The sequence below is a fragment of the Coprococcus aceti genome (genome assembly GCF_025567285.1).
GTDB classification, from domain to species: Bacteria; Bacillota; Clostridia; order Lachnospirales; family Lachnospiraceae; genus Coprococcus; species Coprococcus aceti.
Genome location: NZ_JAOQJT010000005.1, coordinates 1 through 115,343 on the forward strand (window position 1 = coordinate 1; position 115,343 = coordinate 115,343).

General features: G+C 43.2%; 96 protein-coding genes and 4 pseudogenes (1 of these 100 running past the window's edge). 93 read left to right on the forward strand and 7 right to left on the reverse strand.

Translation table 11 applies throughout. The features are described from left to right. The 11 genes from OCV54_RS07995 to OCV54_RS08045 form a co-directional block, all read left to right on the forward strand. Positions 1–1,796: Ig-like domain-containing protein (locus tag OCV54_RS07995; RefSeq protein WP_172678734.1), on the forward strand; the 1,796-nt coding region annotated here is incomplete at its 5' end. 220 nt (positions 1,797–2,016) lie between these two features. Further along, positions 2,017–2,640 (forward strand): GDSL-type esterase/lipase family protein, encoded by a 624-nt coding sequence (locus OCV54_RS08000; protein WP_055223421.1) that lies wholly within the window; start codon positions 2,017–2,019, stop codon positions 2,638–2,640. 99 nt (positions 2,641–2,739) lie between these two features. Next, entirely contained in the window at positions 2,740–3,672 is a 933-nt protein-coding gene (gene cysK / locus OCV54_RS08005; protein ID WP_055223423.1) for a cysteine synthase A, read from the forward strand. A 241-nt stretch (positions 3,673–3,913) separates the two neighbouring features. Continuing rightward, positions 3,914–4,924 (forward strand): sulfate ABC transporter substrate-binding protein, encoded by a 1,011-nt coding sequence (locus OCV54_RS08010; RefSeq protein ID WP_055223425.1) that lies wholly within the window; start codon positions 3,914–3,916, stop codon positions 4,922–4,924. Between the two features lie 18 nt (positions 4,925–4,942). Further along, positions 4,943–5,812: a sulfate ABC transporter permease subunit CysT gene (gene cysT / locus OCV54_RS08015; RefSeq protein WP_055223427.1), complete on the forward strand. Its 870-nt coding sequence runs from the start codon at positions 4,943–4,945 to the stop codon at positions 5,810–5,812. Positions 5,813–5,873: 61 nt separating this feature from the next. Continuing rightward, a complete protein-coding gene (locus tag OCV54_RS08020; protein WP_004851742.1) occupies positions 5,874–6,746 on the forward strand; it encodes a sulfate ABC transporter permease in 873 nt (290 codons plus the stop codon). 172 nt (positions 6,747–6,918) lie between these two features. Next, a complete protein-coding gene (locus OCV54_RS08025; RefSeq protein WP_055223429.1) occupies positions 6,919–7,980 on the forward strand; it encodes an ABC transporter ATP-binding protein in 1,062 nt (353 codons plus the stop codon). Between the two features lie 25 nt (positions 7,981–8,005). Then, positions 8,006–9,784 (forward strand): adenylyl-sulfate reductase subunit alpha, encoded by a 1,779-nt coding sequence (locus tag OCV54_RS08030; RefSeq protein ID WP_055223431.1) that lies wholly within the window; start codon positions 8,006–8,008, stop codon positions 9,782–9,784. After that, positions 9,765–10,079, forward strand: coding sequence for a 4Fe-4S dicluster domain-containing protein (locus OCV54_RS08035; RefSeq protein ID WP_004851736.1), 315 nt, complete (start codon positions 9,765–9,767; stop codon positions 10,077–10,079). The genes OCV54_RS08030 and OCV54_RS08035 overlap by 20 nt, the downstream gene beginning before the upstream one ends. Before the next feature lie 23 nt (positions 10,080–10,102). Next, positions 10,103–11,002: a sulfate adenylyltransferase subunit CysD gene (gene cysD, locus OCV54_RS08040; RefSeq protein WP_015534724.1), complete on the forward strand. Its 900-nt coding sequence runs from the start codon at positions 10,103–10,105 to the stop codon at positions 11,000–11,002. A 1-nt stretch (position 11,003) separates the two neighbouring features. After that, positions 11,004–12,644 (forward strand): sulfate adenylyltransferase subunit 1, encoded by a 1,641-nt coding sequence (locus OCV54_RS08045; protein ID WP_070099109.1) that lies wholly within the window; start codon positions 11,004–11,006, stop codon positions 12,642–12,644. Between the two features lie 96 nt (positions 12,645–12,740). Here the strand turns inward: OCV54_RS08045 and OCV54_RS08050 are convergent, their stop codons facing one another. Beyond that, complete coding sequence (locus OCV54_RS08050; RefSeq protein ID WP_055145441.1) at positions 12,741–13,679, reverse strand: RpnC/YadD family protein; 939 nt, start codon at positions 13,677–13,679, stop codon at positions 12,741–12,743. 395 nt (positions 13,680–14,074) lie between these two features. Between OCV54_RS08050 and OCV54_RS08055 the strand changes: the two genes are divergently transcribed. The 17 genes from OCV54_RS08055 to OCV54_RS08135 all read left to right on the forward strand — a co-directional run bounded on the left by OCV54_RS08055 (position 14,075) and on the right by OCV54_RS08135 (position 30,608). Next, the gene (locus OCV54_RS08055; RefSeq protein ID WP_055145444.1) at positions 14,075–15,448 is read left to right on the forward strand and encodes an MATE family efflux transporter; all 1,374 of its coding nucleotides are present in this window, start codon (positions 14,075–14,077) and stop codon (positions 15,446–15,448) included. Between the two features lie 444 nt (positions 15,449–15,892). Further along, on the forward strand, positions 15,893–17,116 hold the full coding sequence (locus tag OCV54_RS08060; protein ID WP_055223437.1) for an O-acetylhomoserine aminocarboxypropyltransferase/cysteine synthase family protein: 1,224 nt from the start codon (positions 15,893–15,895) through the stop codon (positions 17,114–17,116). A gap of 27 nt (positions 17,117–17,143) precedes the next feature. Beyond that, positions 17,144–18,004: a 4Fe-4S binding protein gene (locus OCV54_RS08065; protein WP_055223438.1), complete on the forward strand. Its 861-nt coding sequence runs from the start codon at positions 17,144–17,146 to the stop codon at positions 18,002–18,004. Further along, positions 17,997–18,242, forward strand: coding sequence for a sulfurtransferase TusA family protein (locus OCV54_RS08070; RefSeq protein WP_004851723.1), 246 nt, complete (start codon positions 17,997–17,999; stop codon positions 18,240–18,242). The genes OCV54_RS08065 and OCV54_RS08070 overlap by 8 nt, the downstream gene beginning before the upstream one ends. Before the next feature lie 19 nt (positions 18,243–18,261). Continuing rightward, complete coding sequence (locus OCV54_RS08075; protein ID WP_022217143.1) at positions 18,262–18,579, forward strand: thioredoxin family protein; 318 nt, start codon at positions 18,262–18,264, stop codon at positions 18,577–18,579. Between the two features lie 164 nt (positions 18,580–18,743). Then, the gene (thiS, locus tag OCV54_RS08080; RefSeq protein WP_015534732.1) at positions 18,744–18,953 is read left to right on the forward strand and encodes a sulfur carrier protein ThiS; all 210 of its coding nucleotides are present in this window, start codon (positions 18,744–18,746) and stop codon (positions 18,951–18,953) included. Continuing rightward, on the forward strand, positions 18,953–19,762 hold the full coding sequence (thiF, locus tag OCV54_RS08085) for a thiazole biosynthesis adenylyltransferase ThiF (RefSeq protein ID WP_004851717.1): 810 nt from the start codon (positions 18,953–18,955) through the stop codon (positions 19,760–19,762). The genes thiS and thiF overlap by 1 nt, the downstream gene beginning before the upstream one ends. 115 nt (positions 19,763–19,877) lie before the next feature. Continuing rightward, complete coding sequence (locus tag OCV54_RS08090) at positions 19,878–20,294, forward strand: M67 family metallopeptidase (protein ID WP_055223440.1); 417 nt, start codon at positions 19,878–19,880, stop codon at positions 20,292–20,294. A gap of 98 nt (positions 20,295–20,392) precedes the next feature. After that, the gene (locus tag OCV54_RS08095) at positions 20,393–21,688 is read left to right on the forward strand and encodes a glutamyl-tRNA reductase (protein WP_055223441.1); all 1,296 of its coding nucleotides are present in this window, start codon (positions 20,393–20,395) and stop codon (positions 21,686–21,688) included. 137 nt (positions 21,689–21,825) lie between these two features. Then, positions 21,826–22,455, forward strand: coding sequence for a precorrin-2 dehydrogenase/sirohydrochlorin ferrochelatase family protein (locus OCV54_RS08100; protein ID WP_055223643.1), 630 nt, complete (start codon positions 21,826–21,828; stop codon positions 22,453–22,455). Beyond that, entirely contained in the window at positions 22,445–23,497 is a 1,053-nt protein-coding gene (gene hemC / locus OCV54_RS08105; RefSeq protein WP_082431300.1) for a hydroxymethylbilane synthase, read from the forward strand. Before OCV54_RS08100 ends, hemC begins: the two co-directional genes overlap by 11 nt. A gap of 296 nt (positions 23,498–23,793) precedes the next feature. Then, positions 23,794–25,386, forward strand: a complete 1,593-nt coding sequence (gene cobA / locus OCV54_RS08110; protein ID WP_055223443.1) for a uroporphyrinogen-III C-methyltransferase — start codon at positions 23,794–23,796, stop codon at positions 25,384–25,386. Between the two features lies 1 nt (position 25,387). Further along, the gene (gene hemB, locus OCV54_RS08115; protein WP_055223445.1) at positions 25,388–26,359 is read left to right on the forward strand and encodes a porphobilinogen synthase; all 972 of its coding nucleotides are present in this window, start codon (positions 25,388–25,390) and stop codon (positions 26,357–26,359) included. Positions 26,360–26,478: 119 nt separating this feature from the next. Continuing rightward, positions 26,479–27,756 (forward strand): glutamate-1-semialdehyde 2,1-aminomutase, encoded by a 1,278-nt coding sequence (gene hemL, locus OCV54_RS08120; RefSeq protein ID WP_055223448.1) that lies wholly within the window; start codon positions 26,479–26,481, stop codon positions 27,754–27,756. A 416-nt stretch (positions 27,757–28,172) separates the two neighbouring features. Further along, the gene (locus OCV54_RS08125) at positions 28,173–29,120 is read left to right on the forward strand and encodes an NAD(P)/FAD-dependent oxidoreductase (RefSeq protein ID WP_055223450.1); all 948 of its coding nucleotides are present in this window, start codon (positions 28,173–28,175) and stop codon (positions 29,118–29,120) included. A gap of 196 nt (positions 29,121–29,316) precedes the next feature. After that, on the forward strand, positions 29,317–29,751 hold the full coding sequence (locus OCV54_RS08130; RefSeq protein ID WP_055223452.1) for an RrF2 family transcriptional regulator: 435 nt from the start codon (positions 29,317–29,319) through the stop codon (positions 29,749–29,751). Positions 29,752–29,852: 101 nt separating this feature from the next. Continuing rightward, positions 29,853–30,608: a tRNA threonylcarbamoyladenosine dehydratase gene (locus tag OCV54_RS08135; protein ID WP_004851697.1), complete on the forward strand. Its 756-nt coding sequence runs from the start codon at positions 29,853–29,855 to the stop codon at positions 30,606–30,608. 20 nt (positions 30,609–30,628) lie between these two features. Here the strand turns inward: OCV54_RS08135 and OCV54_RS08140 are convergent, their stop codons facing one another. Continuing rightward, positions 30,629–31,057, reverse strand: coding sequence for a DUF3592 domain-containing protein (locus tag OCV54_RS08140; RefSeq protein WP_055223455.1), 429 nt, complete (start codon positions 31,055–31,057; stop codon positions 30,629–30,631). A gap of 289 nt (positions 31,058–31,346) precedes the next feature. On the opposite strand from OCV54_RS08140, the gene OCV54_RS08145 reads away from it, so the two are divergent. The 36 genes and pseudogenes from OCV54_RS08145 to OCV54_RS08320 all read left to right on the forward strand — a co-directional run. Beyond that, positions 31,347–32,204 carry a DUF3737 family protein gene (locus tag OCV54_RS08145; RefSeq protein ID WP_055223457.1) on the forward strand — a complete coding sequence of 286 codons (858 nt, stop codon included), beginning with the start codon at positions 31,347–31,349 and terminating at the stop codon, positions 32,202–32,204. A 281-nt stretch (positions 32,205–32,485) separates the two neighbouring features. Further along, positions 32,486–33,724 (forward strand): MalY/PatB family protein, encoded by a 1,239-nt coding sequence (locus tag OCV54_RS08150; protein ID WP_055223459.1) that lies wholly within the window; start codon positions 32,486–32,488, stop codon positions 33,722–33,724. Then, the gene (locus tag OCV54_RS08155) at positions 33,717–35,132 is read left to right on the forward strand and encodes an MATE family efflux transporter (RefSeq protein ID WP_055223461.1); all 1,416 of its coding nucleotides are present in this window, start codon (positions 33,717–33,719) and stop codon (positions 35,130–35,132) included. The genes OCV54_RS08150 and OCV54_RS08155 overlap by 8 nt, the downstream gene beginning before the upstream one ends. Positions 35,133–35,203: 71 nt before the next feature. Next, entirely contained in the window at positions 35,204–36,694 is a 1,491-nt protein-coding gene (locus OCV54_RS08160) for an AAA family ATPase (RefSeq protein ID WP_055223463.1), read from the forward strand. A gap of 111 nt (positions 36,695–36,805) precedes the next feature. Continuing rightward, positions 36,806–37,867: a LacI family DNA-binding transcriptional regulator gene (locus tag OCV54_RS08165; protein ID WP_055223465.1), complete on the forward strand. Its 1,062-nt coding sequence runs from the start codon at positions 36,806–36,808 to the stop codon at positions 37,865–37,867. 280 nt (positions 37,868–38,147) lie between these two features. Next, entirely contained in the window at positions 38,148–39,626 is a 1,479-nt protein-coding gene (locus tag OCV54_RS08170) for an ABC transporter substrate-binding protein (protein WP_055223467.1), read from the forward strand. A 113-nt stretch (positions 39,627–39,739) separates the two neighbouring features. Then, positions 39,740–40,636: a carbohydrate ABC transporter permease gene (locus OCV54_RS08175; RefSeq protein ID WP_044998090.1), complete on the forward strand. Its 897-nt coding sequence runs from the start codon at positions 39,740–39,742 to the stop codon at positions 40,634–40,636. Next, positions 40,636–41,472 carry a carbohydrate ABC transporter permease gene (locus OCV54_RS08180; RefSeq protein WP_015534748.1) on the forward strand — a complete coding sequence of 279 codons (837 nt, stop codon included), beginning with the start codon at positions 40,636–40,638 and terminating at the stop codon, positions 41,470–41,472. Before OCV54_RS08175 ends, OCV54_RS08180 begins: the two co-directional genes overlap by 1 nt. 9 nt (positions 41,473–41,481) lie before the next feature. Then, complete coding sequence (locus OCV54_RS08185) at positions 41,482–43,179, forward strand: alpha-glucosidase (RefSeq protein WP_055145497.1); 1,698 nt, start codon at positions 41,482–41,484, stop codon at positions 43,177–43,179. A 386-nt stretch (positions 43,180–43,565) separates the two neighbouring features. After that, entirely contained in the window at positions 43,566–45,890 is a 2,325-nt protein-coding gene (locus OCV54_RS08190) for an alpha-galactosidase (protein ID WP_055223468.1), read from the forward strand. Between the two features lie 134 nt (positions 45,891–46,024). Continuing rightward, positions 46,025–46,192: a serine dehydratase beta chain gene (locus OCV54_RS08195; RefSeq protein WP_082431301.1), complete on the forward strand. Its 168-nt coding sequence runs from the start codon at positions 46,025–46,027 to the stop codon at positions 46,190–46,192. Positions 46,193–46,299: 107 nt separating this feature from the next. Then, complete coding sequence (locus OCV54_RS08200; RefSeq protein WP_055223470.1) at positions 46,300–50,109, forward strand: EAL domain-containing protein; 3,810 nt, start codon at positions 46,300–46,302, stop codon at positions 50,107–50,109. Between the two features lie 22 nt (positions 50,110–50,131). Then, positions 50,132–51,412, forward strand: a complete 1,281-nt coding sequence (locus OCV54_RS08205) for an O-acetylhomoserine aminocarboxypropyltransferase/cysteine synthase family protein (protein WP_015534752.1) — start codon at positions 50,132–50,134, stop codon at positions 51,410–51,412. Beyond that, positions 51,409–52,266, forward strand: a complete 858-nt coding sequence (locus OCV54_RS08210) for a TrmH family RNA methyltransferase (RefSeq protein WP_055223472.1) — start codon at positions 51,409–51,411, stop codon at positions 52,264–52,266. Before OCV54_RS08205 ends, OCV54_RS08210 begins: the two co-directional genes overlap by 4 nt. A gap of 131 nt (positions 52,267–52,397) precedes the next feature. Further along, entirely contained in the window at positions 52,398–53,153 is a 756-nt protein-coding gene (locus tag OCV54_RS08215; RefSeq protein WP_015534754.1) for a metallophosphoesterase family protein, read from the forward strand. Between the two features lie 263 nt (positions 53,154–53,416). Further along, entirely contained in the window at positions 53,417–54,130 is a 714-nt protein-coding gene (locus OCV54_RS08220) for a CpsB/CapC family capsule biosynthesis tyrosine phosphatase (RefSeq protein ID WP_055145506.1), read from the forward strand. Positions 54,131–54,185: 55 nt separating this feature from the next. Then, on the forward strand, positions 54,186–54,311 hold the full coding sequence (locus OCV54_RS08225; RefSeq protein ID WP_015534756.1) for a hypothetical protein: 126 nt from the start codon (positions 54,186–54,188) through the stop codon (positions 54,309–54,311). A gap of 28 nt (positions 54,312–54,339) precedes the next feature. Further along, on the forward strand, positions 54,340–55,350 hold the full coding sequence (locus OCV54_RS08230; protein ID WP_015534757.1) for an LCP family protein: 1,011 nt from the start codon (positions 54,340–54,342) through the stop codon (positions 55,348–55,350). Positions 55,351–55,404: 54 nt separating this feature from the next. Next, positions 55,405–56,223 carry a YveK family protein gene (locus tag OCV54_RS08235; protein ID WP_015534758.1) on the forward strand — a complete coding sequence of 273 codons (819 nt, stop codon included), beginning with the start codon at positions 55,405–55,407 and terminating at the stop codon, positions 56,221–56,223. Continuing rightward, the gene (locus OCV54_RS08240; protein ID WP_055223475.1) at positions 56,220–56,972 is read left to right on the forward strand and encodes a CpsD/CapB family tyrosine-protein kinase; all 753 of its coding nucleotides are present in this window, start codon (positions 56,220–56,222) and stop codon (positions 56,970–56,972) included. Before OCV54_RS08235 ends, OCV54_RS08240 begins: the two co-directional genes overlap by 4 nt. Before the next feature lie 93 nt (positions 56,973–57,065). Then, the gene (locus OCV54_RS08245) at positions 57,066–57,836 is read left to right on the forward strand and encodes a hypothetical protein (RefSeq protein WP_055223477.1); all 771 of its coding nucleotides are present in this window, start codon (positions 57,066–57,068) and stop codon (positions 57,834–57,836) included. 246 nt (positions 57,837–58,082) lie between these two features. Further along, entirely contained in the window at positions 58,083–59,534 is a 1,452-nt protein-coding gene (locus OCV54_RS08250) for a sugar transferase (protein ID WP_055223478.1), read from the forward strand. Between the two features lie 23 nt (positions 59,535–59,557). Then, positions 59,558–60,868, forward strand: coding sequence for a sugar phosphate nucleotidyltransferase (locus OCV54_RS08255; protein WP_055223479.1), 1,311 nt, complete (start codon positions 59,558–59,560; stop codon positions 60,866–60,868). 47 nt (positions 60,869–60,915) lie between these two features. Continuing rightward, positions 60,916–61,659, forward strand: coding sequence for a WecB/TagA/CpsF family glycosyltransferase (locus OCV54_RS08260; protein ID WP_055223481.1), 744 nt, complete (start codon positions 60,916–60,918; stop codon positions 61,657–61,659). Between the two features lie 8 nt (positions 61,660–61,667). Beyond that, complete coding sequence (locus tag OCV54_RS08265; RefSeq protein ID WP_055223483.1) at positions 61,668–62,762, forward strand: glycosyltransferase family 2 protein; 1,095 nt, start codon at positions 61,668–61,670, stop codon at positions 62,760–62,762. 12 nt (positions 62,763–62,774) lie between these two features. Further along, positions 62,775–63,899, forward strand: coding sequence for a glycosyltransferase family 4 protein (locus OCV54_RS08270; RefSeq protein ID WP_055223485.1), 1,125 nt, complete (start codon positions 62,775–62,777; stop codon positions 63,897–63,899). Positions 63,900–63,924: 25 nt separating this feature from the next. Further along, positions 63,925–65,139 carry a glycosyltransferase family 4 protein gene (locus OCV54_RS08275; RefSeq protein ID WP_055223487.1) on the forward strand — a complete coding sequence of 405 codons (1,215 nt, stop codon included), beginning with the start codon at positions 63,925–63,927 and terminating at the stop codon, positions 65,137–65,139. Further along, a complete protein-coding gene (locus OCV54_RS08280; RefSeq protein WP_055223489.1) occupies positions 65,132–66,205 on the forward strand; it encodes a glycosyltransferase family 4 protein in 1,074 nt (357 codons plus the stop codon). The genes OCV54_RS08275 and OCV54_RS08280 overlap by 8 nt, the downstream gene beginning before the upstream one ends. A gap of 50 nt (positions 66,206–66,255) precedes the next feature. Continuing rightward, a complete protein-coding gene (locus OCV54_RS08285; RefSeq protein WP_262563276.1) occupies positions 66,256–66,732 on the forward strand; it encodes an acyltransferase in 477 nt (158 codons plus the stop codon). A 31-nt stretch (positions 66,733–66,763) separates the two neighbouring features. Beyond that, on the forward strand, positions 66,764–67,957 hold the full coding sequence (locus OCV54_RS08290; protein WP_055223494.1) for an O-antigen ligase family protein: 1,194 nt from the start codon (positions 66,764–66,766) through the stop codon (positions 67,955–67,957). Beyond that, positions 67,950–69,467, forward strand: a complete 1,518-nt coding sequence (locus tag OCV54_RS08295) for a lipopolysaccharide biosynthesis protein (RefSeq protein ID WP_055223496.1) — start codon at positions 67,950–67,952, stop codon at positions 69,465–69,467. The genes OCV54_RS08290 and OCV54_RS08295 overlap by 8 nt, the downstream gene beginning before the upstream one ends. An 11-nt stretch (positions 69,468–69,478) precedes the next feature. Beyond that, complete coding sequence (locus tag OCV54_RS08300) at positions 69,479–70,552, forward strand: acyltransferase family protein (RefSeq protein WP_055223499.1); 1,074 nt, start codon at positions 69,479–69,481, stop codon at positions 70,550–70,552. A 57-nt stretch (positions 70,553–70,609) separates the two neighbouring features. Next, the gene (locus OCV54_RS08305) at positions 70,610–72,331 is read left to right on the forward strand and encodes a phospho-sugar mutase (RefSeq protein ID WP_055223501.1); all 1,722 of its coding nucleotides are present in this window, start codon (positions 70,610–70,612) and stop codon (positions 72,329–72,331) included. A gap of 64 nt (positions 72,332–72,395) precedes the next feature. Continuing rightward, positions 72,396–74,216: a phospho-sugar mutase gene (locus OCV54_RS08310; protein ID WP_055223503.1), complete on the forward strand. Its 1,821-nt coding sequence runs from the start codon at positions 72,396–72,398 to the stop codon at positions 74,214–74,216. A gap of 65 nt (positions 74,217–74,281) precedes the next feature. Beyond that, the gene (locus OCV54_RS08315; protein ID WP_242859641.1) at positions 74,282–75,211 is read left to right on the forward strand and encodes a type I phosphomannose isomerase catalytic subunit; all 930 of its coding nucleotides are present in this window, start codon (positions 74,282–74,284) and stop codon (positions 75,209–75,211) included. Positions 75,212–75,403: 192 nt separating this feature from the next. After that, positions 75,404–76,069: pseudogene (locus OCV54_RS08320) on the forward strand (glycosyltransferase family protein); the annotation flags it as partial. A 465-nt stretch (positions 76,070–76,534) separates the two neighbouring features. Here OCV54_RS08320 and OCV54_RS08325 read toward each other — a convergent pair. Then, positions 76,535–76,987, reverse strand: a pseudogene (locus OCV54_RS08325) (ATP-binding protein); the annotation flags it as partial. Positions 76,988–77,026: 39 nt separating this feature from the next. After that, positions 77,027–78,763: a hypothetical protein gene (locus tag OCV54_RS08330; protein ID WP_055223508.1), complete on the reverse strand. Its 1,737-nt coding sequence runs from the start codon at positions 78,761–78,763 to the stop codon at positions 77,027–77,029. A gap of 221 nt (positions 78,764–78,984) precedes the next feature. Here OCV54_RS08330 and tnpA point away from each other — a divergent pair, with 221 nt between their 5' ends. The 16 genes and pseudogenes from tnpA (at position 78,985) to OCV54_RS08415 (ending at position 92,634) form a co-directional block, all read left to right on the forward strand. Continuing rightward, positions 78,985–79,362 (forward strand): IS66 family insertion sequence element accessory protein TnpA, encoded by a 378-nt coding sequence (gene tnpA, locus OCV54_RS08335; protein WP_201309374.1) that lies wholly within the window; start codon positions 78,985–78,987, stop codon positions 79,360–79,362. After that, on the forward strand, positions 79,352–79,528 hold the full coding sequence (gene tnpB / locus OCV54_RS08340; RefSeq protein ID WP_082431302.1) for an IS66 family insertion sequence element accessory protein TnpB: 177 nt from the start codon (positions 79,352–79,354) through the stop codon (positions 79,526–79,528). The genes tnpA and tnpB overlap by 11 nt, the downstream gene beginning before the upstream one ends. Before the next feature lie 25 nt (positions 79,529–79,553). Continuing rightward, positions 79,554–79,883, forward strand: coding sequence for a hypothetical protein (locus tag OCV54_RS08345; protein WP_055223512.1), 330 nt, complete (start codon positions 79,554–79,556; stop codon positions 79,881–79,883). After that, positions 79,880–80,842, forward strand: coding sequence for a dTDP-glucose 4,6-dehydratase (gene rfbB / locus OCV54_RS08350; protein WP_055223514.1), 963 nt, complete (start codon positions 79,880–79,882; stop codon positions 80,840–80,842). The genes OCV54_RS08345 and rfbB overlap by 4 nt, the downstream gene beginning before the upstream one ends. A gap of 19 nt (positions 80,843–80,861) precedes the next feature. Continuing rightward, entirely contained in the window at positions 80,862–82,574 is a 1,713-nt protein-coding gene (locus OCV54_RS08355; RefSeq protein ID WP_055223516.1) for a hypothetical protein, read from the forward strand. Between the two features lie 63 nt (positions 82,575–82,637). Then, positions 82,638–83,144 (forward strand): NUDIX hydrolase, encoded by a 507-nt coding sequence (locus OCV54_RS08360; RefSeq protein ID WP_055223518.1) that lies wholly within the window; start codon positions 82,638–82,640, stop codon positions 83,142–83,144. Positions 83,145–83,413: 269 nt separating this feature from the next. Continuing rightward, positions 83,414–84,715: a metallophosphoesterase family protein gene (locus OCV54_RS08365; RefSeq protein ID WP_055223520.1), complete on the forward strand. Its 1,302-nt coding sequence runs from the start codon at positions 83,414–83,416 to the stop codon at positions 84,713–84,715. A gap of 17 nt (positions 84,716–84,732) precedes the next feature. Further along, the gene (locus tag OCV54_RS08370) at positions 84,733–85,125 is read left to right on the forward strand and encodes a hypothetical protein (protein ID WP_055223522.1); all 393 of its coding nucleotides are present in this window, start codon (positions 84,733–84,735) and stop codon (positions 85,123–85,125) included. Continuing rightward, positions 85,118–85,414 carry a hypothetical protein gene (locus tag OCV54_RS08375; protein ID WP_262563277.1) on the forward strand — a complete coding sequence of 99 codons (297 nt, stop codon included), beginning with the start codon at positions 85,118–85,120 and terminating at the stop codon, positions 85,412–85,414. The genes OCV54_RS08370 and OCV54_RS08375 overlap by 8 nt, the downstream gene beginning before the upstream one ends. Before the next feature lie 413 nt (positions 85,415–85,827). After that, positions 85,828–86,706, forward strand: coding sequence for an Abi family protein (locus OCV54_RS08380; RefSeq protein WP_055223534.1), 879 nt, complete (start codon positions 85,828–85,830; stop codon positions 86,704–86,706). A 556-nt stretch (positions 86,707–87,262) separates the two neighbouring features. Continuing rightward, a complete protein-coding gene (locus OCV54_RS08385) occupies positions 87,263–88,003 on the forward strand; it encodes a hypothetical protein (RefSeq protein WP_055223536.1) in 741 nt (246 codons plus the stop codon). A 149-nt stretch (positions 88,004–88,152) separates the two neighbouring features. Continuing rightward, on the forward strand, positions 88,153–88,401 hold the full coding sequence (locus OCV54_RS08390; protein WP_055223538.1) for a hypothetical protein: 249 nt from the start codon (positions 88,153–88,155) through the stop codon (positions 88,399–88,401). Positions 88,402–88,579: 178 nt separating this feature from the next. Beyond that, entirely contained in the window at positions 88,580–88,900 is a 321-nt protein-coding gene (locus OCV54_RS08395) for a restriction endonuclease (RefSeq protein ID WP_242859642.1), read from the forward strand. Positions 88,901–88,966: 66 nt separating this feature from the next. Continuing rightward, positions 88,967–90,898, forward strand: a pseudogene (locus OCV54_RS08405) (ATP-binding protein). After that, entirely contained in the window at positions 90,898–91,500 is a 603-nt protein-coding gene (locus OCV54_RS08410; RefSeq protein WP_055223540.1) for a hypothetical protein, read from the forward strand. Before OCV54_RS08405 ends, OCV54_RS08410 begins: the two are co-directional and overlap by 1 nt. Before the next feature lie 213 nt (positions 91,501–91,713). Continuing rightward, complete coding sequence (locus tag OCV54_RS08415) at positions 91,714–92,634, forward strand: DHH family phosphoesterase (RefSeq protein ID WP_055223542.1); 921 nt, start codon at positions 91,714–91,716, stop codon at positions 92,632–92,634. Between the two features lie 99 nt (positions 92,635–92,733). Here OCV54_RS08415 and OCV54_RS08420 read toward each other — a convergent pair whose 3' ends face one another. Continuing rightward, positions 92,734–94,215, reverse strand: coding sequence for a nucleotide sugar dehydrogenase (locus OCV54_RS08420; protein WP_055223544.1), 1,482 nt, complete (start codon positions 94,213–94,215; stop codon positions 92,734–92,736). Between the two features lie 209 nt (positions 94,216–94,424). Next, a complete protein-coding gene (locus tag OCV54_RS08425; protein ID WP_055223546.1) occupies positions 94,425–95,528 on the reverse strand; it encodes an endonuclease/exonuclease/phosphatase family protein in 1,104 nt (367 codons plus the stop codon). Between the two features lie 337 nt (positions 95,529–95,865). On the opposite strand from OCV54_RS08425, the gene OCV54_RS08430 reads away from it, so the two are divergent. Both OCV54_RS08430 and OCV54_RS08435 read left to right on the forward strand, forming a co-directional pair. Next, entirely contained in the window at positions 95,866–96,453 is a 588-nt protein-coding gene (locus OCV54_RS08430) for a VanZ family protein (RefSeq protein ID WP_055223547.1), read from the forward strand. A gap of 59 nt (positions 96,454–96,512) precedes the next feature. Beyond that, complete coding sequence (locus tag OCV54_RS08435; protein ID WP_055223550.1) at positions 96,513–98,030, forward strand: C69 family dipeptidase; 1,518 nt, start codon at positions 96,513–96,515, stop codon at positions 98,028–98,030. An 18-nt stretch (positions 98,031–98,048) separates the two neighbouring features. On the opposite strand, the gene OCV54_RS08440 is transcribed toward OCV54_RS08435, so the two are convergent. After that, positions 98,049–98,936 carry an AraC family transcriptional regulator gene (locus OCV54_RS08440; RefSeq protein WP_055223552.1) on the reverse strand — a complete coding sequence of 296 codons (888 nt, stop codon included), beginning with the start codon at positions 98,934–98,936 and terminating at the stop codon, positions 98,049–98,051. Positions 98,937–99,107: 171 nt separating this feature from the next. Here OCV54_RS08440 and malQ point away from each other — a divergent pair. From malQ to OCV54_RS08495, 11 genes and pseudogenes are all read left to right on the forward strand, one after another. Beyond that, positions 99,108–100,586, forward strand: a pseudogene (gene malQ, locus OCV54_RS14830) (4-alpha-glucanotransferase); the annotation flags it as partial. Positions 100,587–100,634: 48 nt separating this feature from the next. Further along, positions 100,635–102,884, forward strand: a complete 2,250-nt coding sequence (locus tag OCV54_RS14835; RefSeq protein ID WP_055223647.1) for a glycogen/starch/alpha-glucan phosphorylase — start codon at positions 100,635–100,637, stop codon at positions 102,882–102,884. Positions 102,885–103,033: 149 nt separating this feature from the next. After that, positions 103,034–104,605 carry a response regulator transcription factor gene (locus OCV54_RS08455; protein WP_262563279.1) on the forward strand — a complete coding sequence of 524 codons (1,572 nt, stop codon included), beginning with the start codon at positions 103,034–103,036 and terminating at the stop codon, positions 104,603–104,605. Between the two features lie 58 nt (positions 104,606–104,663). After that, on the forward strand, positions 104,664–106,376 hold the full coding sequence (locus OCV54_RS08460) for a sensor histidine kinase (protein WP_055223554.1): 1,713 nt from the start codon (positions 104,664–104,666) through the stop codon (positions 106,374–106,376). 302 nt (positions 106,377–106,678) lie between these two features. After that, on the forward strand, positions 106,679–107,983 hold the full coding sequence (locus OCV54_RS08465) for an extracellular solute-binding protein (RefSeq protein ID WP_022215948.1): 1,305 nt from the start codon (positions 106,679–106,681) through the stop codon (positions 107,981–107,983). Positions 107,984–108,089: 106 nt separating this feature from the next. Then, complete coding sequence (locus tag OCV54_RS08470; RefSeq protein ID WP_055223556.1) at positions 108,090–109,484, forward strand: carbohydrate ABC transporter permease; 1,395 nt, start codon at positions 108,090–108,092, stop codon at positions 109,482–109,484. After that, positions 109,484–110,362: a sugar ABC transporter permease gene (locus OCV54_RS08475; RefSeq protein WP_022215950.1), complete on the forward strand. Its 879-nt coding sequence runs from the start codon at positions 109,484–109,486 to the stop codon at positions 110,360–110,362. Before OCV54_RS08470 ends, OCV54_RS08475 begins: the two co-directional genes overlap by 1 nt. A 50-nt stretch (positions 110,363–110,412) precedes the next feature. Then, entirely contained in the window at positions 110,413–112,110 is a 1,698-nt protein-coding gene (locus OCV54_RS08480; RefSeq protein WP_015534107.1) for an extracellular solute-binding protein, read from the forward strand. A 2-nt stretch (positions 112,111–112,112) separates the two neighbouring features. After that, entirely contained in the window at positions 112,113–112,811 is a 699-nt protein-coding gene (locus OCV54_RS08485) for an HAD family hydrolase (protein ID WP_015534106.1), read from the forward strand. 379 nt (positions 112,812–113,190) lie between these two features. Beyond that, positions 113,191–113,991, forward strand: a complete 801-nt coding sequence (locus OCV54_RS08490) for an SDR family NAD(P)-dependent oxidoreductase (protein WP_022215951.1) — start codon at positions 113,191–113,193, stop codon at positions 113,989–113,991. A gap of 330 nt (positions 113,992–114,321) precedes the next feature. Beyond that, positions 114,322–115,343: the start of a cation-translocating P-type ATPase gene (locus OCV54_RS08495; RefSeq protein WP_416810464.1), read on the forward strand. 1,468 nt of this gene lie beyond the right edge of the window; only the first 1,022 of its 2,490 coding nucleotides appear in the window; the start codon lies at positions 114,322–114,324; its stop codon lies off the right edge, out of view.

The following is a 115,343-nucleotide window of genomic DNA, read 5'->3' on the forward strand; positions in this document are numbered from 1 at the left end:
ATGCAACCAATAAGAAATGTGCATGGAGTTCTTCAAATGATAAGGTAGCCATGGTAAATTCTGAAGGAAAAGTATATGCGGTTGCTGCAGGAACAGCAGTGATAACAGCAAAGGCTACAGATGGCACCGGCAAGAAGGCTTCGTACAAAATAACGGTCGAAAAACCAGTCACAATTGTATCGGCAATGATGAGTAACCCTCGTACAGTTAAACTTACGCTGTCATCTGAACAGAAACTGACGTCCTCAAGTTTTTCAATCAAGGCGAGTACAGTGATGAATGGTAATTATAATTACAATATTCCATTTGACAGTGTTACAACAAAAGACAATAAGAACTATACGATTGCACTGAGAAGAGGCTATACATTGTCAAGAAAGGCAAGAATCTGCATATATATAAAGGGACTTACGGGTACAGGTAATTCTAAAATTGAGACATATTATTCTGGAGACGTGAATAATAGAACGATTTATGTATCCTATAAGTGTGAGCAGAATGTTGGTATGAATAAGACTCTGGATGTAAATAGCATTGAAGGTTATAAGGGCATATGTGTGATCAATGTAGTGGGTCTCCCTGCCGGCGTGAAATACAAGGTGGATCCAGGAGATGCCAATAAGGTTTATTTCAGTGGAAAACCGACTAAGGCGGGAACGACTGTGACAACTGTTAAAGCAGTCGATGAACTGGGAAATGTGGACACTTATGAAATTTCATGGAATATATACAGCAAGACAACGATTGCAGGAAATTATGAACCAGTATTTAAAATTATGGGACGTAACAGCCATATCTGTAGGATCAACAATAGTATTGCAGCTGTGGCTGGCGGTTCCGGAAGTTATACATACAGTTTTGTCGGAGAAAGTTATAATCTCAGCATTGATTCAAAAGGAAAAATAACCGGTAAATTAGAAGAAGAAGGTACATATAATCTCAAAGTAAAAATAACAGATGCCAACAACGAAAAAATAAGTACCATAGTTGGTTGTGTGATAAAAACTATACTTGGATCAACTCTTATGGGGTATGTCAGAGATAAAAATGGCAATATACTGGATGGGGCAAGTGTTATTATCATAAACAAAGATAATTCAGTCCAATACGAACTTAACAGTGAATTTGCTACAGTAGATCGTAATGGACAATATTATATGTCAATTATTCCTGGAACATATGATGTGAAAATTAAAATTGGGGACGATGTGACTTATATCGGCAATCGTACATTTGGCGTTGGGGAGAATAAAGTGGATCTTGCGGCGGATGTAACAAAGATTGCGGTCAAATCTAACAATGAAAAGTGCACGGTTGACGATCTGGGCAGATGGACAGATGAATATGGTAGAATATGTGGCTGGAACGGATATGTGTATCTTGTTCCTGGAACATATGAGCTGACAGCGGAAGGTTCAGGTAAGCGTGGTGTGATATCAGCAAAAGTGACCAGTAAGACGACCACGTTAACTGCGGATGTGAATGAATTTGCTATTGACTTTGGCAATTTTAACGATGTATATGCAGAAGTTGGAATGTATTACAGGTATGTGCCAAAGAAAACAGGAACATATTATTTTTATTCTGTTTCATACGGTGATCCAAAGGGATACTTATATGATGAGAACAAAAATCTGCTCATGGAAGTGGACGATGCAGAGCATAGCAAGACAACAAATAAAAAAGATTTTTACATGAGCTATAACTGTGAAGCTGGAAAGTCATATTACATAAAAGTAAGCGGTAGTTCGGTTGATGTGTATGTAAGAGATTGTGATCCTAATGCAGAGGATTAACGGCTGGATATGTGCTTTATAAAGGAGTGGAGATGATATTTTTTACATCTTCACTCTTTTTTTAACCAATAAAAGCACATAATCCCTATTGACATAGTAGGAAATAAGTTGTATACTCCAACATGTTGATAGATAATTACTACATATCAGATAGGATATATGTGGATTGATGATGAAATCCATTGAACAGAGCGAGGTTCAATAGACAGGAGGTGGACACATGCAACAGGTGTTGTGCTTTGGAGATTCCAATACATGGGGATACAATCCTGAGAATGGGGAGAGATTTCCCTGGGGAATCAGATGGACCAGTATATTGCAGCAGAAGCTGGCAAATAAAGATATAAGGATCATAGAGGAAGGCCTCTGTGGAAGAACAACAGTGTTCGAGGATCCACTGAGACAGGGAAGAAAGGGCGTGTCGCTGTTCCCAACTCTGCTGGAGATACACAAACCGGAGAATATAGTAATCATGCTTGGAACAAATGACTGTAAGACGGTGTTCTCGGCATCACCGGATGTGATAGGCAAGGGAATACGGAGACTGCTCATTCAGGCAAAACAGTATTCAGCGGACAGCAGGATACTTCTCGTATCGCCGATACACTTAGGCGAGCAGGTGTGGAAGGATGAATTTGATCCTGAGTTCTCACCGGAATCCGTTGAGGTGTCAAGAAAACTCACAGATGTGTACAGGAATATAGCCGATGAGTTTGGTGTGGAATTCCTGGCGGCATCATCCGTGGCGGACAGCAGCGAGGCAGATCAGGAACACATGAATCCTGAGGGCCATGCAGCACTGGCAGGAGCAATAGAGGAAAAGATTTATCAGATGGCCTGTTAAGAATTATATAGAAAATAATGTACAGTATATAAAGATAGTAAAGAATCAAGAAAGAACATAGAGACTTCAAAAAAGTAAAAAAAGAAAGGAAACAAAATCATGGCAAAGATAGCATCACAGTTAACAGAACTTATAGGAAATACTCCACTTCTGGAGCTCACAAATTATGAGAAGGAGCTTGGACTCAAGGCACACATCGTTGCAAAGCTTGAGTATTTCAACCCGCTTGGCTCAGTGAAGGATCGTGTGGCAGCAGCCATGATCGAGCAGGGAATAAAGGATGGCCTCATCAATCAGGAGACAGTCATCATCGAGCCTACATCAGGCAATACAGGAATCGGACTTGCATTTGTATCAGCAGCAAAGGGCCTTCACCTGATACTCACCATGCCGGACACCATGAGCGTTGAGCGTAGAAAGATCGTGTCAGCTCTCGGTGCTGAGATCGTGTTAACACCGGGCAGAGAGGGAATGAAGGGAGCCATCGCCAAGGCAAATGAGCTCAAAGAGCAGTACGGCAATGCATTCATCCCACAGCAGTTTGAGAACAAGGCAAATCCTGCTATCCACAAGAAGACAACGGCGGAGGAGATCTGGAGAGATACAGACGGAAAGGTTGATGCATTTGTATCAGCAGTAGGAACAGGCGGAACAGCCACAGGAACAGGAAGCGGACTCAAGGAGCACAATCCAAATGTCAAGCTGATTGCAGTTGAGCCTGCTGATTCACCGGTTCTCTCAGGCGGAGCACCTGGCCCACACAAGATCCAGGGAATCGGAGCCGGATTTATACCTGGCGTCATGGATCTGAGCATCGTGGATGAGATCATCAGGATCCAGAACGATGACGCATTTGACACAGCGAGAAAAATAGCAAAGACAGATGGTGTATTGGTTGGAATATCCGCAGGTGCGGCACTCTATGCGGCAACTGAGCTTGCAAAGAGACCTGAGTACGAGGGCAAGACCATCGTGGTTCTCTTCCCGGATACAGGAGAGAGATACCTCTCAACATCACTGTTTAACCTGTAGACCGCAATAATTGCCTAGAGGTTGTGAACTGTATACAGTATTTGACATATCCAGTCGGGAGCGCTTTCGCTCGACTCAGTCTGCAGCGGTACTAAGGTGCCGCCTAAGGCGCCACCTAAGGACCGGCGACTTCGTATGTCCCTCCTTGGATGATGTCAAAACTGTATAGCAGAAGTTAATATCGTTGCAGCAATTATTGCTCATTGGATGAATTGACCTATTTATGAGAAAGAGAAAAAATATGAGACTTGGAAAGAGAGTATTGCTTCTGTCCATGGCGGCGGTGCTGGCGATAGGCGCGGCCGGCTGTGGCGGGAAGAAGGACGATGTTATCACAATTACAAATGTTTCGTATGACCCGACGAGGGAGCTGTATGAGCGATACAATGACATGTTCGAACAGTATTACAAAGAGCAGTACGGACAGGACATCAAGGTCATCCAGTCTCATGGAGGCTCCGGTTCACAGGCCAGATCGGTTGTGGAGGGCTGTAATGCGGATGTTGTCACACTGGCACTTGAGCATGACATTGACCTCATATCGGCAAATGGTCTGATAGATAAGGGCTGGATAGATGAATTTGACAAGGATTCAGCACCCTACACATCCACTATCGTGTTCCTGGTGAGAAAGGGAAATGCTAAGGATATAAAGGACTGGAACGATCTGGTGAAGAACGATGTGGAAGTCATAACACCTGATCCGAAGAGTAGCGGCGGAGCCTGTTGGAATTTCCTTGCGGCTCTTGCCTATGCCAGAACTACATACAGCGATGAAGCTGATATATGGCAGTTTATGAAGAAGCTTTATCAGAATGTGTCGGTCATGGATTCGGGAGCCAGAGGTTCGACGACCACATTTGTGGAGAATGGCAAGGGTGATGTACTGATTGCCTGGGAGAATGAGGCGATAGCAACCCTGAGGGAATACCCGGAGGATTACGAGATAGTTAATCCGTCGGTGAGTATACTGGCTCAGCCGAGTGTGGCGGTTGTCGATGACAACGCAAAGCACAATGGAACAGAGTCGGTCAGCACAGAGTATCTGAAGTACCTGTACAGCGATGACGCTCAGAGGCTTGAGGCTGAGAGCGGATACCGCCCGACAAATGAGAAGATACTTGCAGAGTATGCAGACGTATTTGATCTGGACATCAAGCAGTGGACCATAGATGATTTCGGAGGCTGGGACAAAGCCTATGAGGATTTCTTCGATGACGGTGCAAAGTTTGACGAGATATATGATTATTAAAATGGATTGGAAGACGAGATGGCAGCAGAGGAAAATGGCAAGAAGGATAAACTTAATAACGCAAAGAAGACCAGAGTTATCCCGGGATATCATCTGACGCTTGGAATAGTCATTGCAATGCTGTCGCTGATAGTTCTGATCCCGCTGGCATCGGTGCTGGTGTCATCGCTGAAGCTCTCACCGGGTGAATTCTGGCATCTGCTTCTGAAGAAGAATGTGCTGAATGCATTTAAGACCAGCATCGGCTGTTCGTTCATAGCGGCGATAGTCAACACGGTGTTTGGTCTGATAATAGCGTGGACACTGGTCAAATACGATTTTCCCGGCAAGAAGATACTGGACGGATTCATAGAGCTTCCATTCTGTCTGCCAACGGCGGTTGCCGGTATCACACTGTCGAGACTTTACAGTGAGGATGGATTTCTTGGAAAAACGCTTGCGGCTCTTGGAATAGACGTTGCATACACGAAGATAGGACTTACCATCGCCCTCGTATTCGTTGGAATACCATTTGTTATAAGGGCGGTGCAGCCGATACTTGAGAAGATGGACAATCAGTACGAGGAGGCGGCTTACATGCTGGGAGCCACACCGAGAAGAACATTCTTCAAGGTCATACTTCCAGAGCTCAGACCGGCACTGCTGACCGGATTCGGATTAGCATTTGCCAGAGGGATCGGAGAGTACGGCAGTGTCATCTACATATCGGGCAACAGCGCAAAGGAGCAGACGCAGGTCATATCATACGTGATCATGCAGAAGCTCAGCTACATAGACTATGCCAGCGCAACAGCCATAGCACTGGTGATGCTGGTAATATCATTTGTACTGTTGTTCGCGATCAACATAGTACAGCTGAAGCAGTCGAGAAGGACAAACCTACTATAAACCTATAATAAGTTACGACAATCATTGATGCGCAAATGCACAAACGAAAGGAGGATCCATGATGAGCGAACAGGAAAAGCTGCAGCGCGGCAAGCGTAGGACAAAGATAATACTGATAACCGTGACGGTGCTTTTCATAGTGCTCATGCTTGTTGTTCCACTTATATCGGTGATAACAAGTGCGCTGAAGGAGGGCTTTAAGTTCTACCTGCAGTCAATCACGACAGAGTATGTGATAAGTGCACTTGGAGTCACACTTATTGCCACAGTCATAGCTGTGGTGGTAAACACATTTTTCGGAATATGTGCGGCATGGCTGCTGACGAAGTTCTCCTTCAAAGGCAAGCAGGTGCTGGCAACATTGATAGACATTCCGTTTTCCATATCACCTGTCATCGTAGGCCTTGCCTACCTCATGACATTTGGAAGACTCGGATGGACGTATCCGGCGATCAGATGGATCAATGATATGCTGGGGACAAACATCAGGATAACTTTTGCGGTTCCGGGCGTTGTGCTTGCTACCATATTTGTGACATTCCCATTTGTGTCGAGGGAGCTTATCCCGGTGCTGAACGCGCAGGGTAAGGACGAGGAGGAGGCTGCGGCGCTCATGGGAGCGAAGGGCTTCACGATATTCAGAAGGATAACACTTCCCCAGATGAAATGGGGACTCATATACGGAATAATCCTTTGTACTGCCAGAGCACTCGGCGAGTTCGGTGCGGTAAATGCACTGTCCAAGACAAGGGGCGGGACATTTACACTTCCACTTGAGATCGATGCGCTGTATATGTCGGGAACGGAGGAATCCATCACAGCAGCATTTGCTGTATCGTCCATACTGGTGATCATAGCGGTCATAATATTGTTCCTGAGAAATCTGCTTGAGTACAGAGCAAAGAGGAAACGCGCTTATGAACGAAGTTCATAACTCTCATGCGCGTGACGACCTGCCGCTGAGCGGAGGCGAGGGGGCGATACCCGAAAAAGGGTGATATCCGATAAGGGCGAAGTGAGATATTCTGCATATGGGATGGCTTGCAGGAGTTTCGAGAGATAGATCAGGTACGGAAGAATAAGAGAACAAAAAGGAGGCTGACGACATGTACGTCGAGATGAAAAATATATACAAAAAATATGGAGACTTCCTGGCGTCCAACAATGTCAGTTTCGGTGTGGAGAAAGGCAAGCTGGTGGCGCTTCTGGGACCGTCGGGAAGCGGAAAGACGACACTTCTCCGAATGATAGCCGGACTTGAAAATCCAAATTCCGGTGACATATACATAGACGGCAGGCGTGTAAATGATATACCAGCTGCAAAGAGAGGAATAGGATTTGTATTCCAGAATTATGCACTGTTCCGTTACATGACGGTATTTGACAATGTGGCATTTGGACTTGAACTCATGAAGGTTCCAAAGAAGGAGATCAAGAAGAGAGTTATGGAGCTTCTGGAGCTTACAGGGCTGTCAGGTATGGAGAAGAGATATCCGAATCAGCTCTCAGGCGGACAACGGCAGAGAGTGGCATTTGCCAGGGCGCTGGCACCGAATCCACAGGTGTTGCTGCTGGATGAGCCATTTGCCGCGATAGATGCAAAGGTCAGGACAGAACTTAGGACATGGCTCAAGGAGATGGTTGAAAAGCTTGGCATAACGAGCATATTTGTCACTCACGATCAGGATGAGGCTGTGGAGGTTGCGGATGAGATCATCATCACCAACCACGGACAGATAGATCAGATGGGATCGCCGATGGAGATATACAAGACGCCGTCCACACCGTTTGTGGCACAGTTCATCGGAAGGTCAACTGTTGTGGAGGACTATGAGAAGCTCAAGGGCTTTGACAGAGTGCCGGGAGCAGACAAGGCAGTCATCAGACCTGAGTTTGTAAAGATATCCAAGAGCGGCAGACTGGATCAGTACCAGAGTGCGGCGGAGTCGGGGATAGTCAAGGATGTGCTGTTCCGCGGAAGCCATCTGGACGTCACGGTGGATGTCAACGGAGTGGAGATCGTCGCCGAGAGATCCATGGAGAAGGATGTCGTAAAGCCGGGGGAGCAGGTCCACGTTCTAATCTACAGGCTGTATGTATTTGATGAGAATCAGACATATCTGCTGGAGAACAAGGCAATGCAGGACAACGATGTATTCTACATCTAATTATAAAAGTGATTGGAGAGAAAATATGGGTATTGCAAACAGGAAAATACTTCATACGGACATTTTGATAATCGGTGGTGGTACGGCGGGTTGCTATGCAGCGCTGACCGTCAGAGAACATTCTGATTATTCCATCATCATCGCCGAGAAGGCGAACATAAAGAGAAGTGGATGTCTGGCGGCGGGTGTGAACGCCATCAACGCATACATAGTGAAGGGCAGAAAGCCTGAGGACTATGTGGATTACTGCAGGACAGATGCTGACGGAATTGTCAGAGAAGATCTTCTGCTTTCAATGTCACAGGGGCTGAACCGTGTCACAGACAAGATGGAGAAGCTGGGCCTTGTCATCTTAAAGGACGAGAACGGTGAGTATGTTGCGAGAGGCAACAGAAATATCAAGATAAATGGCGAGAACATGAAGCCGCTGCTTGCAAAGGCAGTGGAGGAGCTTGACAACTGCCAGATACTGAACAGAGTCAACATCACGGATTATATAGTTGAAAACAATCAGATCCTCGGAGCATTTGGATTCTCCATAGAGGATAACACAGCATATGAGATCAGAGCGAAAAAAGTGCTCTGTGCTACGGGCGGTGCGGCCGGACTTTACAGACCGAACAATCCGGGATTTTCAAGACATAAGATGTGGTACCCACCGTTCAACACCGGAGCGGGATACGCAATGGGAATAAATGCCGGAGCGGAGATGACCACATTTGAGATGAGATTTATAGCACTCAGATGTAAGGACACCATAGCCCCAACTGGAACTATAGCCCAGGGTGTCGGCGCCAAGCAGGTCAACTCACTCGGCGAGGTATACGAGAACAAATACGGACTCACCACATCTCAGAGAGTGTACGGAACGGTGAGAGAGAATATAGAGGGAAGAGGTCCGTGTTACCTGAGAACAGAGGGCATCACCTCTGAGCAGGATGACTCACTGAAGAGAGCATACCTCAACATGGCTCCGAGCCAGACTCTCAAATGGCTTGAGTCCGGCAAGAATCCGAGTGAGCAGAATGTGGAGATAGAGGGCACAGAGCCTTATATAGTCGGCGGCCACACGGCGAGCGGTTACTGGGTGGACAACGACAGAGAGTCTACAATACACGGACTGTTCGCAGCCGGAGATGTGGCGGGCGGATGTCCACAGAAGTATGTGACCGGTGCGATGGTTGAGGGAGAGATAGCAGCCATTGCCATGGTAAAGCAGCTTGACGAGGGATACCTTGATCCTGAGCTTGACGAGGAGGCTGCATTTGACAGAAAGATAGAAGAGTATGACCATTTCCTTGACACAGACGAGAAGATGTTCACATACGAGGCGATAGAGGAGGCCATGCAGAAGGTCATGGACAACTACGCCGGAGGAATATCTACCCATTACCAGTTCAACGAGAAACAGCTTGAGCTGGCAAAGGAGAAGATAGAGCAGCTCCAGAAACTTGTATGGCACATAAGTGCCCACGACATGCACGAGCTCATGTTTGTGTATGAGGTGAAGGAGAGACTCACAGTTGCACTCTCCGTAATCGCACACCTGAAGGACAGGAAGGAGACGAGATGGCACAGCTTTGCTGAGAATCTGGACTACCCGGAGAAGAGTAAAGACTGGGAGATATTTGTCAATTCAAAGATGGTGGACGGCGAGCTTAAGATGATACACAGAGACCTGGTTAATTTGTGCCAGGTTCCCGCAGGGAATATGGCATGCAGCGTCAGCCCCTCGCCGGAGGCGACTTCAAATGGGCTGATGTTCCAAGGAAAGGGGGATGTATATGAGCATAGTGATAAATAAAGAGCTTTGCAAAAACTGCGGCAAATGTGCAAATGTCTGCCCGGGTTCCCTCATAAAGAGAGATGAGGATGGACAGATATTCATGAAATACCCTAAGGATTGCTGGGGGTGCTCATCCTGTATCAAGGAGTGTGCATTTGACGCCATCTCATTATATCTCGGAGCTGACATCGGCGGAATGGGAAGCCAGATGTCGGTGGAGAACAAAGGAGATCTACTTCTGTGGAATATCCGCAAGATGGATGGCACCACAGACCAGATAGTGATAGACAAGAAGGAAGCTAATAAATATTAAAAAGAAGAAAGGTTGGTATAGATATGGGTACATTATCACATCTTGACGAACTGGAGGCAGAGGCGATATACATCATCCGCGAAGTTGCTGCGGAGTGTGAGAAGCCGGTTATGCTTTATTCCATAGGAAAGGACAGCTCGGTAATGCTTCATCTGGCACTCAAGGCATTCTATCCTGAGAAGCCGCCATTTCCATTCTTGCATGTAAATACAACATGGAAGTTCAAGGAAATGATCGAGTTCAGAGATAAGACAGCGAAGAAATACGGACTTGACATGATCGAGTACATCAACGAGGAGGGTGTCAAGAAGGGCATCAACCCATTTGACCACGGCTCAGCATACACAGATATCATGAAGACACAGGCGCTCAAGCAGGCTCTTGACAAATACGGTTTCACAGCAGCATTTGGCGGCGGACGCAGAGATGAGGAGAAGTCCCGTGCGAAGGAGAGGATACTCTCATTCAGAAATGCACAGCATGCCTGGGATCCAAAGAACCAGAGACCGGAGATGTGGAAGCTGTTCAACACCAAGATCCAGAAGGGCGAGGAGGTCAGAGTATTCCCACTTTCCAACTGGACAGAGGCTGATATATGGGAGTACATAGAGCGTGAGAACATAGAGATCCCATCGCTGTACTTTGCAAAGGAGAGACCTGTTGTATACCGTGACGGCAATATCATCATGGTCGATGATGACAGAATGAAACTCAGACCTGGTGAGAAGATAGAGATGAAGAGTGTTCGTTTCAGAACTCTCGGATGTTATCCACTGACAGGCGGCGTGGAGTCCACAGCGGACACACTCCCTGAGATCATCGAGGAGACGCTCAGTGCGGTATCCTCAGAGAGAACCACCAGAGTTATTGACAACGAGGCAGCAGGCAGCATGGAGCGTAGAAAGAGGGAGGGGTACTTCTAAGATGAGCGGATTACTTAAATTTATAACATGCGGAAGTGTAGATGACGGAAAGTCAACACTTATAGGACATATATTATACGATTCAAAGCTTTTATATGCAGATCAGGAGAAGGCTTTGGAGCTTGATTCCAAGGTAGGAAGCCGCGGCGGTGCCATCGACTATTCACTTCTTCTGGACGGACTGATGGCAGAGCGTGAACAGGGTATCACCATCGATGTTGCATACAGATATTTTACAACAGACAAGAGAAGTTTCATCGTGGCGGATACACCGGGTCATGAGGAGTACACAAGAAATATGGCGGTTGGAGCATCATTTGCCGACCTGGCAGTCATCCTCATCGATGCAAAGCAGGGCGTGCTGGTGCAGACCAGAAGACACGCAAGGATCTGCGCGCTGATGGGAATCAGATACTTTGTATTTGCAGTAAATAAGATGGATCTTGTCGGATACGATGAGAAGCGTTTCAACGAGATAGTTGAGCAGATAAATGAGCTGTCATCAGAGCTCAGTCTGCCAAATATCACTATCATCCCTGTGTCAGCGACAGAGGGTGACAATGTGACAAAGAAGTCGGAGAACATACCTTGGTATGAGGGTCCAGCACTCCTTACATACCTTGAGGATATAGATATCGCAGAGGATAACACAGAGGCAGGATTCTATATGCCTGTTCAGAGAGTGTGCCGTCCTGACCACACATTCAGAGGTTTCCAGGGTCAGATCGAGGATGGTGAGATCCACGTCGGAGACGAGATCAACACACTCCCAAGCAACGAGACCGCAAAGGTCAAGAGCATCCATGTGGGATTTGACACAGTGGACTCAGCACAGAAGGGACAGCCTGTAACAATACAGCTTGACCGTGAGGTTGATGTGTCAAGAGGATGTGTGCTCACAGTTGATTCAGGCGCAAAGGTTGCATCTTCGATCACCGCAACACTTCTCTGGATGGATGACGATGAGCTGTACAATGGCAAGAACTTCTTCGTGAAGCTCGGAACAAAAATGATCCCTGGTACAGTTACACATATCGATTACACCATAGATGTAAATACAGGCGAGCAGAAATCAGCGGACACCCTTTCCAAGAATGGTATCGCAGTATGCAGGATCGCATTTGCCGACAGGATCGTGGTTGACGAGTTCAAGAAGCATAAGACTCTCGGAGAACTCATACTCATTGATCGTGTAACAGACATGACAAGTGCCTGCGGTGTTGTCGAGGAGGTTCACACTGAGGAGACCGGACTTTACGAGGGACGCATAGACAGAAATGTGCGTGCAGCGATCAAGGGACAGAAGGCTGTCATAGTTCCATTTGCAGCAGGCAATGTCACAAGAGATTTCGTTGAGTCGGTAGAGAAGAAGCTCAGCATCGACGGACGTCATACATACCTGTACGTTCCAGATATCCGCGAGGATGTAAATGCTGTATTAAAGCATCTTCATCATGCCGGAATCATCGTACTTCTCTTCGCAAGCGAGCAGCAGATCGCAGGAATCAAGGTAGAAGGCGCCGAGATCTACAGTGGCGACTGGAATGCTGACGGCGAGCTTGACGCAGACGAGATAGCAGATGAGATCCGCAAGGAGTCTGTATACGACGCGGCCCAGGTTCACGATGGAAACTACATCTAAAAAAGATCACGTAGTAATATAATAATAAAGCGAAGGACGGAGGTGTTTTATGCCTTCGTCCTTCGCTTTTGTATAGAAAGTAGTAATATGAAATATTTATTTGTCAGAACCTTTAAGTCTGGCTATTTCTGCCCTTAATTCGGCAAGCTCGTTGTCCTTGTCGGCGAGCTTCTTGTCTTTGTCGGCAATCTCCTTATCCATCTCAGCCATACGTTTTTCCATCCTGGCTTTCTCTTCCTGAAAAACATCCACAAATGTAATAATCGACTGTTCCACCATATCCGTAACCTCCTCGGTCTCTTCAAACTGGGAATATAGGCGAGTATAAAGCATCTGAGTAAATCTGTATAGTTGTGCTCCATCCTCAGCTGTTATATTCCCAAGCTCCACGTTCTTGTCTATGCTACCCATTATATCTGTTTTGATGAGGCTTTTCAATGAGGCTATATTCTCTGGTGTACGTGCTTTCTTATTCCTCAGCTTTTCGCGGAGTTTCAGAATGTAGAATGGAATCAGGATGATCATTTTCCTGTCGTTTATTTCCTTTACGGAGCAGGACGTGAGTTTTGTAACAGGGACGTTATAGGTTATGTTCTGGGTATGCCCGAATCCCACCTGCAACGAATATGTATCAGGTACTGATTTTGGTACATTGCTCAGATATATCACACAGGGTTCAGGAAAATGAATTCGATATACCTGACAGCCCTCTTCGTCCTGCAGTATCTCCTTAGTCTGATCTGCATATCCCGCTCCATATGAAAATACACGGAATACAATAGAATCATCCTTTTTCATCTGCGCTTCCATATGATATGCATCGGAATTGTTGATTACGAGTATGGTGTCGGCCAGAGTTGTGGTCATAGAATTCTGATTATCGTGAACATTTTCAGTCCAGTGATAAGATACTGTTGAGTTTTCCGGATCGTAAAACATGTTGAACAGGCCGTTAATCATGTTGATCACAGCTTTCGAGGACAGCGTGAGAATCTTCTTGAAGATGCTGTCATAAAGTTTTCTTGTTGTTGGCAAGAGTGTTCCTCCTTAGTATTTTATCCGGCCGGTAGGCACACTTTAGACCATTCAAATCGCTGTGTCAATAGGTTTTGGCAAATGCGTTTATAAAGCGCAGAGTGACGCTGTGAGTGGAAAAATAAGGGGGAAATGGGAGGTGATTTTACTATTTGTATAGTAGACGAGGGAATATGTTTTGCTCTTGTTTTGTTTGCTTCACATCCTCCATTGTGCCCCAACATACTCTGTGTTAAAATTGTTCATGGGACTAGGCACCAATGGTACGAGGTGCTGCGACTGGGAGACCGCCATGAAGCGGGCTGATGAATATATGTACAGGCAGAAGAGCGAACATAAGCATTGCTGTGTGTGATTTATCAGAACATATATGCTACTAGTTGGTGAGGAAAGAAATGAGTTCTACATTAAAACAAAATAAATATGAAATTGATATGTGCAACGGGACGATCATGGATAAGCTGATCTCATTTTCGCTCCCGCTTATGCTCTCGGGTATTCTGCAGCTGATGTTCAATGCGGTGGATATCATTGTTGTAGGGAAGTTCAGTGGTAACGAGTCGCTGGCGGCGGTCGGTTCAACCACAGCACTTATCAATGTATTCACAAATTTGTTCATAGGGATATCCCTTGGGGCAAATGTGCTTGCGGCAAGGCTTTATGCCGCAGGAAAAGATAAAGAAATGTCAGAGACAGTACATACCGCGATCGCGCTGGCGCTGGTCAGCGGTATTATTATGGCCTTTGTCGGGTGGATTTGCGCAAAACCGGCGCTTGAGCTTATGGATACTCCGGGGGATGTCATCGGACTTTCTTCTTTATATATGAGGATATATTTCCTGGGAATGCCATTTTTCATGCTGTACAATTACGGCGCTGCCATACTCAGGGCGGTGGGAGATACCAAAAGACCACTCCTTTTTCTGGTTATATCCGGAATTGCAAATACAGGCCTTAACCTGTGTTTTGTGATCATTTTCAAGCTTGGAGTTGCGGGGGTCGCAATCGGAACAGTCATCTCACAGCTGATATCCTGCGTGCTCGTCCTCCGCTGCCTGTGCAGGTCAGAAACGAGCTATCAGCTTAGATTTTCAAAGCTTACCATCAAGGGTGCATATGTAAAGCAGATCTTTTCGGTCGGAGTTCCGGCTGGAATCCAGAGCACGGTCATCAACTTCTCAAATGTACTGCTGCAGTCGTCAGTCAACTCGTTTGGCTCGGTTGCCATGGCGGGCTACACGTCGGCAAATAATATATTTGGCTTTCTGTATGTGACGGTGAATGCTGTAACGCAGGCGTGCATGAGTTTTACGAGCCAGAACTACGGTGTCGGCAAATGGAAACGTATGGAGAGAGTTCTGATCGACTGTCTGATATTGTCATTTGCGGCAATGATGGTTCTGGGCAATGGAGCGTATTTCTTTGGACCGCAGCTGCTGCATATATATACGAGCAGCGACGCGGTTATAAAGTGCGGAATGGAGATTCTGCTGTATACGACAGTCACATATTTCCTGTGCGGATTTATGGACTTGTTCCCGGGGGCGCTTCGTGGGATGGGACATTCCGGAGTTCCGATGCTCCTCTCGATCATAGGAACGGTGGGAACCCGAATCGTGTGGATATACTGGATTTTCCCGAGACACAGATCCCTGGCGGTTCTGTTCATCTCATATCCGGCGTCCTGGATCATAACCCTTGCTATGCAGATAGTATGTTATTTCTATGTGAGGAAGATGCTGTATAAGAAAATTGCAAATAAGAAATGAGTGAAAACGTATGGGGAAGCTGCCAGAGAAATGGCATGTGCCGTGTATACCGTACGGAATTATAAAATAAGCAATGCGCCCCTCGCCGCTAACGCGGCCTTGAGGATGGCATGCGCCGTGGAAGACGGACGGAATTATAAAATAAGCAATGCTCCCCTCGCTGCTAACGCAGCCCCGAGGATGGCATGCGCCGTGGAAGACGGACGGAATTATAAAATAAGCCATGCTCCCCTCGCCGCTAACGCGGCTCGTGGAATGGCATGCGCCATATACAAGACAAAAAAATATCTCCTGATCGTGAGCAAGCTCCCGTCAGGAGATATTTTTTCACCTTGTGCATGGCTTATTTTATAATTCCTATTGACATAGTAGGGTATAAGAGCTATAATCCTATCATGTTCGTAGGAATTATAGGATTTATTATTTAGTGAGGCATAGAAGATCATGAGATTTAACACAGCATTATTACACAGCGCAAAGCTTGGTGATGAGAATACAGGCGCCACACTTACACCGATCTATCAATCCAGTGCATTCTATCAGCCTTCGGCGGAGCAACATGAGAAGCTCTTCCACAACAAGGCGACGGGTTATTCTTATACGAGGATCAACAACCCGACGATAGTTGCATTTGAGGAGCGGATGACGAATCTTGAAAAGGGCGTGGGTTCGGTAGCGTGTTCTTCTGGAATGGCGGCACTCACAAATGCACTCTTAAATATAGTAGGAGCTGGCGGAGAGATAGTCTCCAGCACAGGACTCTACGGTGGGACGATAGATCTGTTCCACGATCTGGAGGCATTTGGGATCAAGACGACATTTGTGGAGATATCGGATAATGAAGCGGTTGAGGCAGCGATAAATGAGAATACCAGAGTGATATTTGCTGAGACGATCGGCAATCCGAAGCTTGATGTGGTGGATATAAAGGCACTTTCGGAGCTGGCACATTCACACAGGCTTCCGCTCCTAATAGACAATACAGTGGCGACTGCATATCTGGTCACACCACTGACACTTGGAGCGGACATAGTCATCAATTCCACATCCAAGTACATCAATGGCAACAGCGATGCCATAAGCGGAGTTATCACTGACAGCGGCAATTTCAAATGGGACGCAGAGCGTTATCCGCTTCTGCAGCAGTACAAGATGTTCGGAAAGTTCGCCTACATAGCAAAGCTCAGAAACGGACTTTTTAGAAACACAGGAGCCTGCATAGCTCCGCAGACGGCATTTTACAATATGCTGGGCATGGAGACATTGGGGCTTCGAATGGAGCGATGCTCACACAATGCACTTGCCCTTGCTCAGTTCCTGGAAAGTCAGGAGGGTGTAAAGGTCAACTATCCGGGACTTGAATCCAGTCCTTGGCATGACATCGCAAATGAACAGCTCCACGGTGGTTATGGTGCCATAATCACCATCAGAGTCGGCAGCAAGGAGAAGGCATTTGCGGTGATGAACAAGCTCACAATACCGCAGATAGTGTCGAACATAGGAGACACAAAGACGCTCATCGTGCATCCTGAATCAACACTGAATGCGCACAGCACAGAGCAGGAGAAGCTTGACGCCAACGTATATGATGATATGATTCGTATTAGTGTCGGAATCGAGGACGTGGAGGATCTGATAGAAGATTTCCAGAAGGCCCTTGCCGACTAATACACAAATGATTTGGAGGAACTACATATGGCAGTAGATTACGCAGCTCTGAAAAAGGGCGGATTCATGAGACAGAAACAGAAGAATACCTTTTCTCTGAGACTTCAGGTGGTGGGAGGAAATCTTACCGCAGAGAATCTCAAGAAGATAGCAGAGGTTGCCGAGAAATACGGAGATGGACATGTACATCTCACATCGAGACAGAGTGTTGAGATCCCATTTGTTAAGCTTGACGATGTGGAAGAGGTAAAGGAAGAACTGGCAAAGGGAGGCTGTAAGCCGGGTGTGTGTGGCCCAAGAGTAAGAACAGTCACAGCGTGCCAGGGAAATCAGATCTGTCCGAGCGGCAATATAGACACTTATGATATAGCAAAGAAGCTTGATGCGAGATATTACGCAAGGGAGCTTCCTCACAAGTTCAAGTTCGGTGTCACAGGATGCCAGAACAACTGTCTGAAGGCAGAGGAGAACGACGTGGGAATCAAGGGCGCAATGGTAGTAGAGTGGGATGAGCCATCATGTATCATGTGTGGCGTGTGCGTCAAGGCGTGTCGTGAGGGTGCGATCACCATGGCGGACGGCAAGATCATACTCGACACAGACAAATGTAACTACTGCGGTCGATGCGCAAAGGCATGTCCTACAGATGCATGGAAGGGCGAGACAGGATACCTTGTCTCATTCGGAGGATTATTTGGAAATACGATCCACCGCGGCGAGGAGTTACTTCCGGTTGTTAAATCTGAGGAACAGCTTTTCCGTATCACAGATGCGGCAATACAGTTCTTTGCAGACAATGCAAAGCCAAGCGAGCGTTTCCAGTTTACACTGGAGCGCGTGGGCTTAGACAAATTCAAAGAAATATTAAAGGAGGCTTACAATGGCTGATTACGAAATTGATGACAGAGTAGATATAACTGATGTGGTGTGCCCGATGACATTTGTCAAGGCGAAGGTAGCCATGGAGGAGCTTGAGATAGGACAGGTGCTTGCGGTTACCATGAACGACGGCGAGCCTGTACAGAACGTACCAAGAAGCTTCAAGGAGGAAGGACAGCAGATCCTGAAGCTCATCGACAACGAGAATGGCACTTATGATCTTATAGTTAAAAAATTGGAGGATTGATCAGGAAAGGAGAAAATGAATGGCAGTAAGAGTCAGTGCAGAGGATTTCGATGCGAAGGTTCTTCAGTCGGAGCTCCCGGCCATCGTGGAATTCTATTCGGACAGCTGCATACCATGCAAGCAGCTCTCACCTATCCTTGGCGGCATCGAGGATGACTACGAGGACAAGGTAAATGTGTACAAGGTAAATGTAAACTTTGACGCAGAGCTTGCTGAGAAGTACGCAGTCATGGCGTCACCAACCATACTCTTCTTCAAGGGAGGCGAGGAGGTTTCCCGCATCCGCGGTCTTGTGAAGAGAAATGCGCTGGAGGAGGAAGTTGGCAAATTATTGTAGAAATTCGTTGGTAAAGTGACACAATGGAGTATTTGACTGTAGTCAATTACTTCCGGTGTACAGAAGAATGAAACTATATAATTAAAATTATAAAGTATATAATCACATTTTATGTCAGTCTGGCAACGCCGGACAGGCAAATGAATCGTCAGGAGGAAAGAAAAATGACAGTCACAATAGCAGGAAAGAAGAAAGAGATAGCTGAGAAGACAACAATAGCTCAGATCATCGTGTCAGAGAACGTTGAGAATCCGGACTATGTCACAGTAACAGTCAATGATGAGTTTGTTGACTCAGATGCATTTGCAACAACAGAGCTCAAGGACGGCGATACAGTAGAGTTCCTCTACTTCATGGGAGGTGGCAGCTTCTAATGGCATTCACAAATGAACAGATGGAACGTTACTCACGTCACATTATCCTTCAGGAAGTTGGCGTGAAGGGACAGAAGAAATTGTTAAATGGCAAGGTGCTGATCATAGGCGCAGGTGGACTGGGAGCGCCAGCCGCTATGTACCTGGCAGCAGCCGGAGTAGGAACCATCGGTATAGTTGATGCCGATGAGGTAGATCTGTCAAATCTTCAGAGACAGATCATTCACGGAACAGCAGATGTGGGCAAGGCAAAGGTCAAATCCGCAAAGGAGACCATGAACGCCATGAACCCTGATGTAAATGTGATCACATACAGAGAGTTCGTGACATCAGAGAACATCATGGATCTCATCAAGGACTATGATTTCATCATCGATGGAACAGACAACTTCCCTGCAAAATTCCTTATCAACGATGCCTGTGTTATGGCTAAGAAGCCATTTTCACATGCAGGAATCATCAGATTCAAGGGTCAGCTTATGACATATGTTCCAGATGAGGGACCATGTTACAGATGTGTATTCAAGGATCCACCTCCAAAGGATGCGGTTCCTACATGTAAGCAGGCCGGAGTCATCGGAGCAATGGGCGGTGTTATCGGAAGTCTTCAGGCTATGGAGGCAATTAAGTATCTCATTGGAGTTGGCGATCTTCTGACAGGAAGACTCCTTACATTTGACGCACTTAAGATGGAATTCCACACAGTAAAGCTCCCTCACAAGAAGGGCTGTGGATGTGCTGTATGTGGACCAAATCCAACCATCACCAAGCTCATCGACTACGAGCAGGTGGAGTGCGACGGAAAGTAATTTTCATAAGGAGGACCCGCTTGCGGGAGATTCCTTATGAAGCACGCAGACGCCGCGCGAAGCGCCTTTTCATGCGTCTGCTCAATGCTTGATAATAAGGAGGATATGAAGTAAGATGTTGTACATGACAAAGTCTGATTACGAGAAGATACTTGCACACTGCAAGGAAGGCCTTCCAAATGAGTCCTGTGGTCTGATTGGCGGTGTCAGAGAGGAAGACAAGAAGTACATCAGGAAGGTGTATCTCCTGACAAATATTGACGCCAGCAACGAGCATTTTTCCATGGACCCGAGAGAGCAGCTTGCGGCAGTTAAGGATATGCGTGCAAATGGATACGAGCTTCTTGGCAACTTCCATTCCCATCCAGAGTCTCCATCCAGACCTTCGGAGGAGGATAAGAGACTTGCATATGATTCCAAGGTGAATTATCTGATCCTCTCCCTCATGGAGATAGACAATCCGGTACTCAAAGCCTTCAACATAGATGAGGAAAAGAATGTGACGATAGAGGAGCTTGTTATAGAATCATGATGGATAGCAGGCATTTGAAAGAACAGGGCGGGCTTTGATACCCGCCCTTGTTCTTTACGTGGGCTTGTCATAAATTTTCATTTGGAGTTACTGAAGATATGTTTTGCATAAGTATAAATCATAAGAATACACCGGCCGATGTCAGGGAGAGCTTTGCATTTTCGACAAAAGGACAGAGACAGTTCACCGAGCGGCTAAAGGCTGCGGTGGGTGGATGTGTCGTGTTGTCGACCTGCAACAGGATGGAAATATACTTTACGGATAAATGTGAGCCATGTGGGTCTGCTATAACAGGGAAAATGAGCAGCGGTGAAGCTTCCGGTGGGCGAGGTGGCCTGCTTGAACAGGTAGAAATGCTTCTGGCTAATGATAGGGATGTCCCTGTCAGCCTCATAAGAAGATATAGCATGAATTATGAGGGATTCCAGTGTATGTTACATCTGTGTAGAGTGGCGTGTGGTATGGATTCCATGGTGCTCGGCGAGGTGGAGATCATACATCAGGTGAAGAGCGCATATCTTGTGGCAAAGAAGCTTGGAGCCTGTGACGGCGAGCTGAATATAGCATTTCAGGGAGCACTTGCGGCGGCAAAGGCGGTGGCGACGGAGAGTGACACTACGAGACTTCCGGTATCCGTCGGAACCTTGTCAGCACGGGAGGCAGTGAATTTTACAAGAAATGGCGGCATTGAAAATACGTGCAGAGATGTTCGAAGTGATGTGGTAAGCAACAGTCAAGTTGAGAGTGTGGATGCTGAAAAGGCAAATACCGGGCATATCCTAGTCGTAGGAGCCACAGGCAAGATAGGCAGCATAGTTGTCAAGGATATTGCAGATCTTGCGCCAGATATAGAGATAACAGGCACAAGCAGAAGTCACCACAGTGCAGATAGCATATTTGACAGACATCAGCAGATCAGGATAGAGGACTACAGCAGAAGATATGAGCTGGCAGCCTGGGCGGATGTCATCATCAGTGCGACAGCAAGCCCACATTATACATTTGTCAGGGATGAGCTGGCGGAGGCTGTGAAAATGCAGCCGAAGCGGAGATTGCTCCTTGATCTGGCAATGCCAAAGGACATTGATCCTGCGGTCTCAGATGTGGACGGATGTGTATTGCGTGACATAGACTATATCAGGACACTCTCCAGAGAGAACAATGAAAGCAGGGCAAAAACAATCACAGAGATGGAGCCGTGGCTCATATCACAGGTTGACGAGATCATGAAGAACATAGCATTTTCGAGGTTCAACAGGGAGCACGGAGACGTGATGGCGAAGCTTAAGACTATAGATGGCGCAAAGATGGTATATAAACTCAAAGGACAGCTTGAGTATGAGGCATTTGAGAAAATGCTGGACAGTATTGTGACTGCCGGATGTGAGAACTGAATATTGCTTGTTTGCCTGAGGTTATGCAGTATCATCGGCTGATGATGGTTATGTCAGATAATTGGAACAACTTTTTGTGCTTTTTAATAGAGACTAAATAATAGAAATTAGAGGTAGTGATGTCGTATTTTCCATTTATGATAGAATTGAATAATGAGAGATGCCTGATCGCAGGAGGCGGAACTGTTGCATACAGAAAGGTGTGCAGCATGCTGGAATTTGGCGCGGTGGTCACGGTGGTGTCACCGGAGTTCTGCCCGGAGCTTTTAGAACTGGCGGAGCAGGTGAATACGCCAGACAAATACTGTGCAGCGACAAGCGATGATCGTGGTTCTGTAGAGAATTTTGCAGATTATTCTGGATGCCTAACACTTGTAAAAAGGTGCGTGCAGCCGCAGGATATTGACGGTGCATTTGTCGTCATAATGGCGACGGACGATGAGAAGGTCAACCACGAAATGGCGGAGCTTTGCAGGCAGCAGCGAATACTTGTAAATGTGGTTGATGTGAAGGCAGATTGCGGATTTTATTTTCCAGCGATCATAAAGGATAAAGAGGTTGTTATAAGCGTTTCCACCGGTGGACAGAGTCCAGTGCTTGCGGGCACGATCAAGAGAAATATAGAGAGCCATTTAGGTAGGAGTTATGGCGATATAGCAGAGCGTATGGGTGAGCTCCGCGAGCAGATCAAAGCACAGATAGACGGCGAGGAAGAGCGAAAGAAAGCGTTTCAGCAAATGGTTAGGAGTCTGTTAGATGAGAGTTGAGAATGGACATGGTAAAAATAAACCGAATATTCGTAAATTTGCGGAGAATGACATGGCAGATGGATTCAATAGTGACGATTTGGATTGCGAAAGCGGAGGACAGAAAAAAACAGTAAAAGTTGGAACCCGCGGCAGCAAGCTTGCTCTTGCTCAGACTGAATTGGTGATAAAGGCACTCAATGAGAGATTTTCCCAGGTTGATTTTCAGATGGTTACAATGAGTACCCGGGGGGATCGGGACACCAGCAGAGCGCTTCTGGAATTCGGAGGCAAAGCGGTATTTGTCGAGGAGTTCGAGGAAGCTATACTTAAAGGTGACATAGACATAGCGGTACACAGTGCCAAGGATATGCCGATGGAGATCATGGAAGGTCTTACGATATCGGGTACACTTCCGAGAGCATGTCCGCAGGACGTTTTTATATATAAGAGTGGCAGGTCATTTGACAGAAACGACAGTTTCGTGGTGGGAACCAGCAGCCTGAGACGGCAGTACCAGATAAGAGACATGTATCCAAATGCTGAGTGCAAGAACCTGAGAGGAAATGTCGGCACCCGCATACAGAAGCTGGAAGATGGCGAATACGATGCCATCATTCTTGCAGCGGCAGGGCTTGAGCGCCTGGGAGTTATTGAAGACAAAGGCAATGACAGCACAGAATGCTTTGAAGTGCACAAGGACGAACTTACATTCAGATACATCAGTACAGAGTCAATGCTTCCGGCAGCATGCCAGGGAATCATAGCCATAGAGACGCGAACATACGGCGAAGCATACGACATGGTGAGGACGATAAATGATACCGAGGCATACACACAGCTCACATGCGAGCGGGAAGTCTTAAGCCGCCTGAACGCCGGCTGCCACGAACCGATAGGCGTGTACTCAGAACTTCATGGCGACCACATGAAGATAAGCCTGATGAAAGCAGATGCGGCTTCATCGGACAAAGAGAAAGATGAAGAAATCCAGATACACAGAAAGACGGTAGAAGGAAACAACGCAGAATGGGAACAGCTGGTAGAGGCATTGATAAAGTAGGTTATAGCATAACAAATATGTTTCTATTTCAAGAAAAGAAAAATGTTATGAAGCAGTGTATTTTGAAGATAAGTAGAAAAGTAAATTTTATCGATATGTAAGCTGGGTGTGCTGGATTTGTGCCTGCGGGGCGGGTAGCACAATGCGATTGAATCTTGTCGCTTCTTGCCGAGTTGTAGCCCCCAACGTCCTTATCGGGGGCGGAAACGAGTGCAGATAGAAGCAAGACAAGATGATAGAGCTGTGCGTAGCCCAGCAGGCACAAATCCAGCACACCTAGCGTATTGGAGAACAAAATGGTATATTTGATAGGCGCAGGCCCCGGCGACCCGGGACTCATCACGGTGAAGGGCCTGGAATTCATAAAACAATGCGATACAATCATATATGACAGACTCGGAACCTATCAGCTTCTGGAGATGGTGAAGCCGGACTGCCGCAGGATATACGTCGGCAAACAGGCGGGCAGCCACTACAAGAAGCAGCCTGAGATAAACGAGATACTTGTTGAGGAAGGCCGCAAAGGCAACATGGTGGTGCGCCTCAAAGGCGGCGATCCATTTGTATTTGGAAGAGGCGGCGAGGAAGTGACCGCACTTTTAGAAGCGGGGATCCCATTTCAGGTGATACCGGGAATAACGTCCGCAGTGGCGGTTCCGGAGGTGTGCGGAATACCAGTGACACACCGCGGAACGAGCAGAAGCTTTCACGTGATAACAGGACACAAGCGGGCGGACATACACAGATCTGATGAAGGTGGTTTAGATGACTACGACTACATCAGAAATCAGGAAGGGACAAGCGTGTTCCTGATGGGGCTGAACAGACTGCCACAGATCATGGAGAGACTTGTTCAGACTGGGGCTGAGGAACATACTCCGGTCGCGGTCATTTCCAAAGGAACCATGCCAGGGCAGAGGATAGTCCGCGGCGATATACAGACAATTGCGGACAAGGTGAACGAGGCAAAGCTTGAATCTCCTGCGATCATAGTTGTGGGTGAAAATGCAGCGTTGGATTTTACAGCACCAAACAGAGGACCGCTTCAGAATGTCCACGTTGGACTTGTTGGAACGCCAAAGCTTCGCGAGAAGATGAGAGTTGCAATAGATGCACTTGGCGGCCAATCCTACAGCATAGTGGATATGAGCGTGGAGCAGACAGAGGAGAAGAACAGGCTGCGAGTGGCTCTGGAACATGTAGAAGATTTCAGCTGGCTGGCATTTACCAGTCAGAACACCATAACCCTGTTTTTCAAATGGCTCAGGGAGTGGAATATAGATGTCAGAAAACTGGCTCATCTGAAACTTGCAGTGGTCGGCGCCGGAACAAGGGACGCACTTAAGGTTGAGGGATATATAGCGGATTACGTGCCGAACGAGTACACTACAAGCGCCCTTGCCAGGGGACTTGCAAATGTGATGAATGACGGAGAGAAACTTCTCCTTCCGAGAGCCGTTCAGGGCAGTGAGACGATGCTTGATATACTTGATCAGGGCGGTGTGGCATATGAGGAGATTCCGGTTTATGATGTGGTTGGACGCAGGATGGAGAGCATACAGTATCTGAAGGATCTGGATGTGATCACATTTGTCAGTGCATCAGGAGTCAGAGGATTTCTAGATGTTCTTGATGCAGAGAAAAAAAAATGCGGTGTGGCTCATATGTTGAATGATATAGATTCATGTGGGGATCATACTGACAATACAGACGGCAGTTTTAAAATACATGATATAATGAAGAATATCCGCATAGCGGCACTTGGAAATGTGACCGAGAAGGCTTTGGAGAAGGCTGGTTATCGTGCGGATATAGTTCCGGAGGTTGGTGATATCGATCACCTTATATCAGCCATCGGTGATTATTATTTTAGAGAAAAGAGGCAGTAACATGATAAGACTCAGAAGACTTCGCGGAAGCGAGGCTATCAGAAATATGGTTAGAGAGAACAGGGTTCACAAGGAGGATCTTGTATATCCGATGTTTGTGGCGGAGGGTACAGGGATCAAGAATCCGGTAGATTCAATGCCGGGAATATACCAGTATTCACTCGACACATTTGAGGAGGAGCTTCATAGAGTGGCGGATGCCGGAATCAGCGCGGTTCTCCTGTTCGGCATACCGGCTCACAAGGATGAGGTTGGAAGCAGTGCATATGATGACCAGGGAATTATGCAGAAAGCGGTCAGGAGGATAAAAGAGCTGTATCCGGACATGATAGTCATAGCGGACATTTGTCTGTGCGAGTACACATCACACGGTCACTGCGGAATTATCCATGACGGCAAGATACTCAACGATGAGACTCTTCCATATCTGGGCAAGATGGCTGTATCACTTGCAAAAGCTGGCGCAGACATGGTGGCTCCGTCGGATATGATGGATGGACACACCGCATACATCAGAAAGGCACTTGACGACAACGGGCTGACGGATGTACTGATCATGGGTTACAGTGCGAAATTTGCATCTGGTTACTATGCACCATTTCGCGATGCGGCACATTCTGCACCACAGTTTGGAGACAGAAGGACATACCAGATGGATCCTGCAAATGGCAGGGAGGCTCTGAGAGAGTGCGAGGCGGATATCGCCGAGGGAGCAGACATAATCATGGTCAAGCCGGCACTTGCTTATCTGGATGTAGTCAAGGATGTGAGAAACCACACGGACTATCCGATAGCGGTGTACAATGTCAGCGGCGAGTACTCCATGGTCAAGGCAGCTGCGGCAAATGGCTGGATAGACGAGAAGAGGATCGTCATGGAGAACATGACAGCCATGAAGAGAGCCGGCGCAGGGATCATCATAACTTATCATGCTATAGACGTGGCACACTGGCTTGAGTCGGAATCAATATGACGGAGTCATATTTCGGAATGATTCCGACGATCTGCCCCACTCGACGGAGGAGAGAGAGGCGTTTCCAAAGAGTCGGAATCATAAAAATTCACACAGGACGATAAATTATAGAAAGAAGAATGGCAATGACAAATTCACAGGATCTATTTGAGAAATCACAGAAGGTAATTCCGGGCGGCGTCAATTCACCGGTCAGGGCATTTGGCTCGGTGGGACGGACACCTGTATTTATGAAGAAAGCAAAAGGTTCACATATATTTGACGAGGATGGCAATTCCTACGTGGATTATGTTTGTTCCTGGGGTCCGGGAATTCTGGGGCATGCCGATGACAGAGTCATAGATGCGGTGAAGGCGGCTTGTGATGACGGACTTACATTCGGCGCACCGACAAGGAAAGAGCTCGAGATCGCAGAGCTGGTAAATGAGCTTATGCCGTCAATGGAGCTGACACGAATGGTCAACTCGGGAACAGAGGCGGTGATGAGTGCCCTCAGAGTGGCGAGGGGATTTACAGGCAGAGACAAGATTGTAAAGTTCCGCGGCTGCTATCACGGACACAGTGATGGACTTCTGGTCAAGGCAGGCTCGGCGGCACTTACACAGTCAGTTCCGGACAGCCTGGGAGTTCCAAAGTCGTATACACAGCATACACTCATAGCAGAGTATAACAACGAGGACAGCGTAAAGAAGTTATTTGAGGCGGAGGGCAAAGACATTGCCGCAATCGTGGTCGAGCCGGTTGCCGCAAATATGGGAGTTGTCCCACCGCATGATGGATTCCTTCAGTTCCTCAGGGACATAACAAATGAGTACGGCGCACTTCTTATATTTGATGAGGTCATCACAGGTTTCAGACTCAGCCTTGGCGGTGCCCAGGAATACTTCGGGGTAAAGCCTGATCTCACAACACTTGGCAAGATAGTCGGAGGCGGAATGCCGGTGGGAGCATACGGCGGACGCCGCGATGTCATGAGCATGGTGGCACCACTTGGCGGAGTATACCAGGCGGGAACTCTGTCGGGCAATCCGATAGCCATGACAGCCGGACTCACAACGCTCCGCATACTCCAGAAGGAAAAGGATACAATATATCCGGCGATAGAAAAGAGCACAAGGCAGATAGCCGACACAGTCAGAAGCACATTTGGCGACACAGTCCATGTCAACCAGATAGGCTCACTGATGAGCGTATTCTTCACAGATCAGGAAGTAGTGGATATGGACACGTCAATATCCAGCGACACCGCAAGGTATGCAAAGTATTTCTCATACATGCTGGACAACGGAATCTACCTGGCACCATCACAGTTCGAGGCAATGTTCGTATCTTACGCACACAGCAAGGAAGACGTATCCAAAACCTGTGAGTTGATAAAGAAATACAAAGAGAACTAGAGAGACTTAGTAGGTCAGAAGATGTCTCATTAAAAAGGAATTTATATTCCTATATTGTAGAAATAATTAGATAAGTATTAAAAGAGTGGTTTGGAAATAACATAATAAAACTAACGGTTATCGAAGAGTAAGCTGTCATGTTTATGTGATGCTCCAAAGGCGGGTAGCACATAGACGACGGAAGCTTGTCGCTCCTTGCTGAGCGGGAGCCCCCCTGCCCTTATAGGGGGCGGGAGCGAATGCAAATAATGTGTCAAGTTTTCTGTGAAAACTTGACATGTAGCGTCAGCCCTCGCCGAAGGCGACTTTTGATGGGCTGATGTTCAATTCAGGAGCTAAGACAAGGTGACAGAGTCGTGCGTAGCCTTGGAGCATCACATAAATATGACAGCGACCTTCTTCGACAAGGAGGAAATATGAGAGATTTGGTTATTGTGGGCAGCGGCCCTGCGGGTCTGTCCGCCGCAGTCTACGCCAAGAGGGCGATGATGGACGTGGTGGTACTGGAGAAGGAGGCATTCTCCGGCGGGCAGATCGTGAATACAGAGCAGGTTGACAACTACCTTGGACTGCCGGGCATAAGCGGCTTTGACATGGGTATGAAGTTCAGAGAACACGCAGATACATTTGGCGTGGAGTTTGATGACAGAGAGGTGACAGCCATCGAGGATCACGGCGATCACAAGAAGGTCAGCCTGGAGGATGGCAGCAGCATAGAGACAAAGGCGGTTCTGATAGCCACGGGTGCAAAGCACAGAAAGCTTGGCGTTCCCGGTGAGGAGGAATTCACAGGGGCAGGAGTTTCTTACTGTGCCACATGTGACGGAGCGTTCTTCAAGAACAAAGAAGTCGCAGTTGTGGGCGGTGGCAATATAGCTCTTGAGGATGCCCTGTATCTGTCAAAGATGTGCAGTAAGGTGCATCTGATCCACAGAAGAGATGAGTTCAGAGGCGAGAAAATACTTGGAGCGCAGGTGCTTGAGACTGAGAATATAGAATTTCATTCATTTGCACAGGTGACAGAGATAGGCGGAACGCCGGGCAAGCTGAATCTCAAGGTTGCAGTGAATACACCAAAAACAGTGGGCGGACAGGCCAATCGCGATTTTACGCTTCCGGTAGCCGGTGTATTCATTGCCATAGGAACAAGCCCTGTCACAGACTTCCTCGGTGACGTTGTGGAGCTTGATGACGCTGGTTATGTTGCAGCGGGCGAGACCGGACAGACCAGCACACCGGGAATATTTGCCGCGGGAGATGTGAGGACCAAGGCAGTGCGCCAGGTGGCGACAGCAGTTGGAGATGGTGCAGCAGTTATCCATTATGTTGAGGAATACCTGAACGGGTTAAAAAAGAAGGCATAACTTGAGTATCTGATCAGCAACATATGGTAGGCAGCATAGAAACATAATCATAAAAATCAAGTGAATTAAACGGAAAATAATTGGCACGGAGATAAGGTAAGAACATTATAACTGCTTTTTCTCCCTGCCAAAAAAAATAAAACTAATTCATAGTAATTCTATAGGCAAAATATAACAATGAACAGGAGGCGGAAAAATGTTAATATCATCAAAGGGACAATATGCATTGAGACTCATGGTAGATATATCGATAAACAGTGGCAGCACGGTTACTGTCAAAGCCGTAGCCAGAAGATGTGGATTGTCTGACAAATATCTTGAGCAGGTTACATCTTCTCTGCTAAAGGCAGGATATTTAAGGAGCGTGAGAGGACCGAGGGGCGGTTACCGTCTGAACATGCCGGCGGAGGAGATCACGGTTGGGATGGTGCTAAGGGCGATAGAGGGCAGGATATCACCGATCGATAACAGGGTTGATGAGGATGGCGACACCAACATGGTCATGAACGATGTCATTGGAGAGGTGTGGGATGATCTTGAGTCTGCCATCAACAATGTGCTTGACAACAAAACTATCGCCAATCTCACACGGGAGTACAGTGACCGGATCGGATACATGTATTCGATATAAATCGGGACGGAGGGGCCAGATGTCAATAAGATTTCAGTTGAAAAAAAACTTATTTTGTATATAGTTGTAGTGGGATATATATCATATTAGGAGAATAAGAGATGTTAACACAGTTTTCGAGAACAGAGCTGCTATTTGGCAAGGAAGCCATGGACAAGCTGGCAGGCTCTAAGGTAGCGGTATTTGGAATAGGCGGAGTTGGCGGTTATGTATGCGAGGCACTGGTCAGGAGCGGTGTCGGAGCATTTGACCTGATAGATGACGACAAGGTGTGCCTGACAAATCTCAACAGACAGATCATAGCGACAAGGAGCACAGTTGGAAAGTATAAGACCGATGTTATGAGGGACAGGATGCTTGACATCAATCCAAATGTGGAGGTTGAGGTACACAAATGTTTCTTCCTTCCGGAAAATGCGGATGACTTCCCTTGGGACAGCTACGACTACGTAGTCGATGCGGTGGACACCGTGACAGCCAAGATCGCTCTTGTCATGAAGTGCAAGGAGAAGAATATCCCGATCATCAGCAGCATGGGTGCGGGAAACAAACTTGACGGAAGCCAGTTCAAGGTTGCAGATATATACAAGACAAAGGTGTGTCCGCTTGCGAAGGTCATGAGAAGAGAGCTGAAGAAGAGGGGCGTCAAGAAACTCAAGGTCGTATACTCGGAAGAGATTCCGACAAGGCCGATCGAAGATATGGCGATAAGCTGCAGAAACAACTGCATTTGTCCTCCGGGTGCAGAACACAAATGTACAGAGCGCAGAGACATCCCGGGCAGCGTGGCATTTGTGCCATCAGTCGCAGGGCTTATAATAGCCGGTGAGGTGGCAAAGGATCTCATCAGGAGGTAATAAAAAAGGACGCTGAGAAATCAGCGCCTTCTCCATAAAAATACCAGAGTTCCAAGCAGAACCGCACCACCATAGATGAATGGTGCATTTTTGTCACTGTTCATAGTTCTTTCCGTATAAGATACGGATGGATTATTCGGGTTGTAATATATTGCGATGGACGACATGGAGTTGTAATTTGTTATACCGCGGACGGAAAGAAAACCATTGTGCAATACTCCGGACTGGTCGCGGTATTCATAGTTGATATGGGTTCTTTTACTGAATCTTCTGACAGATGTGATATCGGCGGATGTTCTGGTATAGTCCCGTTCGATACGGCATGCCTTACCCCGTATGGAAAGACCGATGACCACAGCTATGATGAATGATGCTATTGGAATAATGTAAGTCGTATAAGGTAAAAGTCTGAAAAAAATACTGATAAAATCCCCTGATGTTAAAATCATAATGTACCCCCTTAAATGTTGTTTCCCCAAAATGTCAGACATGAGATCCCTATTTACATGCCGGACTTATATGTGTAAATTATAATATAAAGAAGACTGGTTGAGAATCCCTTAATTTAAGAGGATAAGTTTGTTAATATAGCAAATTACAGGTAATAAATATATTACTGTTTGTACTGCCGCTCATGATTGTCATAAGCTCAGTCATATTCGCATTTGCCAGAAGTGATAACATGGTGATAATAGGCCAATAATATAATAGAGAATATACAAAAGGAAGATGAACGAGATGGATAATAAAGAAGAAAAGAAGATTATAAGACAGGAGTTTCTGACAGGTGAGAGAGCTCTTTTCATGGGAAAAAATCTCGATATATATGATACGATATTTGACGATGGCGAGTCTCCGCTTAAGGAGAGCCGCGGCATAAATCTGTACGGCAGCATGTTCAAATGGAAGTATCCGCTGTGGTACAGCAAGAACATTGTTGCGGAGGATTGCCACTGGTTTGAGATGGCGAGAGCCGGAGTCTGGTACACTGATAATATCGCGGTGAGGCGGGCACTCATCCAGGCACCAAAGAACTTCCGCAGATGTAAAGGCCTGGAGCTTACGGATGTGACATTCACCCATGCTGAGGAGACCCTTTGGAGCTGCGATGACGTGACAATGGACCACGTGACAGCAAAAGGCGACTATTTTGCCATGAACAGCAGTAATATGAAGATAGACGACCTGAAGCTTGACGGCAACTATTCATTTGACGGATGCAGGAATGTAGAGATAAGAAACTCCAATCTGCTTTCAAAGGATGCATTCTGGAACACAGAGAATGTGACCGTATATGATTCATTCATATCAGGTGAGTATCTTGGCTGGAACGCAAAGAACCTCACCCTGGTGAACTGCACCATCGAGAGCCTTCAGGGCATGTGCTACATCGACAACCTTGTGATGAAGAACTGCAAGCTCATCAACACAACACTTGCATTTGAATATTCAACAGTGGATGCCGACATCTGTAGCAAGATAGACAGTGTCATGAATCCAACGTCAGGAACCATCAAAGCCCAGCACATCGACAACCTGATAATAGAAAAAGACAAAGTAGATCCGTCAAAGACGAAAATAATAGTACAGGACTAAACGAGTTTAAGATTTGGTGATATATCATAACGTAAATGAGATTCCGCGGCTGCTGTGGTGAAACGAGTTGGCACATATAGAGTGCTCAATCGGTAGTGAAGTCGACTGAGCATTGCTGCTTCTTGCCAGAGCGGCGCAAGCAACGCCCTTATCGCTTGCAGAGCGCAGTGCAGATAGAAGCAAAGCAAGGCGAGGGAAGACGAACGTGATGGAGCACTCTATATGTGCCAGCCGTTTGCCACAGCAGCCGCGGAATCTCTCCATGAAGTGGAGGGACAAACATGAAGTTTGATTTTGACAAGGTTATAGACAGACGCGGCACAGGCTCCCTGAAGTGGGACGTGCCGGAAAACGAACTGCCAATGTGGGTGGCAGACATGGACTTTCAGACGGCTCCATGCATCAGGGAGGCACTGGCAGCCCGGGTGGAGCACGGAATATTCGGATATTCCATCATCCCGGACGAGTGGGCAGATGCCTACGTGAACTGGTGGGGCAACAGACACGGATTTGCGATAGATAGGGATTGGCTGGTGTTCTGCTCCGGAGTCATCCCAGCCATATCAACGGCGGTGAGAAAGCTCACCACACCCGCAGAGAATGTTGTAGTGCAGACCCCTGTCTACAATATTTTCTTTAATTCTATATACAACAATGGGCGAAATATATTGGAGAGTCCTCTGAAATATGACGGCGAGGGATATGCCATGGACTTTGAGGATCTTGAGGAAAAGCTTGCAGATCCACAGACCAGCCTCATGATACTCTGCAATCCACAGAATCCTGCGGGGAAGATCTGGGATAAGGAGACACTTGCCCATGTGGGAGAGCTATGCGCAAAGTATGGTGTGACGGTCATCTCGGATGAGATACACTGCGATCTCACCGATCCTGGAAAGGAGTATGTGCCATTTGCCACGGCATCTGACACATGCAGGGATATAAGTGTGACCTGTATTGCGCCGACAAAGACCTTCAACATAGCCGGAATCCAGACTGCGGCCATTGTGGTTCCGGATAAATTCCTGAGACACAAGATGTGGAGAGGTCTGAACACAGATGAAGTAGCCGAGCCAAATGCATTTGCGGTGGATGCGGCGATAGCAGCATTTACAAATGGCGGCGAGTGGCTGGACAGTCTCAGGCAGTATCTTTATGAGAACAAGCAGTATGTCAGGAAGTTTATAGATGAAAAAGTGCCGGGTATAAAGGTCGTGTATTCGGAGGCCACATATCTGCTCTGGCTTGACTGCAGCGGAATCTGCGGCGCTGCCGGCGAAGACGGCAATGCCAAGGCTCTGTCAAAATTCATCAGGAAGAACACTGGGCTCTATATGTCGCCGGGACTTTCATACGGCAAGAACGGAAAGTCATTTATCAGGCTTAACATTGCATGTCCAAGATCGACCGTGGAAGAGGGTATGAAGAGACTTGCCGAGGGAACCACGGCATTCAGAAAAATGAACGCAGAGACGGTAAACATAGACAATGCGGCTAAAAAAGGAGATATAGATGAGTAGCAGTGAAAACTTGCTGAAGGACATGATATCTGGAAAGTCTATGACCGCATCCCAGCAGATAGGACTTACGGTCAGGCTCAGCATCCCGGCGATCCTTGCCCAGATCTCGTCCATTGTCATGCAGTACATCGATGCATCCATGGTGGGGCGTCTTGGTGCAAATGCATCGGGAGCCATCGGACTTGTCTCGTCCACGACATGGCTGTTTGGCGGGCTATGCATTGCGGTGACTACAGGATTTACTGTGCAGATAGCCCAGGCGGTGGGGGCCGGTGAGGAGAAGAATGCCAGAAACATCATGAAGCAGGGTATTATAATAGCGCTGTGCATAAGCGCCATGCTTGCACTCATCGCAGCACTTATAAGCACACCGCTTCCGAGATGGCTCGGCGGTGAAGCTGCGATACAGAAGATGGCAAGCCAGTATTTCCTTGTGTATATGCTGGGACTTCCTGCTCTGCAGATGAACAGCATAGCGGGCGGTATGCACCAGAGCTCCGGAAATATGAGACTCCCGGGTATACTGAATGTCATGTGCTGTGTGATGGATGTGATTTTTAATTTGTTCTTTATATTTCCGACAAGGAGTGTGCAGATAAATAGCATCACATTTACCATGCCGGGACTTGGACTTGGCGTTGCAGGTGCGGCGCTCGGAACCATCACGGCTGAGGCGGTCACCTGTGCCATCATGGTCACTGCACTTCTGTGGAAGAACAGGACACTTCACTTAAGAAAGGGTGAGCACTTGAGATTTCACAGGGATACCCTTGCTAGGGCGGTAAAGATAGGAGCACCGGTGGGACTTGAGCAGATGGTCATGTGCTCAGCGTATGTCATGTCCACAAAGATCGTGTCACCGCTCGGAACGATAGCCATCGCAGCCAACTCATTTGCGGTTACTGCGGAGAGCTTCTGTTACATGCCGGGGTACGGAGTACAGGCGGCAGCAACTACACTTGTGGGACAATGCGTGGGAGCCGGACAAAAACAGTTGTCCAGAAGGATGGCATGGATTACAATGGGATTAGGTGTGTCGGTTATGACCGTTGGCGGAGTCCTAATGTACATAGCAGCTCCGGCCATGATAGGTGTACTGACCCCGAACGAAGAGATAAGAAATCTAGGTGCAGCAGTGCTGAGGATAGAAGCATTTGCCGAGCCGTTTTACGCTGCATCAATAGTTGCATCGGGAGCACTCAGGGGAGCCGGGGACACTCTGGTTCCGAGCTGCATGAACTTTGCCAGCATGTGGTGCGTGCGGATACCACTTGCAGCCATACTTGCACCGAGGGTTGGACTCTACGGTGTATGGATCGCCATGTGCGTGGAGCTCTGTTTCAGAGGAATCCTATTCACCACAAGGCTTAAACGGGAAAGATGGATGCGGGTGTTTGAAGAAAAATAAAGTATGATGTTTTATAATTGCAAGGTATGATTAAACTTGCAATAAAGCATCATTATATTAGGGAGGAAAACATGCCAGTATTTGATTTCAGTGGAAGCGACAATAAGAATAAGAACATAGTTACATACGAGACATTCCGGTCGTCGGAGTCTGCAGCGACAGCGGAGAAGCCGATCATGATCCTTGAGAACACGACCAGGAAGTGGACCCACCACTCCAGCGGAAAGTTCACCAATCCGATCAAGAGAACAGCATTTGAATTTGACGAGGTAGACGGAGTCCAGTCCGCAGACATATTGAAGATAGATGCGAGATTTGTAAGCCTTCTCAAATGGCTCGGTGAGAATCACATCAATGTCCGTCTGTCGGGAGAGAACAGACCGGAGGGTTATGCGGTATACAAGATAAGGGAGACCGAGTTCGGCGGCGGATCGAAGCTGTCGGCAAATGACGGATTCCTTCAGTTCATGATAGAGAGACTTCTTGCCAGCGATGCCCCTTCGGAGGAAGAGAAATCCGAGGAGGAAGAAGAGGAAGAGGCACTGGGCGATGACATGAAGCTCACGAGCATGCAGAGCATCATTGACTTCATGCACTGCGCCGGAAGAACACTTCCTGACAATATAAGGCTGTGGGCCAGAAGAAATCTTGCGGTTGCGAGATCCAGCGAGGTATCACCGGAGGAGAGACGCCACGCCCAGAGAGCACTTTCCATGGCGATGAACATCAGATGGAAGAGCAATTACTTTGAGGCGATAGATCCGGAAGAGGCCAGAAGGATACTGGACGAGGAACTCTACGGAATGGAGAAGGTAAAGCAGAGGATCATCGAGACGATCATCCAGATCAACCGTACACATACACTTCCTGCATACGGACTTCTGCTCTGCGGACCTGCCGGAACAGGAAAGTCACAGATAGCCTATGCGGTTGCGAGAATACTCAGACTTCCATGGACGACCCTTGACATGAGTTCCATCAACGATCCGGAGCAGCTTACAGGAAGTTCAAGAGTATATTCCAATGCCAAGCCGGGAATCATCATGGAGGCATTTTCACAGGCTGGAGAATCTAACCTCGTATTCATTATCAACGAGCTGGACAAGGCAAATTCCGGCAAGGGCAACGGCAATCCTGCCGATGTACTGCTGACACTCCTGGATAACCTGGGATTCACCGACAACTACATGGAGTGCATGATCCCGACAAATGGCGTGTATCCTATAGCGACGGCAAATGACAAGGAGAACATCAGCAAGCCGATCATGTCGAGATTTGCTGTTATAGACATACCGGATTACACCCCGGATGAGAAGAAGGAGATATTCAACAAATTTGTTCTGCCGAAGGTGCTCAAGCGCATCGGACTTGACAAGAGCGAGTGCATCATCCTTCCAGACGGCGTGGATGCTGTCATCAAGAAGTGCGACGGCGTGACCGGAATCAGAGATATAGAGCAGGCTGCAGAGCACATAGTTGCACATGCGCTTTACCAGATCGAGGTAAATCACGTTCAGAGCGTGACATTTGACGGAGCTATGATAGAGGAGCTTTTGAGCTGATTATCGTCATATTACACAATTTACATTACGGAAAGTATTATGGTATACTCTTCTTATGAAACAAGTTTCATGGACTGCAGTCTGAAATTCATAAGGAGAGTATATTTATATATGGCAAGTATAAGAGACGTTGCGAAGGAGGCGGGGGTCGCCATCTGCACGGTGTCGAGACTTATCAACGGCACGGCAAATGTTGAACCTGAGACTCAGAAGAAGATAGAAGATGCGATGAAGAAACTGGATTATGTTCCAAATGAGCTTGCGCGAGGCATGTTCAAGGGCAGATCAAACTCCATTGCGATGTTGGTTCCAAATATCCAGCACCCATGGTTCTCATCACTGGCATCGGAGATAGAAAAGATACTTTATGAGAAGAAATACAAGTTTATGCTTTTTTCCACATCCGATGACAAGCAGAGGGAGAAGGAATGTTTTAAGCTGTTAAAGTCCAACATCGTGGATGGGATCATATGCGGAACGTCGGCATGTACGGCGAAGGAATACCAGAAGATAGATAAGCCGATGGTCATGCTGGATTATAAGGTTGGCAGCAAATTTCCTGTCGTAGTGTCGGATCACAAGATGGGCGGACAGCTTGCTGCCCAGGAATTTATAAACAGTGGATGCAAATATGTCATCCACATATCAGGAATCAAGGTAGATAAGAATATCATGTCATTTGAGTGCCATGAGGAACTAGATAGAGTCCTTGCCGAGAATGGGATAAAATCCAGACGAGTTCCAATACAGTGGAACGACTTTGATTTTCATGGATATTTTGAGATGGCAAAATGCATACTGGAGGAGTATCCTGACGTGGACGGAATATTTGCCGCAGACATGCCAGCGATAGCATTCCTTAAGGCGGCACTTGCCATAGGCAAAAAGATTCCTGATGACCTGGCGATCGTGGCATACGACGGAACGTACATAACCAACGCCAGCACGACAAGGCTCACATCGATACATCAGCCGTACAAGGAGATCGCCCAGGAGGCAGTACGCCAGCTTATGGAGATGATCGACGGACCGGAGGAGGAAGATGATGCCGAAGGACAGGGTGAAAGTGCAACCGCAGATCAGATCGACAGCGCAAAAGAGAGAAACACACATATAGACGGAAATCTTATACTACTTCCGGTGAGCGTAGAAAAAGGCGATACAACTTTATAGTATGATTACGAAAAGAAGTTCGTGAAGAGAAATTGAGGTGCCACTCAAAAATCATGAACTTCTTTTTTATGTGGGTACAAAACATAAAAAACTTACTAAGAGCACAAAATACAAAAATCTATAAATCCCCTATTGACGAAACATGTTTCATATGATAATCTTAATGCAAATGAAACATGTTTCATTTAAGCGCTTATGAAATATGTTTTATCGGAACAATATGAATGATAGCGAGAATTAACAAGAGGGAAAATTCAAAGCAAGAAAAGGAGAAAAGGTTATGAGAGCAAAGAAATTAGTAGCATGTGCACTTTCAGCAGCTATGATGCTGGGACTTGCATCTATGACAGGATGTGGTTCAGCAAAGAAGGATTACGATCTGTATATTTACAACACAAAGTCCGAGATCGCAGACAGTATCCAGGATCTGTGCAAAGATTATGAGACAGAGACAGGAGTTAAGGTTAAGGTTTACACATGTGGTACACAGGAGACCATGGAGACACTCAGATCTGAGATGAATTCCAAGAACTATCCTACACTGTACGCGATAAATCAGGCACAGTTCACAGAGTGGAACGAGGGCGGATTTGTACTTCCATCAACATCAGTAAAGAATGAGGAGTTAAAGTCAATCTACGATTCAATTCCAGAGAGCATGCAGCTCGCAGATGAGAGCGGAGCAAGCTGCGGAATCCATTACAACGTAGAGGGTTACGGACTTATCGCAGATACGCAGATGATATGTGATGTATTTGGACTTGACAGCGCAGACGCATTTGTCGCTGATTACAGAAGTGCCAATTATGAAGAGTTCACAGGCATGATCAAGGCAATCGATGATTACATAAACGGCAAGGGTGGCGAGAAGGTTACACTTTCAGGCAATGCATACACCACGGCAAAGGACAAGACAGCCACAACAGAGAACATGAACGGAGTATTTGCAATCGCAGGCGCAGAGAAGTGGACATATGCAAACCACTATACAAACTACGCACTGAATGCAGTATTCCCTAACTACAATGCAACGGCAGCAGCTACAAAGGAAGATGTTGATAAGCTTGAGGAGCCACTTGTAAAGATGGTTCAGGAGCTTGATATGCTTTCAAGCTACACAGCAGGACCAAGCGGCAAGGTAGAGCGTGGATCAGAGTACATTAACTCAACAGTGACAGGATATGATCAGGCAGTTCAGACATTTGCCGAGGGTAAGGCAATGTTCATCAAGCAGGGTAACTGGGTATACGGAACCATCGCAGGCGTGGATGCAGACAAGGCATCAAGACTTACGATGCTCCCAATGAAGGTCAACCTTGAGCAGAGTGACATCTCAGCTGAGGGCGTTACAGTTGACAAGATGAACAGCTCAATCCCTGAGTTCGTTTCACAGTATTACGTTATCAACAAGAAGGATTCAGAAGAGGAGCAGAAAGCCGCTGAGGACTTCCTTGTATGGCTCTACACATCAGATACAGGAAAAGATTACATCACAAACAAATTCGCATTTGTCCCATTCAACGCAGACGAGAGCGAGAAGCTTGAGAATCCGCTCAGCAATTCACTTGTATACTATATGAGCAATGACCTTGTGATGGGCAATGACTTCGATGCTTTCCCTGAGTCATGGGGACTCAACACCATCGGTGCAACTATTCAGGAGCAGTTGTTTACAAATCCTGATCAGTGGGATGAGAACACTATAAGAACAGGTGTGGAAGATGCACTGACAAAGTGGAAGGACAGCATCAAAGAGTAATCGGTGCTAAATGGGATGTGTCAGGTTTTCTATGAAAACCTGACATGTAGCGCCAGCCATTTGCCGAAGGCAAATTTTGTATGGCTGGTGTTCAATGTAGGAAAGGAAAAACTATGAAAAGATTTTACAAGAGAAAATTCTGGTTTATGGTTCTGCCTTCTATAGTGTTGTTTCTGCTGGTTATCATAGTTCCTTTTATAGAGGGTGTGATCTATTCCTTCACCGAGTGGAGAGGTTCCTACTTCGTAGGTGGGGAGCACTGGTGGAATGCACTGGTGGGACTTAAGAATTATACAAGCATATTCAAGTCGAAGGATTTCCTTCAGTCACTTGGATACACGGCCATATATGCTGTACTCGCAGTAATAGCACAGAATGTTGTCAGTCTTCTTCTGGCACTCATGATCAAGAAGCTTACCAAGGGCAAGGGACTTTTCAGAACGGTACTGTTCCTTCCATATGTACTTGGAATGCTCGCAATGGGTTATGTATGGCGTTTCATATTTGAAAATGTATTTTCACAGACGCTGTTCGGAACAGACGGTGTGGTACACGTAGAGGTGCTCAACAACATGCTTCAGAATCAGTGGAAAGCACTTCTGGCATATGCGATCGTTGGTGTATGGCAGGTTGCAGGTTATTACCTGATAATCTACCTCAACGGACTCAACAATATTTCAGAGGATATTTATGAGGCTGCCAGAATAGATGGGGCTACGGGCTGGACAAGCTTCAGGAAGATCACACTTCCGCTTCTCATGCCTTCATTTACGATAGTGCTCTTCATGTCACTGGCAAACAGCTTCAAGATGCTTGACCTCAATGTTTCACTGACAGAGGGCAATTTCGGAACGACCATGATATCCTACATGATACTGAAAACAGTAAGAGAGAGCTCTCCTCCGGCATACGGAGAGGCGCAGGCACAGGCAGTTATATTCTTCGTTATCATTGCAGTTATATCTATAGCTCAGGTAATGATCACTAAGAGAAAGGAGATTGAATCATAATGGGAGTAAAAGGCAAGATCAAAAGAGCACTCATAGTGGTTATACTCGCTGTATTGGCAATCGTGACCATATTCCCGATATGGTTCCTGATCGTCAACTCATTCAAGGGACAGCAGGAGATAGTAGCATCTCCAATAGCTCTCCCGAAATCATGGAATCTGGACTATCTGAAGAATGCAGCTGAGCAGATAAATCTCGGCAGCAGCCTGCTTCAGACAGTACTCATAACAGTTGCGGCAGTGGCACTTATCGTGGTCATATCTTCATTTGCCGCATGGGCAATTGCCAGAACAGATTCCAAGGTGGCAAATATACTCTTCATCGCATACACAGCAGCCATGCTCATACCTTTCCAGTCAGTTATGTACCCATTGGTATCGCTGATGGACAAGCTGGGACTCAAAAACACACCGGGGCTGATCCTCATGTACGGAGGCTTTGGAATCAGTATGTCGGTTCTGCTGTACAGAGGATTCATCAAGAGTATCCCGCTGTCACTTGAGGAGGCAGCTATGCTCGATGGAGCAAATATATTCCAGATATACAGATATGTGGTCATGCCCCTCTTAAAGCCTACGACCATGACAGTTGTCATCACAAATGCAGTGTGGATATGGAACGATTACCTTCTTCCATTCCTCGTAATAGGAAATAACGACAAAAAGACGCTCACGCTGAGCTTATATTATGCAAAGAGTCTGTCAGGACAGTATGGAAATCCATGGGAGCTAATCTTCCCTGCGGTACTTCTCTGCATCATCCCTATCGTGATCATATTCATCATACTTCAGAAGAATATCATCGAGGGAATTTCAGCCGGAGCTGTGAAAGGATAAACATAAAATATGGACAGAAAATGGTGGAAAGAGGCGGTATTTTACCAGATATACCCTAGAAGCTTCTATGACAGCAACGGAGATGGAATAGGAGATCTGAAGGGAATAACTGAGAAATTGCCGTACCTCAAAAATCTTGGCGTGACCGCTGTGTGGATATGTCCATTCTTCAAGTCGCCTATGAAGGACAATGGATATGACATATCGGATTACTACGATGTGAATCCTGAGTTTGGAACCATAGAGGATGCGGATGAACTTATAAGATGCGCAAATGAAAATGGCATCAAGATCATCATGGACATGGTCATCAATCACACATCAGACCAGCACAGATGGTTCCAGGAGGCGTGCCGGGACAGACACAGCAAATACAGAAATTACTATATATTTAAGGACAACATAGATGGACTTGCAGATCTCAGATCCAACTTCGGTGGAAGCACATGGACACAGATTGAGGATGGCAGCTGGTATTTCCATTCATTTGCGAAGGAGCAGCCGGATCTCAACTGGGAATGTGAGGAGATGAGACAAGAGCTCTACGACATGATGAATTGGTGGCTTGACAAGGGAGTTTCAGGATTCCGAATGGATGCCATCACATTTATCAAGAAAGACCTCTCATTCCCGCCTATGCCGTCAGACGGCGAGGACGGCAGATGCGATGTTGGCAAATGCTGCCTCAATAGGCCGGGAATAGATGAGTTCCTTCACGAGTTAAAACTCAACACATATGGCAGAGGAGACTTTGTGACTGTCGCAGAGACTCCTGGAGTCCCAAATGAGGATTTGGACAGATATATTGGGAGAGATGGACATTTCTCCATGATATTTGACTTTAGCTACACAGATATAGATATCAATCCGGGCGATCTCTGGCTGCACCAGAGAGACTGGACGATAGAGGAATTCAAGGACAAGCTGTTCACCAATCAGAGACTTGTGAAAAAGATCGGATGGGCAGCAAATTACCTGGAAAACCACGATCAGCCTAGAAGTATAGGCAAGTACTTCCCAGCCGGTGATATTCCTGAATACAGAACACAGATGGCAAAGGCGCTGGGCGCGCTGTTCTTCTTCCTGAAGGGTACGCCGTTTGTATATCAGGGACAGGAACTTGGCATGATAAACACTCATTTTGATAACATAGATGAGCTGGACGATATCAACTCCAAGGGACAGTTTGCGAGATGCATTGAAGCCGGATACAGCGAGGCAGAGGCGATGGAATCTGTAAATATCAGGAGCCGCGACCAGTCAAGACTTCCGATGCAGTGGAACAGCGATAAGAACTTCGGATTCTCAGTGCATGAGCCATGGCTGGCATGCAACAATCAGTGTGACCTCCAGACAGTGGAGCTTGAGAGCGCTGATAAGGATTCTGTGCTTAACTTTTATAAGGCGATGATACAGCTCAGAAATCACTCGGAGTACACACAGACTCTCATCTACGGAGACCTGGAGGATGTGGAGACGGATAATGCAGGAATCATAGTGTACAGGCGCAAGCCGGTTCAGATTGAGTGTGTATGTGGAACTGGAGCAAATGCAGAAAGCACAGACAGATCGGTATATGTTGTTGTCAACATGACCGGTGAGGATGTGGGCTATGCAATTCCTGAGACTGCGGATATGCTTATGGGTAATTATGCGGATTACGATGGTACGCTCAGACCTTATGAGACTGTGGTGTACGCGGTGTAGGCCGGAGCTGGCAGAAAAAGCCTGAATATTGGTGGAGACTGATTGAAAATTACAGTTGGTCTGGTATCAGTATTCAGGCTTTTTTCATTGTCTGTATACTTTTGGGATACTTTGCTCAAATCTATAGACAAAGTGAATGGATCATTAAATGCAAGATATGTCTTAATGTTCAAAGCGTATTCACAGTTCAGAATAATCACCCAACTTAACCATTATCGGTACCATATTTGGTCAACTTTTTTCCATATAAAATCTAATTCCCAGATATTAAAATAACTGTATTAAAAGCAGTCAGACATGAGATTTTAGAGCAGAGGGTGCGCAGTGCGCAGGCGTAACGGAGGTTGTCTGCTCAGACAAATAAATGGAGAAAAGGAGTCACACTTATGGGTATTATTTTTCACGAAGAAACAAAGACATTTCACCTTACAAATGGCGAGATAAGCTACATCATGACAGTGCTCCCCAATGGACATCTGGGAAATCTGTACTATGGTAAGGCGATAAGGGACAGAGAGGATTTCTCACATCTGTTGGAGCTTGTCCAGAGACCTATGTTTCAGTATGTATATGACGATGACAGACTGTTCTCACTTGAGTCAGTGAAGCAGGAGCTCCCTGTGTACGGAACCACTGATTACAGGGCGCCGATGGTGGAAGTCCTTCAGTCAAATGGCAGCAGGATATCAGATTTTGTGTATGTATCACATGAGATAAACGCAGGCAAGCCAAAGCTTGAGGCATTGCCGGCAACATACACAGAGAATGATGACGAGGCAGAGACATTGATCGTCACATTGAAGGATTCACTCACAGGAATAAAGGCGAGAATGCTCTATACGATATGGAGCGACAGACCAGTCATAGCAAAGAGTGTGGAGTATGTAAATGAAGGCACAGAGGCGGTATATCTCACCACTGCTTACAGTATGTGCCTGGATCTCCCTGATCCTGATTATCAGTGGATGCAGCTCTCAGGCGCATGGGCAAGGGAGCGCCACATAATAACAAGGGATCTCGAGCAGGGTGTACAGTCGATAGGCAGTAATCGTGGTCATTCATCCCATGAGCACAATCCGTTCATCGTATTGAAGAGAGAGACAACGGACGAGAACCAGGGAGAGGCGATTGGAATAAGCCTTGTATACAGCGGCAATTTTAAGATACAGGCAGAGGTTGACACGAGAAATACAGCCCGCATTCTTGCCGGAATAAATCCGGATACATTTGACTGGAAGCTCGATGCAGGTGAGCATTTCCAGACTCCTGAGGCAGTCATCGTATACTCAGATCAGGGACTCAACAAGATGAGCCAGACCTTCCACAAGCTGTATCAGAAGAGACTTGCAAGAGGCGAGTGGAGAGACAAGCCAAGGCCGATCCTCATCAACAACTGGGAGGCTACATATTTTGATTTCACCAGAGAGAAGCTCATAGCCATCGCACAGAAGGCAAAGGAGTGCGGAGTTGAGCTGTTCGTTCTTGACGATGGCTGGTATGGAGCCAGAACCACAGACCATGCAGGCCTTGGAGACTGGGTTGCAAATCCAGACAGACTTCCGGAGGGAATCACAGGAATTGCAGAGGATATAGAGAAGGTAGGATTGAAGTTCGGACTGTGGTTCGAGCCTGAGATGACAAATAAAGACTCAGACCTCTACAGAGAGCACCCAGACTGGATACTTTCAGTTCCGGGAAGACATGACTCACACGGAAGATTCCAGTATGTTCTGGATTTCTCCAGAAAAGAGGTCGTTGACAGAATATATGAGATGATGGCAAAGATACTGAGCACGGCAAAGGTGTCATATGTGAAGTGGGATATGAACAGAAGTATCACCGAGTGCTATAGTGCGGCTCTTCCGGCTGACAGACAGGGCGAGGTGTTCCACAGATACATACTTGGTGTGTACGATTTGTATGAGAGACTCACAAGCACATTTCCACATGTACTCTTTGAGTCATGTGCCAGCGGCGGCGGACGTTTTGATCCGGGCATTCTCTACTATGCGCCACAGGGCTGGACAAGTGATGACACGGATGCCATAGAGAGAGTCAAGATCCAGTATGGAACATCCATGTGTTACCCGATCAGCAGTATGGGAAGCCACGTTTCGGTTGTGCCAAATCATCAGACAAGACGTGAGACTCCGCTTAAGACCCGTGCAAATGCTGCATACTTCGGAACATTTGGATATGAGCTGGATCTGAACAAGCTCACAGCCGAGGAGATAGAGGAGGTCAAGGAGCAGGTCAAGTTCATGAAGGCATACCGTGAGGTGATCCAGTACGGAACATTCTACAGGCTTGCAAGTCCATTTGACAATGAGGAGTGCGGCTGGATGGTCGTATCAGACGATAAGAAGACCGCCATCGTTGCGTGGTTCAGAACACTCTACACACCGAACAAATGCTTCACCAGAATGAAGCTCCACGGCCTTGATCCTGATGCGATATATAGCTGCAATGTGCTCGGGGGACAGGCGCTCACAGTGAGCAAGACACCGGATGGAAAGCTGATATATGAGAAAGTGTCAGGTGACAAAGGAGAGGATTCTGCAGTCAATGTCATCGCAGGCCCATCATGCTATGGCGATGAGCTGATGAACCTCGGACTCATCACCAGCGACACATCGGCGGGAGAGATAGTCGGAGAGGATATGCCTTGCGGAGACTATGATTCCAGACTCTATGTGCTCAAGGCAGAGTAAGCGGGTTTGCGAAAAAATTTTCCTGCTTTTTCGGGCAGAAAAAGAAAAAAGACAGTATATCCGAGTCAAAAAACTAAGATAATAAATTCCAAATAACCGCACTCGTGGTCTATAATTGAAATAAGGCAGTTAAGATATGCCTGTATGGGTTATTTCTGACGACCGGCAAAGGGCATGGTACCAGAAAGGCCATAGTGGCAGGACTTCTGGGAATGCTGCCGGATGATACAAGGATTCCGGATGCCCTGGACATAGCAGACGAGCAGATGGCGCTTGAGGTGAAAAATAGACTAAAAATGTAGATAGGAACTATGGCATTTGTCAAATTGCATAAATAAGGTTTTTTTAGCCTGCAAACATGATATAATTGCATAAAGAATGTTTTAAAAATGCAGTTGGGGATGATCAGATGAGCAACAGGAAGAGAATATGCGTTATAACAGCACAGGTTGAAGAGAGTACACAGAATCGCTTCATGCAGGGATTTCTGAAGCAGGCATATGATATGAATTACGATGTCTGCATATTTTCCATGTTTTTGAAGTACCAGGATTCAACAGACAGGGAGGTTGGCGATTCAAACATCTACAACCTTATTAATTTTAACCTTTTTGATGCTGTGGTATTGTGTCAGGACACCATACAGACTCCGGGAGTCGTAGAAAAGCTGGAGAAGCGCCTGCAGTCAGAATTTGCAAATGGTGTGGTAGTGGTAGTCGACAAAGAGAATAACATATTCCCAACGGTCATGATGGATCATTATACCCCTATAGTAAAACTCGTGGATCACCTTATAGAGGTTCACGGACACAAGAATATATATTTCCTGGGCGGACTCAAAGAGCACATACACTCCAAGCAGCGACTCGCCGGTTACATAGACAGCATGAAGGCGCACAACCTGCCGGTTACGGACGACATGATATATTATGGAACATACTGGTACGACAGCGGCGACTACATGGTGGACGAGCTTGTGAAGGATAAGGAGCATCTGCCGGATGCCATCGTATGTGCAAATGACTGTATGGCCATCGGAGTGTGCACCGCATTTGACAGATATGGAATAAGAGTTCCCGAGGACATAGCCGTGGTGGGCTATGACTCCATAGAAGACGGAAGAAACAGTCCTGTTCCGATCACATCTGCGGACATACCGGCGGATGACTGCGGGCACTACTGTATGAAATATATAGATGCAAAGCTTAACGGACATGACGTACCGGAATTCAAGTCCAACGTGGAGCTGTACATAGGTGGAACCTGTGGCTGTGAGGGCTGGGAACGAGAGACAGTCAGGATCAGAAGAGACAAATGGGAGACAGACCTCTCAGAGACCGGCTTCTACTCCTGCTTCAACAACATGGCGGATGACCTTGTGGCGCAAACGAGCGTGGAGTCATTCTTCGACACCGTGTCGGAATACGTGTACCAGATAAGACCATTTGAGAGCTTCCATCTGTGCCTGAACGACTACTGGAGAAATCCGGAGGTCATGACCGGCGATGAGGCACTTCGCCACGGTTACACAGATCATGTATACAGACTGATAAAGTGTGGCCCGGATGAAAAAGAAGAGAGACACATACGCTATGACGACGTATTCGAGTCTGCGAAGCTGTTGCCGGAGCTGTACGAGGACAGGGATTATCCTACAGCGTTCATATTTACACCATTGTTCTTCCAGGACAGAAGCTTTGGCTATGCAGTGGTGAACTACGGTGCAGAGCCGAGGGTGTACGAAGATGTATACAGATCCTGGATCAAGACGGTTGCCAGAGACATGGAGTCATTTGCAAGACATCAGGGACTCAATGTACTTCTAAACAAGCTTGAGGCGGATCAGATAAGAGATGGTCTCACCGGAATGTACAACTTCAGAGGCTTCATGGGCAGGGCAAATGACATGATAGTCCAGGCCGCTGAAGAGAAGTCCGAGATACTTGTGTTGGCGGTGGATCTGAAGAATACACGCCAGATAAACAGCAATTACGGAAGAACAGAGGGTGACAGAGTCCTGAGCTATGTTGCCCAGTCGATAAATGAGATACTTACCCCATACGAGATATCCATGAGGATGGGAAATGACGAGTTCGTCATAGCCACAGTGGCAAAGAGTGGCGATATCTCAAGGGGAGAATATATAGCCGAGGAACTCAAGAAGAAGCTTGAGGCGGCAAACAGTGGCGGAAAGGACGATTACGAGCTCGGTATATATTACGGATGTAAGAAGGCTCTGGTCAAGTCATCTGCCGAGCTGGAGACCCTCATCAACGATGCGGTCAACCAGAAGAACCGCATAAAAGAACAGAACAATGCCAAGGGACGCAACAAAGCGACGATAACGAACAGGGATCTGGAGAGAGATGAGATAGTAGCTATGATACTGGACAACAACATGCTTACATATCATTTCCAGCCTATAGTAAGTGCCCGTGACGGAAGCATATTTGCATACGAGGCACTTATGAGGATACTGGTTCCTATGAGAATGTCACCCCCTGAGCTTCTGGAGAGTGCAGAGAGACTGAACAGACTGTACGATGTGGAAAAACTCACACTGTTCAACATCGTGGAGATCGTGGCATCGAATCCTGAGATGTTCAGGGGCAAGAAGGTATTTATCAACAGCATGCCGGGGCATATGCTCAACGCACAGGACAGAAATGAATTCATTTCAAAGGTGAAGACGCTCCAGTGTGCAGGCATCGTCATAGAATTTACCGAGGGAGCAGAGCTGTCGGATGCGGAACTGAATGATCTCAAGGCATTCCTCAGAGGAAATGGCATGGAGATCGCCATAGACGACTACGGCTCAGGCTATTCAAATGTAAACAATCTTCTCAGGTATATGCCTGAGTATGTGAAGATAGACAGAATGCTTCTGACAGGGATCGATGCAGACCCACACAGACAGCATTTCGTCAAGGATATAATAGAATTCACCTCGACCAACGACATCAAGGCGCTGGCAGAGGGCGTTGAGACCACGAAGGAGATGAAGACCGTCATCCAGCTCGGTGCGGATCTCATTCAGGGATACTATACCGCCCATCCGAACGCGGAGGTGGTACAGCTCATATCCCCACAGGTTGTGAATGAGATAGTTCAGTACAACCAACAGGAAGAGGTGGCTGAGAACAGCAGCATATTTGTCATGGAGCATGAGAGAAGTGCATCACTTCTGAAGCTCACATCCCGGGGAATCAGGAAGATAGTTGTGGCACAGAGAGCCGGTGGCGACAACAATGTCCGCATAGTCGGCGCACAGGGCTTCAAGTCAGATATGACACTCAAGATAAAGGATGGTTTCACCGGAACCATAGTGTTGCAGAATGTAAGCTTCTCGGGCGACCGTGACAAGCCTTGTATAGACTGCGGTGAGAATACGGATCTGCACATCATGCTTGAGGGTAAGAATTTCTGCAGGAATGGCGGAATAAAGATACCGGAGTCGTCCAGAGTGACATTTATCGGAGATGGGGATATAATGATCCGCGTCAACGGTAACAGCTATTACGGAATAGGCAATGACATTCATTCAAAGCATGGAGTCATGAAGTTCAAGCAGGAGGGCGCCATTAATATAGAAACAAACGGTGTGAACGGAGTGGCAATAGGCGCCGGACTCGGAGGAGATATACGTATAGAGAAAGGACGATACGACCTGTATATCAACGGCGAGAACGGAGTTGCTATTGGAAGCATAAGCACCCCGGTGAATCTGAATCTCCTGCAGGCGGACATAGACATAACCTATGAGGCTGCAAATGGAGTCGCCATCGGCTCGATGAGCCAGCACGCAGATATCGCGATAAAGAACACATCCATATCGCTCAGAGGATCGGGCAACAGATACGTGGCGGTCGGAACCCTGGACGGAGATGGATGCAGCGTAGATATAAGCAGAGCACATGTGGACATGAACCTTAAGGGCAATTCGTGTATAGCCATGGGATCTGACCATGGAATAGCAGACATACGCATGACGGACGCCAACTCAAGGCTGGCGGTTCAGGGCGAAGCGTGCTTCGCACTTGGAAGCAGAGACGGTACAGGCATGCTGTCCAGCAATAATGCAGATCTGAATGTGGTTGTCAGGAATTCACTGAACATAGATATATCCGCGGCAGAGCAGGACATACGTCTGGTGAATGGAAGATACATGTTCATGCTTAACAATGAAAATATAGAGCGCAAGGTAGTAGAGCGTTATTAATTCAAAGGAGTATAAAGGAATAATGGAAAGAGAGACTATGTGTATACAGGCTGGATACCAGCCTAAGAATGGGGAGTCAAGAATGATACCGATCGTACAGAGCACAACGTTCAAGTACGACACGAGCGAGGATATGGGTAAGCTGTTTGACCTTGAGGAGAGCGGCTATTTCTACACCAGACTTGCAAATCCGACAAATGACTATGTGGCAGCCAAGATATGTGCCCTGGAGGGGGGATCGGCAGCAGTGCTCACATCGTCAGGACAGGCAGCAACATTCTTCTCGGTATTCAACATTGCCGGAGTGGGAGATCACGTTGTGGCATCATCCACCATATACGGAGGAAGCTTCAACCTTTTTGCTGTGACTATGAAGAGAATGGGTGTGGAATTCACATTTGTGGATCCTGACTGCTCGGACGAGGAACTTGAGGCAGCGTTCAGACCGAACACCAAGGCCGTGTTTGGCGAGACCATAGCCAATCCGGCACTCATAGTATTCGATATAGAGAGATTTGCAAATGCGGCACATGCACACGGAGTACCACTCATCGTGGACAACACATTTGCCACACCGATCAACTGCAGACCTATAGAGTGGGGCGCAGACATAGTCACACACTCCACCACGAAGTACATGGACGGACATGATGCAACCGTGGGTGGGGCGATCGTGGATTCAGGCAAATTCGACTGGATGGCACACGCAGACAAGTTCCCAGGACTCACCACACCTGATGAGTCATATCACGGAGTGGTATACGCAGAGAAATTCGGCCAGGGCGGCGCATATATCAACAAGATCGTGGCACAGCTTATGAGAGATCTCGGCCCGATACCTGCACCTATGAATTCGTACATGCTCAATCTTGGACTGGAGTCGCTTCACGTGCGTATGCCACGTCACTGTGAGAACGCACTGGCGGTTGCGAAGTTCCTCGAGGCACACGATAAGATAGCCTGGGTAAATTATCCTGGACTTGAGAGCAGCAAGTATTACGAGCGTGCTAAGAAGTATATGCCGGACGGCACATGTGGAGTTGTGTCATTTGGCGTCAAGGGAGGAAGAGCTGCTGCGGAGGCCTTCATGAAGGAACTCAAGGTTGCGATGATAGCAACACATGTGGCGGATGCACATACATGCGTTCTTCATCCTGCATCAGCTACACACAGACAGATGAATGACGAGGAGCTTCTGGCGGCAGGAGTAAGTCCTGATCTTGTGAGACTGTCGGTGGGCATTGAGAATGTAAAAGACATAATAGCAGATCTTGAAAATGCACTGGATAAGGTACAGATATGAGAATAATAAATATAACCGACCTTTCGGCACCTGAGCTTGATATATATGCGCGCATGTCAGAGAATCAACTGGCGCACATATATGAACCGGCTTCCGGGCTGTTCATAGCTGAGAGTCCAAAGGTCATAGAGAGGGCACTGGATGCGGGTTACGAGCCAGTGTCCATTCTATTGGAAGACAGGCACGTGGAAGGACAGTGCGCGGATATAATAAAGCGGTGCGGAGATATACCGATATACACAGCACCATTTGATGTCCTCACGAAGCTCACGGGATTTGCCCTGACAAGGGGGATGCTGTGCGCCATGAGGAGGGCAGAGCTGCCGTCTGTTGAGAGCGTGTGTGAACATGCCGCCAGAATAGCGGTGCTTGAGGAAGTGATGAACCCGACAAATGTGGGAGCGATATTTAGAAGTGCGGCGGCACTCGGGATGGATGCTGTACTGCTCACGCCGGGCTGCAGTGACCCGCTCTACAGGAGAGCGGTAAGGGTCAGCATGGGAACGGTGTTCCAGATACCGTGGACATATATTACATTTGACACCCTGGGTCTTGCACACAATAAAGCAGATCATGGCATATGGCCGGAGTTTGGGATGGAACAACTTCACAGTATGGGCTTCAGGACGGCATCCATGGCGCTAAGAAATGACACGATAGATATACACGACCCGGAGCTGAAGCAGATCGACAGACTTGCAGTAATACTGGGAACCGAGGGAGAAGGCCTCAAGACAGAGACCATAGATTCCAGCGACTACACAGTGAAGATACCAATGTATCACGGAGTGGACAGCCTGAATGTGGCTGCAGCCAGTGCCGTGGCATTCTGGGAACTTGGCAGACGCTCATGAAACGTCGAAAAACCTCCCTCAAAAAATACGCATACATATCTACAGGATATGGAAAATATGTTATAATAGTCAGGACGTGAACGGACAGGCTCACAGTCGGCAGAAGGAAAAGACTTAGGAGGATGATAGACATGTTTTATGCTATTTCAGGAATTAACGGGGATTATGAGGCATACAAGAGAGCACTCAAGAAACTTAAGTTTCAGAACCTTGACGATATAAAGGAAGAGGACATCATGAACGAGGAGGCAGTCATCAGCACTCTTGAGGGCGAGGATGTCCTGTATGTCCTTGGCAATATAATCGGAGCAGGCGGCGGATCCATGAAGATACTTCAGGATATGATGAGCAGAGATAATGTCATCGCAGTTGTCGGTGAGAACGAGTACAAGATCACACAGGCACTCAAGGCACTGAATGACCATATCCAGTCCACAGGTGAGGTGCCACCACAGATGCTGGTAGACAAGATAACATCCATGCTTGGAGAAGAGCTCTCAGGTGCGGTGGAGGAGTTCCTGCAGCTTGACGATGAAGAGCGTGAGGATGTCATAGAGTATATAGATGAGATTTCTGAGGAAGCGTTCCTCGAAGTGATGATGGCGAGAAAGAAATTTGTGCTGGTTCACGCCGGAATAAGAAACTTCGATCCGAAGAAGGAACTGGATGAGTACGACACAGAGGACTTCATCACAGAGCCAGCAGACCTGGACAAGACATATTACAAGAACAGAACACTCGTCGTTGGACATGTGCCAACCACAGAGCTCGGCGGTGAGGGCAAGATCGTTAAGAAGAACAACAACGTTGCCATCGACTGCGGGTGCGGCAAGGGCGGACAGCTTGGAATATACTGCCTGGGCAACGGCTCGGAGATGTATGTATAATAGAATAAAGAACAGATTGACACGGCGGGATATGAAATATCATATTCCGCTTTTTTATTATGGAAGAAATTGGATTAAGAAAATAAAGTGGTTTATACAAATTGTATAGTTAAGCAAAAAATCAACGAGGATTTTTGTCGATTTTAAATCGCAAATGGAATTGAAAAATTGTGAAGAAACTGTTAAATTAGGGTGTGAGCATGGATAAAGAATTTTCCTATATAAATATTTATAGTTTTTTATAAAGAAAACAGGAGGAAAACATGGGTGTTATAGATTTTCATTCACATATACTGCCGGGTATAGACGACGGCAGCAGGAATGTCGAGACATCTATAGGCATGCTTCGGATGTGCAAAGAGCACGGCGTGGATACTATGATAGCGACGCCGCACTTTTATGCTGATTCAAATACTGTGGAGAGGTTCATTGATTCAAGACAGAAAGCATATGATAAAGTCATGGCTGAGAATATGGACATACCGCAAATTATAATGGGGGCAGAGGTCGCGTTCTTTGCAGGAATAAGCAGAGCGGAGAAAACGGATGCACTAAAAGTAGAAGGAACTGATATCATGTTGCTGGAGATGCCGTTTGTGACATGGAGTGATTCGGTAGTGCAGGAAGTACGAGACTTAATTGAGAAGAGACATTTCCATATCATACTAGCTCATATAGAGCGATTCTTACAGATACCAGGCAACAAGCCATATGTGAGACAGATCCTTGAACTGCCAGTTACGGTGCAGGTGAATGCGGAGACACTTCTGGATTTCAGACAGAAGGGCAAAATGCTCAAGATGTTCAAGAAAGGACAGGCACACATCATAGGAAGCGACTGCCATGGTATGCATCACAGGGTGCCGAACTTGTGGCTGGGCCGCGAGGTGCTGGAGAAGAAGCTGGGACATGAATTTCTGGAGAACATGGACAGCTACGGAACAAAGCTCCTTAAAGAACATCAGATACACCCATAATCAGCAATAACAACGAAACATGTAAAAGATAAACAGATAGATGGAGGACAACAACATGTCTAAGAAGACAGCGATAATCATCAGTATTGTGCTGTTCATAATACTGTGTGGTCTTATTGTGTGCGAGAAGAAGTGGCCTACAGCGGGAACAGACCTGCTTATGCTGAACGTTCTGAGATAGCACATTACATTCCGAAGAGGTGATACATATGTCATACAGGAACAGAACACTATCAGAAAAAAAGAGAATATACAAGAAGCTTGGACTTGTGATCACAGCCATACTGGTCGTATGCATTGCACTGGCGATAGCACTCAGACCGACAAAAGGAAATGCATCACACAATGCATCGGGCACACAGGCGGTCGAAGGCATGATCGAGGTGGACGGAGTCAAATACGTTCCAAAGAAGAATATAGAAACATATCTTTTTATGGGAATCGACAACATGGGCAAGGTTCAGAAAGTCACCGATTATGAGGGGGCAGGCCGATGCGATGTGGTCATGCTGATGGTCAGAGACCTGACAGATGGAACATACAAGACGCTGAGCATAGACAGAAATACCATAGTGGAGCAGGATACACTGGATCCCGACGGAACCTACGTTGCAACGAGCCCGGCGCAGCTTGCTCTGGCACATGAGAATGGTGACGGAATGGAGATAAGCTGCGAGAACGTGGTCAAGGCGGTGTCAAACTTCCTTGGCGGCCAGAAGATAGACGGATACGCAGCGGTGAATATGGGGGCCATAGGAACCATCAACAATCTGGCTGGCGGAGTCACGGTTACCATAGAGGATGATTTCTCCAAGGTGGATAAGACCATGAAGCAGGGAGAGACCATCACACTGACCGATGAGCAGGCAGTACATTTTATCCATGACAGATTCGATGTGGGAGATGAATCCAACACCCAGCGAATGAAGCGTCAGGAGGTGTACAAGGCAGGACTCAAGGATAACCTGGCGGCAAAGTGCAGCGAGGATAACACATATCCACTGACAATATATGACGCACTGGGAGATTACATGGTGACTGACATCAGCTCACAGAAGTTCTCCAAGCTGGCACTCCTTGTTCTCAAGGAAAAGGACGCCGGAACGGTGTCGATAGCTGGAACAGAGACCGTAGATGATCTCGGATTTGTCGAGGTGGAGCCGGATGCGGATAGCCTTCAGCAGGCAATCGTAGAGCTGTTCTACAAGGAATATAACTAGCATCACACATTTGATGCAGGGGATATAGATACAAAAAACGGATGGAGGGAATATATGAATTCCAACAAGAAAATGGCTGCTGTGCAGGATGAGACCACACAGATAGCCGCAGTGAACACATACAAGAATACAGAGGATGATGAAAACGAGATCGATCTCCTGGACATGGGAATGGCGCTTCTTGAGAAGCTCCCATACATCATACTGTGCTTCCTGATCGGTGCGGTGCTGTTCAACGCATTTGCATACTTCCTGATCAAGCCGACATACCAGTCGACAGCCAAGCTGTACGTGGTATCAGCATCAGATGATTCCATAGTAAATCTCCAGGACCTTAACATCGGTTCATCCCTTACCAAGGATTACGAAGACTTGATACTCAGCTATCCGGTTCTCGACCAGGTCATCGAAAAGCTCGGCCTTGATATGGACTCAGAGGGGCTTGCCAAGATGATAACCCTTGAGAATCCTTCAGACACACGAGTCCTGAAGATCACGGTCACAAGCACTGACAAGCAGCAGGCATGTGACATTGCAAATACACTGGCAAACGTGTCGATAGAGTATCTCCCGGATACCATGAGCACAAGCGCACCTAACATAGCCCAGGTTGCAAGGGTAGCAGACCAGAAGGTCGGACCAAGCTACCTTAAGTACACCGCCATAGGTGCATTGCTTGGAGCACTCATCTACTGCCTGATCGTCATTGTGGGATACCTGATGGATGACACGATCCACTCAGCAGACGACATGGAGAAGTATTTCGGAATAGTACCGCTCACGACAATACCTGAGAGTGATCAGTTCAGGACAGACGACACAGAGGATGAATTTGGAAAGAAACACAACAGGAAAGAGAGGGTCAGAGCATGAAGAAGCTTAACATAGAGTTTCAGGAACTCCCATATGCAGTGGAGGAGGCGATGAACCGTCTCAGGATCAACATAAAGTTCTGTGGCAAGAACACAAGAAAGATACTCATAACCAGCAGCATGCCAAATGAGGGCAAGAGCAGCGTAGCGATCAACCTGTGGAAGATGCTCGCTGAGGCAGGATTCCCTGCAGTGCTGGTGGATGTGGATCTTCGTAAGTCAGTCATAAAGGACAGACATCACATAAAGGATGCTGACAAGCTTCCGGATCTTGGATATTTCCTTTCGGGACAGTCCGAGATGGAGGATGTCATCTATGAAACACAGGTAGAAAATGCATACATCGTACCTTGTATGAACCTTCTGGAGAATCCATCGGCTCTTCTGGAGGATGCTAGATTTGCAGAGCTTCTTGACAAGCTGGCAGAGACATATAGGTATGTCATTATAGACTCGCCACCGCTTGGCAGTGTGGCGGATGCCGCTCAGATCGCATCACTGTGCGATGGCGCAGCTCTGGTAGTCAGAGCAGGTGAGACATCAAGAAGTCTCATCAAACAGTCATTCCAGCAGCTTGACCAGGTAGGTTGTACGCTGCTTGGAGTCATACTCAACAGAGCCCAGACAACGGGGAGAGCATACAAGAAATACTACGGCAAGTATGGCAAATACTATAGCCAGTACGGCTATGGTTATGGCACTTACGGCAAAGAGGCTGCAGCCGCCAGCGACAGCACCCCGTCAAAATAATTCACTTTGGATATAACGCCATGTATAGTGGCGTGCAGGGCGTTTTATCATATATTCAATACAATAGAACTTTTTGGGAAGGAGGAATTTATTGTGAAGAATTTAAAGAAGCTTTTGGCTATAGTTGTATGTATCGCAATGATGGTGCCAACAGTTGCATTTGCAGCTACATCATCACCAACTAAGGTAAACGTTAAGTCTGCTACAGCAAAGTCGCTTACATACAATGCAAAGAGCCAGACAACAACAATTGTTGTTAACGGTAAGACACTTACCCTGAACAAGGATTTCAAAGTCGTTTCAGGAAGCCTTAAGGCAACAAAGGCTGGTACATACACAGTTAAGATCAAGGGAATAGGTAACTATTCAGGCGATACAACAGTTAAGTACACAGTTAACGCACAGCAGAGCTACAAGGCTACTGCTGCTGCAAAGACATACAATGCTAAGAATCAGACAACCAAGGTTACAGTTAAGTATGGTAACACAGTTCTTAAGAGAGGTACTGATTACAAGATTACTGGTGTAACTAGGGCTAAGAACGCTGGCAAGTATAAGATTACCGTAAAGGGTATCAACAACTACAAGGGTACAAAGACAATTTACTACACAATTAACAAGGCTGCTCAGAAGTCTGTTAAGGTTAAGGTAAATGCTTCTAAGAAGAAGATCACTGTATCTGGTGTTAAGGCAAAGGCAAAGGTTACTTACAAGTCAGCCAATAAGAAGGTCAAGGTTAAGAATGGCAAGATTACTGTTGGTAAGGGTGTCAAGAAGGGCACAAAGGTAAGAATCACTGTTAAGGTTGCTGCAACAAAGAACTACAAGGCATACAGCAAGTCAATTATTTACAAGGTTAAATAATCAACCTGCTATGTTAAATAGTTCCAAGCCCTAGCCGGTGGCGCAAAACGAATGTCCATGCCACAGGACGTTCCGCGCCGCCAGTGTGGGTGATAAATAACAGACCATTTAATGCGTATCATGGTTTACAGATGAAAAGGTTCAGCCGACAATCACACGGGCTGAGTCATTTCATGTATGAATCAACAGACCGGGTCATGCGGGCACAAATATGACCCTGACGACAGAGGATGAGGAGAGAAAATTATGTATCAGAAAGGCGCAAAAGGCTGGCTGAAGCACTTTGACTTCATGCTGCTGGATCTTATAGTACTTCAATTGTCATTTCTTGTGGCATTCCAGATCAGACACGGCATGGTAAATCCGTATGCGAACAGAGACTATCTCGCGTTGGCTATTATCACGGAGCTGGCGGATATAGTAGCCATGATATTTCTGAATACATATGAGGGCGTCATCAGAAGAGGATACTTCAAGGAATTCATATCCAGCTTCAAGAACGGTTTCGTGATAGTTGCACTGCTCCTTCTGTATGTGTTTGTCCTCAAGGATACATCTATATATTCCAGAACTACTATACTGCTCATGTGGGCCATATACGTATATGCTACATTTGCAGTGAGGAGCCTGTGGAAGAAGCATCTCGCGAAATATGCAGAGCATGGCAAGGGCAAGAAGCTCCTGGTCATGACCACCAGACATGTAGCAGATGAAGTGGTGGCAGGCCTCAAGGAGAAGAACTACTCCGGGTTTGATATAGTAGGAGTCATGGTGATAGATGCCAATCTCATCGGTCAGGAGATCCAGGGAGTGCCGGTGGTGGCGGATTACAACAGTGCAGTTGATTATGTGAGAACCGCATGGGTGGACGAGATATACGTGGATGTGCGTGGAGCATACGGATATGCGAACACCCTGATAGACGCATTTATCGAGGGCGGCATCACAGTTCACATGTGCATATCATCCATCGTGAGGACCCACGGCGACAAGCAGCTCATCCAGAAGATAAATGGTGAGACCGTGGTCACGACCATGATGAACTACGCAACACCAAAGCAGATGTTGCTCAAGAGAACGGCAGATATAATAGGAGGTCTGGTGGGCAGCATATTCACGCTCATCCTCACCATATTTATAGGACCTATCATATACATCAAGTCCCCGGGACCGATCTTCTTCAAGCAGGAGAGAGTGGGACTGAACGGCAAGATATTCAAGATGTACAAGTTCCGAAGCATGTACATGGACGCTGAGGAGCGCAAGAAGGAACTCATGGCGCAGAACACCATGAGCGATTCGAAGATGTTCAAGATGGACTTTGACCCGAGAGTCATAGGCAACAAGATCCTGCCGGACGGCACCAAGAAGAAGGGAATAGGTCAGTATATCAGAGACTTCTCCATAGATGAGTTCCCACAGTTCTTCAATGTGCTAAAAGGGGATCTGTCACTGGTTGGAACAAGACCACCACTTATCTCTGAGGTGGAGCAGTATGATATGCACCACAAGAGCCGACTTGCTACTAAACCTGGAATCACTGGTATGTGGCAGGTTAGTGGTAGGAGTGATATCACGGACTTCGAGGAGGTCGTGAGACTGGATACGGAGTATATAGAGAACTGGAGCTTTGGGCTTGATGTGAGGATAGTGCTGAAGACTATCAAGGTAGTGCTTGGTAGGGAAGGATCGAAGTAGTAGGAATGAGGAGGGAATGAGACATGAATATTATTTTACTTTCGGGAGGTTCGGGTAAGCGCCTTTGGCCTCTTTCAAATGATGTACGCAGTAAGCAGTTTATTAAGTTGTTTAAGAATGGTGACGAATATGAATCCATGGTACAGCGCGTGTATCGACAGATTACCACTGTAGATTCAGAGGCTAAAGTAACAATTGCAACAAGTAAATCACAGGCAAGTGCTATAAAAAATCAATTAGGGGAACGAACAGCTATCTGTGTGGAGCCTTGTCGACGTGATACATTTCCAGCAATTGCACTTGCTGCTGTTTATTTACACGACAAGTTAGGAGTTGCAGAAGATGAGGCTGTTGTTGTATGCCCGGTTGATCCATATGTGGACAATACTTATTATGAAGCAGTTAAGACATTACAGGAATTAGCTGGTCAGGGAGATGCTAATTTGACTCTAATGGGAATAGAACCTACATATCCTAGTGAGAAATATGGGTATATTATTCCTGAAAATGGTGAAAATGTCAGCAGAGTAAGGGAATTTAAAGAAAAACCGGATGTGGAGACCGCAAAGAAGTATCTTGCACAGAATGCGTTATGGAATGCGGGAATATTTGCATTTAAGTTGGGATATTTGTTGGATAAAGCTCACAGCATGATTGATTTTGTTGATTACAATGATATGTTCAATAAGTATGAGACATTGACAAAAATAAGCTTTGATTATGCTGTGGTTGAGAAAGAACAAAGCATTCAGGTTCTGCGCTATAGTGGGGATTGGAAGGATGTCGGAACTTGGAATATGATGGCCGAGGTCATGGCAGATAAGACTAAGGGTAAAGTTATTTTAGACGAGACCTGCGAAAACACAAATGTGGTTAATGAATTAAATATTCCGATTCTCTGTATGGGTTGCAAGGATATGATCGTTGCAGCCAGCGGTGATGGGATATTAATTTCAGACAAAGAACGTAGTGGGTACATGAAGCCATATGTTGAAAAAATAGAGACTGAGGCAATGTATGCAGAGAAGTCGTGGGGAGACTATACAGTTATAGATGTACAGCCAGGTTCTATGACTATAAAAGTTTCTATGAGAGCTGGCGAGCATATGACATATCATATGCACAACCATCGCGAAGAAGTTTGGACAGTAGTTTCCGGTAATGGTAAGGTGACGGTGGATGGTAATGTACAGCTTGTTAATGCTGGAGATGTCATAAAGATACCAGCAGGAAGAAAGCACACTGTTGAAGCAATTACTGCGATTGATATGATAGAAGTTCAGTTAGGCGATGAAATTAGCGTTACAGACAAAGTGAAATGTTCGATAGAGTGAAAAATGACGCAATACAATATTAAAAATGAATTGTGGTGAGGATAAGAATGGCAAGAATGAAATTTATGAATACAGAGATTGATAATTTGACAATGCAGGAAACGTTGCAGGCAATCAATCAATTGATTCAAGAAAATAAAAGTGCATATGTGGTTACTCCAAATGTAGATCATATAGTGCAGCTTGAAACAAATAGGGAATTACAAGAAGTTTATAAGAATGCTGCTTTGATTTTAACAGATGGAAAGCCTCTATTATGGATAGCTAATTGGTATGGAACACCAATTAAAGAAAAAATATCTGGATCAGATTTATTCCCTCTCCTTTGTAATATGGCTGCTGCAAAAGGGTATAAGATGTTTTTTTTAGGAGCTGCAGAGGGAGTAGCAAAAAGAGCTGCAGAGAATCTTACTATGAAATACAAAGGATTACAGGTCGTTGGAACTTATTCACCGCCATTTGGATTTGAAAACAACAAAAATGAGATGGATAAAATCAAAAACATGATTAAGGCGTCAAAACCAGATATCCTTATTGTAGGGCTGGGATGCCCAAAGCAAGAAAAGTTTATGTACCACCATTGCAAAGAGCTTGGCGTTCCAATTTCATTTGGGTTGGGTGCAAGCTTTGATTTTGAAGCAGGAAATATAAAAAGAGCACCACGATGGATGGCCAATCATGGCCTTGAATGGCTTTTTAGAATTACACAGGATCCTAAACGAATGGCTAAGCGTTACTTGGTAGATGATAGAAAGATTCTAGGTTTAGCTATAAAATATAGAAAAAAATAGGTGAGCAAATGGACTTAGTAACAATAATCACCCCCATTTATAATGGCGAAAAGTATTTGGAACGCTATTTTACACAAATAGAAGCAATAGACTACGAAAATTTACAGATAATTGTTATAAATGATGGAAGTAAAGACAAGACATCAGAAATTGTAAAAAAGTATGCAAATGTAGATAGTCGAATTGAATTTATAGATAAGAGAACGAATGAGGGAGTCAGTAGCGCAAGAAATGACGCATTAAAAATGGCAAGGGGAAAGTTTTGTTTCTTTTTCGATTGTGATGATACATTTGAGACACAAATTGTTGAAAAATGTGTATCAAAGGTAAAAGCTGACACAGATACTGTCTGCTATAATTATGCATCTGTGCGTAGAGATGGGAACGTGTCTAAGCATGAGTTTTCTTATAGAAAGTGCGTGTATAAAAAAGAAGAAATACTGGAGCAGATACTGCCGAATTCATTTGGAACATCAATAGCAGACTTAAAAAGGTATCTTTCGGGCAAGTGTGGAATGCGCCAAGGAAAAGAACTGAATGGTCCGTGGCGTATGATGTATTCACTTGAGATAATCCGAAAAGAAAATATATTTTTCAGAAGGGATTTACATGTAGGGGAGGATACAATTTTTACAAATAAATATCTTGCAGTAGCTGATGTGATTTATACGATAGATGAGCCATTATATTATCTTCATAACAATGACGGCTCAGCAATAGAAACATACAATCTAGATGTTAATCGAATGATTTCAGGAAAGCTGCAGCTTATTAAGGCAAAGAATGAGTTGAGTTTTGAACTGAAATCAAAGGGGATGAATACATATGGATTATGGGGAGGGGAGTACATACTTTCTTCCGTTCAAATTGGTTACGCCTTAGCGAAAGATAAGAGGTTGTCATTTGCTGAGAAACGTAAGATACTGAAAGCTTATCATTTAAATGTCTTGGTTATAAAGCAATGGGATCGACTTAAGGTAAAAGAAATCATTGGTACAAAAAACATTAAAGCAATTCCGGTTTTTCTGTTAAAAATAAACTGGATAGTTGTTACAGAGTTGATGCTTACTTTGTTTTGTAAAATGGGATTTAAAATCAACTGAGAAAGGACAGAGATGAGAGTATTAATAGATTTGACCTCTCTTGCAGATAACTTTTCTGGAATTGAGCGATTTGCGCTCAGTATTACAAAAGAATTGATTTCTGATCAAAGTAGAAGAGATATTGAGTATACACTTCTTTTTAAAAATGAGGTACACAAAGAATTTTTAATAGAGCAGAATAACGTTAAGAATATTGTTATAAATGGAAAGAATAAACTAATTTTTAATCAGGTGCAATTGCCGCTAAGGTTAGCGACTATAAAAGCAGACTATTATTTCTTTCCGGCATTTCCAGCACCATTTTTCTTCTTTAATAGAAATGCAATAAGTGCAATTCATGATGTGGGGTGTTGGGACTGCCCTAGTAAGAATAAAAAATACATGACACTTTATTTTAAGATCATGTATAGAAAAGCTGCCCATGGACATAAGAGAGTCGTTACAGTGTCGCATTTCTCAAAAAATCGAATTTCAAAGATTTTGAAAAAGAAGTCTGATGAAATTGCAGTAATTTACGATGGATTATCGGATTGCTTTGCTAATTTCAATTATGAAAAAGATCAGGATCTTAAGGCTAAAGAAGCGTATGGACTTCCAGAGAATTATATTCTTTGCCTTTCGACTTTAGAGCCAAGAAAAAATATGCGACTTTTGGTTGATGCGTTTAGCAATCTTATCCAAGAGAAGAAAATAGATACCAATTTAGTTTTAGCTGGAAGAAAAGGCTGGTTGATAGATGATTTGCTTTCTGATCTTGATGAGAAAATCATCAACAGAATTCATTTTACTGGATTTGTAGATGATAATTTACTACCTTATGTATACAAAAATGCACAAGTTTTCGTATTTCCGTCAGTATATGAGGGATTTGGAGTACCTCCTATAGAGGCTATGTCTATGGGAGTTCCGGTGATTTCTTCTGATGCTGCATCATTACCAGAGGTCCTTGGCGATTCGGCTTTTTATTTTGAAAATCGAAATTTGGAAGAATTGAAGAAACAGATAGTATCTGTTATGAATCTTACCCAAATTCAGATCAATCTAGTAAAAGAAAAAGGAATCATTCAAGCGAGTAAGTATAGTTGGGAAACAGAAGCTATAAAATTTGAGAAGATTTTATTGGAAGAATACAATTAGTAAAATATATAGGTGAATTAAGTAGATGAAAATATTATTGGTAAATACATTTTATTATCCTGAAGTTAAGGGTGGAGCAGAATATAGTGTAAAAAAGTTAGCTGAGGCGTTACAAGCTGATGGAAATGAAATTATAGTATTAGCATCAGGTGACGCCGATAATGATGAAATTGTTGATGGCATAAAAGTCTTTAGAAGAAAATTCCATTCTATTTATCATTCATATGGAAAGGTAAATAAGAATGTTGTCACTATGCTTTTTCACAGAGCTTTAGATTTTTGGAATCCTATGAATCGAAATATAATTGTTGATGTTATAAGGAAAGAAAAGCCAGATATAATTCACACAAACAATATTTATGAAATCACACCAATTATATGGAAAACAGCAAAAGAATATGGAATACATACAGTGCATACAATTAGAGACTATTATTTAATGTGTTTCAAAACGAATTTATTGAAAAAAAATAATGTACTTTGTACCAAGCCTAATATTGGATGTAGGGTTTATCAATATATAAATCGAAAGTTTACTAAATATGTGGATGTTTTGACTGCACCATCAAATATGATGATTAAAGAGGTAGAAAATAGGAGATTTTTCGAAAAGTCAAAACATATTGTGGTATATAATGCGTGTGAATTTAATAAGGAAAGTGTTGCTATTAATTGTGCTAAAAAGAAAGAATATAGTACAATCACATTTGTATACTTGGGGGGGTTTCATGCACATAAAGGTATAGATACTCTACTAGAGGCATTTCAAAATCTTGAAAACTCAAATGCCCGACTGGTTTTTGCAGGAAAAGGTGAAGAAACGCAGAAGATTAAGGATGCGGCTATAAAAGATTCAAGAATTCAGTATGCCGGTTTTTTAGATGAATCGCAAATTGCAGAATTGCTAAATAGATGTGATGTGTTGATTTGCCCTTCTTTGTGGAACGAACCATTTGGAAGAGTGGTTTTAGATGCATATCAAAGTGGTTTGCCGGTTATTGCCAGTAGAATTGGTGCTTTACCGGAGATTGTACAAGAAGGTAAAACTGGTATATTAGTTAAGCCAGGTGTAAGTGAAGAATTGAAAAATGCAATGAATCGCTTCCTTGACGATAATGAGTTTTTAGAAGCGTGCAAGCGTAATCTTTTAGCAAAGTTATCTGAATTTGAAATAAGAAAACAAGCAAACAATTTTGAAAAAATTTATACTTTACTTTTAAAGGAGAAAAAAATTGGATAAGGTAGTGTATTACCCGTTAAATCATAAGAATCCTTATGTATCTATAGTTACAGAGGCAATAAAAAATGCTGGATATAAAATATATGGTTTGGAGGATATTAAAAAAAATCATAAATTAGCAAAAGAAATTAAGATAATAAATTTAAATTGGTTTGATTCTATTGGTAATTGTCCACTATGGAAAGCGATAGCTTTATTGGTGAGACAATTGTTGAGAGTAGAATATTATAAGTGGTGTGGAATGAAAATAGTCTACACAATGCATAATAAGCAAGCTCATGATACAAAGTATAAACGTATAAATCGTATTTTGATGAAATTTTTGTGCAAAAAATCGGATTATATTGCAGTGTTATGTACGTATTCTAAACAAATATTGAGAGACTTTTTGTCGACAGAGGAAATCGAAAAAAAGGTGCGAGTGATGTATCACCCTAGTTATGAAGGTGCATATTCTGAGAAAAAATTGAGTATTCCAGAATTGGCTAATAGTGAGAAATGTAATATGCACATATTATTTATGGGAAGTGTAAGACCGTATAAAAATATAGAGTTAATTCTTGAAGCAGCAAATAAATTACAGGGAAAGAATATAGAATTTGTAATTGCAGGAAAATCAAATAACACAGACTATGAAAAAATGATTCAAGGCAAAGTGAATCATCTTTCTAAGGTGACTTTTATTCCAAGGTTTATTGAGGATTCTGAAATGTTTTCCTTTTATGATTGGGCAGACATAGTGCTAATTCCTCTTGATATTAAAAGTAGCTTGAATTCTGGCAGTTCTGTTTTGGCATTTACGATGGGGAAAACAGTTATTATACCTAAGGTTGGAACAGTAAGAGATTTTCCTAATGAATTGATGTTTTCGTATGAATATGAAAAAGAATCAGAACATTTAACTGCGTTAGTAGACAAAATAAATGAGGCATTTGTGAAGTGGTCAGATAATCCAAAATCTGTTGAAACAATGGGTAGTGAAATTAGAGCGTATTTGAATAATAATTTTTCAAAAGAGAAAACAGAAGAAAGATATCGGAAACTGTATCAGGAGGCTATAAGATGAAGATGATTCGCACTTTTACGTTTATTTATAGAGCGTGGATACAGCATCGCTTGAATAGAAATGGAAATTTTTTGAAATTTAAAAATAAAACATTGCCGTTTTCATCACAAATTGATTGTGAAAATGGGGCTAAATATAAAATTGAGGGATTGATTTTGAGGGATAGATGCAGTGTAAGGGTTAGAAAAGGTGGAAACTTAAATATAGGTGATAATGTTGCGTTTAATAATAATTGCATATTAACATGCAGAGGTGAAATTACAATTGGAGCAGATACTAATATTGGACCAAATTGTGCAATCTTTGATCATGACCATGATTATATGTCGAAGAATAGGATGGATAACTACAAAATTGGTTCTATAATGATTGGAAAAAATGTTTGGATAGGAGCAAATGTTACAATATTAAAAAATAGTGTAATAGGTGATAATTGTGTAGTTGGTGCAGGAAGTGTTGTAAGAGGGGAATATCATAGCAATACTTTGATAGTAGGCAACCCCGCCGTAGAAAAAAAGGTGATATGACAATGGTTCACATAATCTTGGAGGTGTTTAGGTGAATAAAACAATCAAAGTAGATAATAAAAGTATAGAAGGAATTATATACATAGCATTCCTTTTGGGATATTTACTGCAAACATCATATTTACCAACACAATTTAGAAGTGTACGTGTTATTATGATCTCTTGCTATTGTGTGGGATATCTATTTTGTGCATTTGAATTATTAAGATCTAAATATACTACCAGATGTTTTATACTTACTTTTATATTCGTCCTGACTGGAATAGCAACTCTCATTTCAAATAAGTCTATAGATTATATTATTGCATCAACTATGCTTAATTTTCTCATGGTGACTATATGCGTAAAAAATGTTAGTTTTGAAAAAATAATTAGAATTGATCTAACTGCCAAAATTTCTTTTACCTTAATGCTTGTAATACTATGCTGTTGCAATATTGTAAAAAACGTAACGACTGCTCGTACAGGTGGAGTTGTTAGATATTCAATGGGATTTGCACATCCGAATCGTTTAGGGGCAATGCTTTTTTTAATAGTGCTTTATCTTGCCTATATCAGAAGAGAAAAGCTTAACTTGAAGGACATGATTTTTCAATTTTTTATGCTTGTTGTAACATATAAATTAACAGATTCAAGAAGCAGTGAATTGGGAATCGCAATGGTAATAATACTAACATTATTCCGTTTGGTATATAAGCGCAGGAAAAATAAGAACTTTAGCAAAATTCAAAGATATTTAATTGTAATAGTTGCTGTATCTATGATTGCTGGGATGTTTTATTTGACCGCAAACTATAATTCCAACAACTCTAAAATGAGCATACTTAACATGCTATTTAACTCTCGCTTGGAATTGGGGCAGTTAACTCTTAAATATTATAAGCCATCGTTGTTTGGTGCGGGAATCCAAACATATGCGTGGGAAGATGTTTTATCACAGGGAATGTCTCATGCATTGGTTGGATCAGATATCTTATACTTGTATATTTATCTAAACTATGGAATTATTTCATTATTTATATATTTATATGTAATAGTAGTAGCTATAATTTACGCCGCAAAAAATGATAAATGGGGATGCTTGAGTTTGATTATAATTTTGATTATTTCGTGTATGGAAAACCAATATCTTCCAGTAGCATCAAACGTGTTTATTTTGTATTTTGGAATGTATTTGAAAAATCCAAGATTGAAAAGAATACAAGTAGGAGCTAATAATGATTAAGAAATATAATGATAATAAACTAATTGCATTTAATATGATATGGTCTATAGTGGCGGTTGCTGTAAATTACGCCATAACTTTTTTTATGACATCGTATGTTACAAATACTGCTGGAGCAGAGGCTTTTGGTTTTGTGACTTTGTCAAATACGCTTACATCTTATATAGATGTAATTTCAATTGCATTAAATGCGTTTGCGTGTAGATATATATCAATAGCGTTTCACAAGGGAAATATAGAAGAGGCAAATAAATATTTTAACTCGGTTATCATTGCAGATACTGTGTTGTCTATATTTATTATTGCAATTGGTATACCTACAATATTTAACTTAGAACGTATTTTAAATATTTCAGAAGAATTAGTTTTCGATGTAAAAATATTATTTGTATTAACATTGTTACGATATACGATTACTATTATTGGCACAGTTTTTTCTGTTGGAACATTTATAACAAATAGAATTAGCTTTTCAGAACGACAGAAAAGTATTAGTTACTTAGTACAAGGATTTTTCTTGATTTTTTTATTTGGAATATTTGGTACGAGAATTTGGTATGTTGGTATAGCATTGCTGATTGCAAGTGTGTATGTGTTTGTAACGAATATACACTATACTAGAGTACTTACAAGTGAATTGAGATTTAACATTTCAAAATTTGATACGGTTGCGGTAAAAAAGCTTATTTCATTGGGAATATGGAATTCAATTAATAATTTTGGTAATATTCTTAATAGTGGATTGGATTTGATTGTAACAAATCTTATGCTTTCTCCATCTATAATGGGAGAGATATCGATTGGGAAAAGTTTGGGAACGATTTGTAACTCATTACTAGAGTCTGCAACGAATTCGTTTAGACCAAAGCTTCTGCAAGTATATGCATCAGGAAATATAAAAACATTAGTTTCAGAGCTAAAAAAGGCAATGAAAACTACTGGAATGATTTCAAATATAATATTTACGGGGTTTGTTGTCTGTGGTAGGGATTTATTCCGATTATGGCTTCCTACTCAAAATACTGAGTTTTTATACATAATTGCAGTAATTGTTTTGATGAGTGATATTATTATAGGTGTGGTAAAACCTTTGTATTATGTGTTTACACTTACAAAGAAATTAAAACTTCCATGCTTTATAACAATTACAACTGGTATAATCAATGTTATTTCAATGTATATTTTGATTAAATATACAAGCCTTGGTGCATATGCTGTTGTTCTTACAACGTTGGTGCTTAATTATGTTCATTTTTTTGATACTCCAATTTATGCGGCGTTTTGCCTAAGAGAAAAGCTGACTACATTTTATTCTTCAATTATAGAACATTTTTTGACTTGCTTTATTCAAGTCTTTTTAATGTATTGGGCATTTTTTCGATTCCCCAATTGCAATAATTGGTTAATGTTTGTTTTAAAATGTGCAATGGTAGGTGTAGGAACAATTGTGATAAATGCTATAATCATATTGTTGGAAAAGTATTGGAATAGAAGACGTCAGCAAGCATAGGAAGGAGCAATATGGCAGATAACAAAAAAAATAAAGAAATAGAATTGCTCCGTATTTTTGCAACGATTTTGGTGGTCCTTGGTCACAGTGGTTTTTATACCATTACAACATCTGTTGGTTCTATGGGATGTGACTGGACAAAATATATTTTGGATGGAACAATCATTTATAAGATAATAGGTTTTGGAACAAGAATTATATATTCATGCCATATGCAACTTTTCATACTTATATCAGGAATGGTGTTTCAAATTTGCTTGAATGGTGGTAAGTATAAAACAACTTTAGAACTATTAAAAAATAAAATTTCAAGATTGATTATCCCATATATTTTAGTATCAATATTATATAATATTCCAATATTATGGTGCGCAAATTATTTCGAAAAAAATGCTTATAATGTGATATTATATTTGATCGGGTTTGGGAAAAATCATCTATGGTATTTGGTAGCATTGTTCTTTATATTTGTCCTGACTTATATTTGCAACTTTATCTTGAAAAGATTTATGAAAGTTCAGAAAAAAACAGCAATTGTAGCAATGATGATGCCAGCATTGATTATGTATTTGCTGAACGATTATATGGGAATTCATGTGCCAGAGATAGCTTATATAGATAGAGTTGCGAAGTATTGGATGTGGTTTTTAATAGGAATGATTTTGGTTGAATTTGAAGATAAGATTAAGAAAGTCTTAGAAGAGAAGACTATATTGAAAATTTGTGGAATGTTTGTAATATGGATGTTCTTTTTCTTGTTGGTAGATAAAGGTAAAAGTATTTTCCTTTTTGAAGAACAAATATTTGGAATATTATTTTGGTATTCTATTTGTTATTGGATGATTAGTCGATTCCATGATCTACTAAATAATCGAATCTTGAAATTGATAAATACTCATTCTATGGATATTTATTTATATGGTGTTCCAGTAAATTATATAATAATGACAATATTAATACATATAAATGGCGTTATACATATGAATAATATAACTAGTTTGTTTCTATTTGTGAGCCGAAGTTTTTTCCAAATAATTGTAGGTATTGCAATACCAAATTTACTGAAGAAGTTAAAACATTTATAATCGTTATATGAAAAGAGAAAAAAATAATACAATTTTACAAAGAGAGGGGCAATTATTATGAGTTATAAGGATGAGTATAACTATTGGCTCAGTTCGGATTATTTCGACGAAGCTACACGGGTAGAGCTTCGCGGACTTACGGACGAGAAGGAGATCGAAGACAGATTCTACAAAGGTCTTGAGTTCGGAACAGGCGGCTTGCGTGGCGTTATGGGCGCGGGCAGCAACAGGATGAATATATATACTGTGCGCAAGGCTACGCAGGGACTTGCAAACTATATATCAAAGACAGGTGTGGAGAGACCATCTGTTGTGATTTCATATGATAATAGAAATAATTCTTCGAGATTTGCACTTGAGACAGCACTGTGCCTTTGTGCATCAGGGATAAAGGTGTATTTATTTGATGAACTAAGACCAACGCCGGAGCTTTCATTTGCAGTTCGCTATCTGAATTGCCTTGCGGGAGTGAATATCACAGCAAGTCATAATCCAAAGGAATACAATGGATACAAAGTTTATTGGAGTGATGGTGCACAGATCGTATCACCACAGGATAAGGAGATCATAGCTGAGGTAAACGCAATATCTGATTATACTTCAATTAAGACTATGAGTGAGAATAAAGCATTAGGATCTGGCTTGCTTTCATATATTGGAAGCGATGTAGACGACGCATATGCAGCAACTCTGCATAAGCTCACAATGGCACCAGCGGAGATAGAAGCAGCAAAAGATATTAAGATCGTTTATTCGCCGCTCCACGGAACAGGACTTAAGCCGGTTAAGAGAATGCTTTCAGAGATGGGATTCTCAAATGTATATATCGTAGAGGAGCAGGCTGTTCAGGATGGCGATTTCCCAACACTCAGATCACCAAATCCAGAGTCTCCAGAAGCATATATTTTGGGAGTAGAACTGGCAAAGAAAGTCGGAGCTGAGATTGTGCTTGTTACTGATCCTGATGGGGATAGGCTGGGAATGTACAGCCTTGATAAGAAGTCAGGTGAATACAAAGAGTTTACCGGCAATATGTTTGGCGCTCTTGTCTGTGATTATGTTCTTATGCAGAAGAAAGAAAAGGGCATTCTTTCAGAGAATTCTGCGGTTACAACGACGGTTGTAATAACCGATATGGTAAAGGATATTTGCCACAAATACGGAGTGTTCTGCGACTATAACAATCCTATAGGTTTCAAATATATAGCGACAAAGATAAGAAATTATGAGGCTGATGGCAGTCATACATATGAATTTGGACTTGAAGACAGCTTTGGCTGCCTCCCTGGAACATATGCGAGAGATAAAGATGCAGTTGGTACTGTCATGCTTCTCTGTGAGGCGGCAGCATACTATGCAAACAGGGGAATGACTTTATGGGATCGTATGTGTCAGCTATTTGATGAGTTTGGATACTACAAAGAGAAGATCACTTCTGTGAAATTTGCCGGTAAAGAGGGCGCCGAAAAGATTTCTTCTATGATCCAGAATCTTAGAGAGAATCCGGTTTCTTCTGTGGGCGATTACACTGTCACAGAAATATATGACTACAAGCTTGGAACTACAACTGATATGTCGACTGGCGCGGTTGTCGAGGGTGGACTTCCTAAGTCGAATATGATCTATTACCAGCTTTCGGATGGCGCATGGTTTCTTGTAAGACCATCAGGAACTGAGCCAAAGATAAAGTTTTATTACGGTGTTAAAGGTTTATCTGCTTCTGATTCCGCAGATAAGCTGTCTGAGCTTGGTGATCTCGTTAAGGGCATGTTTGAGTAGATTGGCGTATTCAGACAGGGATCAAAAGCTATAATATAGATTGGCAAATGAGGAGAAATTAATTATGGATTATAGAAAAGAGTATGAGTTCTGGCTTCAGTCTGATTGTTTTAACGAGGAGACCAAGACGGAATTAAGGGCAATTACAGACGAGAAGGAAATAGAGGATAGATTCTACAAGAATCTCAAGTTCGGAACTGGTGGTATGCGTGGAATCATCGGTGCCGGCACAAATCGTATGAATATATATACGATTACAAAGGTTACTCAGGGACTTGCAAACTATATTCTTGAGGTTGGATCTAAGGCTTGTGAGATGGGTGTTGTTATTGCACATGATTCAAGAATTATGTCTCCAGAATTCTGTGAGGCTACAGCACTCTGCCTGAACGCAAATGGTATCAAGACATATGTATTTGATTCGCTTCGTCCAACTCCAGAGCTTTCATTTGCGGTAAGAGAGCTTGGATGTATAGCAGGTATTGTAATAACAGCAAGTCACAATCCACCTGAGTACAATGGCTATAAGGTATATTGGGAGGACGGTAGTCAGATAGTTGCCCCTCATGATAAGAATATACTTGCTCATGTGGCAGCCGTTCCAGGGTTTGATGCTGTTCGAACAATATCAAAGGAAAAAGCAGTTGCAGATGGATTGTTCAATATGGTTCCTGCTAGTGTAGACGAGCATTACTATGAGGAGCTTATCAAGCAGACTATACATGGAGAGATCATACCGGAAGTAGCGGATGACATCACGATTGTTTACACTCCACTTCATGGAACTGGAAATGTGCCAGTGAGAGAAGTTTTAAAGAGACTCGGCTTTAAGAAGGTTTATGTGGTTGAGCCACAGACAATTCCGGATGGCAATTTCCCAACTGTCAAATATCCAAATCCCGAGGAACCGTCAGCATTTGCAATGAGTATTGAACTTGCAAAGCAGGTAGATGCAGATGTTATCATGGCTACAGATCCTGACGCAGACAGGCTTGGTATATATGTTAAGGATACAACAGGTGTGTGGAAGGATACTTCATTTGGACAGGATCCGGCGTATCCATATGTGCGTTTCAATGCAAATATGACGGGCTCACTCATGGCTGAGTATGTATGCAGGGAAAAACTTACTATGGGTACTCTTCCGGCAAATGGAGCCATTTGTAACACGATAGTCAGCTCGACTCTTCCGGAAGCTATTGCTGCTGAATATAACTTGAAGTATATAGAGACACTCACTGGCTTTAAGTATATAGGTGAGCAGATCAAGCTTTTTGAGGAGAATCATACATATAAGTTTGTATATGGCATGGAGGAGAGCTTTGGCTGTCTGGTAGGAGATTACACGAGAGATAAGGATGCCTGTGGTGCTGTAGTTATCCTTTGTGAGATAGCAGCATTCTACAAGAAGCAGAACAAGACTCTCTGTGATGCCATGGAAGAGGTATATAAGAAGTATGGTTATTATTTTGAGGGCGCATATGGCATGACACTCAAGGGTGTTGACGGTGCCGCTCAGATAAAGGCAATAATGACTCAGTTCAGAACTTCGGATATGAAAGAATTTGCAGGGCTTAAGGTTGAGGCAGTTCGAGACTATGAGTCAGGAATAAGAACATCATTGATCAGTACAGAACCAGATGCTTCAGCGGATGCAAGCTGTTCAGGCACCGGTCAGTCTGGAACGCAGGCACAGACTAACATGGGACTTCCGAAGTCCAATGTCATGTATTATGAGCTTGAAAATCATGCATGGTTTGCTGCTCGTCCATCTGGTAATGAACCGAAGATCAAGTTCTACTTTGGAGTTAATGAGGATTCTCTTCATGCTGCACAGGATAGGATTGCTGAGATGCAGGATACAGTAAAAGATATGCTTGCGTAGTTTGGTTGCTATGGGAATATAATGAAAGGTGAGGGATCATATAATTGAAAAAAGAGATTATTTTCTTGAATCCAGTATTTACTCATAATATCTGGGGAGGAACAAAACTCAGAGATGAATACGGATACGACATTGAAGGTGATGATATAGGTGAGTGCTGGGGAATAGCAGCTCATGAGAATGGTAACTGTACCATAAAAGAAGGTATGTACAAGGGAGAGACGCTGGCGGGACTTTGGTCTGAACATAGAGAGTTATTTGGCAACATTTATGGAGACAGATTCCCTCTGCTTGTAAAAATCATTGATGCCAAGGCGGATCTTAGTATTCAGGTTCATCCGGATGATGCATATGCGGCCTCACATGAGAATGGCTCTCTGGGCAAGATGGAGTGCTGGTATATTCTTGATTGTAAGGAAGATGCATCACTTGTGGTAGGCCATAATGCCAGAACTCATGAGGAACTTGTAGATATGATACAAGGAAAGCGCTGGAGTGATTTTATCAGAGAGATTCCGGTCAAGAAGGGGGATTTCATTCAGATTGACCCTGGCACAGTTCACGCTATAAAGGGTGGCATAACGCTTCTTGAGACACAGCAGAATAGTGATATCACATACAGAGTATACGATTATGACAGACTTTCTGGTGGTAAGCCAAGAGAATTGCATGTAAAACAGAGCATAGATGTCATAACGGTTCCTGCAAAGCCGGTTTCAGATAGTGTCGTCAACGTTAGTGCAGGAAAGGCGAATGAACTCTCAAAGCTGATCAGTTGTAAGTATTATGATGTGTACAAATTGGATGTTGAAGGTAAGGCAACTATAGACATATCGGATAACCCATTTACGATCATGTCGGTGGTTTCAGGTGAGGGAAGCATTGATGGACACGCGCTTACCAAGGGCGATCATTTTATTCTGCCTTGTGGATATGATGTTGCTACATTTGAAGGATGTATGGAGATTGTTGCTTCGACGGTGCCGGTTGCCTGATGGTGCAGTGGTGAAGTGATAAAGGTTCTTTGTGTATAGGGGGTGTCTTCGGTTGTTGTTAGCTAGTATCCACAGAGTAATTGTTGCAACGGATGGCATCCACATCCGCACAGTTGAAGGTCTAAGCCCTTGGCAATTTTAGTAGATTGTCATTTGGAGGGATAGTAGGTGCCTGACCCCATGAACAAAGCGGTTGATTATGCATTTCAGTATATTGAGGATATTCCGGGGGAGCTGCCGGCAGGCAGAACTAAGCCATGGGGAACAGGACAGGCCGTGCTTGCTGCTAAAGCCGTGCTGAAGACCCCATTTGTCGTGATAAATGCAGATGATTATTATGGCAAGGAAGGCTTCAGATTGGTTCATGAGTGTCTGGTGAACGGAGGACAGTCATGTATGGCTGGATTCGTACTCAAGAATACATTGTCTGATAATGGTGGTGTGACCAGAGGCATTTGCAAGATGGACGATCAGAATAATCTGACAGAGGTGGTGGAGACCAAGAATATCGTCAAGACTGTGGATGGTGCAGAGACGGATGGCACAGCCATTGATACGGAGTCTCTGGTGTCCATGAACATGTGGGGACTGACACCGGAATTCCTGGATATGTTGGAGGCAGGATTTGCGGAGTTCTTTGAGACTGAGGTTCCTAGTGATCCACTTAAGGCAGAGTTCCTTATTCCTACATTTATAGGAGAACTTCTGGATGAGAAGAAGATGACGGTTAAGGTTCTCCGGACGAATGATACCTGGTATGGTATGACGTATAAGGAAGATGTTGAGGCTGTTAAGGAGAGCTTTAAGGGGATGATTGAGGACGGTGTGTATGAGAAGGATTTGTTTGGGGATTTGTAGATAGGATGTTTATATGGATGTGATGTGATGTGATGTGATTGCCAGCCCGGGAGGGCTGGCAATTGGTGGTTACGGGGAACTTAATGAGGATAAAATTTATTGAAATAGAAATACTTATTAAATTAAATATATTTAGGAAAAGAGTTTAAGAAAAAATCAGATAGCATTTTAATTTAAAAGATTTTATCTTGGTTTATATAGGTAGTAAATAATAAATATACTAATAGTAGATTACTAAACTATAGAGTTAAATGCTATAATATTATATTATTAGAGAGAATGTAACCAAAGATAACGATTATAAGAGGTGTTTATAGTGACTGAAATTTTATAGTAAAGGGGAAGTTAATATGGCGCAATATTGTATTTCTAAACATAACTGAATATTCTTGTGCGGTAACACCGCCAATCCGGCAGACGGGAAAACGTCTGTCCGGACGAGCGGGAACCGCTTAATGTATGAGTTTACTCACACAATGATTTATCCAAGCCATACACCTCTCGCATGGATCTGTTATGTTCAGCATCAATGCACATGATATTTATTCGGTAACTGTCGTGTGCAATACGATCAATTATCGCATCAGCCAGCGGACTGTCTTCACCACCAAGCTGATCGTACCATTCTTCGAATACATACTGTGAACAGAAGATAGTTGAGGATTTCTTGCGTCTCCGATGAAGAAGTTCAAAGATATCTTTCTGCTCTGTATCAGTTGGTTTGAGAAGCATCCATTCATCCAGAACGAGAAGCACTGGATTTGAATATTTGGCCATAACTTTACGGTAGTTTCCTTCAGTTCGTGCAATGTCTAGATCCATGAGCAAGTCTGGCATACGGACATACCTGGTGTTGTAATACTGCTTACATGCTTCCATACCAAAGGCACATGCCATGTATGTTTTACCACAGCCTGTTATTTCACAACCCCTCCACATAAATAATATATAACCAAGTTAGAATTTTCCTGATTTAGTCCATGTCTTTGTATATTTTTTTGAATAATCTCCAGAGACAAACTTAAGATTATAAGTATAGCCCAATGCGTCGGCAAGAGAATAAACAATAACCTTATTGTCTTTATTCTTAAGTTTCGTTCCTTTTTTTAATCTGAGCTCATTATTGTATTTTACTTTTGTTTTATCACTCTTAACTTTTACACAATACAATTTCGCCAATTTATTTCCAGCAGCAAGAATACCCTTACCTACCACTCCGGCACCTATTTTTTTGAAAAATGCACCTATTCCCATTTTAAGTCCAGCACTTGTTGTATTAATTATAAATGCTTGAGCATCTTTCTTCTTATTAACTGTATTTGCATCATGCTTTGTCATTTGCTCTGAAATCTTGATGATTGCTGTAGATGGGTCTGTTTCAATCGACATGCCATTAACATCCTCAACTTCCACCCCAACCGTTTTATAGAAAGTTGAACTTGGATCAAGCATAGTTGCAGTTCTAACTGTCATATAATTAATTCTTACATTAACATCATCTACAATATATGTACATGCAGCAAACAGCAGGTTCTTATATGCTTCTGTAGCACCATAACATGTAACTACCTTATTTGAAATTACGTCACCATTCAGGACTTGCTTCATATAACTTGCTGCAACATCGCCCCTCACTGGATTTCTATCTTTACTTGAAACACAAAGTTTTTTTACTATTGGATTAATAATCTTTATATAGTCTGTCTTATTGTAACCATTAAATGTATAGTCATTTCTCTGTTTAACATTAAGAGTCTTTAAAACACGCCCAAACTCGTCCTTGATAGTAATTGTGCATTTACGATTAGGCGCCTTTGAATTCAAAGGTACTTTCGCACAATAAACCATCAAGCCCAAGGAATTTGTCCCTAAAGTAATCTTCTTTGTTGCCTTGTAGATTTTTCCATCTTTTGTCTGGTTAACCAAGTATACATAATTACCAGTACACTCAACAACTAATTTATAATTACAACTCATTGGATATGCTGCAACAAATTTGTCTTTCATTCCTGAAATACTGTTACAAGTTGTGCCCCAGAGATTCTGATTTGTCACAAGAATACCTGCAGCATTAAACTCAAAACCATCACACTTATATTTCCCATTATATTTGAACTCTAACTTAGGATAAGTCTTGTCAATTAATTTTTTCTTGCATCTTTTACAATATTTCTTATGGCAGCCCTCTTTAGTTTTTGTAGGATTTTTCTTAGTTTCTGTCCAATAGTGTCCCAGCTTTTTCACTGCTGTTCGTGACAAGATTTCACCACATTTTGTGCATTTCTGAATTTTATATCCACTGCTAGTACATGTTGGTTTTGGATTATATGTGAACTGGCCATTATTAACATGTCTACATATTTTTGGATATATGATTTTTTTATCAATCTTATTACATCTTGTACAAGACTTTCTGTAATATCCTCTTTCACTTTCTGTAGCCGATTTCTGTTCTACTTTCCACTTGTGACCTAACGCATTACCAGTAGTTTGAGTACTTAATACCTTTCCACACCTAGAACATTTTACAACTTTTTTCCCCTTTTTCGTACAAGTCGCTTTTATTGTACTAATACTTACACTACCTGCATGTGGGCAAGTTGATGCATACGCTTTTACCGGCACTATGCATGACATGATTAAAAATAACGCTGGAAAAATTAGCATTATCTTCTTTAAATAGTTGTTTTTCATATTTGCTCCCTCTTTCCTTTTTATTTGCAAACAATCTATCTATTATAGCAAACTTTTTATAACAATTCAATAAATTTATTTTAGGTTTTTGGTCAATATTAACAAGTTGTGATGTAAACGCTCCATAGCCGGTACCTACCCATATTACCCGAATTTTGCGATAATTACCTCAACTAGTTGGAAAATAAGAGCGAAAAATCCAAATATTCGGGAAGTAGATTATGGCAACGCGCCTTGCTATTCGGGAAAAGCAGCTTGCGACTTGGACCGCGATTATTCAGGAATGTAGGAACAGTGGCATGAAAACAAAGGACTGGCTTGCTGAAAATAACATATCAAAGGATCAGTATTACTACTGGTTCAAGCAGCTGAGACTGGCGGCGTGCATGCAGGCATCAGGTTCTCAACCAGAATTGCCAGTTGAATCGGAGAAGCCACAGATAGTCAAGTTGGAATGCGCTGATTATCAGAATGACCTTGATTCGTGCAGCAGTTCAAAGATAAGGATAGACCGTGGTAGCAAACACATAGAGATCGCTGGCGGTGCTTCTCCCGCAGTGATCCGCTCCATCGTGGAGGTCCTTGTAGATGCTGAATGACACAATTGGGTTTTCTGAAATATACATAGTATGTGGCAGAACAGATCTGAGGTATGGTATAGACAGTCTTGCCGGAGTACTCAAATCTATCGGCATAGAGAACCCCGCAACGGCAGGGACGCTTTACTTGTTCTGCGGAAGAAGATCTGACAGGATCCAACCGTAACAGATATGGAAGATCTACAGAAAAAATGGAAAGCAGTCAGCTTTCGTTTCAGGAAGTAAATGGTGAACTGATCATCATCTTCAATGAAACAGAAGCACTGGCGGATGAAAATGCCGATGAACTAACCGAAGAAGTGATACAGAAGAGATCAAAAAAGCGGAAAGGCAAACGTGCCGAGGATCTGTCCGGACTTCCAAAAGAGATAATCAACCACGATCTCAGCGAAGATGAATTTAGAGCATTATACCCTGACGAAGAATGGAATAAACTGCCTGATGAAGTATACCACAGATACAGCTTATGTTATACTTATACCAAACACAACTTGTTTTGCACAAAGAGGTATAACATATGAAGATTCTTATCACCGGCGGAGCTGGGTTTATTGGCAGTAATTTTATTTTTTATATGATGGACAAATATCCTGAGTATGAGTTTGTGTGCGTGGACAAACTCACATATGCGGGAAGTCTGGATACGATTAGACCTGTCTTGGACAGGCCTAATTTTGTTTTTTATAAGGCGGATATATGCGATAGAGGTGAGATGTATCGTATATTTGAGGCGGAGAGGCCGGATGTGGTCGTGAATTTTGCGGCAGAGTCGCATGTAGACAGATCTATAGATAACCCGGAGGTGTTCCTTGATTCTAATATCAAGGGGGTGTCCGTGTTGATGGATGCATGTATGCGATATGATGTCGGCAGATTTCATCAGATCAGTACGGATGAGGTGTATGGAGATCTGCCTCTTGACAGGTCGGATTTGTTATTCACTGAAGAATCGCCTATTTGTCCGAGCTCGCCGTACAGCAGCTCGAAGGCGGCTGCAGATCTTTTGGTTATGGCTTATCATAGAACGTATGGCTCACCGGTTACCATCAGCCGGTGTTCAAATAATTATGGACCATACCAGTACCCTGAGAAACTTATCCCTTTGATGGTGACAAATGCATTGGCAGACAGGCCACTGCCTGTTTATGGACAGGGTATAAATGTCAGGGATTGGATACATGTGGATGACCATTGCCGTGCCATAGATACGATATTGACCCAGGGAAAAGTTGGTGAGATATACAATGTGGGTGGTCATTGTGAACGGACAAATATTGAAATTGTAAGGATGATTTGCAGGGAATTGGGTAAGCCCGAGTCACTCATAACATTTGTCACCGATAGGAAAGGCCATGATTTGCGGTATTCTATTGATTCAACTAAGATTGAACAGACTCTTGGCTGGCGGCCGGAAGTGAATTTTGATGATGGAATACGGAGAACTATCAGGTGGTACGCAGATAGGTTGAGGGGAATGTAGGATACGGGAGTGTGAAGGAATGAGTAAATATGTATATTTGTTTGAATTGGATTCTGTGCGCAAAACAGATGAGGAGATAATTGCGGGACAGGCTGCCTTGTACGATGAGATTGTGACAAATGGTAATATAGTTGTCTTGACTTATAATCAGATGGTGGATTCGAGGGGCTTTTTCAGCCTGCTAAAAAACGGAGAATACAAAGAGGCTTTGCTGAAATTGTTTGATAGTGGGGTTATCAAGATATCCCAGTATGGCGATATACGTACTGTGTCCCAGTATTTGATGGATTCGATAGAGGATGACAAGCAATTTATATATTCCGCACTTCCATTGAAATATAGCCAGAAACGACTTACCGCAATTATGAAGAGGTGCCTTCTGTATTCTGATTTGTCTGAAATATATGAGTACGGTCAGATGGCTTTGGCACTAAAGAAGAATGAGAATGGTGAGCAGCATAATGATGATTATAAGAACAGGCGAGATGAGCTCATAGATATATTTGTTGAAGTGGACAAGAATGGTGAGCACCAGACTAATCTATCCTGGGATGCTATGGCTGAGATATTGGAGAACTTGTATAGCTTTATGGAAACCGTGATCAAATTGAGCATGATGCATGATATATACATAAGTCCAAGGGCTGATGGTGAGTTGGGCTGTTGGAAATTCAGTTCGATATTGGATAAGGTTATACGTTTATATGTTCCGAAAGATAATGTGGAGCTGTGGGGAAGTGCTCAAACGATACTTGATAACATATATAAGCAAAATAAGAATGAAAATAATCGTTCAGTGTATATCAGAAAGCTTAAAAAATTGGTAGAAACAGGCACAAATGTCAAGGGGTGTCAATATGCACAGGCAATTGTTGATTTGTGTTATAACTATGCTTGCGAGAGCAGTATATCAAACGTGTCAAGGCATTATGATGTGATGGATTTAGAAGATTGGGGTAGTGCCTGCCATGGTGAGAATACATTTGAATGTGACTTTTCTAAGCGATTGAAGCGCACGTGGGATGGTGGAAGGAAACGTGATGAAAGATATCTTGTTGATGAGAAAAATGATTTTAAGACATTCAAACTGGGAAAATATAGCCCCCCAAAGATCGTTAATGCTGCAAGAATTGTAGGTTATGTCAAGGATAAACCAGAAATAGATAGGAATTATGTATTCTATTATGAGAATAACGCTAAGAAGGACAAGCATAGAAGAAAACTGAAACTTTTATGTGGAATATTGAAGAAAATAGTATTTGCTATTTTGTGTTTTCTAATAGTGATAAGTCCCGAACTGACAGGTGATTATTGGACCGCAAAAGCTATGCAAAATAGTTGGATAAAACCTGCTGTAGCATTTTGGAATTCGGTTCCTTCGGGTATTCAGACAATGGTTATGCTGATCATTACAGAGATCGTGACTTCGCTCATAGCTAAGATTCCTGGACTTGATGCTTTGTCATTATCAGAATCCTTAGCGGAAATCTGGCAACTGCTTAGGGATATGGTTCGGATTACCTTTAGAAAAAGTAAGGCATATGTGAATTCGGTCATGAAAGGATTAGATAACTCTGAACATTTTTGTGAAGGCGAAAAAATAAGATACACATTGACAAAAGAACTGAAGAGATATTTAAAGCTTTGTGAAGATAGGAATATAACAAATGAGGATTCGGAATATAAATCGTATCCGATAGCGTCCCTGGATACTTTAGAGGCCAGAAAATAGATCCTCCGTGACGAGGAGCTGCATAGCCGTAAATATGGAGTTGTTTACAGCAGCGCATATAATATGATGGTGGTAGACCCGATACGCAAGGATGATAATGAACTTATGGCGTATGAGAGAGTCCTGCCAAATGGAAACGATGGTGTAGTGATTCTGGCGAAGCACAATGGAAAATATGTTTTGCTGGAACAGTTCAGACATGCAATCAGAAGAAGACAGTATGCATGCCCTCGTGGTTTTTCTGATCAAAATTGTACACCGATTGAAGATGTACGCCGTGAGATTAGAGAGGAACTGGGCGCCGATATAATAGGAGAGCCGATTGAACTCGGCCGTATAGCCGCCGACAGTGGCCTCACGGGGGGATGCGTCCATGTATTTTTGACCAATATAGGCGCCTACAAACAACGTTGCGGCCATGAAGGGATTATATCTACCATTGAGTTAACAAGGAAACAGATGGAGATATGGGTTAGTAAGAAGAGGATAGATGATGGATTTACGCTGGGGGCGTTGGAGCTGGAGAGGTGTTGGCGCTTGAAGCGGAGAAGAGCCAGGGTGGAATTGTAATGTGTTATATGTAATATGGGAGAATGGTTACAAATATGATAAGATTTGCTATATAATATAAATTGAAAAAGGCGGAGAGATGTAAGTCTCTCTGTTTTTTTTTAAGTTTTTCTATATTGTATAGACTTTGATATAGCTATATATTACAATATACATATTGTTGCAACTTAAGATTCAGAATAATAATATATTATAACTCATATATAAATACATTGGGAGGATAATACATTTTCAGATAATAGGATTATATACGGAGAAGGTGGCAAAGAATGTCAAGAATTAGATGGATTCATTTTTCAGATTTACATCTTAATTTAACTGGAACAGAAACCAAAAGATTACGCGAAAATCTTTTGGAGTATTTGGACACTATAGTTGGAAAAATTGATTATGCATTTTTTACGGGAGACATTCGACATGCACCAAGTGGAGATTTCCCTTCAAATGCTGGAAAAGAAATAGAAAATATATGTAATGCGATTGGCTTGCCAGAGAAACGTTTATTTATAGTGCCAGGGAATCATGATATAGATAGAAATTGTTCTAAAAAAAATAAAGTTATTAATCGGATGTTAAGTGGGGAAAACAGATACAAGTCAGAAGATGGAATAATACTGGAAAAGGATATTGTTTGTTTGTGCAAGGCTAAAAAAAGTTTTTATAAGTTTGTTGATGGGGTTGACTCAAAGTGGATTTATAAAGAACAATTAACTGATACAAGAAATCCGCACTTTTTAATAATAACGGATGATTTTAATGTGATTCATATTGATTCAACGCTGTTTTATAGTGAACAACGACAGAGAGATTTTGTTGTTGGAACATACCGAATACAGGAGTTGTTGGAAGAAGCGGATGCTAATAAAATGACAATTATAATGTCTCATTATTCTTTTGATTTCATTGAAGAAAATGAAAGAAGGGAATTGATTGCTCTTTTTAATGATCATAATGTTGCTATGTGGCTTGCGGGGCATGAACACAACCTTTTGGCGAGGAGGCAGCATGATCTATTTTATGAATTTCAAGCAGGAAATTTATATTTGGAGTATGGGGCACGAACATGTTTCCTGGTTGGGGAGGTTGATACTGATTCGGGACAAGGTGTGGTAGAATCTCATGCATGGTTTCCGCAAGGCGGTTGGGCAATTTATCCATTTTTATCACTAAACAGACCAGATTGTTCTAAATATAAATTTAATTGTAAGAAGCAGAAATTCACATCACATACTGAGAATAAAAAGGCGGATTTAAGGAATGCAGTACATGATTTACTTCGAACTAATAGAAAGTTGTTTGAGATATATGGACCTAATGAAACAAATATGGAAGATATAACTAGTGAAAAAAAGAAAATATGGAATCAGATTATTAACAGCAATATAATTCCTAATAGTAAAAAAGTAGTAGAGCTATTGACTGAAAATTATGATGTGTTAACAGAAAGAGACAAAGAAATATTTGTAGAATATCAGGCGCATATAAATGGATTTATTAGAAATCATGAGGGAAATGGGCATGTGTTTGATGCTCCTAGATTTCCAGATGATATGAATAAAATATTGTATTAGAAAGGTGGATGATAAATATGTCGTTGACTTCAAGACGTTTGCTAAAAACAGCAATAATATTTTTTGAGAAAGTTATGATGGAGCATGAAAAAGTTGAAAAGATTGATTTAGTAGAAGAGGATGATTACAAGGCGGTTTTTGAGATATATCTAGCAGATGGAAGGATCCTAGTTACTTATATAGGAGATGTATACGTTTTAACAGCTGCTGATGTCAGAGAAATAGTATCTGAGTATGAGGTGGTAGACTGTATAGTTGTTGTAAGTAATTGGGACGAATATACATCAGAAGCAAAAGAAATTGCAAAGACTATGGGAATTGGTGTGTTTAAATTGAAAGAGTTTATGAAGGCTATTAATTATAATGGAAAAAAGTTTTTGGATACATATATTGAAAAGACAATTGAGTGATAATAAGACAATTTATAAATATATGACAAAATACAATATTCAACTCTATTTATTTGGATCTGCAAGAGTTAGTAAAAAGCCTAATGATTTAGATATTTTGTTAATATATCCTGATATAAGTAAGGTTACTGAAGCATTAGAATTGAAAAAAGAGTTGATAAGTTATTTGCAAGAATTAAATTGTAAAGATATACATATGGTATTGATGACTGTTCAAGAAAATGATGAGATTAATTTTGTAAAAAAAGAGGGAGCAATAAGGTTTAATATATGTAGAAAAGGTGAATAAAATAGGCAAAAATTGGGGCATATTATCTATAGCATATTCAAAATTAGATAAATATGCAATGTTTATAGATGGAATTGATTGCAAGAACAGTTAATAACTGTAGTTGGGAAGAGTGATAGATTCTCAGTTCCCATATTAAATCAAGAACCATTATCAGAATATTTATGGTTGTTAAAGCAGGAAAGTCAGGATTGGTATGTGAAAGAGAACACTTAATAGCAGACATTTCCCATTAAAATTCCAATCATCATATAATGATTTCGAGTTGATGAAAAGTAGAGCGAGGTAATGCACATACTTGAAAAAAACGTTGTTTTTTTTATGAAAATCGCATATACTAATATCAACAGAACCCAACACGCCTCTCAACGATGCGGACCACGTTGGGTCTTTTAATTTTAAGGAGAAAATATATGGGAGAACTGAAACGACATCAACCATCAATGTCAATTGATGAACAGGTGGAGAATTTAAAGACACTGGGATTAGTTATCAGCGATGAAGATTATGCAAGGCACATATTGAATGATATATCATACTTCAGGCTGATTAAGGCATATAGTTTGGGTTTTAAAGCAAAAAATGGGGACTATGATGAAGGAGTAACGTTTGAGCAGATTGTAGAGTTATACCTGTTTAATGCTAATTTCAGACAGATAACATTTGCTGAGATAGAGAAGATAGAAGTAAATGTTAGATGTAGAATTGCCAATTACTTTGCGGAAACATATGGAGTCCTTGGTTATATGAATTCTGAAAATTTTGTTGATGAAGAATATCACAGATCTTTTTTAGAGGATATAAAAGAGGAAGTTGGCCGTAATTCTAAAGCCCCTTTTGTGAAAAACTTCAGAACTAATTACGAGGGTGGAGATTTACCGATATACGCTCTGGTAGAGGTATTCAGTTTTGGGACTCTTTCAAAATTTTATAAAAATATGAAAAATACAGATAAAAAAGCGGTAGCTAAAAGCTTTGGAATTGGATATACATATTTAGAGAGCTGGCTGGAGAGTATTTCTTATGTACGTAATATCTGTGCACATTATGGGCGGTTGTATAATGCAAAACTATCAAAGACACCTATCTTGTATAAGGAATATTCCCAACAGGGAATAGGAAATAATAGAATGTTTGGTGTATTATTATGTATGAGACACATTCTGTTGCATGATAAACACTGGAATTTATATGTAGACCAAATAGAAGCATTAATAGAGAAGTATGAAAAAGTAGATGTAAGGACAATGGGATTTACTGATAATTGGAAGGAATTATTGGAGATAGGTTAAGCTTGAACTGGTAGAGACAGATGAATAATATTGAGGGGCAAAAAAGGCGGGACACCCGCCTTTTTGTATGGAGAAAACATGAATTGATTAAGTACTTTTGTTGACGAGTCTAGTACATTGGGGACGACGAAAGATCTGAAAATGTTGGAGGTAGGACTTGGGGTGTTATTTAGATTTCTGTATAAAACAGGTTGGATATTTATATAGAACTAAAATCAAAAATTTATGAATATAGAAAATTAGAAGGATTTACTATATTTATGGTAGTATTGAGTAACATATAGAAATTGTATCAACGATTAAGGATCATAGAAATTAGAAAACATGTAACATTATGATAATTTAGTAGGTAATTATATTATTGTTCTAAGTTAATATTTGCAATTTGAAGCGGTGATTGCTAATTTAAGATATGGTATTTATTTTTACAATAAGAAAATAATTCACAGATTCATTTGGAATTACGCATGAAGTTGTAAAAGATACCTAATGTTGAGAAAGAGGAAGTTAGGATTAAAAAGTCATTATTAAGAGTTGGGGTGAAATGTAGAATACAATGAAATCGGTTGAATTTAATAAAGAAGAAATAGATGGTTTTATAAAAAACAATAGGATGAAATATATAACGATTAGTTTAACTATACCATGCGGATTGATATTATCATTTATATTAGCTTGCATAAGTATTGATTTTAAGAAGCTTAAAGGAGTACTTATTGAAAATATTTTAAAACCAGAAGCGATTGATAGTCTAATGCAGGTTATGAGCAAGTGGCTCATCATTTCTGTTATTCTTCTTGTTATAGCACTTTTATTAATTTTTACTCGGGTAAATAATGACGATGAAGCCTTTTTGTCGTGGAAAAAGACGATATATATTTTCATTGAGCTGGTATTAATATTTCAAATATGTTTACCATTATTTACGGTGGTAATAGTAATATTACTTTTACTATTGTATCTATTTTTTTTCTCTTCTGTGATATTAAAAAATATAATTGGATTCGTTACATATTGTTTTGGAGAAATTGTTGAAAAAATCTGTACTTCGTCAGGAATAACTTTAACATATGGGGAGTTTATAGGGCAAGATAGGTATTCCTACTTTTTGTCAATTATAACGTTCTTAATATTGACGCCATATCTTTTATCTCTTATGTTAAAAATAATTATTTTATTCTTTGAAAAAATAACGGGAAATAAAATTGTGTCATTGATTTTTAAACCGGCGCAATTCTTAGTTAGTGTTAATTGTTTGCGTTATATTATATATTGCTGTTTTTTACTAGTGTTTTAACATATAGTGTAAATGTATCACAGACAGATTTTGTATTTTCTATCGCCAAAGAAGCGTTGTTAGAATTTGTTATATTAGATACAGTGGTATATTCAATCGTATCAAACATAAGAGAAAAGAAGAGAAAGCGTAATCGGCAAATTATAAGAATGAATTTTATTTCGTTTAAGTATGATTTAGAGTTTGTTTTGTCTGCAATTGTTATGTATAACTTAAAGGATAAAGAAATAAAAGCATGCATTAAGTTTTCTGAAGATTTAGATGGGATTATGGTGCAAAGAAATGCAAATGAGATACATGAACTGTTAAAAGAAATTTCTTCTGAATACTATAGTATTGAGATTTTGGAACAGAAAACAAAAGTTGCGTTGAATAGAATACTTGATTTGATTGAATGATTACATATTAAATATAATATGTTTTATATCTAGGTATCGTATCGGTATTTATGTACTATACAGCAGTGATTGATTCTTATTGGACTGTTATGCATATAAATATGGAGCTGAGGAAAATGTTGTTATATGCAAAAAGACAAAGGAAAAAGATACAATAGAGTTTTATTGGAGATAAAAGATGTTTAATTACAAAAACCTGTGTGATTATGAATTTGAAATATTGTGCAAAGATATAATGCAGAAGAAGCTGGGTGTCCCCCTTCAGATATTTGCGAGGGGACGAGATGGCGGCATAGATATAACTGATGATACTGTGAGCAAAAATGTTGTTATACAGGTCAAGCATTATATCAACAGCAAATACAGTGATCTTATATCAAGCCTGAAGAAGGAGGTTTCTAAGGTTGCCGAGCTGAAACCGGAGAAATATTATGTGTGCAGCGCATTGGAGCTAACCCCGGCAAATAAGATGGAGATTTTCGATTTGTTTGCAGAATAAATGGAGGGTTCATGTAATATATTGTCGTTGAATGATATAGATGAGTATCTGCAGGATCCGGCAAATATGGATATAGTGCGCAAGCATTACAAATTGTGGCTTGAATCCACAAATATATTGGCAGAGATTAATAGCAGAGATATTTTTATAGATTGCGAAACGCTTCTCTACAATATAAAAGAGGAACAGAGAGAATTTGTTGAAACATTGAGCTATAGACAATGCATAGATGTCCTTGAGCGTAATCGTTTGTTGATGATCCTTGGAATGCCGGGAACTGGAAAGACCATGACGACCAAGATGCTTGCTTTGTATTACGCAGCACTGGGTTACCGGATTATTTATACGACAAATGGGGATTTGCAGAGCATAAAGAAAGCTTTGTCAGTTGATAAGGAATCTAAAGAGATTATTCTGTTGGATGACTGCCTTGGACAGTATTACTTCAGAATGAAGGACACCTAGGAAAATGAACTCATGTCTTTGATCAAATATGTGCTGATGCATAAGAACAAGAAACTTATCATGAACTCCAGAGTGACAATATTTCAGCATGCAAAGGATTCTTACATAGAGCTGAACAGTTTTATAGACACGGAGAAAGTGCGACTCCAGTATATTGATATGGATTCTATGGCCATTGAAGACAAGGGCAGGATATTCAAGAATCATTTGTATTTCAGAAATATACCATCGGATCATTATGCTCAGATTCTAAAAAATAATAATTATCGCTGGATAGTCAAACACAGGAATTATACACCGCGTATCATAGAGTATGTTACGCGGCAAAATGTATCCAGCAAGATTGCTGCAGATGAATATTGTAATTTTATAATGAGATGCCTGGATAATCCTACTGAAATCTGGAGAGATGAGTTTAACAACAGGCTCAAGGCGGAGGATAGGATTTTCCTTACTTCACTGTTTTCGTTGACGGACGTTGGAGTGGAGGACAAGGTACTGCGCAGAGTATTCAATGCTCGTATTACGAAAAGAACTGATATAGATACAACCCGAAATGTGTGGGAAGCAGTATTGGAGCGGATGGAGGGAACATTTGTCAAGATCATAGAGAACAAAGGCGTGCGGCAAATTGGAGCTATCAACCCATCTGTAAATGATTTTTTGAAGAATTATCTGGACGAGAATGAACCTGAGGTTGAAGAAATCGGGAGAAACGCCACGGAATATATTCAGATTGTCAGAGGATTCGGCCCGGACATAGTGGATATTGTTAGATCTGGAGATGCAAGTAAATACAATTTCAAAAGCGATGTTGAAAGGCAGCTTGTCATATTGTCGAATATATGTGAGCTGGGTATATGCATGGAGCAATACAGAGATATTGTCAGGACGTTTGTGGAGTCTTTGCCATATGCGTTTTGCAATGAGGCAAGTATATTTACAGTAGTGCCTTCTTTGCTCTCGGAGCCTCTGGCACCATATTATGGTACACGTGAACATTTGTCGTCAGAGGAATTGGAAGATCTGCTGGATTCGATGGATTTTGATGATTTTTGTGTATTTGAAGAAAATCTGAAGAATAATGGACTGGAACTGTGTGAACTGGTGGACAGTGATGTTGTTCTGGAAAAGCTGGACAAGGCCATGCGGGATTACATAGATGGATATGATAGATCCGAAAGTTATACAAATCAGGATACATATGAACTTTTTAAGGAGAATACGATATACAACGGAGCGTATCATGAGGTTGATGTAGATAAGGTTGTAAATATTTTAGCGGATTGCGTGCGGGATGATATATATGACGATGTGACAGGTAAATTGGCAGTATTTCCCAGGGCAATAACCGATGACATTGATTTATCCAGATATGATATCCGGGCAGATACTGGCGAGATCGAGAGTTATGTGTGCGATGTGCTTGCTGATCCTGGTGACAGAGATTATGGCGATTTTTATGATGGTGATAGTTCTTATTCGGGGCATTTGGATGGGATGGATGAGTTGGATTTTATATTTGCGGAGTGATGGCTTTAGGCATACTAAGCAATGAGTTAATATCATTGCTAACATGGACAGAAAAAATATACACATGTTTACTAATTAAGATAAGGGAAAAGATTATGAATAAGGGTAAAGAAAGAAAAAAATGTTATGTTGATTTAAAAAAAGAATTTACTATTTACAAATATGTATGTCGTAGACGTATAAAATTTAATGAGAGAAAAAGTTTGAACGATCTAGTTAAATTCGATACCCATAATGAATGGATACACTATGTAGTATGTTCAAATAAAGTCTATTCAAAAGATGAACTAGAGGAATTTAGAGCATATCTCATACAAAGACAAAGAAATATTAATCCGAGTAAGGAGTATTGGTCACTATCGGTGCCGGTTTGTATGACTATAATCCTCGATAGAGCGATGAATATGTTGGATGTTTTGGGAAAAATTCAAAAGAAATCAGTGGGAATAATAATGGTTATAATTATAGGAGTGTTTGTTATTGAAGTATTTATAGTAGGAGTACTGGTGTTTCTTATAAAAAATATAGGAGATTATGAAGATAGAATAAATTTTTATAAAGATTATATATCTATAATTGAGAACATGATAAAAAAATTATAGTAAAATTCTATGTTGTACAATACTAAGAGTTAAATCAAATTTTTATTTGTTCACAATAATTTCGGGGGGATATAACCAGCAAAACTAAGTCAAAAATGCTCCTTGAAATACCCCACCCGCTTCTATATAATTAAAATATATTATTTATTGCGGAAAATGAACTATTCAGCCCAGTTTTACAGGGCTGAAGTTCAATACCAGGGAGGATTTACTATGAGGTTGGTTACAAGATCGGATTTTGATGGACTTGCGTGTGGCGCACTGCTGAAGGAAGCGGGAATTATTGATCATTGGAAGTTTGCGCATCCGAAGGATCTTCAGGACGGATTGATTGAGGTTACGGAGGATGACTGCCTTGCAAATGTGCCATTTGTTGAGGGCTGCGGACTTTGGTTCGATCATCATTCAAGTGAGCATGAGAGATTGGCGCTTGAGGGTAAATACAAGGGGGAGAGTCGTATAACTCCATCGTGCGCTAGAATAATCTATGAGTATTATGGAGGCAGAGAGAGATTTCCGCAGTTTGACGATATGATGGAGGCTGTTGATAAGGTTGATTCAGGTAATCTTACCATTGATGAGGTACAGAATCCAAAGGGATGGATACTTATTGGATTCCTGATGGATCCTAGAACCGGACTTGGAAGATTCAGAAATTTCACCATATCAAACTATCAGCTCATGGAGAAGCTTATAGATGCATGTCGTACCATGACCACTGATGAGATACTTGCCATGCCGGATATACAGGAAAGAATAGTTCTGTATAATGAGCAGACAGAGAAGTTCAAGGAGATGGTCAAGGCACATACCATAGTGGACGGTAATCTTATCATAAGCGATCTTCGCGGAGTGGATCCGATATACACCGGCAATCGTTTCATGATATACAGTATGTATCCTGAACAGAATGTGTCAGCGTGGATAGTAAGCGGACGTGGTGGACAGGGATGTTCGGCAGCAGTTGGATACAGTATCCTGAACCGCACAGCGACCATGGATGTTGGAAGCCTTATGCTCAAGTATGGTGGCGGTGGACACAGGAAGGTTGGTACATGTCAGTTCAAGGATGACGAGATGGATACAAGACTTCCTCAGATGCTTGAGGAGCTCAAGGCTCAGGCTAATTCATAAGAAATATTGACAAAAAATAACCGAATGATACAAGTTTTAATTCGTATCATTCGGTTATTTTTTATGTTATAAAAATGTTCTTAAAGGTCTTCTTAAAGATTAGTCTCTCTGGAACAGATCTCTTGTGTATACCTTGTCTTTGATGTCGTCGAGGCATGAATTGTACCTGTTGGCGATGACAGCGTCGGACATGGATTTGAATTTGTCCAGGTCATTTACAACTTTGCTTCCGAAGAATGTGGTTCCGTCTTCAAGGGTTGGCTCGTATACAACGACGGTTGCGCCCTTGGCTTTGATACGCTTCATGACACCCTGTATACTGCTTTGGCGGAAGTTGTCGGAGTTGCTCTTCATCGTCAGTCTGTATACACCTATGACACATTCCTTCTCCTGGGCTGCTGAGTAATCACCGTTATTGTTGTAGTCGTAGTAGCCTGCGATGGAGAGAACGCGGTCTGCGATGAAGTCCTTTCTCGTTCTGTTGCTCTCAACGATGGCGCTCATCATATTCTGAGGCACGTCGTTGTAGTTGGCAAGGAGCTGCTTTGTATCCTTTGGCAGACAGTATCCGCCGTATCCAAATGATGGGTTGTTGTAGTGTGTTCCGATTCTTGGGTCGAGACATACGCCGTTTATGATGTCCTGTGTGTTAAGTCCCTTCATTTCTGCGTATGTGTCAAGCTCGTTGAAGTAGGACACGCGGAGTGCGAGATAGGTATTTGCAAATAACTTTACAGCCTCAGCTTCGGTGAAGCCCATGAACAGAGTGTCTATATCTTCCTTGAGGGCACCCTCCTGAAGCAGTGCGGCAAATGTATGGGATGCCTTAACTATCTTCTCGTCATTCTTGTCTGTGCTGACAATTATCCTTGATGGATAGAGGTTGTCGTACAGTGCCTTGGATTCACGAAGAAACTCTGGGCTGAAAATGATATTTGACGTGTTGTATTTCTTCCTTACGGACTCGGTGTATCCAACTGGTATAGTTGATTTGATGACCATGATGGCATCCGGGTTGACCTTGAGGACGAGCTCGATAACGGCCTCAACGGCTGATGTGTCGAAATAGTTCTTGTTGCTGTCGTAGTTTGTCGGAGCAGCTATGATTACGAAATCTGCATCCTTGTATGCTGCTTCGCCATCGAGGGTTGCTGTGAGATCAAGCTCCTTCTCGGCGAGATATTTCTCAATATAGTCGTCCTGTATAGGGGATTTCTTGTTGTTGATGAGATCGACCTTTTCAGGGATGATGTCAACTGCTGTTACATGGTTGTGCTGTGCCAGCAGGGTCGCAATGGATAGACCAACGTAACCGGTTCCTGCCACTGCGATGTTCAGTGGGGATGGTGACTCGAGCTTGTGTGCGCCTGCGTTGATGAACATATCTGTGAGGTCGAAGTTCAAAACCTCTGACAAACTTTCAAGCTGCTCTATAGAAGGAACAAAATCCTTCTGCTCTATTCTGGAAATGAGTGCTCTGTTGATACCGGTTGCATCGGCGAGCTGTGCCTGGGTCATACCCTTTTCTTTTCTTCCGTTCATGACAGTGTCGGCGAGACGTGACTGTGATAATTTCTTCATGATCAAAATTCCTTTCTCTGATGAGTATTCTCTATTATTCTTAGAAGTATTATTCAAAACTAGCAACAAATGTTAATATTTATAACATTTACAATGCCATAATACATGTAAAAACGGCATAAATCAAGAGAAAAATGTATTTTAAACATAAAATTATACATAATTAATGTTAATTAAAATAACATACATAAAACAACTGAAAATATAGTTTATTTCAACGCAACATCGAGTCTTATCGGATTGTGATCGCTGTTTTTAAAATCCAGATTTATGGTCTCTGTGGAGTTAATCTGCAAATTGCTCGATACTATGAATCCGTCGATGACATAATATTGGAAACTCTCATGGTCATGTCCTTCGTATGGTTTATCCAGGGACCGGCATGTTGGAGCTGAGGAATCGGTGATGCAGGTGAAGGAATCTCCAAATTCAGATACATCTATACTTCCTGGTGCCCACAGGTCAGCGGACTGCTGAGGGTATGCGGACAGATCCACATTTGAAAAAGTCTGGTTGAAGTCGCCTCCTGCGATAACGTAGTTCCCTGCTGCAGCCTCATTTTGGAGAATGTCGGCGAGCATCCTGGTCTGGGCGGCTTTGCCCTCGCCTGAGTCATAAGCCTCCAGGTGGAGATTTACTATGACGAGTTCGTGTTCACTTCCGGCAATCGGTATTCTGGACACGATCAGGCATCTTTTCAGGTTGCACAGTCTGATCGGGTAGGAAAATGGACATGGAAGCTGTATTCTTTCTGCATCCGATACTTCAAATGAGCTGAGAGTCATTATTCCTGATGTCACTCTGCCGATCGGTGGAAGTGGATATGGAACCATGAGTGTTTTGTAGTTGTAGGCGTATGAGCTTGTGTATGACGGCAGCTTTTCCCTCAAAATATCGGCTTCGTTTATCTTGTGGCTTCTGGATGATCGTTCATCGACCTCCTGGAGAAGAAAGATGTCAGCGGCAAGTGAATTCAGCTCTGATGTGATGGCCTCCATATTGTCGTTTACCTGCTTTGCTGTGGAAGTGTACACACTGTCTCCTCCGTCCATGAAAAAGTCAGCATTTGCGCCGAGGGATCCGTAGCCGAGATTCCATGTCACGATGGATATGGAGTCGCCGACAGATGGTGAAAGCTTGGCTGAGCCGGTTGCATTTTTACCAAATGTGCTTCCAGATGTGACCTCAAGGGATTCGGAATCGTCTGGTTTGTATTCTGTTATGGTGAGAACTCCCACAAATATTATGGCGGCCACAAGGATCACACCGAGGACGATACATGTTATTTTTAGAATTTTTTTTGCTATTATCATGTTGGATATTTCCTGTTCTATGTTTGTTCAGTCCGTCCAAATGGTTAGTTGGACTGACATGTAAAGTATATCAGACGCGGTGTATGTAAACAATGTGTAAAATGACACATGTTGGGAATCGTGGTATAATGTAGCACGCTGATGCGTGCGCAGGTCATCGCGCTTGAGCACGATGACATATGATATAATGAGCGCAAGTGAGCCAACATGCTTGCATGATTGGCGAGCGGCGAATTGGATTATGATAGTTGCGACAGCAACGGAAAGCACCATAGGTGCGAATCATGATATAATGAGCAGCAAGACATAGTATAGTAGAAATTATTGAGGGGAATGTATGTTTGAACTTATTATAAAAGATATAATGGAGGTCGCGGGCTACCTTCCGATAGGCATTTTGTGCGGATGCATAGCAGTCGTGGTTTATCTCGTGTATACAGTGAGTCCTGCAGGAAAAAAGGTCAGTGCCGGCGGACGTGTGAAGAAGTCAATAGTGTGGTTTCTGCTGGTGGTGTATCTGGCGGTGATGGCAGTTACTGTGTTCCTGTCCAGAGAGCCGGGCTCAAGGCAGGGCATTGACATGACGTTGTTTCATACGTGGGGAGTGACGCCCCAGGAGCACGCATTTGTCATAGAAAATATATTGCTCTTTGTGCCGTTCGGCGTGCTTTTCCCGCTGGCGGTGGCTGGAAGTAAGAATGGCGATGGCAGGGCGGTAGACAGGTTGTCCAAGTGCACTGTACTGTTTGGATTTCTGTGCAGTGTCTGCATAGAGACGGTTCAGCTTATAACGGAGCGCGGTTACTGCCAGCTCGATGATGTAGTTATGAATACCCTCGGAAGTCTTGCGGGATATATTATATTTCTGATTGCAAAAAAGGTTATAGGTGTAAAACAGATTCAGGCATTGGGCAGATATAGATAACATATTTTCAGAAATTAATAAGGTGAAAGCAAATAATTTAACGGATGGAGGAATAGATCATGCCATGTACAACAATATTGGTAGGAAAAAATGCGTCTTATGACGGTTCAACAATAATAGCGAGAAATGACGATTCGGGTGCCGGTTCGTACACGCCGAAGAAATATGTGGTTGTGAAGCCGGAGGAGCAGCCAAGAATATACAAGTCGGAGATATCCCATGTGGAGATTGAACTTCCAGATGATCCGATGCGTTACACCTGTGTTCCAAATGCGCTGGCGGGCGAAGGAATCTGGGCGGCAAGCGGAGTGAATTCTGCAAATGTGGCTATGACGGCGACGGAGACCATAACCTCAAATCCAAGAGTGCTCGGCGCGGATCCACTGGTGTGCTATGAGCCTGCGGAGGGAGATAAGCCAGAGAAGGCTGGCGGTATCGGCGAGGAGGATATAGTCAGCATTACACTTCCATATATAAAGAGCGCAAGAGAGGGTGTGAAGAGACTTGGCAGCCTGCTTGAACGATATGGAACCTATGAGATGAACGGAATTGCATTTCAGGATGTAGACGAGATTTGGTGGCTTGAGACCATCGGAGGACATCATTGGATCGCGAGAAAAGTTCCTGATGATGTGTATGTTGTCATGCCAAACCAGTTTGGTATGGACGAATTTGACCTGACGGATGCACTTGGGGCGCAGAATGAATTTATGTGTTCAGCGGATCTTCCAGAGTTTATAGAGAAATATCATCTGAATGTTGATAACATGGAGCGCGTTATGCTGCAGAATATAACAGAGACCGAGCGTAATAATATAATCTGCCCGAGGGATATATTCGGCAGCCACGACGATGCGGATCACGTGTACAACACCCCGAGGGCATGGTTCATGGAGAGGACGCTCAACCCGAATTCGGCAGTTTGGGACGGACCGGATGCGGACTTTACGCCGGTTTCGGATGACATTCCATGGTGCATGATACCAGAGAAGAAGATAACCATGGAGGATGTGAAGTATGTGCTTTCTTCGCATTATCAGGGAACTCCGTATGATCCGTACGGCAATTACGGTGACAAGAAGATGCGCGGGGCATATAGATCGATAGGTGTGAACAGGACGGATTTCATGTCGGCGATCCAGATGAGACCATATGTTGGAGAGGATATCTGCGCTGTACAGTGGATAGCATTTGCATCGAATGCATTCAATGTCATGGTTCCTTTCTATGCAAATGTAGACACGACTCCTGAGTATCTGGCAAATACAGGGGCGGATGCTTCCACGGACAACTTCTACTGGACCAGCCGTATGATCGCGGCGATGGCGGATGCATCTTATGCGAAGTCGGTGTTCCATATCGAAAGGTACGAGGAGAAAGTCATGTCCAAGGCACATGAGATAATATACAGATATGATGATATTATGAATGAACAGCCATTGGGCGAGAAACTCCGCCAGCAGGCCAACCAGGAGACCACAGACATGGTGAGACGTGAGGCAAATGCAACCCTTGGCAGGGTTCTCTATGAACTCAGCAATCAGATGAAGAACTCGTATTCAAGATCTGATGCGTAGTAGGCAATGAGTGGCCGCTTACAGGTTATGATTATCCCTGTATTTACCCGGAGTCATGCCGTATTTCTTCTTAAACATCCTGTTGAAGTAGGACAGGTTGAAGAAGCCGCAGTTCTCCGCGACGGAGAGTATGCTCTCGTCATTGGAGGAGAGAAGTCTTGCGGCAACATTCAGCCTGAAGTCGTTCAGATATGATACAAATGACACCCCCATGGTGTTCTTGAAAAATCGCATAAAATGGGATTCAGAGAATCCACAGTAGGAGGCTATATCCGTTATGGATATGGCCTCTTTGTAATTTTCGTCTATGTAGGAGAGGATGAGTTTTGTTCTCTCAAGATCCCTGGCTCGGTTCTTTCTGTCTGCCTCATCTCTTGCGGTGGAGTTGGCATAGAGAATGTAGAAGAATTCAAAATAGCATCCCTTAAGTGCAAGGTGGTATCCCTTTGGCGTCTCTGAGCAGAGCTTGTCTACCCTGTTAAGACACGCGGAAAGAGACGGATATAATGGATCGTCCCTGTCATAAATACTCTTGATATCCACGTCGCCCGCCAGCAGAGGCAGGAAAAACTCGCTGTCCAGTGAGTCGTGATTTCTGGATCTGAACATGTCGACGGAGAAAAGAATATTCTCATATTCCATTGAATAGCCTTCGTGCTGGGAGATTCCGTGAATGTGTCCTGGCAGGATAATGACTATGTCACCCTCCTCAACATAGTGAGTTGTGAAGTCCACAGTCACATTTCCCTTGCCTTTTTTGATATAGATAATCTCCATAAATTCATGCCAGTGCAGAGACACAGAATTGAAGTCAAGTGGTATGGAGCACAGGTAAGTATTGTATGGAAACATCGGGTCCGCATGGGTCTTATTCTCCAGAAGATTTTCGTATTCAAGACTGTTCATATAACCATGTGCCTCCTTTTTGTTAATTCGACGATTTTTTACAGTTTTTACATATTGTACATCATCAAGATGATAGAATTGTACAATTAATTGCTTATATAATGCAAGCATAAAAGGGGAAATGCTAATAAAATACAAGCCATAACAGGAACTGTTCAGGAGGTATCATATATGAGTAAAGCGTTGGAGCGTGGCGCAGGAATACTCCTGCCGATAAGCAGCCTCCCATCACCATATGGAATTGGAACTATGGGAAGAGATGCTTATGATTTTGTTGATATGTTGAAAAGAGCAGGGCAGAAGTACTGGCAGGTGCTTCCGATAGGACCAACAAGCTTCGGTGACAGTCCTTATCAGTCGTTTTCAGCATTTGCGGGCAATCCGTATTTTATCGATCTGGATACATTGATAGCTGAAGGGCTTCTCAAGAAAGAGGAGTTAGAATCCTACAAATGGGCTGACAGTGATGACGAGATCGACTACGCCAGAATATACAGACAGAGATTTGAAGTCCTCAGAAAAGCATTTGGCAGATCAGAGCACAAAGACAGCAGGGATTACGTAGATTTCATAGAGGAAAATGAACAGTGGATAGATGACTATGCGCTGTATATGGCGATCAAGGCTGATCATAACAATAGAGAATGGCTTGCGTGGGAACCGGCGATCAAGAAGAGAAAGCCGGAGGCTATGGCAGCTTACAGAGAAAAGCTTGGTGAAGACGTGGAATTCTACAAATTCCTTCAGTTCAAGTTCTACGAGCAGTGGATGCCATTAAAAGAGTACGCCAACAGAAACGGCATAAGCATCATTGGAGATATTCCAATCTATGTGGCACTGGACAGTGCTGATGTGTGGGCTAACACAGACCAGTTCCAGCTGTCCGGAAGCCTTGCACCGGCGGTTGTGGCAGGATGCCCACCAGACATGTTCTCAAGCTACGGACAGAAGTGGGGTAACCCGATTTATGACTGGGATGTCATGGAGAAGGATGATTTTGCGTGGTGGAAGAAGAGAATTGCTGCATCTGCAAAGCTCTACGACGTGATCCGTATAGATCATTTTATCGGAATAGTCAGATACTACAGCATCCCGGCAAATGGCGAGCCGAAGGATGGCTACTACAGACAGGGACCGGGAAAGAAACTCATCGATGCTATAGACAGTGCCATAGGTTCATCCAAGGTTATAGCAGAGGACCTCGGCGTGGTCGTGCCAGAGGTTCAGAAACTTGTAAAGGAATCCGGTTATCCGGGCATGAAGGTGTTGGAATTTGCATTTGACGGCAATACGGCAAATGAATATCTGCCGCACAATCACGCAAAGAACTACGTAGCGTATATCGGAACCCACGACAATGATATGCTGAAAAGTTATATCAGCGGACAGAGTGAGGAGCTTCAGGAATATATGATGAAGTACCTCATGGCGAACAGCCTGGATGATGTGGCAGAGAAGATGATACATGCACTTTACATGAGCTCAGCGGACACGGTCATACTTCAGATGCAGGATATTCTGGGCAAGGACAACAGTGCCAGAATGAACTATCCATCAACGCTTGGCGGCAACTGGAAGTGGAGGCTTACCAAGGGCGCAACATGGGAATTTACACAGGAACATATAGATAAATTAAGGGATCTCACCAGACTGTATGGAAGAAACAGGGTGAAGACGTATATTTGTAAGGAGGATATTATGTTAAAGGACATTTGCATGAAGAAATACAACAAGGAGATCAAGGACTGCACAAACGAGGAGATCTACTTCGCACTCCTTGATATGACAAAGAAGCTCGCAGACGGAAAGGTTTCAGAGGAGGGACAGAAGAAGGTTTATTACATCTCAGCAGAGTTCCTCATAGGAAAGCTTCTCTCGAACAATCTCATCAACCTTGGTGTATTTGACGAGGTTAAACAGGTGCTTGCTGAGAATGGCAAGAGCATCTATGACATAGAGGAGGTTGAGCCAGAGCCATCACTTGGAAATGGCGGACTTGGAAGACTTGCAGCATGCTTCCTTGATTCCATGGCAACCCTCGGACTTCACGGAGATGGAATTGGACTTAACTACCACATGGGTCTGTTCAAGCAGGTATTTGAGAACAACTACCAGAAGGAGACTGCAAATCCTTGGATTGAGGCAGACAGCTGGCTCGAGAAGACAGACGTTACCAACACGATCACATTTGGCAACCTGAAAGTCCAGTCAAGAATGTACGATATAGATGTAACCGGATACGAGAACAGAACAAATAAGCTCCACCTCTTCGATATCGAGAGCGTTGACGAGTCCATCATGGAGCCGGGCGGAATTAACTTCGACAAGACAGACATTGCAAAGAACCTGACACTCTGCCTGTACCCGGACGACAGCGATGAGGCTGGAAATCTTCTCCGTATCTACCAGCAGTATTTCATGGTGGCAAATGGTGCAAAGCTCATTCTTGATGAGGCTAAGGCAAAGGGTTCAAATCTTCACGACCTGGCTGATTATGCAGCAGTTCAGATCAATGATACACACCCTTCAATGGTGATCCCTGAGTTCATCAGACTTCTTACCGCTGAGGGAATATCATTTGACGAGGCTACAGAGATCGTGACAGAGGTGTGCGCATACACCAACCACACTATCCTTGCAGAGGCTCTTGAGAAGTGGCCGCTTGCTTACCTTGAGAAGGTTGTTCCACAGCTTGTTCCTATCATCAAGAAACTGGATGAGAAGGTTCGTAACAGATATAAGGATGAGAGCGTATATATCATCGACAAGGATCAGAGAGTGCACATGGCACACATTGATATACACTATAGCCACAGTGTAAATGGTGTTGCATACCTTCACACAGAGATCCTCAAGGATTCTGAGCTGAACAACTTCTACAAGATCTATCCTGAGAAGTTCAACAACAAGACAAATGGTATCACATTCAGAAGATGGCTCCTCCACTGCAACGAGCAGCTTGCAGCTTATATCACAGAGCTTATCGGTGACGGCTACAAGAAGGATGCAGAGAAGCTGAATGACCTTGCTAAGTTCTATGATGATGATGCAGTCCTTGGCAAGATCATGGATATCAAGAAGCAGAACAAGGTCGTTCTCAAGGATTACCTTAAGGAGACACAGAACATTGACATAGATGAGAATTCTATCTTTGATATACAGGTTAAGAGACTTCATGAGTACAAGCGTCAGCAGATGAACGCACTTTGGGTTATCCACAAGTACTTCGATATCAAGGCAGGAAATCTTCCAAAGACTCCTGTGACTGTAATATTTGGTGCAAAGGCAGCTCCAGCATACACCATCGCAAAGGATATCATCCATCTTATCCTCTGCCTGCAGCAGCTCATCGATAATGACCCGGAGGTAAGTCCATACCTCAAGGTTGTCATGATCGAGAACTACAATGTGTCAAAGGCAGCAAAGATCATACCTGCATGTGATATCTCAGAGCAGATCTCCCTTGCTTCAAAGGAGGCATCAGGTACCGGAAACATGAAGTTCATGCTGAACGGTGCGCTTACACTTGGTACAAGAGACGGTGCAAATGTGGAGATCGGAGAACTGGTTGGAGAGGACAACATTTACTTCTTCGGCGAGTCAAGCGAGGCAGTTATCGACCACTATGCAAAGGCTGATTATGTGTCAAAGGATTACTACGAGCAGCCAGAGATCAAGAAGCTTGTTGATTTCATCGTGAGCGATGAGCTCCTTGAGATCGGACAGAAGGAAAGCCTTGAGAGACTTCACAACGAACTTATCGTAAAGGACTGGTTCATGACACTCCTGGATGTTGAGGATTATATCAAGACCAAGGAAGGCGTACTTGCAGATTACGAGGACCGTAAGACTTGGGCAAAGAAGGCACTTGTCAACATCAGCAAGGCTGGATTCTTCTCATCAGACAGAACAATAGCTGAGTACAACAAGGACATCTGGAGATTATAATATAAATCTAGGTTTATTTCCCAGCAGGGGACGGAGGGGACAGGTACCTCCGTCCCCTTTTGGTGCCCTATTTGATTTAAATAAAGAATTCTTGTGATGGTTTTAGGTGGCATATGAGAAGTAAGTCGGTTATAATTGAATAACGAAAGTTGGAATGTGATACGAAATCAGTTCACATCAAGAAAAAGAAAGGCAGTGGAGAGATGTATAGAATACTGATCGTTGATGACGAGAGAATAGAGAGAAATGGGATAAGATTCCTTCTGAAAAAGCTGAATATGGAATTTGATATCGACGAGGCAGTAAACGGTCTTGATGCATTGGAGAAGATACGTCAGGAGGATTATGATATCCTTCTAACCGATGTGAAGATGCCATTCATGGACGGTATAGAACTCATTGACAATGTGGTAAATGAGAAGAAGAAAATGAGATGCGTGATATTCAGTGGCTGCAATGAATTTGACTATGCAAAGAGAGCGATAAGGCTGGGGGTTGTGGATTATATACTGAAACCGGTCGATCCGAAGGAGTTTAAGGAGACGCTGGAGAAGGTTGTGGATGAGCTTGAGGCGGCTAAAGCCTCGGATGAACTCAAGAATAAGAGCATGGAATTCCTATATGAGCATGCACTATATATGCTTGTAAATGGCGAAGATATAGAGAGCATACGCAGAGAGTACAACGGTCTGAACCTCGATTTTGCCAGATTTAAGAGAATTCTGCTGGTAGAATTTAATCACGATTTCTTTGGAAGACGAGATGTGGATTTCAAGAAAAATGAGAAGATAATGTCACTTGGAATACAGAGATACCTAAATCTGAACCAACAGCAGGAACTTATTTTCCTGGGCGATGAAACAGATGTGGTTTCCACGGCCCAGGAGCTAGCCAGGATAATTAAAAGTGATTACGATGAGGAATGCTTTATAGCAGTTTCATCGGATATAGAGAAACCTGAGGACATGAAACAGAAGGTCGATGAGCTTGATGAGCTCATGGACAATAAGTTTTATCATCCGGAGATAAAGGTGTTCTACCCGAATATGGAGAGCGATTCGTCAGGAATGATTCAGTTTGATGATGACACTCTTATGAAACAGATGAAACAAGACATCAAGATGAAGGATGTGGATGCACTCAGAGAGCATTTTGACAAATTCTGTGAAAAGTACAGGCACAAGAATGAGTGTTCACAGATATATATAAAGTTTCTCTACTCAAATCTTTTAAAGGACATATATGGCAGTATAGATGGAACAGGTGAGGCGGATCTTAACAAGGATGTTGAAAAGATGTATATGACGACGGATTTTCAGAGCCTTACAGGTCTCGTCGAGGTTGCGATAGACAGACTGGCGGCCTGCTTTGAGGACAAGAGTCAGACCGGACATAAGGAAGTGGAGATGGTAAAGCAGTATATTTACAGGAATTACGGGAGCGAGCTTGGCATAGATATGCTTGCGGATATGGTATATCTTGCCCCAAGTTATCTCAGCACAGTGTTCAAGAAAGAGACGGGACAGAATCTGAGCAAATTTATCAAGTCATATAGAATGGAGCGGGCAAGGGATATGCTTGAGAATAGTATGGCAAAGATTGTAGATATAGGTGCGATGTGTGGTTATCAGAATGTATCCTACTTTTGTTCGAGTTTCAGGGAGTTTTATGGAGTGAGCCCTCAGAAATTCAGGGAGAGCGGTGTTACAGGAGAAGAGTAGACATACAGCAGACTTGGCAAATGGCGAGTGCAGAACTCGTTAAGCAGGGGGATCGTAGATGAACAAAGGTGGACTCAAGAAGAGATTTCGTGATATGAGGCTGACCGGCAAAATGGTTGTTATTTATCTGCTTGCCGGACTTGTGCCTGTTATGATAATACTGGGTATAACATACATGGAGATGAAAAAGATTCTGTGGGACCGGGAGACAACGATACTGAAATCTTATGTCAGCCAGACCACGGATTCCATGGACAATGAACTGGAGATATATAACAATCTCTCTAAATATATATCGTATAACCAGTCGATTGCAAAGATACTGAGTGCGGACCAGTCGGCATACCAGAATTATGAGCAGTTCAGTACGGTGATCGATCCTCTGCTGGCATCGATCATGTATTTCCATGAGGATGTAAATCAGGTCACGATATATACTGATGCCAGCGATGTGAAACATGGGTCAACAGTTGCACCGTTAAAAGATCTGGCGGATGGAACGCATGCATATGATGATCTGGATAACAATATACACTGGCATATTGATCTGGAAAGCCGAACTGCATTTTCAGTCAGCCGGATGGCTATGCTGGAGCAGAAAGGTGCCAAGGGCGTTTTGTATGTAGGCGTGGATTATGACAGTGTATTTCAACCGTTTTATACAGAGACAATGTTTGATAATTATGGGCTTATCATAGAGGATGAGTATGGACATATGATATTCAACAAGAATACATTTGCCGATGAGCAGTCAGCATATGAATTGGATGTGGATAAATTCGATGTTCTGAGAGAGATGGAAAATTCAGGGTATCAGTTCATAGATAAGACGTCCAAGGCGACCGGCTGGAACATATGTGTATACAAACCGAACAGACTTATAATCTCATCGGTTCGTCCGATACTTATAATAGCGGTGGCGGCACTTCTGGTAAGTATGCTCGCAGGTATATTATGTATAAATATGGTATCAGAATTTATAACGAAGCGAATCAAAAATCTTCAGAAGACTATGAAGGCCACCGAGACAGGAAATCTGGGCATGGTTATAGAAAATGACAGTACAGATGAGATTGGTGATCTTATAAATGGCTACAACAGCATGAGTAAGCGCCTTGATGAGACTGTCAATGAGGTATATCAGAGCAAGATCAAGGAAAAAGAATACGAGATGAGGGCACTTCAGGCCCAGATCAACCCGCATTTCCTGTACAATTCTCTGTCTATGATCAATTGGAAAGCCCTTGAGGCGGAGCAGGAAGACATAAGCCGGATCACCTTGTCTCTGTCCACATTCTACAGGACAGCCCTGAACAAAGGAAAAAACATCCTGCTTGTCAAAGATGAGATAGCAAATATCAAGTCGTATCTTGATATCCAGCTTGCCATGCATGACAACAGCTTTGATGTGGTGTACGACATAGATGACAGTATCTTAAAATACGAAACATTGAATCTGATACTCCAGCCGCTGCTTGAAAACGCGATAGGGCATGGAATTGACGTCAAGACTGATGGCAGAGGAGAGATACGCATAGAGGGAAAGGAGAATGGAGATTTCATTGACTTTACCGTATCTGACAACGGTGTCGGTATGACAAAGACCCAGGCCGCCCTGATCCTGTCCAAGTCGTCCAATGGCTACGGTGTGTCAAATGTAAACGAGAGGATCAAGCTATATTATGGAGAGAAGTACGCGGTGAAGATCGAAAGCACCCCGGGAGCCGGCACGAAAGTAATGCTCCACTTCCCAAAGAGAGTAGAAAACTAGAAAAATTATAAAAAATACGAAGAGTGGATGTACCTTTTGAAGCTTATTAAAGCTCAAGAGGTACATTTTTTTATACTTTTGTGGACATAATAACAATGCATAACGGCGGATCTCCGCGGCACACTCCGGAGCGGCGCCCGCCCATCAAAAAAATTCAACATATCTAAAAAATCCAACATGTTTCTAAAATCATTGATATATACGGATTGGAAACGTTTTCTTATAATGATGACATAAGGTAAAGGTACTGCAAAGGTGTTAAAAACATTCAATCAAAACTATATTTTTAAGGAGGAACGGTTATGAGAGTTAAGAGATTTGCAGCAGTTGCACTTGCGGGTGTAATGGGAATGTCAATGCTGGCAGGATGTGGAGATTCAGGAAAGGACGAGTCAACAACAGCAGCAGCAAAGAGTGATGCATCAGAGGCTACAGATGCAACAGAGGCAGCTTCAGAGGAAGAGGCGATCAAGACAACACTTACAGTTTGGGGACCAGCTGAGGATCAGTCACCTGATTACGGCGAGTGGTTACAGACAACATGTGAGGCATTCAAGAAAGAGCATCCAAACTGGGATATCACATTTGAGTATGGTACATGTAGTGAGGGTGATGCTGGAAAGACTGTAACACAGGATGTTTCAGCGTCAGCAGATGTATACATGTTCGCAAATGACCAGTTACAGACTCTGATCGATGCAGGTGCTATCTCAGAGCTCGGCGGAAGCACAGCAGATTATGTTAAGTCAACAAATTCACAGGCGATCGTAGATTCTATCACAGTTGATGGAGGTATCTATGGTGTGCCATTTACAACAAATACATGGTTTATGTACTACAACAAGAAGACATTTACAGAGGATGATGTAAAGAGCCTTGACACAATGCTTGAGAAGGGTAAGGTTTCATTCCCACTCTCAAACTCATGGTACATCGCAGCATTCTACCTTGCAAATGGCGGAACATTATTCGGTGATGGTACAGACAATGATGCAGGAATCAACTTCGGTGGTGACAACGGCAAGGCTGTTACAGACTACCTGGTAGATCTTGTAAACAACAAGAACTTTGTAAACGATGAGTCAGGTGTTGGTATCTCAGGTATGACAGATGGTTCAATATCAGCAATGTTCTCAGGCTCATGGGACTACGCAGCATTACACGATGCACTTGGAGATGATCTCGGAATCGCAGTTATGCCAACAGCCAAGATCGGCGGTGCGGACAAGCAGCTCCTCTCATTTGCAGGATCAAAGGCAATCGCTGTAAATCCTAACTGTGAGTATCCACAGGTTGCAGTTGCACTTGCACTCTACCTTGGAAATGAGGCATCACAGGAGTCACACTACACAGCAAGAAACATCGTTCCATGTAACACAAGCCTTCTTGAGAGCGATGCAGTTAAGGGCGATGCACTTGTAACAGCTCAGAATGCAACATTCGATACAACAGCATTCATCCAGCCATTTGTTCCTAAGATGAGCAACTACTGGACACCAGCAGAAAACTTTGGTAAGTCTCTCGTAAATGGTGAGGTTACACATGACAACGCAGCAGATATGACAGAGTCATTCAACACATCACTTAACACTGATGTAGCACAGTAAAAATACTAGTTATATATTTCAAAAACAGGTGCTCCATTCATCTACAGGTGATGGGGCACTTGTAATAAGAAGAGATAATGATTTACTTTGAGACGGAGGTGTTAGGATGGCTCAGGCTATAACAAATAAAAAAAGCAAAATAAAGAAAATACGAAGATCTGATTACCCATATACCGTTGCACAGGCAGCGGCAAATGGAGACATAGCTACCAGAATTTCATTTCTGATCTTGGGGTTTGGAAGCATAGTCAGAAAACAGTTTGTAAAGGGATTTTCGTACCTGGTACTTGAGGTACTGTTTATATGGTTTATGATAAAGCATGGAGCATCACTACTGGTGGATATCTTCCATCTGGGTGGTCAGGAACAGCAGAAGGTCTGGAATGATGCAAAGGGTGTATTTGAATATACTCAGGGTGACAACTCTCTGCTCATGCTCCTGTACGGTGTGGCAACACTGTTTATAATTTTCGCATTCATCTGCCTTTGGGTAGTAAGTATAGAGAGCGCATACAAAGCGTATTGCCTGTGGGATAAAGGCAAAAAGGTTCCAAAGTTCAAGGACGATGTGAAGAGTCTGTTTGACAGCAATCTTCATGCATTCCTTCTTCCACTTCCTGTACTTGGAGTCGTTGTATTTACGATATTGCCATTGGTTTTCATGATATTTATGGCATTTACAAATTACAGCAAGCTTGATTCACATACAGTTATATTCAACTGGGTTGGACTGAAGAATTTTGCAAAGATATTGAACTTTAGTGATGCAATAGGAAGTACATTCTGGTCAGTGCTTGGCTGGACACTTGTTTGGGCTGTGGCAGCCACATTCAGTAACTACTTCCTTGGAATGATACTCGCAATGGTGATCAACAGAAAGGGAACCAGGGCAAAGGGTATGTGGAGAGCGATCTTCATGCTCTCAGCAGCGGTTCCACAGTTCGTATCACTTCTTCTGATGAGAACGATCTTCAGTCAGAATGGTATCGTCAATACATTACTTATAAATAACGGAATAATCGACAATGCTATTCCATTCTGGAGCAATGCAACACTTGCCAGAGTCATGGTAATTGTCATCAACATCTGGATAGGAATTCCATTCACCGTCATGCAGGTCACCGGAATTCTCCAGAGTATACCGGAGGAGATATACGAGGCTGCGAGAGTTGACGGCGCAGGCCCGGTAAAGATCTTCTTCAAGATCACTCTTCCATATATGTTGTTTGTCACAGCACCATATCTGATAACAACATTTGCAGGAAATATCAATAACTTCAACGTTATCTACCTTTTGTCAAATGGAGCACCTACCCCGGTTGGAAAGACTGCCGGAAAGACAGATCTTCTTGTCACATGGCTCTATAAGCTGACGGTTGATAACCAGTACTATAACTTAGGTGCTGTTATAGGTATAATGACATTCATAGTTCTCGCTGTTGTGTCACTGGTAACTTACCACAACACCGCATCATATAAAGATGAGGAGGGATTTCAGTAATGGCTAAATCAAATAATAATGAGATTAAAGCAAGAAGCAAATGGACACTGGGAGACATCGTGGTTCATATCATACTGGTAATCCTTTCGGTTATCTGGGTATTGCCGATCGCATGGATAATCATGATAAGCTTCAGAGGAGAGAAAGGACAGTATGTTTCAACTCTGCTGCCAAAGTCTCTGACTCTGGCAAACTATACAAAGCTTTTTACAGACACAGGTATTCTGAATTTCATGCAGATGTTCAAGAATACTTTGATAATAGCAATTTTCTCATGTATAATATCAACAGCGTTCGTGCTTGCAGTTTCATACTGTATGTCAAGAATGCGTTTCAGACTGAGAAAGCCATTTATGAATGTGGCACTTATCCTTGGAATGTTCCCGGGATTCATGGCTATGATAGCTGTGTATTACATCCTTAAGGTTCTGGGACTTTCAGAAGGCTCACTCATCAGGGTTGCTCTGGTACTCGTATATTCAGGCGGTTCAGGACTTGGATTCTATATCGCCAAAGGATTCTTTGATACTATACCAAAGTCGCTGGAAGAAGCAGCATACCTTGATGGTGCTACAAGATGGCAGTCATTTACAAGGATCATCATACCACTCAGCCGACCGATCATAGTTTATACGGTTCTGAATTCGTTCCTTGCACCATGGATTGATTTTGTGTTTGCCAAGGTTATATGCAGAGCCAACAAGGACTATTACACAGTATCCATCGGACTTTGGAACATGCTCGAGAAAGAGTATGTGTACAACTGGTTCAACTCATTTGCGGCTGGCGCAGTGCTGATATCCGTACCGATTATCATTCTCTTTATGATAATGCAGAAGTGCTACAAGGATAGCATGTCTGGAGGCGTAAAGGGTTAAGGATAATATATGAAATTATTTGCAAAACCTAAGTGGAATGAGGAAAGCATATGCCAGCAATGAAGTATCTGAAAAAAATAATAACATGTGTGCTAACAATTACCCTTATAATAATATGTGGCTGCCAGGACAATAACACCCCCTCCAACCCGTCTAAGGCGACCACAGATGCAGAATATGAGTCTGCCATGCATATTGCGGAGACAACGCCGCTTGGAAGGTATCCGGAACAGCTCACCTATACCCTGGGAAAGCTGTCCGGTGCAAATAATTCAAATCTCCCACAGGGAGAAACGTATGAAAATAACGCATACACACAGATATTAAATGAAATCTTAAATGTGCAGAACCAGGATATATTTGAGGCTGCTGATAATCAGTATGATGATAATGTATCCATGGTGATAGCACAGAAGGATCTTCCGGATGTGATGATCGTCCAGGACATGGATGAGCTGCAGTATCTGGTGGAAAATGACATGATCGAGGATCTCACAGACAGTTATAACAACTGTATGAGTGAAACGATAAAGAACATATATAAGAGTTATGGCAGCAGTATTATGGATGTAGTCACATTTGATGACCGTATCATGGCCATACCTGAGACAAATATATCAGATGGACCAAATCTGATATGGCTTAGAAAAGACTGGATGGATAAGCTGGGACTTGAGGCTCCGAGAACACTTTCGGATGCGGAGGAGATCATCAGGCAGTTTATTGAGAAAGATCCGGGAAATAATGGTGTAGGAAGTACCGTAGGGCTGGTGGCAGACACAAGTCTCTGCGGCGGTTGTGGTTATAGCAGCGAGTACACACTCGACATTGTATTTGCCGCATATGGGGCATTTCCGAAACAGTGGATAAAGGATGAGGACGGAAAGGTTGTGTATGGTTCTGTACAGCCGGAGGCAAAGAAGGCTCTGGAGCATATACATGAGATGTACGAGGAAGGGATTCTGGATCGGAATTTCCTCATGCGGACAAGCAGCAACATAATAGAACTCATAGTGAATGGACAGTGTGGTTCATTCTTTGGACCATGGTGGGCGCCAAATAATCCTCTTATGGACGCTGTAGCGGCCGATCCAACAGCAAAGTGGGAACCATATCTGCTTGCCACAGAGGAAAACGACTCAACGAGTTATCACACTCAGGTTCCATATGGCAACTTCGTGGTAGTCAGAAAGGGATATGAGCACCCGGAGATAGTGTGCAAGATAATAAGTGTGCTGTTCGACTATGTAAGATATGAGGACAAAGACAATCAGGCTATAAAGGATTACTACAAACTCAATGTGGATCCTACCGCAAGACCACTTGCAATGAACGTGGACTACAACAATGCACTTCAGATATGCTATGGCGAGCTGAACCACGTGTTCTCTGGCATAAGGCAGCCGGATGATCTGAATCTGCTGGAACAATCTTATTATGAGGCGTGTGAGTCATATCTCAAGAATGAAGATAATGCGTCATCGGAGGACTGGGCGGCATATACATCCCGTATAACTGCATGCAAGATCCTCAATGATGCGCGTACAAATAAAGTCGAATCTCTGTACTTCGGTGAGACTGAGACCATGGTGTCAGACTGGTGGCACCTTGAGAATCTGGAGAGCAATACTTACCTGAAGATAGTTACAGGTGAAGCAGATCTGGATGAATTTGACAGTTTTGTGGACAACTGGTATAAGTCCGGTGGAACAACGATCACCGATGAAGTTCGAAGGGAGTGCCGGTAGATATGATAAGAGCAATAGTATTTGATTTAGATGATACATTATACGACTGCCTTCACGAGAATGATAAGGCAGTGGAAGACACTGTGAGATATGTGGCAAATGAACTTCTTCATATAGATGAAGTGACAGTGATGAAAGCCTTTGAAGAAGGCAGAGACATGGTAAAGGATCAGCTCTCTGCCTGGGATATGGCGGCGCAGCACAATAGGGTGCTGTACTTCCAGAAGATGCTGGAGATTCTGGGGGTATCACCATTTAAGTATGACCTGCAGGTGTACAACTATTTCTGGAACAATTTCCTGAACAAGATATCCATATTCCCCGGGGCATTGGAGTTTATAGATGATATGAAAGCCAGAGGAATAAAGATTGGTATCTGTACAGATATGACTGCGCATATCCAGTTCAGGAAGATAGACAGACTTGGACTTACGGGCAGACTTGACGCAATGATAACAAGCGAGGAGGCTGGTATAGAAAAGCCGAACCGCAGGATGTTCGATATGATAGCTACAAAGCTGGGCGTAAAGAACGATGAGGTCATCTATGTGGGCGATAGCTACAAGAAGGATGTCATGGGAGCGAAAAATGCTGGAATGACACCGGTGTGGTATTTGTCGCTGCAGAACAAGACGGACGAGGATGTACTGGCTGTGTCCAGCTATCCGGAACTTAAGAACATAGTGAATAGGGCGATGTAAAAATGCCGGAGTGCGTGACAATTAAAAATCACATACTCCGGCTTATTTTGTTTAATATCCGTATTTCTTTTTATTTTTTATAAGGAAGGTGATAGTTATGACAAGGGTCACAGCCTCCGCTACGGCCACAGCACACCAGATTCCATTGATGCCAAACACCATAGGCAGCATCAACACCGCTGCAAGCTGTATCACCAGTGTTCTGAGGAACGATATGCATAAATATTTTCATTTAAAGGTATGTGAAGGTGTTGTTTTGGGGCGGCCGTGTGGCTATAATAATAGACATGGGCTATGAAATTATAGATATATGTTATGGTTGACAGAAATCTATGCGGTGTGAAGAAAGTAGTCATGGCTAGGGAAGGAGTGTACACATATGGGTTTTTTAACAGGTAAGACAGCGATAATAACAGGAGGCGGACGTGCAGTTCTCAGCGATGGAAGCTGTGGATCCATCGGATACGGAATAGCGACAGCATATGCCAAGGAAGGTGCCAATCTGGTGCTTACAGGACGTAATGTCAAGAAACTTGAGGATGCAAAGGCAGAGCTTGAGAGCAAATATGGGATCAAGGTTCTTGCAGTCCAGGCTGATGTAAACGCAGGTGCGGACAACGAGAGCGTCGTCAAGAACGTTGTGGAGCAGACAGTTAAGGAATTTGGAAGAATAGATGTGCTCATCAACAATGCGCAGGCATCTGCATCAGGCGTTACCATCGCAGATCACACAACAGCACAGTTTGACCTTGCCATATATTCAGGTCTTTACGCTGCATTTTACTATATGCAGGCATGCTATCCATATCTGAAGGAGACAAAGGGTTCAGTCATCAACTTTGCATCAGGTGCAGGCCTCTTTGGAAATTACGGACAGTGCGCATATGCGGCAGCGAAGGAAGGCATCAGGGGCCTTACAAGAGTAGCAGCTACAGAGTGGGCAGCTGACGGAATAAATGTCAATATAGTATGTCCTCTCGCATGGACATCACAGCTTGAGAACTTTGAGAAGGCATATCCGGATGCGTTCAAGGCAAATGTTAAGATGCCGCCAATGGGACACTTCGGAGACGTAGAGAAGGAGATTGGACGTGCATGCGTGGCACTCGCATCACCGGATTTCAAGTACATGAGTGGTGAGACGATCACACTTGAGGGCGCAATGGGACAGAGACCATAGTGCAGTCAATATATCAAATATGGCTTATGCTATGATAATGGAATATGATGTAGATGCGAAACCTGGTTCGCGGCTTGCATAAAAAATGAGCGTAACACAATAATACCCAGATGGGAAATGTGTTATGCTCATTTTGTTTAGCCGACTCAGTCATCAACTATATCTCAAACCAGATGGTTGTCCGCTTGTCGTTAATAAGACACAAGGTTTCTTAAAAAAATATGAAATATCTGCCATCATCCTTGAATAACCTTACTTGGAGTACTTATAATAGAACTTTGTTAAAGAAATAATGAGATGTCATGGGCAGTCGATGCAAAATGCTGCTCGATGCATAACATTTGCCGACCATATACACAGGAAGAGGTGTTTTATTTGGATACAAACTCAGAAAGCAATTTGGATACACGAGGAGTCCCGATCATGGGTCTTACCTCGGAGGAAGTAAGGAAAAGGATCGACAATGGACAGACCAATCACACGGATATAAGTACGCAGAAGACTGTGGGGCAGATCGTCAAGTCCAACCTGCTTACGTACTTCAATCTTATATTCCTCATACTTACGGTGCTGCTATGTATCGTTGGTTCGTTTAGGAATCTGACTTTCCTGCCGGTCATCATAGGCAATACGGTTATAGGAATATTTCAGGAGTTGCGTGCAAAAAAGACTCTTGACAAGATGAGCATGTTAAATGCGCCACATTCGATAGTTGTGAGAGACGGAGAACAACAGCAGATACAATCAGAGGAACTGGTTAAGGACGATATCATCATTCTGTCGGCAGGCAATCAGATATGTGCTGACGCTACGGTGCTCAGCGGCAGTATATCGGTAAATGAAGCTCTGCTCACCGGTGAGTCAGACGAGATCAAGAAGAAATCAGGTGATGGACTCATGTCCGGAAGTTTTGTGGTGTCCGGACAGTGCTATGCCAAGCTTGACAAGGTGGGCAATGAGTCATACATATCACAGCTCACAGCCCAGGCGAAGGCCATGGGTGACGGCGAACAGTCAGAGATGATCAGGTACATCAACAAACTTGTAAAATGGGTTGGAATCATCATCATACCAGTGGGAATCATTTTGTTCTGCCAGGCGTATATCATGAATGGAGAGACATTCAAGAAGAGTGTGGTATCGATGGTTGCGGCGGTTCTCGGAATGATCCCTGAAGGACTTTATCTGCTCACAACTGTTGCGCTTGCGCTCAGCACAATAAGGCTTGCGAAGAAACAAGTGTTACTGCATGACATGAAGAGTATAGAGACACTCGCGAGAGTCGATGTACTTTGTGTGGATAAGACCGGAACCATCACTGAGCCGGGTATGCAGGTTACAGAGCTGGTGAT

Bases quoted from the DNA above. Each gene is read 5' to 3' on its own strand.
- OCV54_RS08000 (WP_055223421.1), top strand. From the start codon at position 2,017: ATGCAACAGGTGTTGTGCTTTGGAGATTCCAATACATGGGGATACAAT.
- cysK (WP_055223423.1), top strand. From the start codon at position 2,740: ATGGCAAAGATAGCATCACAGTTAACAGAACTTATAGGAAATACTCCA.
- OCV54_RS08010 (WP_055223425.1), top strand. From the start codon at position 3,914: ATGAGACTTGGAAAGAGAGTATTGCTTCTGTCCATGGCGGCGGTGCTG.
- cysT (WP_055223427.1), top strand. From the start codon at position 4,943: ATGGCAGCAGAGGAAAATGGCAAGAAGGATAAACTTAATAACGCAAAG.
- OCV54_RS08020 (WP_004851742.1), top strand. From the start codon at position 5,874: ATGAGCGAACAGGAAAAGCTGCAGCGCGGCAAGCGTAGGACAAAGATA.
- OCV54_RS08025 (WP_055223429.1), top strand. From the start codon at position 6,919: ATGTACGTCGAGATGAAAAATATATACAAAAAATATGGAGACTTCCTG.
- OCV54_RS08030 (WP_055223431.1), top strand. From the start codon at position 8,006: ATGGGTATTGCAAACAGGAAAATACTTCATACGGACATTTTGATAATC.
- OCV54_RS08035 (WP_004851736.1), top strand. From the start codon at position 9,765: ATGAGCATAGTGATAAATAAAGAGCTTTGCAAAAACTGCGGCAAATGT.
- cysD (WP_015534724.1), top strand. From the start codon at position 10,103: ATGGGTACATTATCACATCTTGACGAACTGGAGGCAGAGGCGATATAC.
- OCV54_RS08045 (WP_070099109.1), top strand. From the start codon at position 11,004: ATGAGCGGATTACTTAAATTTATAACATGCGGAAGTGTAGATGACGGA.
- OCV54_RS08055 (WP_055145444.1), top strand. From the start codon at position 14,075: ATGAGTTCTACATTAAAACAAAATAAATATGAAATTGATATGTGCAAC.
- OCV54_RS08060 (WP_055223437.1), top strand. From the start codon at position 15,893: ATGAGATTTAACACAGCATTATTACACAGCGCAAAGCTTGGTGATGAG.
- OCV54_RS08065 (WP_055223438.1), top strand. From the start codon at position 17,144: ATGGCAGTAGATTACGCAGCTCTGAAAAAGGGCGGATTCATGAGACAG.
- OCV54_RS08070 (WP_004851723.1), top strand. From the start codon at position 17,997: ATGGCTGATTACGAAATTGATGACAGAGTAGATATAACTGATGTGGTG.
- OCV54_RS08075 (WP_022217143.1), top strand. From the start codon at position 18,262: ATGGCAGTAAGAGTCAGTGCAGAGGATTTCGATGCGAAGGTTCTTCAG.
- thiS (WP_015534732.1), top strand. From the start codon at position 18,744: ATGACAGTCACAATAGCAGGAAAGAAGAAAGAGATAGCTGAGAAGACA.
- thiF (WP_004851717.1), top strand. From the start codon at position 18,953: ATGGCATTCACAAATGAACAGATGGAACGTTACTCACGTCACATTATC.
- OCV54_RS08090 (WP_055223440.1), top strand. From the start codon at position 19,878: ATGTTGTACATGACAAAGTCTGATTACGAGAAGATACTTGCACACTGC.
- OCV54_RS08095 (WP_055223441.1), top strand. From the start codon at position 20,393: ATGTTTTGCATAAGTATAAATCATAAGAATACACCGGCCGATGTCAGG.
- OCV54_RS08100 (WP_055223643.1), top strand. From the start codon at position 21,826: ATGATAGAATTGAATAATGAGAGATGCCTGATCGCAGGAGGCGGAACT.
- hemC (WP_082431300.1), top strand. From the start codon at position 22,445: ATGAGAGTTGAGAATGGACATGGTAAAAATAAACCGAATATTCGTAAA.
- cobA (WP_055223443.1), top strand. From the start codon at position 23,794: ATGGTATATTTGATAGGCGCAGGCCCCGGCGACCCGGGACTCATCACG.
- hemB (WP_055223445.1), top strand. From the start codon at position 25,388: ATGATAAGACTCAGAAGACTTCGCGGAAGCGAGGCTATCAGAAATATG.
- hemL (WP_055223448.1), top strand. From the start codon at position 26,479: ATGGCAATGACAAATTCACAGGATCTATTTGAGAAATCACAGAAGGTA.
- OCV54_RS08125 (WP_055223450.1), top strand. From the start codon at position 28,173: ATGAGAGATTTGGTTATTGTGGGCAGCGGCCCTGCGGGTCTGTCCGCC.
- OCV54_RS08130 (WP_055223452.1), top strand. From the start codon at position 29,317: ATGTTAATATCATCAAAGGGACAATATGCATTGAGACTCATGGTAGAT.
- OCV54_RS08135 (WP_004851697.1), top strand. From the start codon at position 29,853: ATGTTAACACAGTTTTCGAGAACAGAGCTGCTATTTGGCAAGGAAGCC.
- OCV54_RS08140 (WP_055223455.1), bottom strand. From the start codon at position 31,057: ATGATTTTAACATCAGGGGATTTTATCAGTATTTTTTTCAGACTTTTA.
- OCV54_RS08145 (WP_055223457.1), top strand. From the start codon at position 31,347: ATGGATAATAAAGAAGAAAAGAAGATTATAAGACAGGAGTTTCTGACA.
- OCV54_RS08150 (WP_055223459.1), top strand. From the start codon at position 32,486: ATGAAGTTTGATTTTGACAAGGTTATAGACAGACGCGGCACAGGCTCC.
- OCV54_RS08155 (WP_055223461.1), top strand. From the start codon at position 33,717: ATGAGTAGCAGTGAAAACTTGCTGAAGGACATGATATCTGGAAAGTCT.
- OCV54_RS08160 (WP_055223463.1), top strand. From the start codon at position 35,204: ATGCCAGTATTTGATTTCAGTGGAAGCGACAATAAGAATAAGAACATA.
- OCV54_RS08165 (WP_055223465.1), top strand. From the start codon at position 36,806: ATGGCAAGTATAAGAGACGTTGCGAAGGAGGCGGGGGTCGCCATCTGC.
- OCV54_RS08170 (WP_055223467.1), top strand. From the start codon at position 38,148: ATGAGAGCAAAGAAATTAGTAGCATGTGCACTTTCAGCAGCTATGATG.
- OCV54_RS08175 (WP_044998090.1), top strand. From the start codon at position 39,740: ATGAAAAGATTTTACAAGAGAAAATTCTGGTTTATGGTTCTGCCTTCT.
- OCV54_RS08180 (WP_015534748.1), top strand. From the start codon at position 40,636: ATGGGAGTAAAAGGCAAGATCAAAAGAGCACTCATAGTGGTTATACTC.
- OCV54_RS08185 (WP_055145497.1), top strand. From the start codon at position 41,482: ATGGACAGAAAATGGTGGAAAGAGGCGGTATTTTACCAGATATACCCT.
- OCV54_RS08190 (WP_055223468.1), top strand. From the start codon at position 43,566: ATGGGTATTATTTTTCACGAAGAAACAAAGACATTTCACCTTACAAAT.
- OCV54_RS08200 (WP_055223470.1), top strand. From the start codon at position 46,300: ATGAGCAACAGGAAGAGAATATGCGTTATAACAGCACAGGTTGAAGAG.
- OCV54_RS08205 (WP_015534752.1), top strand. From the start codon at position 50,132: ATGGAAAGAGAGACTATGTGTATACAGGCTGGATACCAGCCTAAGAAT.
- OCV54_RS08210 (WP_055223472.1), top strand. From the start codon at position 51,409: ATGAGAATAATAAATATAACCGACCTTTCGGCACCTGAGCTTGATATA.
- OCV54_RS08215 (WP_015534754.1), top strand. From the start codon at position 52,398: ATGTTTTATGCTATTTCAGGAATTAACGGGGATTATGAGGCATACAAG.
- OCV54_RS08220 (WP_055145506.1), top strand. From the start codon at position 53,417: ATGGGTGTTATAGATTTTCATTCACATATACTGCCGGGTATAGACGAC.
- OCV54_RS08225 (WP_015534756.1), top strand. From the start codon at position 54,186: ATGTCTAAGAAGACAGCGATAATCATCAGTATTGTGCTGTTCATAATA.
- OCV54_RS08230 (WP_015534757.1), top strand. From the start codon at position 54,340: ATGTCATACAGGAACAGAACACTATCAGAAAAAAAGAGAATATACAAG.
- OCV54_RS08235 (WP_015534758.1), top strand. From the start codon at position 55,405: ATGAATTCCAACAAGAAAATGGCTGCTGTGCAGGATGAGACCACACAG.
- OCV54_RS08240 (WP_055223475.1), top strand. From the start codon at position 56,220: ATGAAGAAGCTTAACATAGAGTTTCAGGAACTCCCATATGCAGTGGAG.
- OCV54_RS08250 (WP_055223478.1), top strand. From the start codon at position 58,083: ATGTATCAGAAAGGCGCAAAAGGCTGGCTGAAGCACTTTGACTTCATG.
- OCV54_RS08255 (WP_055223479.1), top strand. From the start codon at position 59,558: ATGAATATTATTTTACTTTCGGGAGGTTCGGGTAAGCGCCTTTGGCCT.
- OCV54_RS08260 (WP_055223481.1), top strand. From the start codon at position 60,916: ATGGCAAGAATGAAATTTATGAATACAGAGATTGATAATTTGACAATG.
- OCV54_RS08265 (WP_055223483.1), top strand. From the start codon at position 61,668: ATGGACTTAGTAACAATAATCACCCCCATTTATAATGGCGAAAAGTAT.
- OCV54_RS08270 (WP_055223485.1), top strand. From the start codon at position 62,775: ATGAGAGTATTAATAGATTTGACCTCTCTTGCAGATAACTTTTCTGGA.
- OCV54_RS08275 (WP_055223487.1), top strand. From the start codon at position 63,925: ATGAAAATATTATTGGTAAATACATTTTATTATCCTGAAGTTAAGGGT.
- OCV54_RS08295 (WP_055223496.1), top strand. From the start codon at position 67,950: ATGATTAAGAAATATAATGATAATAAACTAATTGCATTTAATATGATA.
- OCV54_RS08300 (WP_055223499.1), top strand. From the start codon at position 69,479: ATGGCAGATAACAAAAAAAATAAAGAAATAGAATTGCTCCGTATTTTT.
- OCV54_RS08305 (WP_055223501.1), top strand. From the start codon at position 70,610: ATGAGTTATAAGGATGAGTATAACTATTGGCTCAGTTCGGATTATTTC.
- OCV54_RS08310 (WP_055223503.1), top strand. From the start codon at position 72,396: ATGGATTATAGAAAAGAGTATGAGTTCTGGCTTCAGTCTGATTGTTTT.
- OCV54_RS08330 (WP_055223508.1), bottom strand. From the start codon at position 78,763: ATGAAAAACAACTATTTAAAGAAGATAATGCTAATTTTTCCAGCGTTA.
- tnpA (WP_201309374.1), top strand. From the start codon at position 78,985: ATGGCAACGCGCCTTGCTATTCGGGAAAAGCAGCTTGCGACTTGGACC.
- tnpB (WP_082431302.1), top strand. From the start codon at position 79,352: ATGCTGAATGACACAATTGGGTTTTCTGAAATATACATAGTATGTGGC.
- OCV54_RS08345 (WP_055223512.1), top strand. From the start codon at position 79,554: ATGGAAAGCAGTCAGCTTTCGTTTCAGGAAGTAAATGGTGAACTGATC.
- rfbB (WP_055223514.1), top strand. From the start codon at position 79,880: ATGAAGATTCTTATCACCGGCGGAGCTGGGTTTATTGGCAGTAATTTT.
- OCV54_RS08355 (WP_055223516.1), top strand. From the start codon at position 80,862: ATGAGTAAATATGTATATTTGTTTGAATTGGATTCTGTGCGCAAAACA.
- OCV54_RS08360 (WP_055223518.1), top strand. From the start codon at position 82,638: ATGATGGTGGTAGACCCGATACGCAAGGATGATAATGAACTTATGGCG.
- OCV54_RS08365 (WP_055223520.1), top strand. From the start codon at position 83,414: ATGTCAAGAATTAGATGGATTCATTTTTCAGATTTACATCTTAATTTA.
- OCV54_RS08370 (WP_055223522.1), top strand. From the start codon at position 84,733: ATGTCGTTGACTTCAAGACGTTTGCTAAAAACAGCAATAATATTTTTT.
- OCV54_RS08380 (WP_055223534.1), top strand. From the start codon at position 85,828: ATGGGAGAACTGAAACGACATCAACCATCAATGTCAATTGATGAACAG.
- OCV54_RS08385 (WP_055223536.1), top strand. From the start codon at position 87,263: ATGAAATCGGTTGAATTTAATAAAGAAGAAATAGATGGTTTTATAAAA.
- OCV54_RS08390 (WP_055223538.1), top strand. From the start codon at position 88,153: ATGAATTTTATTTCGTTTAAGTATGATTTAGAGTTTGTTTTGTCTGCA.
- OCV54_RS08395 (WP_242859642.1), top strand. From the start codon at position 88,580: ATGTTTAATTACAAAAACCTGTGTGATTATGAATTTGAAATATTGTGC.
- OCV54_RS08410 (WP_055223540.1), top strand. From the start codon at position 90,898: ATGGCTTTAGGCATACTAAGCAATGAGTTAATATCATTGCTAACATGG.
- OCV54_RS08415 (WP_055223542.1), top strand. From the start codon at position 91,714: ATGAGGTTGGTTACAAGATCGGATTTTGATGGACTTGCGTGTGGCGCA.
- OCV54_RS08420 (WP_055223544.1), bottom strand. From the start codon at position 94,215: ATGAAGAAATTATCACAGTCACGTCTCGCCGACACTGTCATGAACGGA.
- OCV54_RS08425 (WP_055223546.1), bottom strand. From the start codon at position 95,528: ATGATAATAGCAAAAAAAATTCTAAAAATAACATGTATCGTCCTCGGT.
- OCV54_RS08430 (WP_055223547.1), top strand. From the start codon at position 95,866: ATGTTTGAACTTATTATAAAAGATATAATGGAGGTCGCGGGCTACCTT.
- OCV54_RS08435 (WP_055223550.1), top strand. From the start codon at position 96,513: ATGCCATGTACAACAATATTGGTAGGAAAAAATGCGTCTTATGACGGT.
- OCV54_RS08440 (WP_055223552.1), bottom strand. From the start codon at position 98,936: ATGAACAGTCTTGAATACGAAAATCTTCTGGAGAATAAGACCCATGCG.
- OCV54_RS14835 (WP_055223647.1), top strand. From the start codon at position 100,635: ATGTTAAAGGACATTTGCATGAAGAAATACAACAAGGAGATCAAGGAC.
- OCV54_RS08460 (WP_055223554.1), top strand. From the start codon at position 104,664: ATGAACAAAGGTGGACTCAAGAAGAGATTTCGTGATATGAGGCTGACC.
- OCV54_RS08465 (WP_022215948.1), top strand. From the start codon at position 106,679: ATGAGAGTTAAGAGATTTGCAGCAGTTGCACTTGCGGGTGTAATGGGA.
- OCV54_RS08470 (WP_055223556.1), top strand. From the start codon at position 108,090: ATGGCTCAGGCTATAACAAATAAAAAAAGCAAAATAAAGAAAATACGA.
- OCV54_RS08475 (WP_022215950.1), top strand. From the start codon at position 109,484: ATGGCTAAATCAAATAATAATGAGATTAAAGCAAGAAGCAAATGGACA.
- OCV54_RS08480 (WP_015534107.1), top strand. From the start codon at position 110,413: ATGCCAGCAATGAAGTATCTGAAAAAAATAATAACATGTGTGCTAACA.
- OCV54_RS08485 (WP_015534106.1), top strand. From the start codon at position 112,113: ATGATAAGAGCAATAGTATTTGATTTAGATGATACATTATACGACTGC.
- OCV54_RS08490 (WP_022215951.1), top strand. From the start codon at position 113,191: ATGGGTTTTTTAACAGGTAAGACAGCGATAATAACAGGAGGCGGACGT.